Origin of the sequence: Actinomycetospora straminea, from assembly GCF_028737255.1 — a bacterium.
GTDB classification, from domain to species: Bacteria; Actinomycetota; Actinomycetes; order Mycobacteriales; family Pseudonocardiaceae; genus Actinomycetospora; species Actinomycetospora straminea.
In genome coordinates this window covers 115,344-213,543 of sequence record NZ_JAQZAN010000010.1, presented here as the reverse complement: position 1 = coordinate 213,543, position 98,200 = coordinate 115,344, and the positions used below count along the sequence as shown (strand labels likewise).

The window sequence follows — 98,200 nt, the reverse complement described above, 5'->3', positions numbered from 1 at the left end:
TGGTCGTCACGGGGGGGTAGGGCGGGCGGCTGGTTCACGGGCACCTCGGGTGGACGGCGGAGCGGGCTCGCGACCGGTGCCGGCCGCACACGGGGAGCAGCGTGCCGCGCGGCCCCGTTGGCTCCCGGTTCGTTTCCCGGGCCCCATCGGGTCGGCAGCACGCGGAACCCGGGTGTCCGCGCCGGGCGGCGATCACACCGGCGGGGTCGTGCCGCCTCACCGCCACGGGTCGGTGATCTCCCGCAGGTCGGTGAGGATGCGGCGCAGCTGCGCCATCCGCCGGGCGCCGAGGTGGGCCTCCCACTCCGCCTCCACCCGGGCCACGACCGCCCGCGAGGCCTCGACGCTGCGGTGACCCCGCTCGGTGATCCGGACGAGACGCGCGCGCCCGTCGTCCGGGTCGGGCACGCGGTCGACGTAGCCGAGGCGCTCCAGCTGGTCGACCAGGAACGCCGTGCTCTGCTTGGTGATCCCGGCCTGGCGGGCGAGGTCGCTCAGCCGGCTCCCGTCGGGCGCGATGCGCTGGAAGACGCGCGCCTGGGACGGGGTGAAGTCGAAACCGGCGGCGGCCAGCTCCTCGAACACCCGCGTCTCCATCGCGCGGTAGGGCAGGTACAGCAACACCCCGGTGTTGAGGTCCTCGGGCACGTTGACGAGCGTACGAGATGGTCAGACACTCTGACCTGTTTGGTCAGTCTCTCTGACGGGATCAGGGCATGGACGTCGACGCGAAGTGGCGGATGATCAGCGAGCAGCGCGTGGTGCTGGCCGACCTGGCGGCGGCGCTCCCGGCCGGGGACCTCGACCGGCCCTCGCTCTGCGGACGATGGCGCGTGCGGGACGTCGTCGCGCACGTCGCCTTCACCCCGCGCTCGCCCGGCCTCCCGCGCATCCTCGCCGCGGCGGTCCGTGCCCGCGGCGACTTCGACGAGGTCAACCGCGTGATGGCGGTGGGCCACGCCGACCGGCTCGGGGCGGGCGTCGCGGCGGAGCTGCGCGCGGTCGCGCCCCTGCGGGACAAGCCGGCGATCACCACGCTCGACAACCTCGTGTTCGACACGCTGGTGCACGTCCAGGACGTCGCCCTGCCCCTCGGTCTCGAGGTCACGCCCCCGCTGGACGGCCTGCGCGCGGGCGCCGAGCGCGTCTGGCGCATGGGCTGGCCGTTCTGGGCCCGACGACGCCTGCGCGGGCTGCAGCTCGTCGCCACCGACACCTCGTGGGTCCGGGGCGACGGCGAGCCGGTGCACGGGTCGATCCGCGACCTCCTGCTCCTGCTCACCGGCCGCACGCAGGCCGCCCTGCCCCGTCTCGAGGGCCCGGGCGTGCGGCGGCTCGCCACGACCTGACCGTGCTCGACGGCGGGCCCGGGGGAGAGGAGCATGGCCGGGCCCATCCCGTACCCGCAGGACGAGGCGGTGACCGCGTGCCGAGGTTCAGCTTCCGGCTCGACGTGCGCGACCCGCCCGACCAGGTCATCGGCGCGATGGTCGACTTCTCGGAGCGCCGCCCGGAGATCTGGCCGAACCTCACCCCGCGGCTGTTCCGCGTGCACTCCCTGGGCGACGGCCACGCCGACGTCACCGAGGGGACCGCCCTGCCCGGCGTCGACATCTGGGAGCGCGTCAGCTACGAGTGGACCGACGCGGTGGTCCGCGGCGTGCTCACCGACGGCCGGATCTTCGCGCCGGGCGGCACGTTCGAGATGCACGTCGCGCCGCACGGCACGGGCAGCCGGATCACCGAGACCTACGACCGGCGGTCGCGGACCCTGCTCGGGCGGTGCCTCGGCGCGGTGTTCCAGGTCAGCGGCGGCGCGCCGATCAAGCGCTCGCTGCGGCAGGTCTACGGCGTCCCGGGCTGAGGGTCCCCACCGGAGGTCCTCACGTGAGGTCGGGAGCGTGGACGCGCTCGGGGTGGAACACGCGTCGGACCAGGGGCTCGAAGAACTCCAGCGGCTCGGTGGGGTAGTCGGGGTCGAACGAGTTCTGGTCGTAGTGCGCACAGAAGTCGACGCAGGCCTGGTACCAGGGGTGGCCGGCGTAGCGGTCGCGGGCATCGGGGTCGGCGCCGACGTGGTGGAACCAGTGGACGCCCTGGAACACCCCGTGGTGGCGGAGGATCCAGTGGTTGCGCTCGGAGACGTACGGGCGCACGACGGCCGCGACGACCTCGGAGTGGTTGGCCGGCGCGAGCACGTCGCCGACGTCGTGGACCAGGGCGCAGACGACGGTCTCCTCGTCCTCGCCGGCACGGTGCGCGCGGGTCGCGGCCTGCAGGCTGTGCCCGAGGCGGGTGACCCGGTAGCCGGTGTGGTCGTCCATGGCGCGCAGCCACCCGAGCACGCGGTCGGGGAACCGGGCCAGCTCGGCCTGCTCGTAGCGCTCGAGCAGCGCGTAGTCCGCGGACGTGCCGTCGGCCATGGCGGTGAAGGTGACGGTGGGCAGCTCGCCGGTCACGCGTCCTCCTGCGGCTGGGCGGGCAGCGGCCGGTGCTCGCCGCGCAGGACGCGACGGCGGGCCAGGAGGTCGTCGACGTCCATGTAGACGTCCTGGAGGTGGCGGGCGCCGCTGGCGGGGTCGTAGGGCAGACGGCCGTGCAGGACGCGGTGGGAGTGCAGGGTGAGCAGGTCGCCGTCGCGGGCCGGGAAGGTGGCGCGGTACCGGCCGGAGTCGATGATGGACCCGAGGTGCCGGTACGCGTCGTAGAACGCCTCGACCTGCTCGAAGGGGACGGCGAGGGGTTGGGCGAGCTGGTTGGAGAACCGCAGCAGCCGCACCTCGCCGTCGGTGTCGAGCGCGACCATCGGGTTCTCGGCCCACGTGTCCTCGTCATCGCTGAACAGCTGGAACGGCACGGGGACGCGGGTGAGGGTGTCGAGGTGGTGCGGGGCGTCGCGGCGCAGCTCGGCGAGCGCGGCCCACCCGTCGACGAGCGTGGACTCGCCCCCGGTCGCCCGGTTGGTCAGGAAGTGCAGCAGCTGGATCGACGGCGGCCAGTCGTAGCTGGGCATGTCGGTGTGGGGCTTGAGCTCGCCGGGGGTGTGGGCGACGTTGTAGCCGGCCGGGTCGTGGTGGACGTCGTGGACGCGCTGGAAGGCGACCTCGCGCACGTGACCGATGGCCTGCGCGAAGCGCTCGACCTCGTGGTGCTCGGACGGGACGCCGGTGACGACGGCGGCGCCGTGCTCGCGGACGGCGTCGAGGTAGGCCAGCTGCCCCGCGGTGCTGCCGACCACCTCGGCGTGCGGGAACCGGGGCGGCTCGCCCGCGGCCTCGGGCCACAGGGTGACCGTGGGTCGTCGGGCGGCGCGTGCGGCGGGGGAGTAGTCGTGGCGGCGCAGCCACGCCGGGGCGTACGTCGCGGCCCGGCGGTCGTTCCACAGCACCTCCAGGCCGCGGTCGTCGTCCCACGACGCGGCCGTGGGCGCGATGCCCGGCGGGATGGACGGCGTGAACAGCCGCCGCTCGCCGCTCTGCCGGACGCGGTCCTCGGCGGCCCAGCTGTTGTCGCGCAGCCACACGTAGTGGAAGTGGCGCCGGCGGCCGTCGAGGACGACGGCGAGGCTGCGCTCGCCGAGCTCGAGGGTGCCGTCGGCGGGGACGTCGGCGCGCGTGGTGGTGTCGGGGCCGAGGGTCTGGCTCACCGGGTGGTCTCCTGCGGTCGTCGAGCGGGTCGACCCTCAGCCTCACCCGCGACGAGGGCGAACTCAAACGACGGGATCCACCTCTGAGACCCCGAAAAGGTGTGGCTCGCCTAGTCTCGAACCGTGCGTGACCCGCTGCCCCCGTTGCCCGGCGTGCAGGCGTTCGAGGCCGCGGCGCGGCTCGGGAGCTTCGCCGCCGCGGCGGGCGAGCTGCACCTGTCGCCGGCCGCGGTCAGCCAGCGGGTCCGGTCGTTGGAGACGCACCTCGGGGTCCCGCTGTTCGAGCGGCTCGCGCGCAGCGTGGAGCTCACCGAGCTCGGCCGCGCCTACCTGCCGTCGGTGCGCGAGAGCCTGGACGACCTCGCCGTCGCGACCGGCGGCCTGTTCGCCCCGGCCCGTCGCGAGCAGCTCACCGTGCGGACCCAGGTGTCCTACGCGACCACCTGGCTCGCGCCGCACCTGCACCTCTTCCGGGCCGAGCACCCCGAGATCGACCTGCGCCTGGTGTCCGCGGTCTGGTCGGAGGCCCTCACCCTCGGCGAGGTCCACGTCGACGTCCACCAGGGCCGCGGCGCCTGGCCCGGCGTGCACGCCCGCCTGCTGCACCACGACGACGCCGTGGTCGTCCACGGCCCCGGGCACGTCGAGCGGTACGGCCCGGTCCGCGACGCCGCCGACCTCGCCGCCCGGCCCCGCGTCCAGGTGCTCGGCTTCGACGACGTCTGGCAGCGCCTCCTGCCGACCGGTCCCGCCGGTCCGGCCATCACCGTCGACACCACGGTGGTCGCGCTCGAGCTCGTCGCGGCGGGCGACGCCAGCGCGGTGGTGCCCGAACGCTTCGCGCGCTCCGCCGTCCGTGCGGGACGGGTGGACCTCGCCCTGGCGGAGGCGTTCCCCATGCGCCAGGCCCACTACCTGCTGCGACCCGTCGACGACCCCCGGCCGTCGGCCCAGGCACGGGTGTTCCTCGACTGGCTCGCCGACCTCGACGACCACGTGCCGGCCCTCCCCATGCCGGCCGAGGACGGCGGCTGACCGGCGGTGCCGGGGCTCAGGCCGGGGCCGCGGCGGGCGCCCGGTCGTCGCGCCGGGGCGGTTCGCGGAGGTCCGACCAGCGACCGCGCGAGACGACGACGGCCACGACGACGAGCAGGACGCAGACCAGGATCCCGGACTCGCCGACCCAGAGCGTGGCGCCCTCGCCGCTCGAGGCCCCGTCGAAGGGGACCTGGATGATCACGTTCCAGGCGCTGTGCGCGAGCACGGCCGGCCACACGCTCCCGGTCTCGAGCCGCATCCGGGCGAGGAAGAAACCGAACGACGTGATGGCGACGAGGATCAGGACGCTGGAGAGCAGGCGGTTCGTCCCGGCCGCGTAGAAGCCGCCGAGGACCATCGGGAGGTGCCACACGCCCCAGATCAGCCCGCTCGCGAGCACCGGGCGCGGCACGCCGGCGTCGATCAGGCGCGTGAGCATGTAGCCCCGCCAGCCGATCTCCTCGCCGGCCGTGGACAGGCACGTGCCCCAGACCGCCACCAGGAACATCGACGCGACGCCCACGGCGACCGAGCCGACGGTGCCGGTGAAGCCCGCGAGGCCGGTCGCCCACGCGGTGCCGTACGCGATCGCCCCGACGACGATCGGCAGGACCGCGGCGGCGACGAACCACGGCACGATCCGGCGCGCGGGCCCGAACCGGAACGAGACGTCGACGAAGCCCTCGCGCCGGACCAACCGCGTGACGACCGATGCCAGCGCGGGCGTCAGCATGAGGACCCCGATCGACACCGCCGCGGACGCGGGGTGGGTGAACGCCCACACGTTGATCACGAGCGAGGAGGCGACGATCAACGACAGGTACATCGCCAGCCCGCGCCGGGCGTTGCCGCGCACGCCGCCCGCGGCGACGGACCGGTCGACGGTCTCGGTCACGGCGTCCCCCTCACGTCGGTGCCGAGCGAAGTGTCGACGCGGCGTGAGCGGAGTGTCCATCAGCCGCCACCCGAACGGCCCAGCAGTTGGCGGAAATCTGACACGGAGCGGGATCCGGCGACGGCTGGTAGACCGGCAGGTGTGATCGACGAGGTCGACCTCGACCTGCCGGTGCGCGCGGCGCTGCCGGAGCTCGGGGCGGCGCTGGGCGAGCGCGGGGCGGCCGTCCTCGTCGCCCCGCCCGGCACGGGCAAGACGACGCTGGTGCCGTTGGCGCTCGCCGGGTCGGTCGGTGGGCGGGTCGTCGTCGCCGAGCCGCGTCGGGTCGCGGTCCGCGCGGCGGCCGCGCGCATGGCGTGGCTGCTCGGCGAGGCGGTGGGCGGGCGGGTCGGCTACGCGATCCGCGGCGAGCGGCGCACCGGGCCCGACACCCGGGTGGAGGTCGTGACCACCGGCCTGCTCGTCGCCCGGCTGCAGCGCGACCCGGAGCTCGCGGGCGTCGACGCCGTCGTCCTCGACGAGTGCCACGAGCGCCACCTCGACACCGACCTCGCGCTGGCCTTCGCCGCCGACGCGCGGGCCGCCCTGCGTCCCGACCTGCGCCTGCTGGCGACGTCCGCGACGGCCGCCGCCGACGACCTGGCGGTGGCCCTCGACGGTCCCGTCGTCACCGCGCCCGACCCGCTGCACCCCGTCGACGTCGTCTGGAGCCCGCCGCCGCGCCCCGTCCCGCCGCCGCGCGGGATGCGGGTGGAGCCGGCCCTGCTCGACCACGTCGCGACGGTCGTGCGGCGCGCGGTGATCGAGACGGCCGGTGACCTGCTCGTCTTCCTGCCCGGTCGCCGGGAGATCGACGAGGTCGCCCGGCGCCTCGGCGACGTCGGCGCCGAGGTCCTCTCGCTGCACGGCGGGCAGGACGCGGCGCACCAGGACCGGGTGCTGGGCGGCTCGACCGACGGGCGCCGCGTCGTGCTGGCGACCGCGATCGCCGAGACGAGCCTGACCGTGCCGGGGGTGCGGGTCGTCGTCGACGCCGGGCTGTCCCGCCGCCCCTGGACCGACCACGCCCGCGGCCTCGACGCCCTGGTCACGGTCCTCGCCTCGCAGCCCTCGGCGACCCAGCGCGCCGGGCGCGCGGGTCGGGAGGCGCCCGGCACGGTGTACCGCTGCTGGTCGGAGGCCGAGCACGCGCACCGCGACCGCGACGACGCACCCGAGGTGGCGCACGCCGACCTGGCCGGCTTCGCGCTGCAGCTCGCGCGGTGGGGCACCCCCGACGGCGCGGGGCTCGCGCTGCTCGACCCGCCCCCGGCCACCGCGTTCGCCGTCGCGCGGGAGGTGCTGCGCGGGCTCGGGCTCGTCGGGGGCGCTGCGACGGGAGGACGTCCGGGCGACGAGGGGCGGATCACCGAGCGGGGGCGGTCGGTGGCCACGGCCGGCGTCCACCCCCGCCTCGGTCGGGCGCTGCTCGACGGTGCCGAGGCCGTCGGGGCGGACGTCGCGAGCGAGGTCGTGGCGCTGCTCGCGGCGGACGTGCCGGGCGACACGGACGACCTCGAGGAACGGCTGCGCGCGGCCCGGAGCGCGAACGACCCGCGGTGGCGGGCGGAGGTCCGCCGGCTCCGGCAGGTGGACGGGCTGCCGCGTCGTGGCCGCCGCTCGGGGAGCGCGGCGACGGTCGTCGCCCTCGCCTACCCCGACCGGCTCGCCCGTGCCCGCGCTGCCGACGCGCGCGAGTACCTGACGACCGGTGGCACCGGGGTCGAGCTCGCCGCGGGGTCGCGGCTGCGGGGCAGCCCGTGGCTCGCCGTCGCCGACGCGGTGCGCGGGCCGGGGGACCGGGTCGCGCGGGTGCGGCTCGCCGTCCCGATCGACGAGGACCTCGCCCGGGAGGCCGCCGCGGGCTGGTGGCGGGACGACCCGGTGGTGGCCTGGGAGGACGGCGACGTGGTGGCCGAGCGCCGCGAGCGTCTGGGCGCGATCGTGCTCGCGCGCCGTCCCCTCACCGACCCCGACCCGGCGGCGGTCGCGGCCGCGGTGCGCGACGGCCTCGCCGCGGAGGGGCTCGGCCTGCTGCGCTGGGACGACGCGGCGACGGCGCTGCGGGCCCGGCTGGCGTTCCTGCACGCGGCGCGCGGCGACCCGTGGCCGGCGGTCGACGACGCGTCCCTGCTGGCCCGGATCGACGCGTGGCTCGACCTCACCCGGGTGCGCCGCCGCGCCGACCTCGCGCGCCTCCGCGTCGCGCCCGCGCTGCGCCACCTCGTGCCGTGGGCGGAGGCCGGCCGGCTCGACGAGCTCGCGCCCACCGCCGTCACGACCCCGTCCGGGCACCGCGTCCGCGTCGACTACACCGACCCGGCCGCGCCCGTCGTCGCCCTCACGGTCCAGCGGGCGTTCGGGTGGCAGCGGGCGCCGGTGCTGGCGGGCGTGCCCGTCGTCGTCCACCTGCTCTCGCCCGCGGGACGCCCCGCGGCCGTGACCGCCGACCTCGCCTCGTTCTGGGACTCCGGCTACCCGCAGGTGCGCGCCGAGCTGCGCGGGCGCTACCCCAAGCACGCGTGGCCGGAGGATCCGCGGCGCTGAGCCCGCGACTACGGTGCGGCGGTGGCCCCGCTGCTGACCTCGGACGACCTCGACGCCATCGGCGCCGCCGTCCAGACCGCGCGGGACCCGCGGGCCCACGCCGACGAGCTGGTCGCCGCGGTCGACGGGGGCCGGCTCGCCGACCCCGGCGACGCCGGCTACGCGCTGAGCCTCGCCGCGGAGGCCCGCGAGCGCGCCGGCGACCACGAGGAGGCCCTCGCCCTCTCGGCCCGCGCGGCCGACACGGGCGGCGGCACCCTCGACGCGTCGTGGCTGGCGGCCCACCACGCCGAGCGCCTGCTCCGTCTCGGCCGTGAGGACGAGGGCATGGCGGCGCTCGCGACGCTGCGCCCCCTCCTGCACCGCGACGCCGACGCCGTGGGGCCGGTCGCCGAGGCGCTCACCGAGACCGGGCGCGGCGAGCTGGCCGAGCAGTGGCTCACCGCCGCCCTGCTCACCGCGGTCGAGCGCGAGGACCGCACGACCGAGGGCTCCGACGAGGAGCTCGAGGTGTCGGAGGTGGTGGACGAGCTGGTCGTGACGCGCCGCGACGTGCGCGCCGCGCTCGGCCTCGCCCCGGACGAGTACGACGTGCTCGCCGACGACCTCGACGCCGCCCCCGACCTGGTGTTCTTCCCGGAGGCGGCGTTCGCGCAGCTGCTCGCCGCGCAGCCGTCGGCGGCCGAGGAGTTCGGCCGCGACTGGGACGCCCACCGCGCGCTGGTCGAGGGCGAGCTGCAGGCCGCGGACGCCGAGGGCGAGGTCCTGGAGGTCGAGGTCGCGACCCCGGAGCTGCTGGCCCGGATGCTGTCCGACGGAGCGGACGGCGCCGACGCCACCGAGCCCACACCCGGCCCCCGCCTGCCCTGGCCGCCGGGGCGCAACGACCCGTGCTGGTGCGGGTCGCGCGCGAAGTACAAGAAGTGCTGCCTGCCCCGCGGCCGCGACAGGGCCGACGACCCGCCGGCTCCCGCCGAGCCCCCGGCGCCGCCGCCGACCCCCACGACGTCGACCTCGTCGGAGCGCGTGATCTCCCGCCGCCCCGGCCCGCGGACCCGGGCGCGCTGAGCGACGAGGACACCGGGGTCAGCGCGACGGGATCTCGATGTCTCCCTGCGCCGCCGCCGCGACCGCCTCGCTGCGGCTGGACACGCCGAGCTTGGCCAGGACGGCGGAGACGTGGTGGTCGACGGTGCGCACGGACAGGACGAGCTCGGCGGCGATCTGGGCGTTGGTGCGCCCGCGGACGAGCCGGACGAGGATGTCGAGCTGCCGCTCGGTGAGCCCGTAGGGGTTGGTCCGCGTGGTCGCGACCGGCCCGCGCGGCACGACGGCCACCCCGAGCTCCCGCAGCCGCCGGCGGACCCGGGCGGCGGCGGGGACGGCGCCCAGGTCGTCGAGGATCGCCAGCGCCCGCCGGGTGGCCTCGACCTCGTCGGACCCGGCGAGCTCGAGCGCCTCCTCGTACGGCTCGCCGCGCTCCCGCCACCGCACCGCGGCGCCCGCCCAGTCCCCGCGCAGCCCCGACGCGAACGGCTCCGGGCACCCGTCGGGCACCGGCACCTCCTCGCCGAGACGGGCCCGCCAGCGCAGCACCTCGGCGCGACGGACCGGGACGACGTCGCCGGCGGCGAGGTCGTCGAGCCTGGCCAGCGCCCGCCGGGCGCGCGCGCCGTCCCCGCCCAGCCACGCGCTCTCGACCTCGGCGAGCAGGGCGGGCACCAGCTCGAACCGGCTGTCGGTGCGGGCGGCGAGGTCGAGTGCCCACGCCAGCACCTCCTCGGCATCGTCGGAGCCGCGACGCACGAGCAACCGGGCGAGCCACGGCAGGCCGAACCGGGTCGCCATCGACTCCCCGCCGTCGCGCTCCCCGACGACCCTCCGCAGGCCGGCCTCCGCGGCGGCCCACTCGCCACGCACGGCCTGGCAGCGGTACCCGTGCGCGAGCAGGTGGTCCGCGTAGATCCCGAGCTCGCGCTCGCGGGTGTACCCGAGGCCCTCCTCGACGACATCGGCGACCTCGTCGAACCGCCCGAGCACACAGAGGTGCCGGGCGGCGAGGATGTAGGTGTACATGACGAACACGTGGTGGCCGACCGCGACGGCCAGACGCCGGGCCTCCTGCAGGTCGGCCGTCCCGTCCGGGGCGTCGAGCAGGAGCCGCTGGCTCCCGCGCATCATGCGGGGCAACGCCTCCACCGGGGCGACGCCGAGCCGCTGCGCCGTCCCGAGGGCGGCGTCGGAGATCGCGAGAGCCTCCTCGTGCCGCCCCGCCTCGGCCGTCAACCAGGCGTGCCAGGACAGCGCGACGGCCAGGGTCGGGCCGTCGCCCGAGGGTCCGAGCAGGTCGACGGCGCGGCGGGCCGCCCGTGCCGCCTCGTGTGGCCGCAGCAGCGACCAGAGGATGGGCCCGAGCGGGACGAGGGCCTCCCCGAGCGCGACCGGGTCGCCGAGCTCCTCGCGGATGCGGACGGCGGCCTCGGTGGCGGCCAGGGCGGGGGCCTGCGCGTCGATGCTCTGGTGGGCGGTCGAGCACGCGAGCAGCAGCGCGGCGTGGTCGGCGGGGGCGAGGAGGTGCGAGCGGTCGAGGACGTGCTCGAGGAGCGCGATCTCCTGGCGGAAGCTGCCCACCCGCCCCGCCGCCCGTGCGGCGGCGGGGCCGTGCTCGACGACGGCGTCGTCGTCGCCCGCACCCACGGCGTGGTGCACGATCCGGGCCGGGTCGCCGTCCGGTCGTGCCCGCAGCGCCGCGAGCACGTGCGCGTGCAGCGTCATCCGCCGGCTCGCCGGGAGCGTGTTCTCGAGCGCGTGGCGGGCGAGCTCGTGGCGGAACGCCACCGCGTCGGGACGGACCTCGAGCATGCCGGCCCGCTCGGCGGGTTCCAGCACCTCGAGGCCGCCCAGCAGGGTCCGCGCGAGGGAGAGCTCCGCCGCGCCGGGGACGACCGACAGCTGCTCCAGCGCGGCCTGCGTGTCGTCGTCCAGCCGTCGCACCCGCGCCAGGACCGCGTCCACCACCGTCGCCGGGACCGTGGTGCCCGGTCCGGTGCCCGAGGTGGCGAGCACCTCGGAGACGTAGAACGGGTTGCCGCCGGTCAGCCGGTAGAGGTTCGCCGAGGTGAGGTGCGTGCCCCCGGCCCACCGCGTCACCGCGGCACGGGAGAGCCGGACGAGCGCCACCCGGTGCACCGTGGGCCCCGAGAGCGCGCCCAGCACCCGCCGCAGGGACTCGCCGACCTCCTCGTCGCGGAAGGTCAGCACCAGCACCGACGGCGCCGACGCGAGGCGCCGCCCCACGTGGCGGAGGACGTCGAGCGTGGCGTCGTCGGCCCAGTGCACGTCCTCGACCACGAGCACGGTCGGGCGCGCGGGGTCGGCGAGCTCCGCGAGGGTCGCGGCGAGGACGGCGTCGCGGTCGCCCTCGCGCAGCGCCCGGTCGAGGCGGTCCGCGCCGTCCTGCGCGACGTCGCGGAGCGGGCCGAGGGCCCGCGGGGAGAGCAGGTCGTCGCAGGCCCCGAGCAGCACCCGCGCCCGGTCCCGTGCCCGCTCGAGGAACGACCGGACCAGGGTGGTCTTGCCGATGCCGGCCTCGCCGGACAGGAGGACCACGGAGCCCCCGCGGCCGGTGACCGCGCGCTCGAGGCGGTCGAGCAGGAGGTCGAGCTCGGCGTCACGTTCGAGCAGTGCCACCGCCATCGCACCCACCCCCGCGCCGACGCTAGGGGAGTCGCCCGAGCGGCACCAGCAGGTCCGGCGAGCCACCGGCCGGGGACGGTCGTCAGAGCCCGGGCAGGATCGCCCCGAGATCCGGGGCGAAGCGGTGGACCCCGCCGACCACGTAGAACACCAGGAGCGCGGCCAGCGCCACCAGGCCCCGGGCCCGGACCCGCACGCGCTCGGCCCGCGGGCGCGGGTGGTCGTGGTCGGTCTCGCGGGTGGGGGCGGACATGTCGATCCTCCCTCTCGGTGCCGACGCCCGTCGTCGACCTCGATCGGTTGGACACGACGGAACGCGGGTCCTCACGCGACCGCGGACGTGAGCCCGGGCACGGCGACGGTCCCGGCCGTCGCGGCCGCGGTCGGTCGTCAGCGCGCGTAGCGCTCGCGGGCCCGCTCCCGGGCCTTGGCCGCCTCGACCTCGCGGTCCTTGGGCGGGGCGGTGGTGACCAGCTCGTCGAGCAGCGTGCGGGTGCTCGCGGTGATCTCGGCGACCGCCCGGGCGAAGGCCGCCTCGTTGGCCTTCGAGGGGCGTGCGGCACCACTGATCTTGCGCACGTACTGCAGGGCGGCCTCGTGCACCTCGCCGTCGGTGGCCGGGGGCTCGAAGTTGTGCAGGACCCGGATGTTGCGGCACATGCTGCGATCGTGCCCCACCGCGGGACGGCGCGAGACCCGGTGTCGAACACCGGCGGGGCCGGTTCGTCGTCGTGGTGAGGGCCCACCGACGAGGGAGAACCGCCATGACCACCACCGCCCGGCGCCTGCACGAGCTCCTGGAGCCGATCTGCCTCGTCACGTTCTTCGCGGCCGAGTGCGACGAGGAGCTGGCGGCGCTCGGCCACCGCACCTCCTGGGACGGCTACTTCGCCGGCCGCGCCGCGCCGCTCGGGCGGGTGCCGGCGGAGGTCGTGCACGCGGCGTTCTACAGCTTCGCCGACGGCGAGGTCGCGCGGCACATCCCGAGCGCGTGGGAGACGGTCCCGCCCGAGGCGTCCCTCGCCGCCCGGCAGCGGGGCAGCGTGGCCTCCCTGCGGCGCATCCTCGGCGACGAGCTGGCCGACTCACCCGGCCTGGTGCGCGCCGCCGACCTGACCGCGAAGGCCGCCACGAGCGCGCCCGTCGAGGGCCGGGTGATGTACGCGGGGATGCGCAGCCTGCCGGTGCCGGGCGACCCGGTCGCCCGGCTGTGGCACGCCGCGACCATGCTGCGCGAGCACCGCGGGGACGGGCACGTCGCCGCCCTCGTCGGCGCGCGGATCGGCGGCACCGAGGCCCACGTGCTGTCCGCGGTGGACATGGGCATCCACCCGCCCGAGTCGTTCGGGCGCCTCCACCACCTCCCGCGGCGGCGGCTGGCCGCGGTCATGGACGGCCTGCGACGGCGCGGGCTCCTCGACGCCGACGGCCGGTTCACCGACGCCGGTCGTGCGACCAAGGACCGCGTCGAGGCCCTCACCGACGAGCTCGCCGCCCCGCCCTACGACGCCCTGTCACCGGCCGAGCTCGACGAGCTGGTCGGCGCGCTCGCGCCGATCACCGCGACGCTGGTGGCCGCGGGCTCGCGGTGAGGGGCGCGTGAAGCGTCTAGACATCTGATGTCTCGTCCTGGCACGGTGCCTGGTGCTGCTGCGTCGTCAGTAGGGGCCCGACGGCGAGATCGAGACGTCAGAGGAGTGAGATGCCCGGGGTCATCGTCGACGTGGAGACCGTGGACCTCCGCTTCCCGACGTCACGCGCGCTCGACGGGTCGGACGCCATGAACGAGGCGCCCGACTACTCCGCGGCCTACGTCGTGCTGCACACCGACGTGGGGCTCGAGGGGCACGGCTTCACGTTCACCATCGGGCGCGGCAACGAGCTCGCGGTCGCGGCGGCGGCCGCGATCGGGCGCCGGGCGCGGGGCCACGCGATCGACGAGCTCGTCGCCGACCCCGGCGGCTTCTCCCGGTACCTCCAGGCCGACAGCCAGCTGCGCTGGCTCGGGCCCGCGAAGGGCACGATCCAGCTCGGGCTCGCGGCGGTCGTCAACGCCGCGTGGGACCTCATCGGCAAGGTCGCCGGCGCGCCGGTGTGGAAGGTCCTCGCCGACATGGGCCCCCAGCAGCTGGTCGACCTCGTCGACTGGCGCTACCTGCGTGACGTGCTGACCCCCGAGGCCGCGCTCGAGATGCTCGAGAAGCAGGTGCCCGGGCGGGCGGAGCGCGAGGCCCGGCTGCGCGAGGAGGGCTACCCGGCCTACACGACCAGCGCCGGGTGGCTGGGCTACGACGACGACAAGCTCGCCCGCCTGTGCCGCGAGGTCGTGGACGCGGGCTGGGACGCGGTCAAGCTCAAGGTCGGGCGGGACCTCGCCGACGACGTGCGCCGCTGCGCGCTCGCGCGGGAGGTCCTCGGGCCCGGGCGTCGCCTGATGATCGACGCCAACCAGACGCTCGGGGCCGCCGACGCCGTGCGCTGGGCCGAGGCGCTCGCGTCGTACGACATCTGGTGGTTCGAGGAACCCACGAGCCCCGACGACGTCCTCGCCCACGCCGCGATCGCCCGTGCCATCGCCCCCACGCGGGTCGCCACCGGCGAGCACGCGCACAACGCGGTCATGTTCAAGCAGTTCCTGGCCGCGGGGGCCATGGGCGTCTGCCAGCTCGACGCGGCCCGGCCCGGCGGTGTCGACGAGGCCGTCGCGGTCCTGCTGCTCGCCGCCGCGCACGACGTCCCGGTCTGCCCGCACGCCGGTGGCGTCGGCCTGTGCGAGCTGGTCCAGCACCTCTCGATGCTCGACTACGTCGCGATCAGCGGCTCCCGCGAGGACCGCATGATCGAGTACGTCGACCACCTGCACGAGCACTTCGTCGACCCGGTGCGGATGCGGGGGCCGTCCTACCTCCCGCCGCAGCGGCCCGGCTACAGCGCCGAGATCCTCCCGGCGTCCCGGGCCGCGTACGCGTTCCCCCACGGCTCGGTCTGGCGGGCCGCGACGTGACGCGGACCGCGGAGAGCACCCGGACCGGGAGCGTCGTCGACCGGGTGATCGGGGCGCTGGTCGCCCGCGTGGAGAACGGGGAGTTCTCGGCGGGGGAGCGCCTGCCGCCGGAGGCGGACCTGGCGGCCGAGCTCGACGTCTCCCGCCTGTCGTTGCGCGAGGCGGTGCGCACGCTCGCGGGGGCGGGCGTGCTCGAGGTGCGGCGCGGGGACGGCACGTTCGTCAGCGACCTGCGGCCCGACCGGCTGGTGCGGGCCAGCGGGACGTTCCTCGACCTCGTCGGCGAGCACGGGGTCGCCGAGCTGTTCGAGTGCCGCCGCGTGCTCGAGCCCGGCGCCACCGCCCTGGCCGCCACCCGCATCGACGAGGCGGCCCTCGAGGACCTGCAGGACCGGCTCGAGCACATGCGCGGGCTCGACGACCCCGAGCGCCTCGTCGCCGAGGACCTCGACTTCCACGCCGCGATCGCCACCGCGTCCGGCAACGCGACGCTCGCGTCGCTGACCGCCGCGGTCGCCGGGCGCACGGCCCGCGTCCGGATCTGGCGGGCGATCGTCGAGCACGACGTCCTGTCGTGGACCCACGACCAGCACGTGGCGATCCTGCGCGCCCTGCGTGCGCGGGACTCGCTCGCCGCGTGGACCGCGGCGAGCACCCACGTCGTCGAGGTCGAGGAATGGGTCCGCGCCCACCTGACGACCGCGGGAGGCCGCCCATGAGCGGACGCAGCACGGCCTGGTTCGGCGCCGAGGGCCGGTCGGGGATGATCCACCGCTCCTGGATGCGCAACCAGGGCGTCACCGACGAGGTCTTCGACGGCCGCCCCGTCATCGGGATCGCCACCACGTGGTCGGAGCTCGTCCCCTGCAACGCCCACCTGCACCGCGTGGCCGAGGCGGTCAAGCGCGGGGTGTGGCAGTCGGGCGGCTTCCCGCGGGAGTTCCCGTGCACCGGGCTCGGCGAGACGCTGCTGCGCCCCACCGCGATGCTCTACCGCAACCTGCTCGCCATGGAGGCCGAGGAGCTGATGCGGGCCAACCCGCTCGACGGGCTGGTCCTGCTCTCGGGCTGCGACAAGACGACGCCCGGGCTGCTCATGGCCGCGTCCAGCGTCGACATCCCGGCGGTCGTGGTCACCGGCGGGCCGATGCTCAGCGGCCGCTACCAGGGTCGCCAGCTGGGCTCGGGCACGCAGGTGTGGCGGTTCGAGGAGGAGCTCGCCGCCGGGACGATCACCCAGGCGGAGTGCGCCGTGGCCGAGGGCGCGATGGCCCGCTCGCCCGGGCACTGCATGACGATGGGCACCGCCTCGACGATGGCGTGCCTGGCCGAGGCGCTGGGGATGCAGCTGCCGTACTCGGCGACCTGGCCCGCCGTCGACGCCCGCCGGGACGAGACCGCGCAACGGGCGGGGCAGCGCATCGTCGACCTCGTCCGGGACGACGTCCGGCCCTCGACGATCATGGTCCGGGAGGCGTTCGAGGACGCGGTCCGGGTCAACGCCGCCATCGGAGGCTCGACCAACGCCGTCATCCACCTGGCCGCGATCGCCGGTCGCCTCGGCGTGCCGTTCACGCTCGACGACGTCGACGCCCTGGGCCGCGACGTGCCGACGCTCGTCGACCTCGAGCCCTCGGGCCGGTTCCTCATGGAGGATCTCTGCTACGCCGGGGGGCTCCCGGCCGTGATGGCCGAGATCGCCCACCTGCTCCACCTCGAGCGGCCCACGGTGGCCGGCGGCACCCTCGGCGACGCGATCGCCGACGCCGCGTGCTGGAACCGCGAGGTCATCCGCCCGTTCGACGCGCCGCTGGCGCCGGCGGACAGCGGCACGGCGGTGCTGCGCGGCAACCTCGCCCCCGACGGCGCCGTGATCAAGCAGTCGGCCGCGTCGCCGGAGCTGCGCCGGCACCGGGGCCGCGCGCTGGTCTTCGAGTCGCCCGAGGAGTACCGGGCGGTCAGCGACGAGCTCGACGCCCCGGAGTGCGACCCCTCGACCGTGCTGGTGCTGCGCAACAACGGACCGCGCGGCTACCCGGGCATGCCCGAGGTCGCCAACGTCGGGCTGCCCCGCAAGCTGCTCGAGCGCGGGGTGCGCGACATGGTGCGCGTCTCCGACGGGCGGATGTCCGGCACCGCGTACGGCACGGTCGTGCTGCACGTCGCCCCCGAGGCCGCGGTCGGCGGGCCGCTCGCGCTGGTCGAGACCGGCGACGAGATCGAGCTCGACGTCCCCGGCCGGCGGCTGGTGCTGCACGTCGACGACGAGGAGCTCGCCGCCCGGCGGGCGCGGTGGCGTCCCCCCGCGCCGCCGAGCAGCCGGGGCTGGACCCGGCTCTACACCGAGCACGTGCAGCAGGCCGACCGCGGCGCGGACCTGGACTTCCTGGTCGGCCACAGCGGCGCGGAGGTCCCGCGCGAGTCCCACTGAACCCCCACCCGACGAGGAGGTACCGGGATGGATCCCGTCTTCACCGGCGTCGGCGTCGCCCTCGTGACGCTGTTCGACGAGCACCGGGCGCTCGACGCCGACGCCACCGCCGACCTGGCCGCACGGCTGGTCGACCTCGGCTGCGACGCGATCGTCGTGGCCGGCACGACCGGCGAGGCCGACGCGCTCGACGACGACGAGCGTCTGCGGCTCTTCGCGGCGGTGCGCGCCGCGGTCGGGGACGCCGTGGTCATCGGCGGCACGGGCGCCGCGTCGACCCACCAGGCAGCCCGCGTCACCGCGCGGGCCACCGAGACCGGCGTGGACGCCGTCATCGCCCGGACGCCCCGCGGGCTGGCCGACCCGTCCGGCTACTACCGCGAGATCGCCGACGCGGCGGGCTCGACGCCGGTGCTCGCGTACCACTTCCCGGCGGTCTCCCCGCCCGGGATCCCGGTGGAGATGCTGCCCTCGCTGCCCGTCGCGGGCGTCAAGGACTCCTCCGGTGACGCGACCCGCCTGCTGGCCACCGTCGACTCGTACGCCGGGCCCGTCTGGACCGGGCAGCCGGGGCTGATGCATATGGCCGGGGCGCTCGGCTGCGCGGGCGGCATCCTCGCGCTGGCCAACGTCGCGCCCGAGCTCTGCGCGGCGGCCTTCGCCGGTGACGGCGAGGCGATGCGCAAGTTCACCCCGACCCACCTCGCCGCCGAGCGCGACTTCCCCCGCGGGGTCAAGGCGCTCGTCGCGGAGCGGTTCGGGACCTCGGACGTCGTGCGGATGGGGTGAGCCCCGGGGTCGTCCCTCACGGCGCGGCGAGTCCGCGGTCGAGCATGCTCTCGGCAGCGGCGACGATCGCCTCCTGCGGCGGGCGCGGGGTCCACCCGAGGACGCGGCGCGCCTGCTCGTTCGTCGGTCGGCGGTCGTCGGCGGCGACGAACCGGCGCCCCGAGGGTTGTCGGCGCGGACGATGACGCCGCCGCCCGCCGGTTCCTAGCGTCGAGGGCATGCCGCTCCCCGAGAACCCGCCCCGCAACCCCGACTCGCCGTTCGCCTCGATGCGCGCCCACCACACCGGCATCCGCTACCCCGACTTCGAGGACGCCCGCTCGTTCTGGGTCGACAAGATGGACTGGCGGGTCCTGCAGACCTGGCCCTACGGCGACCTGACGCTGGCCTACGTCATGCCGCCCGACCAGGACGACTTCCACCTCGAGATCCTCGCCGGCCCCGGCGCCACCGCGCAGCCCGACTTCGCCGACGTCGACGAGAGCCTGGGCGTCACCGGGCTCAACCACGTCTGCATCGAGGTCGCCAGCGTCGACGACACCCTCGCCGAGCTCCGCGCCCGCGGCGTCGACGTGGTCAACGAGCCCTTCGAGCTGGAGCAGATCAGCGCGCGGCTCGCCTTCTTCCGCGACCCGTGGGGGAACATGTTCGAGCTCTCCCAGCGGATCTGAGGTGTCGACGCGAGACCTCGCCGCCGAGGACGCCCGCAAGCGGACCGTCGCCGCGGCCTTCGACGACTGGGCCGCCGCTCGCGGCGGCCCGTTCACGCTCCTCGCCGACGACGCGCGGTGGACGATCGGGCTCCGGCCCGTTGTCGCGGACCTACGAGAGCCGCCGGGAGTTCCTCGACGTCGTCATCGACCCGTTCGACGCGCGGATGTCCGCGCCGCTCGTGCCGGTCGTGCGCGGGCTCTACGCCGACGGCGACTGGGTGATCGTCCTGTTCGACGCCGCCGCGACCGCGCGCGACGGCCGCCCCTACCGCAACACCTACACCTGGTACCTGCGCCTGGACGGCGGGGCGATCGTCGAGGCCGTCGCCTTCTTCGACACCCTCGAGTTCGCCGACCTGTGGCACCGGGTCGCGCCCGCCTGACCGGTGTCCGGTGACGGCGACGGTGCCTAGCATCGAGCAGGTGGCAGGGACCCCCACCGAGCGCCTCGCGGAGGCCCTGGCGGCCCGCGCCGACGGGATCGCCCGGGCCGTCCACCGGGACATCTCGGCGCACATCCCGACCTACGACCGGGTGCCCCGCGTCGACGTCGAGGCGTCGGTGGTCGAGATCGTCGACGACGTCGGGGCGGTGCTGCGGGCCGGCGCCGTCCCGGCGCCGGCGTCCATCACGCAGGCCGAGCAGTCGTCCCGGGCGCGGGCCAAGCAGGGCGTCCCGATCCACGAGATCATGCACGCCTTCCGGTTCTCGATGGGCGCGATCCGGGACGCGGTGGCGGCGATCGCCGGCGAGGTCGGCATCGACGCCGCCGAGACGGTGCGCCTGCTGACGCTGATGTGGTCCTACAGCGACGCCTACACCGCCGAGGTCGTCGCGGTGTACCGACAGTCCGACATCGAGAGCGCGCTCGAGCAGGCGCGCCGCACCCAGCAGTTCCTGCTCGGGCTGCTCGACGGCACGCTCGAGGGCGCCGACCTGACGCTCGCGGCGTCGTCGCTGCTGCTCGACCCGACGGCGTCGTACCGCGCCGTGCGGGCCCGGCCCCCGGGTGGCGACGCCGGCCCGCTGCTGCACGAGCTGCAGCGCCAGGGCGCCCGGCACGCCGGGGTGAGCGTGCTGGCCGCGATCGGCGCCCAGTGCGTGGGGGTGGTGCCGTTCCGCCCCGAGCCGGTGGGCGACGACGGCGTGATCGCCCTCGGCCCCGCCGTCCGGGTCGCCGAGCTGCCCGCCTCGTTCCGGTCGGCGCACGCCGTGCTGGCGGCGGCGACGACCCTCGGCCTGCACGGGGTGCACGACCTGCCGGACCTGTCCTGGCGCGCGGCCGCGGTGAACGCCGGCGAGCTCAACGGGCTGCTCCGCGAGCGCTACCTGGCGCCGCTCGTGGAGCAGGGGGAGTTCGGCGAGCTGATCCTCGAGGCCGTCGCGGTCTACCTCGCCGCGGACCGGAACGTCCCGCGCGCCGCCCGCGCCGTCCCGGTACACGTCAACACGCTGCGCTACCGCCTGCGCCGGTTCGAGGAGCTCACCGGCCGCCGCCTGGACTCGACCGAGACGATCGTCGAGGTCAGCTTCGCGCTCGGGGTCACCGCGCGGTCGGTCTGAGCCGCCCGTCCGCCACCCACCCGGACCGACGCCGGTCCGGGTGGGCGGGCCCCGGTCAGTGCCGCAGCCCAGCCTGCTTGAGCAGGGGCATGACGTTCTCGTCGAAGTACTGGAGCTCCTCGTTGTAGTCGATGAGCCCGAAGATCATGCCCTGCATGCCGGCGTCGTTGAGCTCCCCGAGCTTCTCGGTGACCTGCTCCGGGGTCCCGACGATCGGGTAGCCGCCCCAGCCGGCGATGAAGCGCTCCTGCATCTTCGTCGCGGCGTGGTCGAACGACTGGCTGGCCCCGGAGGTCGCCATCTTGATGACGTTGCCCGCCGCGCCCCAGTCGCCCTCGTCCACCACCTGCTGGAAGGCGCGCTGCGCCTCCTCCTCGGTGTCGCGGCAGACGACCAGCCCGTAGGTCATGACCTGGATGTCGCGCTGGTGGTCGTCGCGCGCCCTGGCCCGCACCCTGTCGCTGTAGGCACGGATGTTCTCGAGCGTGTCGAGGGACGCGAAGTTGATGTCGACGTTGCGGGCGGAGAACTCGATGCCCGAGGCCGAGTTGCCGGCGTTGAGCAGCGCCGGGCGCGGGGCCTGGTGCGGCTTGGGGTAGGCCTCGAGCAGCTCGCCGTCGAAGTACCGCGTGTGGACCGCGAAGGTGCCCTCCTCGCTCCACAGGCGGTCGGCGAAGTCGAGCCAGTCCTGGCCGAACGCGTAGCGCTCGTCGTGCTCGCGCTGCTCCGAGCCGAACATCTCCATCTCCGGGGCGACCCAGCCCATCACGAGGTTCAGCGCGAACCGGCCGCCCGAGATGTGGTCGATGGTGGTCGCCATCTTGGCGGCGACGATCGGGTGCACGGTCGGCAGGTGGGAGGTGGACGCGACCGCGATCCGTTCGGTGGCCTCGGCGATGCCCGCGGCCCAGGTGAAGGTCTCGAAGCAGTTGCCGTTGAAGTTGGTGGAGCCGCCGAAGCCCTTCCAGCGGGCGACCGGGACGAGGACGTCGAAGCCGATCCGGTCGGCGCGCTGGGCGATCTCCCGGGTGTGGGCCCACGTGATCTCGTAGGTGCTGGGCGCGTGGCTCATGATCAGGCCGTACGAGCAGTTCACGCCGAACAGGCCGAGCTTCATCTTCTGGTCGCCGAACAGCGGGTTGGTGAGGGCGCGGTCGACCAGGGGCCGGGTCTCGGTCACGGGCCGGGGGTCGGTGGGGGCGAGCCCCAGGCGCTCGTTGGCGGTGACGGTCACGGGATCTCCTTCGTCGGGGTGGGGTGTCGTCGGGGGAGGGGTCAGCCGAGCTGGAAGGGGTCGCGGGTGCCGCCGGTGAGCTCCACGAACACGGACTTGTTCTCCGTGTACTCGGCGATGGCGTCGACGCCGTTCTCGCGGCCGATGCCGCTGGAGCCGAAGCCGCCGAAGGGCATGTTCGGCGCGATCACCCGGTAGGCGTTGATCCAGACGGTGCCGGCGCGCAGCCGCGCGGCGACGCGGTGGGCGCGGTGCACGTCCTTGGTCCACACGGCGCCGGCGAGCCCGTAGGGGGTGTCGTTGGCGAGCTTGAGGGCCTCGTCCTCGTCGGTGAACGTGTAGGCGGCCAGGACCGGTCCGAAGACCTCCTCGCGGACCACCGTGTTCTCCGGGGTGACGCCGGTGATCACGGTCGGCCGGACGAACAGCCCGCCGCGCTCGTCGTCGGGCCCGCCGCCGGAGGCGAACGTCGCGCCCTCGTCCGCGGCACCGCGCAGGTAGCCGAGGACCTTCTCGTACTGCGGGCGGTTGGCCACCGGGCCCATCTCGGTCGCGGCCTCCGTGGGGTCGCCGAGGACGATCGCCTCGGCGCGGGCGGCGACCTTCTCGACGAGGGCGTCGTGCACGTCGGCGTGCACGATGAGCCGGGAGCCGGCCATGCAGGTCTGCCCGGTCGCGGCGAACACGCCGGCGACCAGGCCGTTCGCGGCGGCGTCGAGGTCGGCGTCGGGGAACACGATCTGGGGCGACTTGCCGCCCAGCTCGAGGGTGACGCGGTTGATGTTGGTGCCGGCGGCCTGGGCGATCTTCGCGCCGGTGGCGGTCGACCCGGTGAAGGCGATCTTGTCGACGCCGGGGTGCCCGGCGAGCGCCTCGCCGGTGGCGCGGTCCCAGCCGGTGACGACGTTGAGCACCCCGGCGGGCAGGCCGGCCTCGTGGAGGATCTCGGCGAACGCCACGGTCGAGGCGGGGGCGTGCTCGGAGGGCTTGACCACCATCGTGCAGCCCGCCGCGAGCGCCGGGGCCAGCTTGAAGGTGAGCAGCAGCAACGGCGAGTTCCACGGCGTGATGGCGCCGACGACGCCGACCGGCTCGCGCTGGGTGTAGCCGAAGTAGTTGGGGTTGACCGGGGGCACGGTGCGGCCCTCGACCTTGTCCGCCAGCCCGGCGAAGTAGTGGTACCACAGCGGCAGGCTGGTCAGCTGCCCGCGCATCTCGCGCAGCAGCTTCCCGGAATCGTTGACCTCGAGTCGGGCCAGGCGCTCGGCGTTCGCCGCGATCGCGTCGCCGCACCGCCGGATGATCGCGGCGCGCCCGAATCCCGTCATCCGCCCCCATTCGCCCTCGAAAGCGGATCGGGCCGCGGCGACCGCCTCGTCGACGTCCTCGGCGCGCCCGTCCGCGAGGCGTGCCCAGGCGGTTCCGGTGTAGGGGTTCTGTGACTCGAACGTGCCCCCGGCGCGGGCCGCGACGGATTTCCCGTCGATGAAGAGACCGAACTCCTCCGGTGTGGTCGTCATCGGCGTTCTCTCCCCGGTGTCGGTCCCGCCGGGAATCGGCGGGAGGAATGCCGACGACGCTAGGAACCGGGGAACGGTGCCGATATCCGCGGACGGCACGTCGCGATCCGCTCCGTGCACGCGTGCCGTGGCCGAGCGCACCACCGGACGCGCCGATCGTGCACGGAACGGATGGCGGGTCGCGCTCATCGGCTGTTCGCCGGCACGGGGCGCCCCTACGGTTCCCGGAGAGGGACCTCGCCGCGGCACGAGGAGGTGTCGACGCATGCCGATGCGGAGCGACGACGAGCCCGGTGCGGCTCGTGGCCGGCTGAGCGAGCACGCGGTGCTCGACACACGCCACCTCGACGAGGCGCGCGAGGCCGTCTCCCGCGTCTACCTCGCGCACGACCTCCGCGCGCCGACGGGCCGGATCGCGATGACGCTCAACGCCACGTCGGACCGGCTGTTCACCTTCGGCTACCTGACCTACGGGTCGTCGGCGACGCTGGTGATGCCGCCGACCGAGGACAACTACCACGTCAACCTGACGATCGCGGGGGAGACGAACGGCGAGCGCTCGGACGGGACTCGGCGCGCCACGGCGGCCGGACGGTCGGGCCTGATCCTGCTCCCGCACCACACGACCACGGTGCACTGGTCCGCCGAGGCCGAGCAGTGGCACCTCAAGATCCCGCGGGTGACGCTGGAGTCGCACCTCGGCGACCAGCTGGGACGGCCCGTGCACGACGTCGTCGACTTCGACTTCGGGGTGGACCTCACGACCCCGGTGGGGCGCACCCTGATGTCGTCGGTCGAGTTCCTCGCCCGCGAGCTCGACCGGCCGGGCGGCCTCGGGGACATGCCGCTGGCTCGCGAGCAGCTCGAGGCGTTCATCGTGACGCAGCTGCTGCACGCCGGCCGGCACCGCTACAGCGACGCGCTCGCCGCGCCCGCGGACCCCGTCCGCCGGGGTCGGCTGGGGCCCGTGCTCGAGTACATGGAGCAGCACGCCGACGACCCGCTCACCCCGCAGGAGCTCGCCCGGGTCGGGTGCCTGAGCGTCCGGACCCTGCACGCGACGTTCCAGCAGGAGCTCGGGGAGTCACCGATGAGCTACCTGCGCCGCCTGCGCCTCGACCACGTCCGCGCCGAGCTCCTGCGCGGGCACCCCGCCGACGTGCAGGTCACCGAGGTGGCGCTGCGCTGGGGCTTCCTGCACCAGAGCCGGTTCGCGCAGCAGTACCGGGAGCGCTTCGGGGAGCTGCCCCGCGAGACGCTCCGTCACCGCGGCTAGACCCCGCGCGGCCCGGCGAGGACGTCGTACGCGCCGCGGTGGAACAGCAGCGGGGCGAGGTCCGGGTCGGCGTCGAGGGACCGGACCCGGCCCACGACGATCGTGTGGTCGCCGCCGGGGAACTCGCCGTGGAGCGTGCAGTCGATCCACGCGACCACGCCGTCGAGGCGCGGTGAGCCCGACGGCGCGGGCGACCAGGACACCCCGGCGTACTTGTCGGCCCCGGAGCGCGCGAACGCCGTGCTCGTGTCGCGGTGGCCGTCGGCCAGGACGTTGACGCAGAACCGTCCGCTCTCGCGGATCCGGGGCCAGGTGGTCGACGTGCGGGCGGGCGAGAACGACACGAGGGGCGGGTCGAGCGAGAGCGAGCTGAACGACTGGCAGGTGAATCCCGCCGGGCCGTCCGGCGTCATCGCCGTGACCACGACGATGCCCGACGCGAAGTGGCCGAGTACGTGACGCAGGTGCGTGGGTGCGATGCGGACCGAGTCCGCCGACCATTCGTCCATGCTCCGGACCGTAGGGAGGCGCCGCGGACCGGCGATATCCGCACACGGCCGGCTCCTATCCGCCGGCGGCGACCCGCCGGGATCGGTCATCGCCGTGCGCGGAACGGATGGTGGCGACCGTCCCGGGATTCCTAGCGTCGGGGCAGGAATCGTCGCGCGAGAGGACACCGCCATGACCGACACCGCACCGGGAGAATGCACACCCGTGGCCGAGCTGCCGTCGACGACGTCGGTGCAGCGCGCGGTCGCGGCGCTCGCCGCGGGCCGGATGGTGGTCGTCACCGACGACGCCGACCGCGAGGACGAGGGCGACCTCGTCGTGGCCGCCGACGCCGTGACCCCCGCACAGCTCGGGTTCGTCGTGCGGCACACCACCGGGATCGTCTGCGCCCCGATGACGGGCGAGCGCGCCGACGCCCTCGGCCTGCCCCCGATCGTCGACGCCAACGGCGACCCGCACGGCACCGCCTTCACCGTCACCGTCGACCACGTGGCGACCGGCACCGGCGTCTCGGCGGCCGACCGGGCGCGGACCATCGCCGCCCTCGCCGACCCCGCGACCCGCGCCGACGAGCTCCGCCGTCCCGGCCACGTCTTCCCGCTCCGCGCCAGGAACGGCGGTGTCCTCGTCCGCGCCGGGCACACCGAGGCCGCGGTCGACCTGCTCCGGCTGGCCGGCCGCACCCCGGTCGGGGTCATCGGCGAGATCGTCGACGACGAGGGCGGCATGCTCCGCGGGCCGGCGCTGACCCGCTTCGCGGCCGAGCACGACCTGCCGGTCGTCGCGATCTCCGACCTCGTGCGCCACCGTCGCGCCACCGAGAGCTTCGTCGAGCACGTCGCGACCTCCGCGATGCCGACCGCGGCCGGGCTCTTCCGGGCCGTCGCCTACCGCTCCACCGTCGACGACACGGAGCACCTCGCGCTGGTGCACGGGGACGCGGCGGCCGCCGGCCGCTCGCCACGGGGAGCCCTCGTGCGCGTGCACAGCGAGTGCCTGACCGGCGACGTCCTGGGCTCCCTGCGCTGCGACTGCGGCGCGCAGTTCGAGCAGGCGCTGCGCGCGATCACCGCCGAGGGCGCCGGGGTGCTGGTCTACCTGCGGGGGCACGAGGGTCGCGGCATCGGCCTGGCGCACAAGATCCGCGCCTACGCGCTGCAGGACACCGGCCTCGACACCGTCGACGCCAACACCGTCCAGGGCCTGCCCGTCGACACCCGCACCTACGGCACCGGTGCGCAGATCCTCGCCGACCTGGGCGTCAGCCGGTTGCGGCTGATCACCAACAACCCGGCGAAGTACACCGGGCTCGCGGGCTACGGCCTCGAGATCCTCGAGCGCGTCGGCCTGCCGCCCGCCGCCGGCCCGGACAACCTGCGCTACCTCCGGACCAAGCAACAGCGCCTCGGCCACGCCATCGCCCTGGACAGCGCGACCAGCTGATCACGGCCCCGCGGGGCCGCCGGCCTCGGCGAGGTCGTCGATGAGGGCGGCGAGCGTCTGCCAGTTCGCGCGGTTCGCGGCGGCGGCGCCGTCCACGTCCCCGGCCGCGCAGAGCGCGATGATCCGCTCGTGCTGGGCGACCGAGTCCCGGCCGCTCAGCGAGGAGAACCGGAGGCGCTCCAGCCGTCGCAGCACCGGCGTGTACCGCTCGAGGACCTCGCGGAGGGCGTCGTTCGCGCTGGCCGTGACCAGGACGCCGTGGAAGTCGTCGTCGGCGGCGATGGCCGCGTCGGCGTCGTCCCGCTGCAGGGCGTCGGCGAAGCGCCGGTTGGCCGTCCGCATCGCGTCGAGCTCGGTGGCGGAGAGGTTCGGCAGGGCCTCCCGGGTCGCGAGCTCGTGCATGACGGCGGTGACCGACTGGGCGTTGCGCGCCGCGCGGACGTCGAGCGGGCTGACCATCGTGTAGCGGCCGGGCTTCGTCTGCACGAGGCCCGCCTGCTCGAGCCGGGCCAGGGCCTCGCGCACCGGCGTGCGGCTGACGCCCAGCCACTCGACGAGGTCGGCGTCGACCAGGCGCTCACCGGGCGCGAGCGTGCCGTCGACGATCGCGTCCCGGATCGCCCGGTAGGCGTCCTCCCGCAGGAGCGACCTCGCGACGAGTCCCCGACCTCCCGGTACCGGCATGCCGCACACCGCATCCCGAACGTCGGCTCCTGTCAACGCGGCGTCCTTGCTCGGTGACGTGAGGCGTGCAATATTTTGCATGTCAACGAGGTTCGACGAGGGGAAGGCACCCCATGAGCAACTCCGACACCCGTCCCACGGTGGTCCTGGTCCACGGCGCGTTCGCCGACTCCTCCAGCTGGAACGGGGTGATCCGCGAACTCGCGGCGGACGGCCACCGCGTCGTCGCCGTCGCCAACCCGCTCCGCGGCCTGCACGAGGACGCCGCGTACGTCCGCGCCGTCCTGGACGGCCTGGAGGGCCCGATCGTGCTGGCGGGCCACTCCTACGGCGGCTCGGTGATGAGCGAGGCCGCCGACGGCCACCCGGGCGTCCGGGCGCTGGTCTACGTCGCGAGCTTCATCCTGGAGCCGGGGGAGAGCACGGGGGAGCTGGCCGCGCGGTACCCCGGTGCTCAGCTCGGTGCCGCCCTCGACGCCCTGCCGGTCCCGCTCCCCGGTGGCGGCACCGCCACCGACCTCTCCATCCGGCAGGAGGAGTTCCGCAAGGTGTTCGCCGCCGACGTCGCCGAGGAGGTCGCGGACCTCATGGCGGCCACCCAGCGGCCCATCACCTCCGCGGCGCTGGAGGAGCCGGCCACGGCGGCCGCCTGGAAGGCCGTCCCGTCGTGGAATCTGGTCACGACCGACGACCTCGCCATCCCCGCCGCCTCGATGCGGTTCATGGGGGAGCGGGCGGGGGCGCACACGGTGGAGGTCACGGCCTCCCACGCCGTCACGGTGTCCCGGCCCGACGCCGTCGCGCAGCTCATCCGCGAGGCCGTCCGCGCGACCGTGCCGGCGGAGGGGTAGCCCCGTCGCCGACGGGCGGGGACGACGTCGCCGGCCCCCCTCCCGGCGACGCCGCCCACCCCCCGACGCGGATCAGGGCCCCCGACTGCACCAGGCCCGCTCGTGAACCGTACCCAGCGGTACGGTTGCGGGAAAGGGGCGGTTCCGTTCGCCGGCCAGTCGCAGCGCTCGACGTCCAGGAATGCGACGACCGGCGCACGCGGTGCCCGCCGGACGGGCTGCCCTCTGTCGGGGGTGGACGCCGACCGGCAGGCTGTGGGTCGGTCGCGTGGGTCGACCGGGCAGGAGGACGTGCGGTGGCGCGCGAGGCCACGCCGGCGACGGAGGGAAGGGTGCCGCAGCAGGAGCGGTCCCGGGCCACGAGGCGGGCACTGCTCGCGGCAGCGGGTGAGCGCTTCGCGGTGCAGGGCTTCCACGGCACGGCGCTGAGCGAGCTGTTCGGCGACGGCGGCGTCCCGACCAAGGGCGCGTTCTACTTCCACTTCGCGTCCAAGCACGCCGTCGCCGAGGCCCTCGTCGCGGCGATGAGCGAGTCGTGGGAGCAGGTCCTGCCCGCGGTCCGCCGGGTCGCCGGGGACGCCCTCGAAGCGCTGGTCCTGCTCACCGACGCGGTGATCGTCCGGCTCGACGACCCGATCGTGCGCGGGGCGGGTCGGGTGCTGCGCGACCGTGTCGTCGCCTCGCCCACCCTGGCCGAGGTCGGCACCTGGTGGCGCGACGAGGCCGAGGGGCTGCTCGTCGAGGCGCAGGCGGCCGGCCTGCTCCGGGCGGAGGTCGACCCGGGCTGGGCGGCCTCCGAGGTCGTCGCGGGCTTCGCGGGACGGGCGACGATGTCCGAGGAGTGGTGCGGCGGACCGCCCCTCTGGGAGCTGGTGAACGATTTCTGGGCCGGGTTCCTGCCGCTGATCGCGACACCGGACTGGTCCCGGCGGTGGGAGGGGCGACCCTGGCGGCAACGGCGGCGACCGGTCGGGGTGGGTCCCCAGGACATCGCCGGCCTAGAGATCCCCGCGATCAGTCCGTCCGGCCACGACGGGTGTGGTCGGACACCAGGGCCGCGATCAGCCGGCCCACCCGCCGGGTCATCTCCTCGGCGCCCTGCTCGGGGTGGGCCACCCACCAGTCCATGAGCGAGTCGACGATGCCGAGCCACGTCCGGACCATCGCCGAGACGTCGAGCTCGTCGGTGATCCCGGCGTCGCCGAGCAGCTCGAGCACCCCCTCTCGGGCGAGGGCCTCGATGCGGGCGGAGTACCGCGCGACGACCTCGGCCGCCGGACCGTCCGCCGGGGCCGTGCGGTCGTGCAGGAGCCGCCAGACGTGACGCCGGTCGTCGAGCACCGCGAACATCGCCGCGAGCGTGCGCACCCCCCGCTCGACACCGGCGCTCCCGTCGCGGGCCACGCGCTCGATCTCCGCGGCCAGCAGTCCGCCCGCCTCGGCGAGGCACGCCGCGTGCAGGCCCTCCTTGGAGCCGAAGTAGCTGTAGACCAGCGCCTTCGAGATGCCCGCGGTGTGCGCGACGTCGGCGACACCGGTGGCGGCGAAGCCGTCGCTGCCGAACGCCACCGACGCGACCCGCAGGATCTCCTGCTCCCGGTCGGCGCGCGGGACACCCTTCGTCCCGGCGTTCGGTCGCGGAGCCACGGGCGGACCCTATCGCGACGATATGACCCTGCGGTAACTTACCCGGAGGTCACATCGCAGGAGGGCTGATGGACGCACTGCTCGACCCGATGCAGAACCCGGTCACGTACGCGGTCCCGTTCTTCGTGCTGGCGATCCTCGTCGAGCTCGCGGCGCTGCGGTGGCTCGACCACGACGACTCGGTCACCGGCTACGCGCTGCGCGACGCCCGGACGTCGATCTCGATGGGCGTCGTGTCGCTGGTGTTCCTGACGCTGTTCAAGGTGGTCACGTTCCTCGCGTTCAGCGCCGTGTACGTCTACCTCGCCCCGTTCCACCTGCCCACCGACACGTGGTGGTACTGGGTGCTCGTGGTGCTCGGGGTCGACCTCGGCTACTACGGACACCACCGCTTCAGCCACCGCGTGCGGATCGCCTGGGCCGGGCACCAGGCGCACCACTCCAGCGAGTTCATGAACTTCGGCACCGCGCTGCGCCAGAAGTGGAACCCCTGGTTCGAGTTCTTCTTCTGGCTGCCGCTGCCGCTGCTCGGCTTCGCGCCCTGGACGCTCTACGCGGCGTTCGGCGTCAACCTCGTGTTCCAGTTCTTCGTGCACACCGAGCTCGTCGACAAGCTCCCGCGCCCGATCGAGTACGTGTTGAACACGCCGTCGCACCACCGCGTGCACCACGGCCGCGACCCCGAGTACCTCGACCGCAACTACGGCGGCATCCTCATCGTCTGGGATCGGCTGTTCGGCACCTTCGCAGCCGAGGAGCGCCGACCGTCGTACGGGCTCACCACGCCCGTCGACACGTACAACCTGCTGACGCTGCAGTACGGGCACTACGGCGACATCGCCCGGGACGTCCGGGCGGCCCGCCGCTGGCGCGACCGGCTCGGCTACGTCCTGGGTCCGCCCGGCTGGCAGCCGTCACCCGACCCGGCGCCGACGCGGACCTGATCGGCCCGCACCGTCAACGCAGCGCCGCCCGCAGTGCGTCGGCCGCCGTGTCCACGACCTCCCGTGCCTTGTCGACGACCCCGGCCATCGAGATGAAGCCGTGGATCATGCCGTCGACGCGGAGCAGTTCCGCGTCGACGCCCGCCGCCCGGAGCTTGCCGGCGTAGGCGGCGCCCTGGTCGCGGAGCGGGTCGAACTCCGCGGTGATCACCAGCGCGGCCGGCAGGCCGCTGACGTCCTCGGCGCGGGCGGGCGAGAACCGGGTGTCGGCGCCCTCGTCCGGCGAGTGCAGGTAGCAGCCGTAGAACCACTCGATCCACGCCCGCGACAGCAGCGGGCCGGCCGCGTTCTCGTACATCGACGGGCTGTCGTCGAAGCGGTCGGTGGCGGGGTAGATCAGGAGCTGGAACGCGAGCCGTGGCCCGCCCCGCTCCTTCACGAGCTGGGCGACGACCGCCGCGAGGTTGCCGCCCGCGCTGTCGCCCGCGACGGCGAGCCGGGACGGGTCGCCGCCGAAGTCGCCGATCTTCTCCGCCGCCCAGGTCAGCGCGGCGTAGGCGTCGTCGACCGCGGCGGGGAAGCGGTTCTCGGGCGCGAGCCGGTAGTCCACCGCCAGGACCAGACACCCGGACCGGGCGGCCAGCGTGCGGCAGAGGGCGTCGTGGCTGTCCAGGCTCCCGATCACCCACCCGCCGCCGTGGTAGTAGACGACGACGGGCAGCGGACCATCGCCCGGCGGCACGTAGACCCGCACCGGGACGTCGCCCTCGGGGCCGGGCGCGGTGGTGTCCTCCACGCGGGCGAGCTCCGCCGGTGGCCCGCCGAGCGCGGCGAACTCCTCGATCATGGCCCGGTTCTCGGCGACGGTCATGCTCTCCGGCGACCGCGCGCCCTGCGCGGCCATCTCCGCGAGCAGGGCCTCGATCTGCGGATCGAGCGGCATGGGGGCACCGTCCTCCCGTCGGGGAGCGCCGACGCTCCCGCTCGCCGAGGAGTATGCGTCGGGAGGCGGTGCCGGGTCACCGTCCCTCCCGAACGCCGTCCCGGCTTCCGTCACCGGCCCGGACCGTGTGAGGTGGACCCATGACGATCTCGTGGTGCTCCCCGTCCGCCACCGGCGACCGGTGGGCCGCGTGAGGGGCGCCGAGGCGCTGGTCGGCTCGCTGGTCGGGGCGGGTGTCGACGTCTGCTTCATGAACCCCGGCACGTCCGAGATGCACTTCGTGCAGGCCCTGGACGACGTCCCGGCGATGCGGGGCGTCCTGACGCTGTTCGAGGGCGTCGCGACGGGCGCGGCCGACGCGCACGCGCGCATCACCGGCCGGCCCGCCGCGGTGCTGCTGCACCTCGGGCCCGGGCTCGGCAACGGGATGGCGAACCTGCACAACGCGCGGCGCGCCGGCACCCCGCTGCTCTGCGTCGTGGGCGCACACGCCACCGACCACGTCCGCCATGACGCCCCGCTCGAGTCCGACATCACCGCGCTGGCGCGGACGGTGTCGGGCTGGGTGCACACCTGCGGGGACGTGCGCGACGTCGCCGACGACGCCGTGCGCGCAGTGGCCGCGGCGACCGAGCGCGGCGGCCAGGTCGCGACGCTGGTCCTGCCCGCGGACGTGTCGTGGTCCGACGGCGGGGTGCCGGCGCCGCCGCTGCCGGCCGCGGCCCCGTTCCCGCCGGCGGCCTCCCGGGTGACCGACGCCGCGAAGGCGGTGCGCGAGCCCGGCGCGGTGATCCTGCTCGGCGGCCCGGCGCTGACCGCGCGCGCGATGGACGCCGCGGGCCGGGTCGCCGCCGCCACCGGCGCGCGCCTGCTCGTCGAGACCTTCCCGCGGCGCTGGGACACCGGTGCCGGGCGCCCCCGCGTCGACAAGCTCGCCTACTTCGCCGAGCAGGCGCTCGAGCAGCTCGACGGGGCGTCGTCGCTGGTGCTGGCGGGAGCGCGCTCCCCGGTGTCGTTCTTCGGCTACCCCGGAGTCCCCGGCGACCTCGTGCCCGACGGCGCCACGGTGGTCGGGCTCGCCGACGCGGCGACCGACGCGGCCGCCGCGCTCGAGGCGCTGGCCGCCGAGGTGGCGCCGGACGCGGTCGCCGAGCCGGCGCCGCGGGACGCGCCGGAACCCGCGCCCGGGCCGCTGGACGTGCGCTCGCTGTGCGCCGCGGTCGCGGCGACGCTGCCCGAGGACGCGATCGTGGTGGACGAGTCGCTGACCGCCGCGGCCGTGCTCGCCCCGGCCCTGCAGACCGCGGCTCCCCACACCCAGCTGGCGCTCACCGGCGGCGCGATCGGCCAGGGCCCGCCCGCGGCGGTGGGCGCGGCGGTCGCGGCTCCGGACCGGCCGGTCGTCGCGGTGCAGGCCGACGGCAGCGCCCTCTACACGCTGCAGGCGCTGTGGACCCAGGCCCGCGAGCAGCTCGACGTCACCACCGTGCTGATCAACAACGCGGCCTACGCGATCCTGCGCGTCGAGCTGGCACGGACCGGCGCGGGCGAGGCCGCCCACTCCGGGCGCGCCGGGCGGATGCTGACCCTCACCGACCCGACGCCGGACTTCGTCGCGCTCGCGACCGGCTACGGCGTCCCGGCCCGGCGGGTCGAGACGACCGAGGACCTGCTCGACGCCCTGCGCTGGGCCCAGCGCGAACCGGGCCCGCACCTCATCGAGGCGATCGTCCCCGCGGTCGGGTAGTCGCCGTCAGGCCCTCGCCGGGCCCTGGTCAGCGGTCCGCGCCGGCCCGGCCCGACGACCCGCCGCCGTCGGAGCCGGGCTCGGAGCGGTCGGAGCGGTCGGAGCGGTCGCCCCGGTCCTGGCCGGAGCGGTCGCCCCGGTCCTGGCCGGAGCGGTCCTGGCCGGAGCGGTCCTGGCCGGAGCGCTCCGACCGATCGCCCGCCGAACCGTCACGCGACTGTTCGCGGCGCTCGGACCGGTCCTCAGCGGACCGGTCGGCAGCGGACCGGTCGCCGGCGCGCTCGTCGTCGGCCGACCGATCCCGTCGGGACCCGTCCCGCTCCGCCGAGCGGGTCCTGGGCTCGTCGTCGCGGTCGTGGCGCGGGCGCGCCCGGTCGTCCGAGTCCTCGGAGATCGTGCGGCGGTCGGACGTCGCGCGGCGGTCGGACGACGAGCTGCGGGTCGCGCTCTCGTCCCGGTCGGACGCCGACCGGCCCTCCGACGCGGTGCGACCCGCCCGCTCGCCCGAGGAGGTCTCCCGGTCCGTCTCCCGCTGCGTCTCCTGCTCCGCCGCCCGGATCTGCGCGGCGATGTCCTGCGCCGACGCACTCCGGGACGACGCCGCCGACGGCCCCTCCACCGACGCGTCCGACGACGCGGAGCCGCCGGCACCCGGCGCCGGGTCCTCCGCCGCGGCCTGCAGGGCCTCGCGAGGGGGTTCCGGCGGGGTGGGGCCGTACTCGACGTGCCAGGTCCGGAACTGCACGGAGCTGGGCTGCGCGAGGAGCCGGTCCCGGTGCAGGCCGACCTTGAGGTAGCTCTGCTGGCCCGGGTAGAGGGTGCCGCCGGGCGGGTGGTCGTCGACGACGAGCAGGCCGTCGCGCCACACGCTGACGCGCGCCCTGTCGGGGTTCGCCGAGAAGTCCACCTGCACGCGCAGGTCCGTCCACTCGCCGACCGGGGCCGGTCCGAGATCGTGGGTGACCGTGCGGGGGCCCGACGGGTGACCCTCGCCGCCGTGCAGAACGAGGGCCCCGTCGCGGACCCGCAGATCGAGCGGCGCCGTCCCCGGACCGTCGTTCTCCCACCGGGCGATGACCTGCTGGGCCGCGGGACTCCGGGCGAACTCGCCGTCCAGCCGCACCGAGAAGGTCACGTCGTGGCGGTCGCCCTCCTGGGCGGCGGGCACGGCGGGCTCGAGCTCGCTGCGCTGGCCCCGTCCCGTCAGGACGACGGCGACCTCGTCGTCGTCCACCCGGGGCGGCGGGGCGCCGACGGTGTTCCACGGCGTCCGCCGGAAGGCACCCGGACCGTCGGCCCGCCACACCGACGGCGCCGGCGGCTCCGCGATCGGGGCCGGCGCGACGGCCGGGACCGCCTCGGCCGGCGCCGGGGTGTCCGTCGGCGGCACGGGGGCCGCCCCGGGCTCGGCGTCGTCCGCACCCGTGGGGTCCCCGGCACGGGCCTGGGGCCGGTCCGGCGCGCCGTCGGGCGACCAGGGCCCGGACGTGGCGGCGACCGCGATCCCGCCCGCGAGGGCGCCGACGGCCACGACGGAGACGGCGCGGTTGCGGGTCACGCTCTCCGGACGACGGTGGGAACGGCTCCCGTCGGCCGGCAGCTCCGGGCGCGTGCCGGCGCCCGTGTCGCGATGGCGTGCCACCCCAGTGACGTTGCCGTCTGCTCGCGAGGAAAACGCTCTACCGGCGAGCTTGGTGCGAGCGACCGAGCGGATTGCGACAGCTGCGCCGCGATGCCCACCGTGACCGGGCGCGGGGTCGGAGGGCGACGCGCCGCGGTCACGCGACGAGTGTGGCGTGAGGCGCGCCAGGGGGACGACAGGGCTGCGACACGAGGAGCGGCGCGCGCCGGCGTCTGCATCCGCCGCCACGACTCCGGGAGGCGCCGTTCGTCCCCGCGACGACGGATCCGGCGGGGACCTGGGGCCTGCCCCACCCCACCCGGGTGCCCGCCCCCTCGTGACCCACGTCACCACCGAGCACGCTCGGGGGCATCCGGGACAGGCCGGCCGGGCGGTCCCGCACCACGAGGGGCACGCGATGACCACACCCCGCACGCACCACGACCAGACCCCGTGGCACGGCCCGTTCCCCGGGGTGCCGCCCGTCCCCTCCCCGCGCAGCGTCCACCCGGGGACGCCGGCGCCGTACGCGCAGCCGTTCGCCCCGGCGACCCCGCCGGCCGGGTACCCGGCCTTTCCGCCGCCCCCGGCGGTCCCCCCGGGTCCGCCGCCCGCCGGTCTCGGAGGGCCACCGGCTCCTGGCGGGCCCCCCGGGCCGCCGCGCCGCCGGACGGGGCGCACCGTGCTGATCGCCGTGGCCGTCGTCGTCCTCGGCCTGGTCGGGCTGGTCCGACTCGGGGCCTCCGACGCGTCGCCCCCGGGGCCGGCCGCGACCACCGCGGCTCCGGCACCGACCACGCCGGCTCTCCCCGGGCCGAAGGGACCGCGCCCCGCGACCGGCACGGTGCTCGTCGAGCGGGGAGGCACCGGGAGCGGCCAGCTGACCGCCGAGAACGGCGGGAGCACCGACGCCTACGTCACCCTGGCGTCCGGGCAGCAGGTGGTCCGCGGCGTCTACGTCCGGGCGGGGGAGACCGCGACGGTCACCGACGTGCCCGACGGCACCTACGAGGTCTACTTCGCCACGGGCACGGGGTGGAACGAGGACATCCGCGGGTTCACCGCCGACCGTCAGGCCACCCGCTACGACGACACGTTCCCGTTCACCACGTCCTCGACGCAGGCCACGACGTGGACGGTCACGCTGACCCCGGTGGTCGGCGGCAACGCCCAGAGCAGCGACCTCCCGCCGGACGCCGTGCCGCGGTGAGCCCGGGGGCGGGGCCCGATCCGGCGAGTCCGACCCGGACCGGGCTCCCGCTGCTGCGTCCCCTCGCTATTGTCGTGCCCCCCGACCCGAGGAGCCCGTGGTGATCATCGTTGGCCTCGTCCTCAGAGTGCTCGGCCCCGCCGTCAAGGCCCTCGCGGTGGCGCTGGCCGCCGTCGCCGCCGTCCTCGCCTGGGGTGCGGTCGAGGACGGGATGGACAAGAGGAAGAACAAGGCCGTGGAGGTCGGGACGGGGCTCTGAGGTCCCGACGAGGCCCCGACGAGGTCCTGACCCTGAGGCGCGGCGGTCCGCTCAGCGCGGCGCCGGGACGTCGGCGAGCAGGTGGGCGACGAGCCGGGCCGGCGCGTCCTCCTGGAGCAGGTGGCCGGCGTCGTCGATCCAGTGCATCTCGGCGTGCGGGATGTGCTCGTGCAGCCACGTGCCGTACTCCGGCGGCAGGATCCGGTCGTGGCGGCCCCACAGCAGCCGCACGGGGATGCTGATGTCGGCGAGGAGGGGCTCGTAGGGGCGGGTGTCGGCCTCGGCGAGCTGGCGGTACTGCCGGTAGTAGGCGGCCTGCCCGTCGGCGCCGCGCCACGGCGCGAGGTAGGTGTCGAGCACCTCGGGGCGCAGGCCGCGGTGGCTGGCGTTGCGCAGGTGGGCCGCGACGAGGGCCTCGTGGGCGTAGCCGGGCAGGGCGGCGAAGACCTCGGGGTTCTCGCGCATCAGCGCGAACAGACCACGCTCCCACCGCCCGCCGCTGACGGCGTCGAAGATCGTGAGGTCGCCGTAGCGGGCCTCCTCGAGCAGGTGGGCGCGCAGGACGATCGCGCCCCCGATGTCGTTCGCGACCACGCTCGGGGCCTCGAGTCCCCAGTGCTCGAGGAGGCGGGCGAAGCGGCGGGCCTGGGCGGCGAGGGTGAGGTCCTGCCCCTCGTGCTGGTCGGACTGCCCGTAGCCGAGGTGGTCGAAGACGTAGACGGTGCGCGTACGGGCCAGCGCCGGGGCGACGTCGCGCCAGAGGTAGGAGGAGTACGGGGTGCCGTGGACCAGCACCATCGGCTCCCCGCGCCCGCCCAGCCGCGCCCAGCGCACGACGCCGTCGTCGGTCTCCACCGCCTCCGGCAGCACCCACCCGGTGCCGTCCTGCCCCGCGCCCATCCGGACCGCCTCCTATACCGATCTGTGAAGTCGCCGTCGACGGTAGGTACACAGAGCTGTGAAGTCAAGGACGGCTGGGGCCCTGCCAGGCGGTGGGCCGGCGCAGCGTCACCGTGAGGACGACCGCGACGACGGCGAGCAGGACCGGCACCGGGCTGAGCGCCCAGACGAGGCGACCCTGGTCGACCAGGACGGCCCCGACGACGGCGCCGGCGAACATCGCGACCACGGCGAGCACCCGTCGGGTCAGGACCCGAGGGCCGCCGGAGCGCTCGTCGGCGGCGATGCCCGTCAGGGTCATCGTGAGGACGGTGGTGGTCAGGTCGGGCACACCGAGCCGGCGCACCGCGGCGTTCTGCAGCCCGAGTGCCGCGGCGAGGAGCCCGGCGACGACGGACGCCGTGCCGGTACCGGGCGGGCCGTCCAGTGGTGCGAGGAGCACCAGGACGACGATCACGACGATCAGCTCGACGAGCACCGCGTCGCGCAGCAGCCGCCCGCGCCCGGACGTCCGGGCGGCGACGAGCCTGCCGCCACCGAGCGCGCCGACCAGGATGCCGCCGAGTGCGGCGAGGGATGCGGCGAGCGCGAAGCCCGGCGCGCCCGCGACGGCGAAGCCGAGGAAGACGACGTTGCCGGTCATGTTGGCCACGAACACCCGGCCGAGCCCCAGGACGCTGACCGCGTCGACCAGGCCCGTGCCGACGGTCAGCAGCAACAGCAGCGCGGGCAGGGGGCCGTGGGCGGCTCCGCGCCAGAGCGAGCCCTCCCGGTCGGTACCGGTCGCGGGCTGCTCGGGCGTCATCGCTCGTCGCCCCGCCGCTCGGCGACCACGACCCGTCGACCCGCCGGACTCTCGAGGGCGACCCCGACCGGGGCCTGCGAGGTGCTCACGACGCCAGCGTGCCGCGACGCGTGGCGCGGCGTCATCGGTCGACCGACCGGTCCGCTCGCCGCCGGCACGTCGATCAGCGCCTCGCCCCGCGCGCTTCGGTCGAGGGTGTCTCGGCGTCAGCTCTGCAGCTGCTGGAGCCCGATGACCCGCAGCAGGTCGAGCTTCTGTTCGTCCTCGGAGCCCGGGGCGGCGGTCATGACCACGATCGTCTGGTCGCCCGGGCCGCCGGTGAAGGTGTCGCAGTCCACGACGATGTCGCCGACGGCGGTGTGCAGGGTCTTGCGGCTGGTCCGCAGCTCCCCGACCGTGCCGGCCCGCCAGCGTCGGGCGAAGTCGGGGGAGGCCTCGAGCAGGCGCTCGATGAGCTGGGGGAGCTCGGGGTCGTCGGGGTAGCGGCCGGTCGCGGCGCGCAGGTGGCCGACGAGGTCGCAGGCGTAGGCCTCGTCGTCCTCGAGGGTGTGGGTGACCGGGATGGAGCCCTGGAAGTACCGCCAGGCGACGTTGCGCTCGAGCCTGCTCTGGGTGGACGGGTCGCCGAACAGGGCCGCCCAGAGAGGGTTCCAGAGCACCAGCTCGTAGATCGCGGTGTGCACGGCGACGGCCACCGGGGCGTTGCGGAACCGGTCGACCATGCGCTGCGCGGTCGGCGTCACGTGCCGCGGCACGTGTCCGGCCGACGGCACGGCCGCGCCGGCGACGCGGAACAGGTGGTCGCGCTCGGCGTCGGTCAGGCGCAGGGCGCGGGCCAGGGAGGTGAGCAGCTGCGGCGAGGGGTGGCGGGCGCGGCCCTGCTCGAGGCGGACCACGTAGTCGACGCTCACCCCGGCGATGTGGGCCAGTTCCTCGCGGCGCAGGCCGGGCGTGCGGCGGTTCGGCCCAGGGGCGAGGCCGACGTCCTCGGGACGGACCCGGTCCCGCCAGGCCCGCAGGATCTCCGCGAACTCGTCCACGGGATCCATGGTGCCCGGCGATCGGCGGCGCGGGTGGTACTGCTGGTCCCACCGTCGAGCAGTGCCTGCCGGCCGGCCCGGCGCGGGCGCACGGTGGCGACATGACCACGACACTGGTGACCGGGGCCAACAAGGGCCTCGGTCTGGAGACCACCCGCCGGCTGATCGCCGCGGGACACACCGTCCACGCGGGGGTGCGGGACCTGCGGACCGCGGACGCCGCCCGCGAGCTCGGCGCCGTCCCGCTGCAGCTCGACGTCACCGACCAGGACAGCGTCGAGAAGGCGGTCGCCGCGCTGCCCGAGCTCGACGTCCTGGTCAACAACGCCGCGGTCGTCGGCCCGTCGTGGACCCTCGACGACCTCGACGTCGCGGCGATGCGCGCGGCGTTCGAGACCAACGTCTTCGGCGTCGTCCGGCTCACCCAGGCCGCCCTGCCCCTGCTGCGGCGCTCCTCGCGGCCGGTGATCGTCAACGTCGCCTCGGGACTGGGCTTCCCCCGGGCCATGCTCGACCCGCAGGACGACTCCTTCCACGGGCTGATGGTCCCCTACGCCAGCTCGAAGGCCGCCGTCATCGCGCTGACGGTGCAGTACGCGAAGAACCTCCCCGAGATGCGGATCAACGCCTCCGACCCGGGTTACACGGCGACCGACCTCAACGCCCACTGCGGCCACCAGACCGTCACCGAGGGCACCGACGCGACGGTCGCCCTGGCCCTGCTCGGCCCGGACGGTCCGACCGGCGAGTTCCACGACCGGCGCGGCCGGATCGAGTGGTGAGGAGCGACGATGACCGATGAGGATCTGCGCGCGTTCTACCGGCGCTACGTCGCGACCCTCGACGCGCACCGCCTCGACGAGATGGACCGCTTCGTCGCCGACGACGTCGTGCTCAACGGCGAGCCGGGGACACGCGACGACGTCGTCGCCGACATGCGGCGCATCGTCGACGCCGTCCCGGACTTCCACTGGGAGGTCACCGAGCTGCTCGTCGACGGCGACCGCATCGCCGCGCGCGTCGTCAACACCGGGACCCCGGTCGCGGAGTGGCGCGGCATAGTCCCGACCGGCGCCTCCTTCGAGATCGTCGAGTACGCGATCTACCGGGTCGCCGACGGCCGTTTCGTGCAGATGACCAACCTGCACGACACGTCCGACGCCCGCCGCCAGGTCACGACCTGAGAACGGCGCGAGGGGCCGGACGAGGTGCTCGGCCGGCTCCTCGCCCGCGGGCTCGCGACGGATCACGCCACACGCCCGGGCAGGCCCCGTAGGTTCTGCCCGTGACCCTCCACGACCACCGGGACGACCACGCCGAGAACGCCTACGCGATCCTCGACGGGAGCGGGTGGTCGGTCGTGGAGGGGGACGAGACGCCCGTCGAGCCCGGGGCAGTTCATCGGGGTGACCGTGGACTCGTCCCGACACCTCCGAGCCGGCGCGGAGGCCCTCGTCCTCGTCGCCGTGTGCGCGTCGCCCTGATGGGCCGGCGGCCGGACCGACTCCCGCTGCCGTGCCGCCTCCGTCACGCCCTCCGCCCCACCGAAGGACAGGCTCCATGACCGCCCCGGCCTCCCGCGACGGAGTCGTCGCCCCCTTCTTCGCCGACCCGGACTTCGACTTCGAGTTCCGCGACGCCCTCGGCGCCGCCGCCTACGGCGTCGGCGACGTCGGACTGTGGCTCGCGACCGCCGCCCGCATCGTCGACGGCGATCGCGAGAGCTGGTTCACCGCCTGGTCCGACCGGGGACGCGAGCTCGCCGCCCTCGCCGAGGCCTCCGCCACCGATCCCGCCGACCTCGCCACGGCGGCGTGGGCCTACCTGGCGGCCTCCTCGGCCTGGTCCCGGGCCATGGGGGCGATCGACGGCCTGCCTCCCGACCGGGCCGACGCCGCGCTGCTCCCCACGTTCCGGGAGTCGCGGCGCTGCTGGGAGGCCATGATCGACGCGTCGTCCGGACGGCACGTGCGCCTGGAGGTCCCGTACGAGGACACCACCCTGCCGGCGTGGCTGTTGCGCCCCGACGCGAGCGGGACGCCGCGGCCCACCCTCGTCATGACCAACGGCAGCGACGGCGCGCTCACCGGGCTGTGGTCGGCGGGAGCCGCCGAGGCCCTCGCCCACGGCTGGAACGCCGTGGTCTACGACGGCCCGGGGCAGCAGAGCCTGCTCTTCGAGCGGGGCATCCCGTTCCGCCCCGACTGGGAGGCGGTGCTCACCCCGGTCGTCGACGCCCTGGTCGCACGGGCCGACGTCGATCCCGCCGCGCTCACCGCCTACGGCATCAGCCAGGCCGGGTACTGGCTGCCCCGGGCGCTGTCCGCCGAGCACCGCTTCGTCGCCGCCGTCGCCGATCCCGGCGTCGTCGACGTCTCCACGTCGTGGATGGGCCACCTGCCGCCGCCGATGACCGCCCTGCTCGACGCCGGCGACAAGGCCACCTTCGACCGGTACATGGCCGAGGTCGGCGGCGACCCCGCCGCGGCCCGGGAGTTCGCGTTCCGCGCCCGGCCCTACGGCGTCGACGACCCCTACGACCTGTTCACCGCGGTCCGCACCTACCAGCTCCGCGACGTCGCCGCCGACATCCGCACGCCCTTGCTGATCACCTCGCCGGACGACGAACAGTTCTGGCCCGGCCAGTCCGACGAGCTCGCCGACCTCCTCACGTCACCCCGCGAGGTCCTGCGCTTCACCCGCGCGGACGGGGCGAACCTGCACTGCCAGCCCCTCGGCCGCCGCCTCACCGCCACCCGGATGATCGGGTGGCTCGACGCGCGGATCCAGCGACGTCCGTCGACCTGAGCCGCCCAGGCGGCCGCGCGAGGGCGCGAGGACGGGGCACGATCACGTCGTGGACGCGCGGGGCCCGGCGATCGATGCACGCCCGGCGCTGCGGCGGGATCGCGCCCGGTTCCTCGAGCTGCTGCGCGTCCTGACCCCCGACGACTGGCACCGACCCACGGTGTGCGGGCCCTGGCTGGTCAGGGACGTCGTCGCGCACGTCCTCGGTGACGACTTGTCGCGCCTGTCACGGTCCCGCGACCGCTACGACCGGTCCGGCGGCGGGCCTTCCGGCGGCTCCTCGCTCTACGCGCTCCGCGGGTAGCTCGCGACGAGCGGGGTGTCGGTGCCGAGTCCGCCGACGCCGCCGGCTCCGCCCGGCTGCTCGCCGACCGGCTCGTCGCGGCCGGGAAGGACCGAGGTGAAGAACGCGGCGTTGTCGTCGACGAAGACCTCGCTGCCCTCCTCGACGTTCCGGTCCTCGGTGATCGCCTCGACGGGGCAGGCCGGCTCGCAGGCGCCGCAGTCGATGCACTCGAAGGGGTTGATGTAGAGCTTGCGGACGCCCTCGTAGATGCAGTCGACGGGGCACTCCTCCATGCAGGACTTGTCGGTGACGTCGATGCAGGCCTCGGCGATGACGAACGGCATGGCGGGTCCTTGCGGGTGAGCTGCGGGAACGCCCATCATTCTACAGAAGACGTAACGCACGCGGTAGTGTTGTAGAACATTGCTCAGCCCCGCGTCACCACCCGCGTCGGGGGCGGGTCGACGGACAGCAGCGCGACCTCGTCGCTCCGCCGCTCGCGCACCACGCGCTGGTTGACGTAGCCCTTGTCGGTGATCTCCCCGGCGTCGAGGACGGCGGGCTCGGTGAGGACGAGGAGGCGGTCGACGCGCTGGGACGCGCCGCCGCCCTCCGCGGCGAGGCGCCGGAGCGAAGCGGCGAGGTCGGCGCGCAGGTCGTCCTCGGGGACGCCGTCGGGGCAGCGGTGGGCGTGCTCGGGGTGCAGCCACACCACGGCGGTGACCGCGTCGGTGCCCTCGCCGCAGAGCACCGCGTCGGCGAGCAGGCCGTGCGAGGCCGACAGCAGGCGGGGTCGCAGGGTGCCGACGCTGACGAACGTGCCGGAGGAGAGCTTGAAGTCCTCGGCGATGCGCCCGCGGAACACGAGACCGGCGGCGGGGTCGGTCTCGTCGACCAGGGCGACGGCGTCGCCCGTGCGCAGGTAGCCGTGCTCGTCGAACGCGGTCGCGGCGAGATCGGGACGGCGGTGGTAGCCGGGGGTGGTGTTGGGTCCCGTGATGCGCAGCTCGAGCTTGCCCGCCTCCGGGACGAGGGCGAGCTCGACGCCGGGCAGGGGGACGCCGAGGCAGTCCGAGCGGGTGATCGGGAAGTGCGCGGTGGTGGCGGCGGGCGAGGTCTCGGTCATCCCCCACGAGGTGGTCATCTGCATCGACGACCCGTGCCGCTCGGCCAGCGCGGTCAGGCGGTCCCACAGCTGTTGGGGCAGCGCGGCGGCGGCGAAGAACCCGAGGCGGAGGCGGTCGAAGAACGCGCGGGCCGCGTCGTGGTCCCGCTCGAGGTGGGGGAGCAGGGCGGCGTAGCCGGCCGGGACGTTGAGGTAGATCGTCGGACGGGCCTCGGCGAGGTGCGCCACGGTGCGCCCGATCAGTGCCGGTGTCGGGCGGCCGTCGTCGATCCACAGCGTGCCGCCGTTCGCGAGCACCATGTTGCTGTCGTGGTTGCCGCCGAAGGTGTGGCTCCAGGGCAGCCAGTCGAGCAGCACCGGGGGCTCCTCGGCGAGGAACGGCCACGCCTGACGCATCTGCTGCTGGTTGGCGGCGAGCATGCCGTGGGTGTTGACGACGCCTTTCGGGGTGCCGGTGGATCCCGACGTGAACAGGATCTTCGCGACGGTGCCGGCCGTCAGTGCCGCACAGCGCTCCTCGACGGCCGCGGTCGGCTCGGCCGCGAGGTCGTCCGGGGACAGGCCCCCCGGGACGTCACCCAGCACGGTCCGGCCGCCGGCCACGGCGGCGACCGCCGCCGCGAAGGCGTCGTCCTCCGCGAGGACCAGGCCCGGGTCGACGAGGTCGACCATGGCCCGCAGCTTCGCGTGGTCGCTGCTCTGCAGCGAGTAGGCGACGCTGGCCGGCACCACCGGGGTCCCGAGCGTCATCGCGGCGAGCGCGACCGTGAGGTGCAGGACGCTGTTGCCCGAGAGGATCATCACCGGCCGCGCGGCCAGGCCACGGTCGAGCAGGCCCTGGGCGAGCCGGTCGGCCGAGGCGCGCATCTCGCCCCAGCTCACGCGGTGCCAGCCGCCGGCGCCGTCGGGCTCGGCGAGCAGGAGGCGGTCCGGGTGCGCCGCGGCGTGGGCGCGGAACTCGTGGACGATCGACACCGCGTGCGGCGCGAGCGGGTCCGTCGAGCGCAGCAGGACCCGCCCGTCCGGGGTGTCCTCCCGCACGATGTGCGGCGGGGCGAAGGTGGGGGCGAGCCGGGCGTCGGTCATGCGTCGACCTCCACGACGATCGCGGCACCGGTGTCGCCCGCGGCGCAACCGGTGAACAGGCCGCGACCACCGCCGCGGTCACGCAGGGTCTCGATCAGCTCGGCGATCGAGCGCAGTCCGGTGGGACCCTGCGGGTGGCCGAAGACGAGGCTGCAGCCCCGGACGTTCACGGCCTCGAGCGCGATCCCGGTCTCCCGGGCGAAGTACAGGTCGTTGACGGCGAACGGGTCGTGGGTGGTGACGGCCTGCAGATCGGCGAAGTCCAGCCCGGCCGCGGCCAGCGCCGCGCGGGCGGCCGGCACCGGGGCCTGCGGCATCCGGGCGGGCGCGACGCGGGCGAACCCGCTCGCCAGCAGGCGGACCACACCGTCGCCGAGCGCGCGGGCCCGCTCGGTGGTGGTGACCACCGCGCCCGCCGCGCCGTCGGCGGGGTGGGTCTGCGCGGCGAAGGTGTGGATGCCCCCGGGCGTCGCCGGCGGGAGCGCGCCGGCGGTCCCCGCGTCGACCGGCCGCACGCCCTCGTCGGCGTCGAGCTCCACCGAGCGCTTCGCACCCGGGATCGACACCGGCACCGTGTAGCGACGCTGGAAGGCGCGGTCGTCGGCCAGCGCCGAGGCGTACTGCTCGCTGCGCAGCACCGCCACCGCGTCCGCCTCGCCGCGGGTGAACCCGGACTCCGCGGCGACCGCCTCCCCGGTGGCGAGCATGCCCTGGCCCGTCCCGGGGTCGCGGGCGAAGCTGTCGAGCACCCAGTGCTCGGTGCGCGGGGCACCGCCCGGCCGTGACGGCGCCGGCCACGCCAGCGTCGGGCCGTTGCTCGTGCGGTCGGCGGCCACCACCAGCTGGGGCCCGTCCCCGCCCTCGACGGCGCCCGCCGCGGCGTGCAGCGCCGCCACCGACGTCGCGCACGCCTGGCTCACCATCGGCCCCGTCACCCCCGACAGCCCGAGGCGGGCGGCCAGGCTCGGCGCGCCGTAGAAGATGTCGGGCTGCGGCACGGTCCAGCCCAGCACGAGACCGTCGAACTCGTCGGGCGACAGACCCCGATCGGCGAGGGCGCGCCCGGTGACCGCCGCGGCCAGGTCGAGGCTGGACGTCTCCGCGAGCGTGCCCTGCCACTTCGCGAACGGCGAGGACCAGGCGGCGCCGAGGGGGATCGCGACATCGGTGTACCGCACCGCGGGTGCTCCCTCCAGGAGGTGGTTCGACAGGTGCTGCTGGTCAGGCGCGGACCGCGGCGAGCCAGGCGGCCACGGCCGTGACGTCGGTGTCGGCGGGGCACTCGTCGCTGAGGACGAGACCGGTGGACGGCGCCGGTGCACCGAGCGGACGCGTGACCGGCGCGGCGAGACCGGGGCCGTGGGCCATCGCGCGGTGGAAGCGGCACACGTTGCCGACCGTCCTCGCCGTGGCCGCGTCGACGCCACCGGTCACGACGACCCCGTCCACCCCGGCATCGAGGTAGGCCTTGACGTCGTCGAGCAGGCCCGGCCCGTCGAGCACGGCGAGCAGGACGGCGGTGTCGCCGCGCGATGCCCGCAGCCGGCGGGCCGCCTCGACGGCGGCGTCCCGATGACCCGCGACCTCGGCCAGGGACGGCAGCGTCACGGCGACGCCGTCGGGCGCCACGGCGTCGAGCAGGTCGCCCAGCCCGTTGGCGAGCCTTCCATCACGGGGACCTGCGCCGGTGCGGGCTCGACGGCGACCGCGTGCTCCAGCAGCCCGAGGCCGTGCTCGTCGATGCGGAGCACCCGGCGGGGCGGGACGACGATGGTGGTGAACTCGGCCTCCACCAGCCCCGGCCCGTCGACCTGGTTGCCGGGAGCGAGTCGGTCGAACGCGTACACGGGGGTGTCGACGCGCCGCCCGAGCTCGGGCCAGTAGGCCTCGCGGCTGCCCCGGCGGGCGGGCGACGGGTCGGCGTCGCCGAGCTCGTGCACGGGCAGCTCGAGCTTCTCCTGCGGCACGGTCGCCTTCACGATGATCGACTCGATGTAGGCGCCGCCGGGCTTGTTGACCACGTGCGGGCTGAACGCCGCGGAGTACTCCTCCTCGAAGGCGTCGTAGACCGCGGCGGCGTCCGCCTCGCTCCGGATCTCCAGCAGTGGGGAGGACACCCGCTTCACCTGGACCTGGCCGCCGTAGAGCATGTCGAGCTCGACGGTGAACAGGGCATCGTCCGGGTCGAGGCCCTCGGAGGTGAGGTCCGCGCGGGCCTGGGCGACCATCTCGCGGACGGGCGCGTTGTAGGCCTCGTAGTCCTCGGTGAGCCGCTGGCTCATGCCGTCGAGGAACAGGATCCGCTTGGACTGCTCGTAGACGTGCATGACGTCCATGACCGAGCTGCCGAGCGCGGAGAACACCGGTGCCTGGGGGAAGATCACCGCGGTGGGCACGTCGGCGCCGTAGCCCGCGACGTGGGTGGGACCACCGCCGCCGAAGGCGAAGAGCACGAAGTCCTCGGGGTGGTAGCCGCGCAGGTGGACCTCGCGCTGGATCGCGGAGGCCATGGTGCTCTCGATGACCTGGCGGATGAGCGCCGCGGCCTCGTCGACCGAGACCCCGAGGGGGTCGGCGATCCTCGTGCGGATGGCCTCGGCGGCCTTGTCGCGGTCGAGCGGCATGCGTCCGTCGAAGTAGCCGTCGGGGGCGATGTAGCCGAGCACGACGTCGGCGTCGGTGGTGGTCGGCTCGGTGCCGCCGAGGTCGTAGCAGACCGGGCCGGGGTAGGAGCCCGCCGAGCGCGGACCGACCTCGAGGCGGTTGCCCAGCAGCTCGTTGATCCAGGCGATCGAGCCGCCGCCCGCGCCCATGGTGGTGGCCTGCAGCATCGAGATGCCGACCATCCACCGGTCGATGATCGGACGGAACTCGTAGGACCGGACCGAGGCGTCGACGACCATCCCGAGGTCGAACGACGTGCCGCCGACGTCGGAGGCGATGACGTTGCGGAAGCCGAGGGCCTGGCCGATGTGGTAGCTGCCCATCAGGCCGGCGATCGGCCCGCCGTTGTAGGTCCGGGACGCCGTGGTCTTGAAGATCTCGGCCGAGCCACCGGTGTTGTGGGTGAGCAGGAAGCTGCCCCGGTAGCCGTGCTCGCGCAGCTGGTCCCAGGTCTGCTCCATCTCGGCCTTGATGGAGCTCTGCAGGTAGGCGTCGAGGACCGCGGTCATCGTCCGCTCGTACTCGCCGACCTTGCCCACGACCTCGTGGGAGAGCACCACGGGCAGGTAGCCGACGTGGTAGCTGCGGTACTCCTCGCGGATGATCTCGCGGATCCGCTTCTCGTGGGCGGGGTTGGCGAACGACCACAGCAGCGACACGGCGATGGCGCGGGCTCCGCCGTCGACGAGGACGCGCAGCTTGCGGCGCACGTCGTCCTCGTCGAGGGGGCGCAGCACCTGGCCGAAGGAGTCCACGCGCTCGCGGATCCCGGCGATCATGTCCCGGGTGACGAGCGGGGCCGGCTTCTTCTGCACCGCGAGGTTGCGCCGCTCGGAGATGCGCGTGCCGTCGGTCCACTGGGCGCCCCGTCCGATGAGGATCGCGTCCTCGTGGCCCTCGGTCGTCAGCAGGCCCAGCCGCGGCCCCTTGCGCTCGATGAGCCGGTTCATCGCGACGGTCGTCGAGTAGCGCACGAGCTCGACCTGCGGCAGCAGCTCGTCGATGTCCATGTCGAGCTGTTCGGCGCCGTCGCCGAGCACGTCGAGGAACCCGACCGAGAGGTCGTAGGGCGTGGTCGGTGCCTTGGCGGTGATCCGGCGCTCGTCCCAGGTCAGGACCAGGTCGGTGAACGTGCCGCCCACGTCGATGTCGATCGTGCGGCTCACGCCGTCACCTCGCTGTCGTTCCTCGTGGCGAGCTTCCCGGCCTCGTCGATGCGCAGCTCGCCGGCGTCGAGACGTCGCTTCAGCGCGTCGATGTCGATCTCGGTGTCGTGGGTGATCGGGTGGCCGGGCGGGAGGTACTCGGTCTCGACCTGGCGCCCGCAGCCGGGGCAGTGGAACTCGATGATGCGGATCCACGTGGGGTCCGGGGCGAAGGTGAACCGACCCTCGATGAGGGGCGGGTGGACCTCGCCGGGGTCCCGCTCGGTGAGCAGCAGCCCCGTCTTGTAGTTCTCCCGGGCCGCGGCGATGTCGTGGCCGCAGGAGTGGCAGTGCCACCGCTCGGTGCCGACGTCGAGGTCGAGGTACTCGGCGACGTGGATGCGCGTCATGGTGTCCCTCCGGTGGTGCGGGTGGCGGTGGCGTCGCCGTTCTCGTCGACCTGCAGCGACCAGCCGGGCCCGACGAACCAGGTGAAGGCTCCGCCGTCGACGAGGACCGGGCCGTCGAGGCGCTGCCCGGCCACCGACGACCACCCGTGGACGGGGAGGCCGCCGCGCTCGCCGCCCGCGGGCTCGTCGCCGCCGGCCGGCGCCGTCCGTTCCAGGCTCGGCAGGACCGAGCGGGCGGTGAGGTGGACCAGGCGGGGCGTGCCGGTGAGCACGCTGTCCACGGTTCCGTCGACGTCCCCCTCGGCCGTGTGGCGCGTGCCGTCCGCGTCGCGGACCTCCCACGCCAGGACCGCGCCGTCGGGATCGAAGCCCTCGCCGCGCAGGTCGCGGCGGGCCTCCTCCCGCAGCCTCGCGGCGGCGCCCCGCGCCTCCTCGGCTCCGGAGACCGCCGACTCGTAGACGTGGACGACGTCGGAGATCGCCGAGCCGTAGGCCGACAGCACGTTCCCGAAGCCGAACAGCCGCACCGTCGAGGCCCCGAGCCGCTCGGCGACCCCGGTGGCCAGCAGCGGACCGTTGCCGCCGAGCGCGTGGACCGCGGTATCGGCCGGGTCCCAGCCCATCTCGGCCGCGGTGTCCCGCGCGAGCTGCGCGGCCATGTCGAGCGCGGTGTCGACGATGCGCTGTGCCGCGTCCTCGGTCGAGAGCCCGAGCGGCGTGCCGACGGCCCGGTCGATCGCCGCGCGGGCGGCGTCGACGTCGAGCGTGCGCCGACCCTCGAGGAAGGCCGTGGGGGAGAGCAGGCCCAGGACGACGAAGGCGTCGGTGGCCGTGGCGCTGCGCCCGCCGAGCCCATAGCATGCCGGCCCGGGCGCCGCGCCCATCGAGTCCGGGCCGAGGGTGACGTGCCCACCGGCGGAGCCGGACGTCCCGCCCTCGCCCGCCACCCGGGCGACCGAGCCGCCGCCGAGCGCGATCGAGCGCAGCAGCGGGAGGTTGGTGCGGACCGGGATGCCGAAGAGGTGGCCCTCGTCCCGGTCGACGACGCGGCCGTCCTCGACCGCCGAGACCTTGGCCGTCGTGCCGCCGACGTCGATGGCGAGGACCGCCGCGTCGCCGAGGCGGGCGGCCTCGGCGGCGCAGGCGTGCGTCCCGAACAGCGGGCCCGACTCGATGGTGTCGAACGCGGTGGTCTTGCCGATGCGGGCCACGCCGCCGTTGATGTGGCCGACGAGCACGTTGCCGCGCCAGGAGTGCTCCTGCTTCAGGGTCTCCTCGGCGCGGTAGAGGGTGGTCGCCAGCGAGGGGTGGACGTAGGCGTTGATCAGCGAGACGAACGTGCGGGTGGCGTCGTCGGGACGCAGCAGGATCTCGCTGGCGGGCAGCGCCGGGATCGAGCCCAGGTAGTGGTCGGGGTACTGCGCGTCCACCAGGGCCACGATCTTCTGCTCGGCGGCGTCGTCGGCGAACGCACCGCGGAGGCTGATGTTGATCCGGCGGATGCCCTGGTCGAACAGGCCCTTGACCGCGGTGCGGATCTCGTCGTCGCTCGCGCCCTCGGGGATGCCGGTGATGTTGTCCCGGTCGATGAGCGGGCCGACGACCGTCGCCGCCTCCTCGGGGCTGGTGTAGAGGTCGTCCTCGTGACCGGCCGAGACGAGCAGGCCGAGCTTCGGCCCGCTCTTCTGCGCGAGCACGTTCGAGGTGATGGTCGAGGACCAGCGGATGAGCGCGACCTCGTCGAGCAGGTCGCGCATGCTGGCCGCCCCGACCCGGCGACGGGCGGCCTCGAGGACCTCGGCGAAGGCGATGGTCACGTCGTGCGGCGTGGTCTCGACCTTGACGCTGAACACGCCGGAGAAGCCCGCGGACGGCGCGTCCCCGCTGACCAGCCCGTCGGTCATCGTGCCGCCCGTGTCGACGTCGATGTTCAGCACGGTGTCTCCCGGCGCATCGGCCCTCCTGTGTCGCGGCTGGTGTGATGGCCGCTACACCGTGGCCGCGGGAGCCGCCGCCCCGACAGCGTGAGATCACCCCATCGCCCGGGGCCGGCCTACGCAGGTAGATCAGCAGCACGGGGGCACCGGCCGGGGGTGACCCGTGTCATGCTCCAACCGGGAGACGCAGCGACGGGGAGGCGTCACATGGTCGACGTCGTGCAGGAGGAGCGGGCCCCCGCGCCCTCCGGCGGGCGGCGGGTGTGGACGTCCCTGACGAGCTTCGTGGGCCGGGAGGGCGACCTGGACCGCGTCCGCGCGGCGCTGGCCGACCGGCGGCTGGTGACGCTGACCGGCCCGGGCGGGGTCGGGAAGACCCGCCTCGCCCTGGCGGTCGCGGCGGAGGCCGGGTCGGCACACGTCGTCGAGCTGGCCAGCGTCACCCATCCCTCGCAGATCGCGCCGGCCGTGGCCACCGCGCTCGGCGTGCCCGACCAGTCCAACCGCGACGCCGTCGACCGCGTGATCGACCACCTCGGCGGGCAGCCGGCCCTGCTCGTCGTCGACAACTGCGAGCACCTCATCGAAGGCAGCGTCGTGCTGCTGCGCCGGCTGCTCGAGGCGCTGCCCGACCTCACCGTGCTCGCGACGAGCCGGGAGCCGCTCGGCCTGTGGGGCGAGCAGGTCCACCGGCTCGCGCCCCTGCCGGTGCCCGGCGACCCGGACGCCGCGGGCAGCCGGTCCCTCGACGAGGTGCCCGCGGTGCGCCTCCTGCTCGACCGGGCGCGCAGCGTCCTGCCGGAGTTCGCCATCACGCCGGCCAACCGTGCCGCCGTCGTCGAGCTGTGCCGGCGCCTGGACGGGCTCCCGCTGGCCATCGAGCTGGCGGCGGTGCGCCTGCGGACGTTGCCGGTGTCCCAGGTCGTCGAACGGCTCGGCGGCCGGCTGCACCTGCTCCGGGCGCCCGTGCGCGACGCCGAGCCGCGGCACCGGTCGCTGCACGCGCTCATCGACTGGAGCTTCGACCTCTGCGGCGACGACGAGCGGCTGCTCTGGGCGCGCATGTCGGTGTTCCCGGCGTCGGTCGACCTCGAGACCCTCGACGGCGTCTGCGGCTACGGCGAGCTCGACGACGACCGGCTGCTCGAGGCGCTCGACGGCCTCGTCGGCAAGTCGGTGGTGCTGGCCGACCGCGACGGCGAGACCGTGCGCTACCGGCAGTTCGTCCCGCTGCGCGAGTACGGCGCCGAGGCGCTGGCGCGCTCGGGCGAGACCGTGGACGTCCGCCGCCGGCACCGTGACCACTACATCCGTCGCGCCGAGGCCATGATCGACCGGTGGTGCGGGCCCGACCAGGCGCGTGACCTCGCCCAGCTGCGCGCCGACCACCCCAACCTCATCGCCGCGCTCGCCTTCTCCGCCGAGACCCCCGGTGAGGCGGTCGGCGGGGCGCGGCTGGCCGCGCAGCTGCGCTACCACTGGATCGCCGGCGGCTTCCTGACCTACGGCCGCCGCTGGCTCGAACGGCTGTTGCCGCAGCTCGACCCGGACAGCGCCCAGCGGGGTGAGGCGCTGTGGGTCGTCGCCTGGGTCGCGCTGATCCAGGGCGACCGGGCCGAGGCGAGGACGTGGCTCGCCGAGTGCAGCCGGCTCGCCCACGCGCGGGGCGATCTCGCGATGCAGGGGCACGCCGCGCACTGGACGGCGTTGCTGCACCTGTTCGAGGGCGACCTGGACGACGCCATCGCGTGCTACGGGCGCGCGATCGCCCTGCACCGGCGCATGGGGCTCCACGGCCCCGAGCTCACCGCGGCCTTCCAGCTCGCCATGGCGCAGACGTACTCGGGCCGCTCGCACGCCGCGCTCGCCACCGCCGCCGACGTCGTGGAGCGGGCGACGGCCGCCGGTGAGCTGTGGAACCGCGGCTACGGACGGTGGATCGCGGCCATCAGCCACCTCCACCTCGGCCAGCTCGACCGGGCCCGCGAGGCGATCCTCGCGACGATGCAGATCGAGCGCGACTTCCGCGACGGGGTCTGCACCGCGCTGAGCATCGAGGTCTGCTCGTGGATCAGCGTCGCCGGCGGGCGCGCCGCCGACGCCGCCACCCTGTCCGGGCTGGCGCGCTCGGTGTGGCGCCGGCTCGGGACGTCGCTGGCCGCGTTCGGCCCGCACGCCTCGGCCGAGGGCCGGGAGCACGCCGCCCGCATCGACGCCGCCCTCGGCGCGTCCCGGGCCGAGGCGCTCCGCGAGGAGCAGGCCGACGTCGCCCTGCCCGACGCGGTCCGGCGGTGCATCGCGCTCGCCGGGTCCGGGACACCTCGGCCGTCGGCGGCGCCGAGCGGCGATCCGCTGACCTCGCGGGAGCGCGAGATCGCGGCACTCGTCGCCCAGGGCCTGAGCAACCGCGACATCGGCGAGCGCCTCGTGATCTCCCGCCGCACCGTCGACGGGCACGTGGAGCGCATGCTGCGCAAGCTCGACTTCTCGTCCCGCACCCAGATCGCCGGCTGGGTGGCGGGCCGGTCGGGCTGAGGCGCCCGTCGTTCCGCCGGTCCGGACGACGTCGGGATCACGGCCCGGACGCGGCGGGACGCGTCAGCGCTCGGTGGCGCGGATGGCCTCGCGGATGACGTCGGTGACCTCCTTGGGGTGCGACAGCATGACCACGTGCGAGGAGTCGATCTCGGTGACGGTGGTGCCCGCGCGCCGATAGCCGAAGCGCTCGATGTCGGGGTTGATGGTGTGGTCCGAGGAGGACACCACGCCCCACGACGGCGTCGTGCGCCAGGCCGGGGTGCTCGCGGGTTCGCCGAACACCGCGGTGGCGAGCGGGCGCTGCGACACCGCGAGCACACGTGTCAGCGCGGGATCGAGGTCCTGGGCGAAGATGTCGTGCACCCGGGCGGGGTCGACCGAGATCTCGGTGCCGGTGGAACCGTCGGGCAGGGGGTAGGTGGTCGGCACGAGTGCCGGGGGCAGGGACGACTCCGGGAAGCCGCCCTGGAGCTCGGCGAGGGTCTCGCCCTCGTCGGGCACGTAGCCGGCGAGGTAGACCAGCGCGCGGACGTTGTCCTCGACCCGGCGAGCGTGATGACCGCGCCGCCGTAGGAGTGCCCGACGAGGACCACGTCGCCGGGGATCTGGCGCACCACCGAGGCGATGTAGGCGGCGTCGCCGCTCAGGGAGCGGTTGGGGCCGGCCGGGGCCACGACGGGGATGCCGTCGTCGAGCAGGTGCGGGATGAGGGCGCCGAAGCTCGAGGCGTCGGCGAAGGCGCCGTGGACGAGGACGACGGTCGGTGGGGTGGGCATGCGGACTCCTCGGTCGGGATGGGTGGAGGTGTTCGATCGGCTACAGGCCCCGGCGGGTGAGCCAGTCGAGGCCGTCGTCGGCGAGGACCCGCCAGCCGTGGTCGAACGGGGCGCTGTGGCCGCGGTCGGGATAGGTGGTGATCTCGGTGTCGGCGGGTGAGGCGGAGTAGAGACGGTGCGCGGCGCGGACGACGGTGGCGGGCACGGTGTGGTCCCGGCCGGCGGCCATGAGCAGCAGGGGGCCGCGGTCCGCCCGGCCGGTGTCGACGGCGGTGGCGGCGTGGCGGGTGAAGGCCGCCGTGGCCGTCTCGAACAGCGGCCGCCCCGGCCCGGGGATCGCGTAGCGCCGGTACAGCTCGTCGGACTCGTCCCGGTCGAGGGCGTTGCCGAACGCGTACGCGAACTGCGGTGGCGTGAGGGCGACGGCGCGGTGCCGGTTCCGCGGGCGGGACAGCACCGGGAAGCTCGACCGCAGTTGGGCCGGGGGGAGGACGCGGATGCCCTTGAGCGGCGCGGGGGAGATGACGATGGCCGCGGTGGCCCGGCCCTCGTCCAGCAGCTTCTCGGCGATGAGGCCGCCGAAGGAGTGCCCGACGACGATCGGCGGCACGGCCAGTCCGGCGATGACGTCGGCGTACGCGGCGGTGATCCGGTCGACCCCGACGTCGGCCATCGCGGACGGGTCGGCGCGGGTCTCCTCCGGGGAGGCCGCGTCGCCCGGCCACCCGGGGGCGTGGGTCTCGTAGCCCTCGGCGGCGAAGAGCTCGCGCCAGGGCTCCCACGACGCGGCGTGGATCCACAGGCCGTGCACGAAGACCACGGGTCTCTTCACCGGACACCTCACGCCTCGGGGGGTGTCCGGCAGGGTCGTCGGGTCCTGTTGACGGTCTCTGGACGCCCCGTGGACGGCCGCGTTCAGTGGCGGACGGAGTCGCTGCGCAGCTCGCCGAGGAGGGCGTCCGCGCGGTGGACGACGAGGTGCGCCTCCTGTTCGAGCGCGAGGGCGCGGCCCTCCTCCGCCGTGGCGACGACGGTGGCGTGCGCGGCACCCCGCGCCCGCAGTACCCGCGCCCTGAGCAGGACGAGCAGCGCGGCGGCGTAGCGCTGCCGGGACGTCGCGAGGAAGTGGTCGGCGAGGTCGAGGGCCGCCGCGGCCGCATCCGGGTCGGACGCCGCCAGGCACATCTCCCCGATGAAGCCGTACCAGGTGGCGACGCAGGACCGGACGGGATCGCGCAGGTTCGTCTCGACGAGGCGTCGGGCCTCCGTGGTGTGGCGGACCGGGTCGTGGCCCGTCAACGCGTGCGCCCAGCACCGCGCCAACCGCTGGTAGGTGCCGAGGAAGACGTAGGAGAACTCCGGGTCCACCGCGATCCCGCGCTCCGCGTCGCGCAGGGCGGTCTCGGGGTCGCCGGCGATGGCCGCGATCCGGGTGCCGATGGTCGCCCGGACCGTCACGGCGTAGCGGTCGTCACCGATCGCCTCCAACCGGTCGAGCAGGACCTGCGCCCCGCCGAGGTCGCCGTGCAGTGCCGTCGTCTCCGCCAGCAGACCGGTCATGAGCAGCTCGAGGTCCCGACGGACCGGGTCCTCCCCGCCGCGGCGCGAGCGCTCCAACAACCGGACGGCCCGGCTCTGGTACCGGTACGCCTCACCGATCCGGCCCGCATCCCACTCCTCGATGCCCCACGCCTCCAGGCCGTAGGCGCGGACGATCGGGTCGTCGGACGCCTCGCCGTACGCGAGCAGGCGACGCGCCAGCGGCGTGCTGTGGTCGAGGTCCAGGGCCTGCACGTGGGCCGCCCACCGCGAGTACAGGAACCCCGCGGCCTCCGCCTCCCGGCCGAGACCGCGGGCCAGGTGCTCGGCGCGCTCCAGGACCCGCAGCGCCGCGCCGTACATCGACCGCATCCCCGCGACGGCGGTGAGCTGGGCCAGGGCGGTGAGCTCCAGCTCGCGCAGGCCCGCCGACCGTGCCACCTGCGCCGCGGCGCGCAGCGAGCGTTCCGCGGCCTCGAGCGCCGACTTGGTGGCGGCGCGGCGCCCGGCACGGATGAGTGCCGACGCGGTGCGTGCCGGGCCGGCCATCGGACCGGCGGCCCAGAGGTGCGCGGCGACCCGCTCGGGGGTCGACTCGTCGGTGTCGAGGCGCTCGAGCACGTCCGCGGCGCGCCGGTGCAGCCGCGTCGCCCGCCGCGGTGGGGTGGTCTCCGAGACCGACTCGCGGACCAGGTCGTGCGCGAAGCGGTAGGACGACGGGTCCTCGGGCGCCGGGGCGATGATGCCCAGCGCCTCCGCCGCCCCGAGCAGGTCGAGGCAGCGCGGGACCTCGACGTCGGCGACGTCGGCGAGCACGCGGAGGCGTACGTCCCGCCCGAGGAGGGCGGCGACCTGGAGCAGGCGCACGGTCGACTCGTCGAGACCCTCGATGCGGCTGCGCACGACGTCCCGCACCGTCGCGGGCACCCCGACCCGCGCCGCCGCCTCGTCGGTGACCGCGCCGCCGTCGGCCAGGAGCCGCGACAGCTCGAGGACGAAGAAGGGGTTGCCGGCGGTCCGGGCGTAGACGTGGTGCGCCACCCCGGGTGCGAGGTCCTGCCCGATCTCCCGGTGGACCAGCTCCGCCACCTCGGACGCGCCGAGCGGGCCCAGGCGGACCCGTCGGTGGCCGGGGACACGGCTCGCCGCGGCGAGCGCCGCCGCCAGGCCCGCGTCGGGCACCGGCGCCCGGTCCCGCAGCGCGCCGACCAGCGCGACGCCGGCCGGCAGCCTCGTGACGAGGTGGCCGACCAGCTGCAGCGACGCCTCGTCCGCCCACTGCAGGTCGTCGAGGATCAGGACGACCGCTCGTCGGGCCGCGACGGCGCCGAGCAGGGCGACGACCCGTTCGAACAGCCGGAACTGGGCCCGCCGCTCCGGGAGTACCTGGTCGGGGACGGCCCCGTCACCCGGCGCCACGAGCTTGCCGAGCTCGCCGGCGAGCCACGACTCCCGCTCGCGGGCGGGCAGGGCGTCGACGAGCCCGTGCAGGACCTGGACCCACGGCCACATCGTCGGCGCACCGCGGTCGTCGAGGCCGCGTCCCCACACGACGAGCGCCCCGCGCTGCGCGGCGTCGGCGGCGAGCTCGACGAGCAGCCGTGTCTTGCCGACCCCCGGCTCCCCTTCGACGACGACGTGCGCGCCGTCCCCGGCGGCCGCACGCCGCAGCGTCGCGCGGACGACGGCGAGCTCCTCGGCGCGGCCGACGAGGGAGCCCTGTCGCCCGGACGGCGCCTCCTCGGCGGGCGACCGTCGCCGTGGCGGCGGCGCCCCCGCTCCTGCGGGTGTCTCCTGCGCCAGGACCCGTCGCTGGGCGTCGTCGAGCAGGGGTCCGGGGTCGACGCCGAGGTCCTCGGCGAGGCGGGCGCGGACCGCTCGGGAGACGGCCAGGGCCTCGGCCTGCCGACCGGCAGCGCCGAGCGCCGTGACGAGGGCCGCGTGCACCGGTTCGTCCCAGGGGGCGGTCGCCGCGGCCAGGCGCAGCGGCGCCACCACCGACGTCGAGCGGCCCACCGCGAGGGCGAGATCGGCGGCCGCGGTGCAGGCGTCGCGGAACTCGTCGTCCAGGGCCGCGAAGAGCGCCTCCGCCGCCGGGCCGCGGGGGAGGCCCTCACCCGCTCGACCTCGCCAGAGCCCCAGCGCGGCGATCCAGTGGTCGAGGGACTCCTCCGGCCGGTCCCGCTCCTCCCGGGCGGCGGTGGCGAGCTGCCGGAACCGCGCGAGGTCCAGGACGTCGGGTCCGGCCGCACACAGGTAACCCTCGCCGTGCCGGAGCAGGTAGGAGCCGGACCCGCGCGCGGGGAGGTCCGGTTCGAGCAGGTGCCGCAGCGCGCCGACGTACTTGTGGATGACGTTGACGACGCTCTCGGGGGCGTCCTCGCCCCAGATCGACTCGATCAGCTCGCCGCGGCTGACCGGCCGGCCCGCCGCGGCGAGGAGGACGGCGAGCAGGAAGGCCTGCTGGCGAGGACCCGCATCGAGCTCCACGTCGCCTCGCCACAGGCGCAGCGGACCGAGGATCGACAGGCGAAGCGCTCCACCCCCCACGTCGGCCACGGCGCCAACTCCACCGCACCGCCGCGCCCGGCGCCATCACCTCGCCCGTCCACGGACGCGACGTGAGCAGGCGGCGTCGGACGGTGACGCCTTCCCCCCGCGCGTCAGGTGGCGACGGGCTCCACCCGGGTCACGGCTACGGGGGACGGGGGAGATCGACCTGCTCGCGGCGTCACGACGGCGATTGCCGGGCCGGTGTCGCGGGGGATCCTGTCCTCGACGCCGAGAGAGGGGATGGCCCATGGCCGCGCCGACCCGCGAGGACAAGTTCAGCTTCGGCCTGTGGACGGTGGGCTGGCAGGCCCGCGACCTGTTCGGCGAGGCCACCCGGCCGGTGCTCGCCGCGGTCGAGGCGGTGCACCGGCTCAGCGAGCTCGGCGCCTACGGCATCACCTTCCACGACGACGACCTGATCCCGCCCGGCAGCAGCGCGGAAGAGCGGGCGCGGATCGTGCGCGAGTTCCGGGCCGCGCTCGACGAGACCGGGCTCGTGGTGCCGATGGCCACCACCAACCTGTTCGGCGACCCGGTGTTCAAGGACGGCGGCTTCACCAGCAACGACCGCAGCGTGCGCCGCCACGCGATCCGCAAGGTGATGCGCAACCTCGACCTCGCCGCCGAGTTCGGCGCGCACACCTACGTGTTCTGGGGCGGCCGGGAGGGCTCGGAGGTCGACTTCGGCAAGGACGTCCGCGCCGCGCTCGACCGCTACCGCGAGGCGATCGACACGCTCGCGCAGTACGTGCTCGACCACGACTACGGCATCCGGTTCGCACTCGAGCCGAAGCCCAACGAGCCCCGCGGCGACATCCTGCTGCCCACGATCGGCCACGCCCTCGCGTTCATCGGAGAGCTCGAGCACGCCGAGATGGTCGGGATCAACCCCGAGACCGGGCACGAGCAGATGGCCACGCTCAACTACACGCACGGGATCGCGCAGGCGCTGTGGGCCGGCAAGCTGTTCCACATCGACCTGAACGGGCAGAAGGGCCCGCGCTACGACCAGGACCTCGTCTTCGGCTACGGCGACCTGCTGCAGGCGTTCTCGACGGTCGACCTGCTCGACAACGGCTCGCCCGGCGGCGGGCCGGGCTACGACGGGCCGCGGCACTTCGACTACAAGCCGCTGCGCACCGAGAGCATGGAGGGGGTGTGGGAGTCCGCGCTGGCGAACATGGAGACCTACCTCGCCCTGCGCGAGAAGGCCCGCGCGTTCCGCGCCGACCCCGAGGTCCAGGAGGCACTCGAGGCCGCCGGGGTCCCCGGGCTCGCCCGGCCCACCCTCGGCGAGGGGGAGACCTACGCCGACCTGCTCGCCGACCGCAGCGCCTACGAGGACTTCGACATCGACCGGGCGCGCACCCAGGGATACGGCTTCGCCCGCGTCCAGCGCCTCGCCGTGGAGCACCTGCTCGGGCAGCGCTGAGCCCCGCGATCGTCACCCGTGGGCGGGCGCCTGCGGCCGGTGCCCGGCGACGAGGAGGGCCAGCTCGGTCCGGTTGCTGCAGCCGGTGTGCGCGAGCACCTGACCGATGTACTTCTTCACGGTGTCCAGCGTCAGCCCGGTCTGCCGGGCGATGCGCGCGTTGGTCAGGCCGCGCCCGACGAGCTCGGCGATCTCGGCCAGCCGCGGGCTGAGGCCGACCGCCGGGGCGGGGCGCGGCGGCGGCACCGTCGACGGCAGGCGTCCGGCGATCGCCGACAGCTGACGGACCACGATGGCGAGGCCCCCGAGGTCCGCGGCGCCGAGGTGGTCCCGTGTCTCACCGAAGATGCCGACCACGCCCCGCTCGCCGCCCGGGAGGTCCAGGTCGAGGGCGCACACCGACTCCAGGCCGGCGCGGAAGACGAACCTGTCGAGGTAGACGCTGGCCGTCGGCGGGACACGCCGGGGCTCGAGCTGGCTGAGCGCGCTGACGCCCGCCCGGCGGATCCGGGCCATCGAGTCCGGCGTGAACATGACGTCGTCGGCGAACCACCGGTCGCGGTACTCGTCGATGATCCCGGGGATCCTGCCGTTCATGACGGGGGCGGGGTCGGCGTGGGTCCGCGTGAACGCGTCGGTCCGGAAGAAGGCCGTGTGGACGCAGCCGTACGCCGAGCCGAGCGCCTCCAGGAACTCCTCCTGGAGGCACTCGACGCTGTCGATCGCCGCACAGCGGTCGAGCACGGTGAGGGCGCGCTCGTAGTCGCGGGGCTGCATGTCGGGGGAGACCGTGACGGCGCAACGCATGGCCCACCTCCGCGCTCCCGCGGGCTCGGCGAGACGCCTAGAACGGGAACAGATCCGGCTCAGGGTAGCCGTGGTCGCGACAGAACTGCAGGTAGCGCTCGGCGAAGCTCTTGGCGGTCTCGACACCGACGACGGTGCCGTCCCCGTCGAGGAAGTGGATCGGGCCCTCGACGTAGATGAACAGCACGATGTCCTCGGCCGGGTCGGCGACCAGCGTGTGACGGCTGTTCGCGACCTCGTAGACGAAGTCGCCGGGGGTGGCCTCCCAGTCGTGCTCGGCGTAGCTCCACTTCCCCGAGATCGAGTAGGCGAGGACCCGTCCGAAGTGGTCGTGCACGCCGAGGTGCGCACCGGCCTTGGCGCGAAGCAGCACGACGGTCTCGTTGCGGGCGAGGTCGGCAGTGAAGATCTTCAGCTCGACGTCCTCGCTGTAGGGCGTGAACGGGTGCCAGTGCCGGGACCCGCCGCCGAAGTGCGCGGGGTCGAGGGACGTCGACGTCGGTGCCGTGGTGGTCATGGAACTCCTCCTCGAACGGGGGAACCACGACGCTAGTGACGCCGCGCGCGGAGGGTCAGTGCACCAAAGTGCGGGTGGTGACCATCGCCGGATCCGTGTCGGTCGGACCGCGTAGGTTCCGCGCGTGAGCTTCCAGATCGTCGACCCGGCCGACCTCGACACCGGACGGGGCCCGCACCCCGCCGCCAGCCCCTTCGAGAAGCGGGTCGGGGAGGCCATCGGCATCACGGCCTTCGGGCTCTACCAGGTCGAGCTGCCGGCGGGCGAGGAGACCGTTCCCCACGACCACCGCGACGACGGGGCCGAGGACGCCTACGCCGTCCTGCGCGGGAACGGCTGGGTGGTCGTCGACGGGCAGGAGACGCCCGTCGTCCCCGGGCAGTACATCGCCGTCACGGTGGAGTCCTCCCGGTACCTCCGCGCCGGCCCGGACGGCCTCGTCGTCGTCGCCGTGTGCGCGTCGCCCTGACGGACCGGCGAGGGTTCGCCCGACGCCGTGGCAGCGGCGTCCCGAGGTGCGCAGCTCCGGCGTCGTACGCCAGAGTTCCGCCCGGACGACGAGTTCGTCGGACGGGTCCGGGCGGGCGCGGTGCGGGGGGACGACCATGTACGACATCACGGGCCTGGCCGTGCTCGTGTTCTGCGGCGTCGCCGTCGTGGTGGCCGAGCTCCTCGCCCGACGCACCGGGTTCAACGGCCCCGTCCTGCTGATCGTCGGGGGCGTCGGCCTGGGCTTCCTGCCGTTCACGTCCTCGATCCGGGTGCCGCCCGAGCTCGTCGTGCTGCTCTTCCTGCCGGCGCTGCTGTACTGGGAGGCGCTGACGGTCTCGCTGCGCGAGATCCGCCACGACTTCCGGTCACTCGTCCTGTCGTCGGTCTTCCTCGTCATCGCGACGGCCGCGGCGGTGGCGACGGCGGCCCACGTCGTCCTCGGTCTGAGCTGGCCCGTCGGCTTCGTCCTCGGCGCCATCGTCGCGCCGACCGACGCGACCGCGGTGGCTGCGGTGGCCCGCGACCTGCCTCGCCGTCCGCTGACGATGTTGCGTGCGGAGAGCCTGGTCAACGACGGCACGGCGCTCGTGCTCTTCGGGGTGGCGGTGGGGGTGGCGAGCGGGGCCGAGCCGTTCCGGGCGCTCGACGCCCTGGGCGGCTTCGCCGTCTCCTATCTCGGTGGGGTCGCCATCGGGCTGGTGGTTGCGTGGCTCGCGATCACGGTGCGCCGGTTCGCTCGGGACGCGCTGCTCGAGAGCGTGATCAGCGTGCTCACCCCGTTCGTGGCCTTCCTGCTCGCCGAGGAGATCCACGCGTCCGGCGTGCTGGCGGTGGTGGTGTGCGGGCTGGCCCTGAGTCGCGTCGGCCCGCGCTCGATCGGTCCTCGCACCCGCGTGCAGGCCCACGCCTTCTGGCGGATCACGACCTTCCTGCTCAACGCGACGTTGTTCCTCCTGGTCGGTCTGCAGCTCCCGTCGGCTGTGTCGGGGTTCTCCTCGCGGACGTTCGGGTTCGGGGTCGCGGCGGCCCTGCTCGTGGCGGCGGTGGTCGTGCTCACCCGGTTGACGTGGCTCAACGTGGTCCCCTACGTCATCCGCGCGGTGGATCGGCGCGCGAGCCAGCGGGCCCGCCGCATGTCCGCGCGGCAACGTCTCCCGCTGGCCTGGTCGGGCTTCCGCGGGGCGGTGTCGCTGGCGATCGCGCTCGCCGTGCCGCTCACGACCGTCGGCGGCGCGCCGTTCCCGGATCGCGACCTGCTGCTCGTGATCACCTTCGGGGTCATCCTGGTGACGCTCGTGGTGCAGGGACTGACCCTCCCGGCCGTCATCCGGTTCGCGCGCTACGGCCCGGACACCGCCGCGGACGAGGAGATGGCGCTGGCCCACGACGCGACCATCAGCAGCGCGCTGGCGATCCTGCCCCGCGCCGCGGCCGACCACGGCGCGCCCGACGAGCTCGTCGACCGGCTGCGCGCGGAGCACGAGAGCCGACGCCGGCGCACCGACGCGGGCGACACCGACCAGCAGCACCGTGACGGCGACGACGTGGAGACCGCGGTGCGGCTCGCCCTGCTGCGCGAGCGACGCCGGGTCCTCCTCCGGCTCAGGGACGACGACCGCATCGACGACCAGGTCGTGCTCCGGATCCAGGCCGAGCTCGACAACGAGGAACTGGGTCTGCTCGGAGCACCGGGGCCGGAGTGAGCCGGGGACACGGCGGTGGCGGCCCTCTGACCTGCCTGGCCGGGGTCGCACCCGCCACCCGCCACCCGCCAGTCCGGCAGGCTCAGCGTCGTCGGCTTCCGCTGGGCCGCCGACGAACGGCTACGCGACGCGGTCTGCGACTTCGCCGGCGACAGCCGACACGCCAACCCCTGGGCCGCCGACCTCTACCGGCGAGCCCGCTCCCGCGGGCACACCCACCCGCACGCCGTGCGCATCCTCGCCCTCGCCTGGCTGCACGTGATCTGGACCTGCTGGCAGACCGACACTCCCTACGACCCCGCCCGCCACCGGGCCCTCCGAACCGTGCTCAACCAAGATCGATCAGCGGTGGCTCGACACAGGGCATCTCAGGCCGCCCGGTCGCGGACGACCATGAGCCGGTTCTCGCGGTACGCGGCCAGATAGGGAACGCCCGCGGTGTAGCCCGAGCCCGTGGCATCGCCCAGCATGCGGGCCGCGAGGCTGTGGTGGGTGGTCTTCCACCGCTGGTGGGCCTGCTCGAGGTCCGCGGCGGCGGCGTCGAGGACCTCCGAGCGGGGGCCGTCGACCAGGGCACGGGCGAGGTTGTCGTGGTGGCGGGCCTCCGCGCGGACGGCGGGGACTCCGGCGAACGCCTCGGAGTCGAGGCGCGCCGGGTCCGGCTCGCCGCACGCCAGCTCGAACCGCTTGTAGGCCTCGGACTGGATGGCGCTGGCGCCCTCGGTGAACCGGCGGAACGAGTGGAACGCCGCGGGGCGCATCGTCGCCACGAGACGGAACAGCAGGCTCGCCCGCTCGAACACGCTCGCTGCGCGTCGCAGCAGCGCGGTCGCCTCGTCGGGCCTTGCGGCCCGGACCTCGTCGGTGGCGGAGCGGAGCAGCCCGGTCAGGGTGGTGAACACGAGCTCGTGGGCCTGCAGGGCGCGGATGAAGAAGTACTCGTCGTGCTCGGTCGACACCGGCAGGACGGTGAGCTCCAACCAGTCGCCGGCGAGGGTCCGCGGCGGCGTGTCGTCGGCCGGGGAGCGCTCGACCGTCCCGAGGAACCGCATCGCCTGGCGGACGCGCTTGCGGCGCAACGCGGGCTCGACCGCCCCCGGGTGGCGGCTCTCGTGCCGGACGACGTCGGCGAGCAGCAGCGCGGAGAGGCGTTCGGGGGAGAACGCGGTGTCCCGGAGGAACTCCTCGAGCAGGGGGAGCGCGAGATACTCGGCGTTCCGGAACCGGTCGCGGTGGCGGGCGAGGACGGCGTCGAGGAACGCGTCGAGGAAGCGGTCCCGGCCGCGGTGCCGATTCGCGGTGTCGGCGAGAGCGTCCAGCACCGGGTCCGGGAGCGCGTGACGGCCGATGCGGCGGGTCTCGGCGGTGACCAGCCGGCCGAGGGCCAGGGCCTCGCGGGGGGTGGCGAGACGGCCTGCACGCAGGGCGTCGAGCCTTCGGGCGAGATCGCGGTCGTGGGGGCGATCGTGCGCGGGACGGGACTCGGCCATCTCGACCGCCTCCGGGATGCCTGGACCCGTTCGGGCGTCGGGTCGTGAGGGGTCGAGGGTCCGCGGGACGGGGCACCGCGACGATCGGGTGCGCCCCACACCGTGGGGGAGACACCCCCCGGCGGGGAGTCGGGTAGCTGTCCGGACTCCGGCATCGGGGAGCGTCCGGTCGCGATCAGAGCCGGGACGGCGACCCCGACCGTGCACGGGTGGAGCAAGATCCCCGATGTTCTGAACGGATCGTGGTCGACGCTGTGACTCCTCCGGGGTGTCGCACTCATCGACGGGATTCGCCGCATTAGCCTCCGAATCGTGGCGACGGGCACAGTGGGGATCGATGGTTGCGGTCGACGGAGGACAGCGGCCATCGAGGCCGCCTGCCACGGCGAACGCGGCCGATCATGACGCTCGCAGCGCCCGCAGTCCGGGGTCATCGGGAAGTGCGAGCGGCTTCGCTGCTCGTCGTCCTGCCCGCTCTCAACGAGGCCGAGTCGATCGCCGGAGTGGTGGCGGAGGTCCGGGCCCACCAGCCCTGTGCCGATCTTCTCGTCGTCGACGACGGCTCCACCGACCGTACCGCTGAGGTCGCCCGTGCGGCCGGTGCCAGGGTCATGTCCCTGCCGTTCAACCTCGGGATCGGTGGTGCGATGCGCGCCGCGTACCGATTCGCCTACGAAGAGGGATACGACTGTGTCGTCCAGGTCGACGGGGACGGTCAGCACGACCCGGCGGACATCGCACGGTTGCGCTCCGCCCTCGGTGAGGCGGACGTCATCATCGGCGCCCGGTTCGCGGGGACGGGGGAGTACGCGGTCCGCGGTCCCCGACGCTGGGCGATGTGCGTGCTCGCGTCCACCCTCTCCCGGCTGGTCGGAACTGCGCTCACCGATCCGACCTCCGGGTTCCGGATGGTGAACGGACGCGCGCTCTCCTTGTTCGCGTTCGACTTCCCCGAGGAGTACCTCGGAGACACCGTCGAAGCACTCGTCCTGGCGAGCCGCGCCGACCTGCGGATCGCGCAGGTCCCGGTGGCGATGCGCGAGCGGACCGCCGGCACGCCGAGTCAGAACGCCTTCCGGTCGTCGGCCTATCTCCTGCGGGTCGTGACGGCGATCCTGCTCGCGGTTGCTCGGCGGGCACCGATCCTGCGTCCGGGATCGACGGTCGAGGCGGTCTGAGTTGGCTCGCCTCACGATCGTCACGATCGTCGTGGCGATCATCGCTGCCGCGCTGGTCGTCGAGCTCCTGCGCGGGCGCAGACTGCGTCAGAAGTACGCGTTCCTCTGGATGGTCGTCGCCGGTGCGACGGTGGTGATCTCGATCTCCCCGACGCTGCTCCAGCGCGCTTCGGTCGTCCTGGGCATCGCGGTGCCGAGCAATCTGCTCTTCCTGGCCTCTCTGTTGATCCTCTTCGGGGTCTCTCTGCAGCTCTCGATCGAGGTCGGAGTGCTGGAGGAGCAGGCACGGCGGCTGGCCGAGGAGGTCGGTGCCCTCCGGCTGCGTCTCGAGGACGTCGAGTGGCGCGCCGAGACGGAACCCGGGGTGGACGTCGGGTCCGCGCACGGATCGGAGACGGACGTCAACGAGCCCCACACGCGCCTGGACGGGATCCGTCCCCTCTGACCGGACGACATCCGACGGCCACGGCCGAGACCACGGCCGTGAGGACGAGGCTGTCGGAGGCTCCTGCTAGCGAACGTGTCCGTGACTCGCCGTCGGGCCGCGCCGCTGCGCGACACCCACCAGGACGTTCTCCATCAGGGCTCCGGCCCGTTCCCAGCTCAGCGAGTCGACCGAGGCGCGCGCGGCACGGGCCGATGCGGGTTCCCAGGTCGTGGAGAGGAGCGCACGGAGCTCGGCCGCGAAGCCCGCTCCGTCGGTCGCGTACCGGAGGTTGTCGAGGACGGCCGGAGGCAGCCCTCGTGTTCCCACCACTGTCGTCACCAGCGGGCGTCCGGCGGCGAGCGGCTCGAGGACCTTGTTGTTGACCCCGGCGCCTCTGGTGACCGGTGCCACGACCGCCCGAGCTCCCCGGTAGACGTCGGCGAGCCGTTCCACGAAGCCGGCGGACGCCATCCGTGATCGCGAACGTTCGAGCGCGCCGCCCTCGGCGCTGATGGTCCACGGGTCGCCGGCACCGAAGAGGGTGATCCGTTCGAGAACGGTGTCGGGGAGGCGCGGTGCCACCTCCTCGACGAACCAGCGGAGCGAATCCCGGTTGGGCGCGTACGTCCAGTCGGCCAACCAGGCGACGTATCCGTCGTCCGGTGGGGGGCACAGGTCCAGTTCGAAGAGGGGCGCCGCGATCCCGTTGGGCACGACGTGGGTGCGGGGACCACGGCGCACCCGTGCTCTGTCCCAGGACGCATCGTCGTCGGAGATGTAGGTGACGGCGGAGACGAGCGGGTAGAGCAGCTGCATCACGGGCACCAGTTGTGCGGCACCAGCGAGCGTGTGGCATTTCTGGGCCATGGTGCGGCGCGGGTCGGAGCTGGCGAGCCGATAGGGGCTGTCGACGAGATCGAGGATGATCGGGATCTCTGAACGTCGAATCAGGGGAACGCTCGGCAGGCAGAAGACATCACCGAGAAGGGCGACGTCGGAACGCGCGAGAGCGTCGCGGAACGCGCGCTGGGCGACAACCTGGACGGCGCGGATCGCCGATCGGGGGCCGGGCCTGCTCGGGACGTCGAAGCGGGCGACGTGGTGCCCGCGCTCCGCGAGGGCACGCAACAGGTTGTCGCGCCGGAGTCGTCCGCCGGTCATGGCGGTGTGCTCGCCGTAGCTGGTCAACGCGAGGATCCGAAGCTCGGTCACACACCCTCCCCGGTAGCGGTCGGCGACAACGTAGCAACGCCGGAGTCACCATCGACTTCGGCGTGTCGAAGGGCGTGCGGAAATGCCCGGTGCCGTGCGCCGTAACCTCCCCTCTCATGGCATCTCTCCGTCTCGGGCAGGTGGGCGATGCCGGACTTCGGGCCGCGGTGTGCGTGCCGATCAGCCAGGTGCTCCTTGCAGGGGCGGGATACGTGCTGCTCGCACTCGCGGCACGCACGATGCCGGCGGCCGGTTTCGCTGTGATCAGTGCCTTCTACCTGTTACTGAACACCATCGGCCGAGGAGTTTTCGCATCCGTCGAGCTCGAGACCAGTCGAGTTCTCGCCGCCGCCGACGCGGCCGGCAGGAACGGTCGTCCGGTTCTCGCGACCGCCATGCGTCGCGCGGCTGTGCTCCTCGTCGCCGCCATCGCCCTGTCGCTCGCCGCGACGCCGTTGCTTCCCGGCGTCGACGTCGCGCTCGCGCTCGCGCTCGGCTCATGCACGATGGCGGCCTCCTACTGCGTCCGGGGTCCGCTCGCGGCGCGGCGACGGTTCGGGCCGTACAGCCTCACGTTCGTCGTCGAGGCAGCCTCCACCCTGCTCGGCGCGGCGGCGCTGGCTCTCACGGGCGTGGAGACGGTGGTGGGGTGGGCCGCCGTGCTGGTCCTGTCCCCCGGTGTCGCCGCGGTCCTCGTCGCGCTGCGGACGTCAGGTGTCGGGCTGTTCGTGCGGATGCGCACCTCGTGGTCGGCAGAAGACCGCGAGGCCGCGCGCGGGAGCGAACACCGGGTCGTCATGACCGCCCTGATCTGGACGTCGATCTTCTACCTCTCCTCTCAGGGCGTGTGGAACCTGGCTCCCGTCTCGGTGACCTCGGCGTTGGCGGCGGCTCCGTCCGAGGCCGCCGGCTTCGTCGCGGTCGCGGTGATCCTCCGAGCGCCGGTGTTCGTCTTCCCCGCCATCCAGGCCGTCCTCCTACCGTCGGTCGCAGCTGCGGCTCACCACGACGACCGGCGCGGGACGAGACGCGCTCTGCGGCCCCCACTGCTCCTGCTGGCCGCCGCGTCGATCCCGTGGCTGCTCGCGGCCACGCTCGTCGTGCCCGGTCTGGCGCGCACGGTGTTCGCGGTGCAGGAGGTTCCCCCGTGGCCGGCGACGACCACACTCGCGGCCTCGACCCTGATCGGGGCGGCGGCCTTCGTGCTGCAGACGCGGGCGCTGGCCTTCCGCCGTCACCGCGACGTCGGTCTTGCCTGGCTCTCCGGCTTGTGCGTGCTCGGGCTGGTGTCCGCCGTGCCGGGCGATCCCCGGTTGTGGGGTGCCCTCGCGCAGCTCGCCGCCGCCGTGGTCGTCCTGGTCGGTGTGCTCCTGGCCGACGGTCGGATCGGCCGCATCCACGATGAAGCAGGCCTTCCCGCGGCGTCGGTGCACGAGGCGTCGGACGCCGACGGATCAGGTGCGGAACCCACCGCCGTCGATCGTCGACACGCCTGAGGGGCAGCAAGCCACCCTCCGGGCGCGGCCGGCACTACGGTGGGCGACCGGAGACCCGGGCGGGGTCTGTCGGTGTCGCAACTCCCGTCTCTCCGGGCTCTCCCCGACATGAGGCCACCACGTCCACCGGCGCGGGCACCACGGCCGGCCCGCGGTGTCCGGGGGGAAGGAGGGCGCCGTGCTCCTCGACGTCGCCGGGTTCGTCGTCGGGGTCTGTGTGGCCATGCTCCCGGGCACATGCGCGATGCTGTTGATCGGCGTCCGAGGACCGTGGTGGTACCTGGCTCTCGCGGCACCGTGCTCGGTCGCCGTCGCGTCTCTGACCGGTCTGATCACGACGGCCGTGGGTGCGTCGTTCGGGTTCGTCGCTCTCGCGGTCGTGAGCGTCGTCCTCGCCGGAGCCGCAGTGGTGCGCCGGGCACTCCGACGCCGGGGTCGAGCGGCACCCGGCCGTGTCTCCCGCGCCCCGGCCGTGCGGACCCTGCCGATGCTCGCGGGCACGGCCGCGATCGGCGCCGGGCTCGGCGTCGGTGTTCTCACCTGGCTCGGTGGCATGGGTTGGTCGTTGCGGACCTACCCGCAAGAACACGACATGATCTATCACCTCGCGGTGTCGTCCTACGTCGCGCGGACAGGCGTGGGCGCGCCGTGGGCGCTGGCGCCGACCGACGTCCTCTCAGGCTCCGACACGATCTTCTACCCGGCTGGTTTCCACCTCCTCGCGGGTGCAGTTGCGCAGGTCACCGGGGACGTCGTGGTCTCGGTCAATGCGCTCGCGCTCCTCCTGGTGGGCATCGGTATGCCGCTCGCTGCCGCGTGTCTGACGGGGGCGCTCGCACGGGCGAACGGGTGTGCGTCGGACACCGCGGTGGGAGCGGCGGGCGTCGCCTGCGTCCTCATGGCCACGCTCTACCGACCCGGAGTGCAGCTTGCGCACGACGGCGGCGTACTGCCGAACTCGGTCGCCCTCGCATTGTGCACCGGCGTCCTCGCCGCGCTGGTCTCCTGGCGCCGGGCGTCTCGCGCAGTCTTGGTGTCCGCCGGGCTCGCCACTGCCGGAGCGGTGATCGCCCACCCCAGCGCGGTGGTGACGCTCGGCGTCACCACGGGCATCTATCTCATCGTCGACGTGGTGCGGCGTGGTCGGCGCGACCTCCTTCGCGCCGTCCGCGCCCTGGCGGCCCCGGCGGCTCTCGCTCTCCTCGTCGCTCTTCCGACCCTGCTCATCGGGTCCCGCGCGGTCGCCGCGACGACGTCCTTCGACTCGGAGACACCGGACCGGCCTGTCGCCCAGGCGGTCGGCAAGGCCCTGACCTTCGCCTACGGTGGCTACCTCGACCCGGACAGCACGCGCGCACAGGTCAGCGCTGCTGTCCTGATCGTGGGCGGGCTCCTCGTGCTCGTAGCGACCCGGCGCTTTCTCCCCCTGCTGGCGGTCGTCGCCGGATGGTTCGCGATCGTCGTCTCCTACTTCACCGCGCCGGGACGAGGAGCTCCGGGGGTGATCACTTCCTTCTTCTACAACTCCGAGCCGCGGGTGTGGTCGCAGCTGTCCCTCGTCGGCGTCCCGGCAGGAGCGCTGGGCGTCGCGATCGCGGCTCGATGGGCGGCACGTCGGCTTCCCCACGTGGGTCGCCGGGTCGTGCCGTGGGTGACGGCAGGGCTGCTGCTGCTCGTCCTCGCCGCGTATCTCGTCGGGCCCGGCTACGGCTATGCGCGCGTCAACGAGAACGCCGTCGCCTCGCGCTTCGCGACGCCCGACTTCACCCGGGTGAACGGGGACGACGAGGCCGCGGCGGCGTGGCTCGCCGGTCACGTGCAGAGCGGCGAGCGCGTCCTGAACTCGGCCAACGACGGTTCGACGGTCCTCTACACCGAGCACGGCATCCCCGTCGTGAATCTGGCGAGCCTCGGGAGCGCCGCGGCGCCGTACACCTACCGGCTGCTAGCCGGTTTCCGACATTACCCGACGGACCCGGCGATACGTCGGGACCTCCTCGATCTTCGCGTCGCTTGGCTGTACGTCGACTCCGAGGCGCCTCCCATCGGGGTCGGCGGAGCACCGTCGGGATGGCCTGGGACCGATCGGTTGACCGTGCCCCGCGGCTTCGAGGACCTCACGGGACTTCCCGGTCTCACCCCGGTCTTCCGCGCCGGGACGGTCACTGTCTACCGCCTCGACCCGGTCGTGGTCGCCGGCCTCTGAGCGCGGTCCGAACCCCCGCAGGCCCAGCGGGTCGACGGGCACCCGCCCCGCCGCTCGGTCTCGATCAGCTCACGGCGTCGTGGTGACGAGTAGCGCGTTCGCGGCCTCATGGGGAGTGCCGTAACGGGCTTCGAGGGCTCCGTTGCGATCGGTCCTCGACCAGTCGTATCGGGAGTCGCGCCGATAGAAGACGTCGCGTCCGAGGGTGAATCGGCCGGCCGCGATGTCCTCGTCGAGGCCCGGATGCCAGTCGATGGGAACAGTCACCAGCATGCGTCCGCCGGGTGCCAACGATCGCCGGAGATTCGTCAGGGCCTTCATCGACCCTCGTGGGTCTTTCTCGACCTCGTCGCATCGCACATGTTCCAGCGTGGAGATGGAGACGATGGTGTCGTAGCGTGAGTCCGGGTCGTAGGCCAGGACATCCTCGTTCAGGACCCCGGGAAGTCCCCGCTCGTACCGGTCGAGGACGTCGTGGCCGCGCATCCCGTAGTGGCTGAGCACATTCCCGACCTCGAGCATCCGACCCGGCGCGTCGGCGAGGAAGTATCGGGCGATGGCGATCTCGATCGTGCGTTCGTTACGCCAGGTCTGACCGTAGAGCGAATACTCGTACTCCAGCTCCCTGCCGTCGAAGGGAAACGTGTCGCCGGCTCGGCGCCGCCGAAGAATCGGCAGGGTGGCGTGCTCCCAGGCCTGCAGAGCGAAGAAGCGGCCGGTCGCCCGAACGCCATCCTCGCGAAGCATCTTCTTGGTCCGCGCAGCGACGCGCGCGGCCTCGATCTGGACCGTGCCCACGCCCACCATCAGACCAGTCTGGCACGCCTCGGGCCCGTACCCGCGGAGCCTCCTCCGGCGGTAGCGAGAGGGGCACGACAATTTCTCGGTGCGTCACGTCCCCGAATGCCATCCACAGCCGCAGCGGGCGCCCCGCGGGAGGACCTGACGGCGACGTCACTTCCCCGACGCGGCCTGGAACGGCGGTTTCGCTCCGGTGGCGACCCGCGGGGAAGATGCGGATCGTCGCTCCATGACCTTCCGGTGACGCCGGAGGTCGTACGGGGTCGACGAGATGTCACGCCACGGGCGTCAGGCGTGGGCCTTGGCCTTGCGGCGCCACTGGGTGAGGGGGCGCTCGGTGTAGCCGTTCGGCTCGGTCCCGCCCGTGAACACCAGCTCGAGGGCGGCCTGGAACGACTCGCTGTTCTCCAGGTCCGGCGCCATCGGCGGGTAGCCGTCCACGCCCTCGTTCTGCTCGTCGACCAGGACGGCCATGCGCGCGAACGTCTCCCGCACGGTGTCGGCGTCGACGACGCCGTGCTCCAGCCAGTTCGCGATGAGCTGGCTGGAGATCCGCAGCGTCGCGCGGTCCTCCATGAGCCCGACCCCGTCGAGGTCGGGCACCGTCGAGCAGCCGATGCCCATCCCGACCCAACGCACGACGTAGCCGAGGATCGACTGGGCGTTGGTCTCCAGCTCCCGGCGCACGTCGTCGTCGGACAGGGTGCTCGGGTCGGAGAGCGGGAGCTCCAGCAGGTGGCGGCGGTCGGCCGTCTCCCGCTGCGCGATCTCCTCCTGGACGGCGTGCACGTCGACGCGCAGGTAGTGCAGCGCGTGCAGGGTCGCGGCGGTCGGCGAGGGCACCCAGGCCGTGTTGGCCCCCGCCTTCGGGTGCCCGATCTTCTGCTCGAGCATCTCGGCCATCGCGGCCGGCTTGGCCCACATCCCCTTGCCGACCTGCGCGCGGTGGGAGAAGCCGGCGGCCAGGGCGACGTCGACGTTGCGGTCCTCGTAGGTCTGCAGCCAGACCGTCGACTTCATGTCGCCCTTGCGGAGCACCGGGCCGGCGGCCATACAGGTGTGGATCTCGTCGCCGGTGCGGTCGAGGAAGCCGGTGTTGACGAAGATGACGCGGTGCGCGGCCGCGCCGATGCACGCCGCCAGGTTGGCCGTCGTCCGCTTCTCCTCGTCCATGATGCCGATCTTGAGCGTGTCGGTGTCGAGCCCGAGGGCCTCCTCGACCGCCGCGAAGAGCTCGACGGTCAGCGCGACCTCCGCCGGCCCGTGCTGCTTGGGCTTGACGACGTAGACGCTCCCGGCGCGGGAGTTGGTGTGCGGGCCGAGCCCGCGCAGGTCGTACAGGGCGGCGACGGCGCACACGAGCGCGTCGAGCACGCCCTCGGCGACCTCCTCGCCGTCCGCGGTGAGCACCGCGTTGGTGGTCATGTGGTGGCCGCAGGTGCGCACCAGCATCAGCGAGCGGCCCGGCAGGGTCAGCGCCGAGCCGTCGGCGGCGGTGTACTCGCGGTCCGGGTGGACCCGCCGGGTGACGGTCTCGCCGCCCTTCGTGAACTCGGCGACCAGGTCGCCCGTCATCAGCCCGAGCCACGTGCGGTAGGCCATGGCCTTGTCCTCGCCGTCGACCGTCGCGACCGAGTCCTCGAGGTCGACGATCGTGGTCACCGCCGACTCGAGCACGACGTCGCTGACGTCGGCGTGGTGCTGGCCGCCCACCCGGGTCGACGGGTCGATGACCAGGTCGACGTGCAGGCCGTGGCGGACGAGCAGCACGTTCCCGCGGCCGTCGCCGTCCGGGGCGGTGAACCCGGCGAAGGCCGACGGGTCGGCGAGGCCGACGGTGCCGTCCGCGGTGTCGGCGACCAGCCCGTCGGTCGACGGGCGGTAGGCGGTGACGTCGGCGTGGCTCCCGCGCTCGAGCGGGAACAGCTCGTCGAGGAGCTCGTCGGCGGCCGCGATGACCTGGGCGCCGCGGCGCTCGTCGTAGCCCTTGGCCAGCTCGTGGTCCTGGGGGAGCGCGTCGGTGCCGTAGAACGCGTCGAACAGCGAGCCCCAGCGGGCGTTCGCGGCGTTGAGCGAGAACCGGGCGTTCGTCGAGGGCACCACCAGCTGCGGGCCGGGCACCTCGGCGATCTCCGGGTCGACCCGGTCGACGTCGATCCTCGGGACGCTCGAGGGCTCCGGTTCCAGGTAACCGAGATCGGTCAGCAGCTTCTCGTAGTCGTCGCGGGAGCCGGCGCCGTGCTCGGCGTGCCAGGCGTCGATCTTGCCCTGCAGGTCGTCCCGCTCGGCCAGCGCCGTCGCGATCCGGGGCGCGAACCGCTCCTGCAGGTCGGCCAGGGTCGACCAGAACTGCTCAGGCGTGATCTCGACCTGCACGAGCAGCTCGTCCTCGACGAACGCTCGCAGGTGCTCGTCGACCTTCAGCCCGGAGCGCTCGGACATCTCGGACACGGACGGACCGCCTCTCTCTCACCGTGGGCTGTCGTGCTCTCGCCCCCCGCCGCGGGACGGCTCGGAGAGCCGACCCTAGGACGATTGCCCGCCCGGGCGCCCGCCGAACACCCTCACCCCGGTCCGAGCTCGCCCGGGGCAGCACGCCGCGCCGATCAGGAGTCGGTCACGTGACGGGCCTCGCGTCGGTGGAGGTCGCGGCCAGGTCCTCACGCACGGGGAGGACCGCCGGCTGACGGGGCGGGCGCAGGAGGGCGACGACGACGAAGGCCAGCAACGAGGCCGCGAACCCGATGAAGGTCGGGTAGCCGTCGAAGCCCGGGCCGACGAGGTCGTTGGGCACGTAGAGCAACGTGTTCTCCGCGCCGAAGATCGTCGGGGTGAGCACGAAGAGCGTCAGCCGCACGACCAGCCCGACGACCACGGCCGCGACCGCCGCGGCCGCGGTGGCCCGCCGGGGCCACCAGTGCCCGGCGACGAACGGCACGAGCAGGCACGCCAGGAGCAGGTCGAAGGCGAGCGTGAGCAGGATGCCGGTCTGGGGCACGCGCAGGGCCAGCAGGATCGCCAGCGCGCACACCAGCGGCATCGTCCAGCGCACCGCCCGCAGCAAGGGGTCGGTGCGGCTGTCGCCGGTGCCGATCGCGGGGTCGCGCAACCCTCGGATGTTGCGCACGGCCACCGACGCCGTGCCGAGGATGACGCCGTTGGCCGTCGAGCACGAGGCGGCGACGATCGCCGAGAGCACGAGGACGGCCAGCCAGGCCGGCGCGAACCCCTCGAGCAGCGCGAACAGCACCGGCGTCGCCGGCTCCGGGCCGAGGACGGGCACGATCGCCAGGGCCACCAGCGCGTAGACGACGCCCACGCCCGCGGTCATGGCGGCCCCGACGAAGCAGGCACGACGGGCGATGCTCGGCGAGCCCGCCGAGAAGATCCGCTGCATGAAGTCGATCGCGACGATGTCGCCGATCCCGAGCGACACCAGGGTCGCCCAGTTGATCGGCGCACCGGCGCTCGCCGAGGTCAGCTGCTCCAGGTCGAAGGGCCCGAGCCCCTCGGGCGTCGACAGCCCGTAGGTCGCCGCCACCCAGACCAGGAGGGACACCGAGCCGATCACCGTGATCACCATCTGGACCAGGGCGGTGTAGGCGTCGGAGAACATGCCGCCCGTGATCGTGTACGCGAGCACGACCCCGACGATGATCAGGACACCGCCCGTGTAGCTGGCGCCGAGGAACGCCTCGAACAGGTAGCCGCCGGCGACGAGGTTCCCGGCGAGCAGGATGCAGAAGCTCGCGATCATCAGCACCGAGGCGGTCATCTCGACACCGCGGCCGTAGATGCGGCGATAGAAGTCGGGCAGCGTGTACAGGCCCATCGCGTTCATCCGCGCCGCGAACAGCAACCCCGTGAGGAGCAGGCACAGCGCCAGCCCCAGCGGCAGCGAGGCCCCGGCCCAGAACCCGAGCGAGAACGTCAGGTCCGTGTTGCCCAGCGTCGCGTTGGAGTCGACGGCCTGGCCCATCAGCCCGGCCGCCGAGAGCGGCAGGGCCAGCGACCGGCCCGCCACGAGGAAGTTGGTCGAGTCGCCGTCCACCCGGCGGGCGAACCACAGCCCGACGGCGACGACGAGCAGGACTCCGACGCCCACCCCGACGATGATCACGACACACGACCCTTCGGGAGATGGCCCGAGCGGACGAGGCAGCCGAGCGTGTCGCAGATGACCCGGCAGGCGATCAGCGCGGTGATCTCGGCGTTGTCGTACGGCGGGGAGCACTCGACGATCTCGATGCCGGCGAGGGGCCGGGCGTCGGCGATCAGCTGGATGAACTTCAGGACCTCGCGGGGCAGGAAGCCGCCGGGCTCGGGCCAGCCCGTGCCCGGGACGAAGGCCGCGTCGAGACAGTCGACGTCGAACGACAGCCACACCGCGTCCGCGCCGTCCCAGGCCACCTCGAGGGCCCGCTCGGCCGCGGCCTCGATGCCCATCTCGACGCAGTCGGTGACCGTCATGATCGTCGTCCCGCGGTCCCGGCCGACCTCGACGCCGGGCCGTGGCGCCTGCCAGCCGCCGATGCCGATCTGGACGAGGTTCTCCGGCGGCACGTTCGGCAGGTCCGTGGCGTGGAACCACGGTGTGGTGTGCATCCGCTCGTCGAGGTCGGTCTCCTGCGTGTCCACGTGGCGGTCGAAGTGGATGATCCCGAGCTTGCCGTCGAGGTTCTCGGCCACCCCGCGGCTCGTCGGGTAGCCGATGGAGTGGTCGCCACCGAGCACCACCGGGAAGGCGCCCGAGGCGTAGACGTGGCTGACCGCCTTCGTGATCTGGTCGAACGTCTTCTCGATGTTCGCCGGGATCGTGAAGACGTCGCCGACGTCGCACATCGTGATCGACTCGCGCAGGTCCACCCCGAGCTCGAAGGAGTAGGGGCCGTACAGCAACGAGATGTCGCGGATCCCCTTGGGCCCGAACCGGGTGCCGGGTCGGTAGGTGGTGCCGCCGTCGAAGGGTGCCCCGACGATCGCGACGTCGTACTCACCGCAGCGGCGGACGTCCTCGACGAACGGCGCCTTCATGAACGTCGGGATGCCGGCGAAGTGCGGCAGCTCGCCACGGGAGAAGGTCGGGATGGTGCGGTCGACGATCGAGTCGGCGCCGGGTAGGCCCATCTCCAGGCCACGGGCGATCTCCGCGTCGCGCCCGGCGTGACCGAGCGTCCGCTCGATCTCGACGGCGCGCGCGGCCTCGGGGCCGTGCCGCGGCCCCCTGCGGGGCGGGCCCTCGTGGGGGACGGGATGGGACGGGGCGAACGGCACGGGCGACTCCCGGGGTGGCCGGCCGTCGCGAGACGACCGGGACGTCGGTCATCTCCCGGGCTTTTGTCCCGCCGTGGAGCGGCGGTCCACCCGCCGCCTGCGTCTCTCGGACCAGCCCCTGCCCCTGTCCTGCGCGGTGCAGACGGAACCCTAGACGCGCCTCACCGGAGGTGAGTCGTCGACGAGTGAAGACGTGGCTCGTTGCCGTGGTGGGTCGGCGGCGTTGCGTCCCGGCGCCTCGGATGACGATCGCGTGGCGCGCACGGTCCCGGGCGGATCCGCCGAGGCTCCTGCCGCCCCCGACGATCGTCGCCGTCGTCGGCGGCGGCCCGGGCGGGGGTGCCGGGAAACAGAACGGTGAGCGCCGGGACACCGGCACGCAACGAGGCGCTGATGGTGTGCGGCGGTGCGGACACCACCTGGCAAGGCCACGGCCACCGACCTCGTCCACGGGCTCGGCCGTCGCGGGTTCCTGCTGGCGGCGGCGGGGGTGTCGGCGGGTCTCGTCGGTGCTGCCTGCAGCGGGGCACCGGCGGGGGCCGCCGCGCCTCCGGGCCCGATCCGCACGCTCCAGCCGCTCGCCCCCGGGACCCCGCCCCCGGCCGGGACCTACGTGCCGGCGTCACCGCAGGGCGTGGTGTGGGGACGCCTCCCGACGCGGGCGAGCGCGCCGGTCGCCGTGGTCGACTCCGGCGCCGTCGTCACCATCGACACGATCTCCCACGAGGGCATCCTCGAGGACCAGGGCAAGGACCCGCGGGCCTACTTCTCCGGGCACGGTGTCGCGGCGGGCGACGTGCTGGACGACGCGGCGGCCGTGGCCGCCGGCACCCCCCACGACGGGCCCGGCCCCCACGTGATCACCGGGCCGATCGCCGTGCGGGGCGCCGAGCCCGGGCACACCCTCGCGGTCGACGTGCTCGAGCTCGTGCCGCGCGTGCCCTACGGCGTGATCTCCAACCGGCACGGCAAGGGCGCGCTGCCCGGGGAGTACCCGGAGGCGTGGGAGGGCCGCGCGGACCTGCGGCCGTGGTTCAACGCCGGTGGCGAGATCAGCGTGTTCACCCCGGCCCGTCCCGGGGCGTCGGGCCTGGTCGGGGTGCTGCCGGCGGGCGCGGGCGAGGTGACGTTCCCGCTCGCGCCCTTCCTCGGGCTCATGGGCGTCGCGCGGGACACGACGGCGCTGGTCGACTCGGTCCCGCCCACCGACAGCGGCGGGAACATCGACATCAACGAGCTGGGGGTCGGCTCCCGCCTCTACCTGCCGGTGCGGGTGCCCGGCGCGCTGTTCTTCGCCGGCGACCCCCACTTCGCCCAGGGCGACGGTGAGGTGGCCCTGACCGCGCTGGAGGGATCGCTGCGCGCGACGGTGCGGCTCACGACGATCCCGCCCGGTGGGCCGGTGCCGGCCGCCGCGGTGGGGCGCCCCTTCGCCGAGAGCCCGACCCACTGGATCCCCATCGGGCTCTCCGACCCCGACGGGCCGGAGGGTGGCGGCAACCAGACCTCGCTGGACCTCGCGATGAAGGACGCCGTGCGGCAGGCGATGCTGTTCCTCGTCCGCGACCGCGGGATGGCGGAACCGGTCGCCTACGCCTACCTCTCGGCCGCGGCCGACTTCCAGGTCTCCCAGGTCGTCGACCGCACCACCGGCGTGCACGGCCTGATCCGGAAGGCCGACTTCGGGGTGTGAGGCCGGCCCGGTGTTCGAGTTCGGCGGACCCGACCTCCGGTCCCGGGGCGGCCGCGACGGGTCCCGTCGGCCCCGCCCGCGGGATCGGCGTCGCCGCGGTGCCGATCTCGCCACCGAGGCCTCCATGATCGCGGTCTCGGTGACGGAGCGCCGCAGATGTGCGGGGGTTCGTCACCGAGACGGCGATCATGCGCAGGATGCGGGGCGAGCGACGGCGGCGCGTCCGACCGAGATAGGGTGAAGTGAACTCGTTTCGGGTCAGTGTCACGGCGGGAGCTGCGGGTGACGGCGCCGGACCCGGCGGGCGACCCCGGAACCCCGAACCCGGAGGAGGAGCTGTGCTCGCGTACCGGATGACGGCGCCCGGATCGGCGGAGCTGGTGGAGCTGCCCACGCCGGACCCCGGCCCCGGACAGGTGCGGCTCGACGTGCTCGCCGCCGGCGTCTGCCACTCCGACCTCGCCGTCCTCCACGGTACGGCCGCCGCGAGCTGGGAGCTGCCGTTCACGTTCGGGCACGAGGTCTGCGGGCGGGTGGCGATGCTGGGGGAGGGCGCCGAGGGCCTCCGGGTGGGGGAGCAGGTCGTCGTGCACGCGCCGTTCGGTTGCGGTCGCTGCCCCCGGTGCGTCGGCGGCCGGACCAACTACTGCGACCTCCGCGCGAGCCTGCCGGCGGCGGGGCTGGGGCTCGGCGTGGACGGCGGGATGGCGGAGGCGCTGGTCGTCGACGCGGTCCGCGTGGTGTCCGCGGAGGCACTCGACCCGGTCGCGGCGGCGACGCTGACCGACGCGGGCCTGACGTCCTTCCACGCCGTCCAGGGGTGCCGCGAGGTGCTCTCCGAGCCGGGGGCGGTCGTCGTGGTCATCGGGGTGGGCGGTCTCGGACACCTCGCGATCGGGGTCCTGCGCGCCCTCGGGTCGCCGACCGTCGTCGCCGTGGACACCCGGGAGGAGGCGCTGGGGCTGGCGCGGGAGTGCGGGGCCGACGTCGCGGTGCTCCCGGACGGGGCCCGCGCGGCCGTCGGGGGCACCGGGGCCGCCGGCGCGGACGTGGTGCTCGACTTCGCCGGCGCGCAGGGCAGTCTCGACCTGGCGGTGACACTGCTGCGGACGGCGGGCGAGCTGGTCGTCGTCGGCAGCGGCGGAGGCAGCGTCACGGTGTCGAAGCCCGGGGTGCTGCCGGCCGGCGCCGGGCTCCGGTTGCCCTTCTGGGGCTCGCGCCCCGAGCTCGAGGCGGTCGTCGGGCTGGCACGCGGTGACGGGTTGGTCGTCCGCACGACCACCTACGACCTGGTGGACGCGGACCGCGCGTTCGCGGACCTCCACGCAGGTCGCCTGGTCGGCCGCGCGGTCCTCGTGCCCCCCTGCCGCTGACGCGCCGCTAACGCGCCGCCCAGCCGCCGTCCACGTAGATCTCCGAGCCCGTGCTGTACGCCGAGTCCTCGCTCGCGAGGAAGGCGACGGCCGCGGCCACCTCCTCCGGGCGTCCGAGGCGGCCCATCGGCGTGTTCGCCAGCATCGCCCGGTGCCGCTCGCTGCCGCCGTAGCGGTCGAGCAGGGCGCCGGTCCCGATGAAGGCGGGGACCACGGCGTTGACCCGCACGCCGCGCTGCGCCCAGTGCAGCGCCGCGTTGAGCGTCATCGCGCGGACGGCGCCCTTGGCCGCCGCGTAGGAGAAGCTGTTCGCGAGCCCGCCCGTCGCTCCGAGGATCGAGGCGACGTTGACGACGGCGCCGCCGCCGCTCTCCTCGATCAGCGGGCCGACGTGCTGCATGCCCAGCCAGGTCCCCAGCTGGTCGACCGCGACGACCTGGTCCCAGCGCTCGCGCGTCTCGGTCTCGACGGTGCCGAGGCTGCCGATGCCCGCGTTGTTGACGAGCACGTGCGCCGCGCCCCACCGGTCCCGCACGGCCTCGACCGTGCGGGCCCAGTCGTCCGGGTCGGCGACGTCGAGGACGGCCACGGACGTGTCCCCGCCGAGCGAGCCGGCGAGCGCGTGCAGCGCGCCCTCGTCGACGTCGGTGAGCGCCACCGAGGCGCCCTCGTCGAGGAGCCGCCGGGCGATCGCCGAGCCGAGACCGCCCGTGGCCCCGGTCAGGACGGCCCGTCGGCCCTCGAGTCCCCGCACGGCGTCAGCGCTCCGCGGTGGCGGGCACGGGGGTGGCGTCGTCCTCCTGCGGGCGGGTGCCGTTCGCGAGCCTCTGCCCGGCGCTCTCGGCGATGGTGCGCAGCATCAGGAGCCCCACCACGGCGGCGAACACGGCGTAGAAGGCCGGGGCGAGCGTGATGCCGGTGGCCGCGACGAGCGAGGTCGCCACGAGGGAGGCGGTCCCGGTCCCGACGATGCCGCCGATGTTGAAGCCCAGGGACACCCCGGAGTAGCGCACGCGCGTCGGGAACAGCTCGGCGTACATCGTGTAGATGACGCCCTGCTGGATCGCGAAGGGCACGTTGAGCACGAGGGCGGCGATGATCGCGAGCAGCAGCGAGCCCTGCTGCATGAGCCAGAAGCAGGGCACCGACAGCACGACGAAGCCGATCATGCCGGTGGCGGCCACCCGCTTGCGCCCGAACCGGTCGCTCAGGGCGCCGGCCCAGGGGATGAGCCCGATCGGCACCAGGATGATGAGGACGGTCAGCCACAGGCTGCTCGAGAGCGAGTACTTCAGGACCCCCGAGAGGTGCACCACCAGGTAGACCGACGCCAGGGCGCCGGTGGTCAACGTGGAGTACGCCAGGCCGACGACCCGCAGCAGGCTGCCCTTGTGGTCGCGCACGACCTCGGTGAGCGGCGCCTTCGGCGGCGCCGACTCCTCCACCATCTGCAGGAACAGCGGCGAGTCCTCGACCTTGAGCCGGTAGATCACGGCGGCCACGAGCAGCGGCGCGGCGATGAGGAACGGGATGCGCCAGCCCCAGCCGGCCATCTGCTCGGCGGTGGTCAGGGCGCTCACGGTGCCGACGACGGCGGCGGCGCCGGCCAGGCCGATCGCGACGCCGATGGAGGTCGCGGACCCGAACAGACCCCGTCGCTTCGACGGCGAGGACTCGGTGGACAGCGACACCGCGCCGCCGACCTCGCCGCCGGCCGACAGGCCCTGCAGCAGGCGGAGCACCGTCAGCAGGATCGGCGCCGCGACGCCGATCGAGGCGTAGGTCGGGAGGAGCCCGGTGAGCGTGGTCGCGACGCCCATCAGCGCGACCGTCGCGAGGAGCACCGTCCGGCGCCCCTTCCGGTCGCCGAGGCGACCGAAGATCAGCCCGCCGAGGGGACGGATGACGTACGCGCCGGCGATCACGCCGAGCGTCGACAGGAGGGCCACGAAGCCCTGGGTGGCGGGGAAGAAGAGCTTCGCGAGGACGACCGCGAGGGCGCCGTAGATCGCGAAGTCGTAGTACTCGATGGCGGTGCCCACGGCCGCGGCCGTACTGGCGCGGCGGGCGACCACTTCTCGGTCGGTCCGGGTGTCCGTCGTCATGCGGCGCTCCTTCGCGCTCCTGCGCCGAGACCCTACGTCCGGGCGGTGCGACGTGACGGTAGACACTGAACTGACATCAGTTCAAGAGGGGAATCGGACGGAGCAGCCCTTGACAGCGACCCGATCCGGCCGCAGTCTTTGACCTGAACTCAGTTCAATTCGGGAGGATCGATGGCAGTCGAGGACGACATCCAGTTCGAGCGCGACGGGCACGTCGCCCGGGTCTGGTTCAACCGACCCCACAAGCGCAACTGCATCACGGTGCCGATGCTGCACCGGCTCGACGAGATCATCACCGAGATCGAGGGCGACGACGAGATCCGCGCGGTGGTCGTCCGCGGCCGCGGCAACACCTTCTCCTCGGGCTTCGACCTCGACAGCCTGCAGTCCGACTTCATCGGCTCGAGCACGGCCATGGACGTCGCCGTGGTCTCCGCGAAGGTCTGCGACCGCTTCTACAACATGTCGAAGCCGTCGGTGGCGGTCCTCGAGGGCTACGTGACCGCGGGCGGCTTCGAGGTCATGATCTCCTGCGACTTCGCGATCGCGGACGAGGCGGCCCTCATCGGCGACTTCCACATCCGTCGCGCCCTGTTCGGCGGTGCGGGCCCGATCTACCGGCTGCCCCGCATGATCGGCATCCGCAAGACCAAGGAGCTGATGCTCACCGGCAAGCTCCTCACGGGCCAGGAGGCCGACGCCTTCGACCTCGTCAACGCGAGCGCGCCGGCCGACCAGCTCGACGCCACGGTGGAGGAGTTCGTCTCCCACCTGACCGACAAGAGCCCGTTCCAGATGAAGCTCACGAAGATGGCGGTCGACCGCGGCCTGGACGCCGACATCGCCTCGCTCATGGTGCTGGAGCACCTCGCGGTCGGCGTGACGCTGAACTCCGACGACGCCGCCGAGGGCGTGTCCGCCTTCCTGGAGAAGCGCGACCCCAAGTGGACGGGCCGCTGACGCGGTCACCGACGACGGCGCCGACGACCCGCCCGGGTCGTCGGCGGGCCGCCCGGGCCGACGACGATCCGGTGGGAGGAACCCGATGACACACCAGGCGGTGTCCGTGGAGACGACGGACGCGGACCCGGTGCTCGGTGCGCGTGTCCGCGCGGCCCTGGCCGCGCCCGACGCCGGGCCGCTGACCGTGCTCGAGGGCGGCCGGTCCGGACTGACCTACGTCCTGCGCGACGGCGGGTCGGGCTTCGTGGTGAAGGCCGTCCCCCCGGGGCGGCCCGCGAGGGGCCGTCACGACGTCCTCCGCCAGTCGCACGTGCTCTCGGCCCTCGCCGGGCACGGGCTGCCGGTCCCGGCGGTCCTCGCCCGCGAGGACGACGAGCCCGCCTGGTTCGCCATGGAGCTGGCCGACGGCGAGGCCGTCGAGCCCGTGCTCGACGTCGACACGGCCCTGTCGCCGGAGCTGGCGCGCGAGCGCACGACCCGGGCCGCGCGCGTCCTCGGCGCCCTGCACGCGGTGCCGCGCGACCGGCTCGCCGACGGCCTGCGGGCCGCCGGCGGCGTCGTGCCCGACCCCGCCGGTCCCCGCGACGAGCTCCTGCGCTGGGAGCAGACGATGCAGGCGGTGCCCACCGAGCTCGTGCCCGGGGCGGCCGAGCTCCTCGAGGCCCTGCACGCGGAGGTCCCGGAGCCCGTGGCGTCGGTGCTGGTGCACGGCGATTTCCGGCTCGGCAACCTGCTGTGCTCCGGCACCCGGCCCACGGCCCTCGTCGACTGGGAGATCTGGGGCATCGGTGACCCGCGCATCGACCTCGGCTGGTTCGGGGTCTTCACCGACGGGTCGCTGTTCCCCGGCGTCGGTCGTGTCGTCCCGGGGCTGCCGACCGAGGACGAGCTCGGGGAGCTCTACCGCGAGGCCGGCGGCGTGCACCCGACGACGGCCTGGTTCCGCGCCCTGGCGCGGATGAAGATGGCCGCGATCATGGGGCACAACCTGCGCCGCCACCGCGAGGGCCGACACCACGACCCGGTCCAGGAGCAGCTCCCGCCGACCATCTCGGCCCTGATCTCGTCCGCCCACGCGTTGCTGCGCGGGGGCACGCCGTGACCGTGGCCGCCCCCGCCGAGCTGTTCGACCTCACCGGCCGCACCGCCGTCGTCACCGGCGCCTCGTCGGGGCTGGGGGCGCGGTTCGCCGCGGTGCTCGCCGCCGCGGGCGCCACGGTGTGGACGGCGGCCCGGCGGGAGGACCGGCTGCGCGAGCTCGCGGCCGGGTGCCCGTCGATGCGCCCGGTCGCCGCGGACCTCGCCACCGAGGACGGTCGGCGCGCGCTGGTCGACACCGTCCGGGAGGGCTCGGGCACGATCGACCTGCTGGTGAACAACGCCGGGGTCGACAGCGGGGCGAAGCCCGCCGACGAGACCTCCGAGCGGTTCGCCGAGGTCCTCGGCACCAACCTGGTGGGCCCGTTCCACCTGGCCCGGCTCGCCGCCGAGGCGGCGGGGCCGCGGGGCCTGGCGGTGGTCAACGTCAGCTCGATCCTCGGGCTGGTGTCCGCCGCACCGATGGGCGGGGCGAGCTACGCCGCGTCGAAGGCCGGGCTGCTCGGGCTGACCCGCGAGCTGGCCGGCCACTGGGGCCGCCGGGGGGTCCGGGTCAACGCCCTGGCCCCCGGGTGGTTCCGCACCGAGATGAACGACGAGCTGTTCGCCGACGAGCGCTCGGTGCGCTGGATCGGGCGCAACACGATGCTCGGCCGCGCCGGGGAGCCCGCGGAGCTCGACACCGCGCTGCTGTTCCTGTGCTCGCCCGCCAGCAGCTACCTCACCGGACAGACCCTCACCGTCGACGGAGGGTGGACGGCACGATGACCAGCGTCAGCGAGACCGAGCTCGACGCCTTCACCGACCGGGCACGGGAGTGGTTCGCCGAGACCGTGCCGCGGCGCGCGGACGACGACCGGCGCTCGGTCGCGGTCTTCCACGACCTCCCGTTCGACGAGGAGCGGGACCTGCTCGCGCGGATCCGCGCCTGGCTGCGGACGAAGTTCGACGCCGGCTACGGGGCGCTGTCCTGGCCGTTGGAGCACCACGGTGCCGGCCTGTCGGCCCTGTACGAGGAGGCGTTCGCCGAGGTCGAGCGCGAGTTCGCCACCCCGGGCCAGCACGAGCTGACGTCGGTCTCGACCGCGCTGGTGGCGCCGACCGTGCAGATGTTCGGCACCCCGGAGCAGACCGCCCGGCTGGTCCGCCCGCTCCTGCGCGGCGACGTCACGGCCTGCCAGCTGTTCTCCGAGCCCTCGGCGGGCTCCGACCTGGCCGGTCTCGCCACGCGGGCGGTGCGGGACGGCGACGAGTGGGTGGTCAACGGGCAGAAGGTCTGGAGCTCCGGCGCCCAGTTCGCCGAGTGGGGCGAGCTCGTCTGCCGCACCGATCCCGACGTGCCCAAGCACCAGGGCCTCACCGCCTTCCTGCTGCGCATGGACACCCCGGGTGTCGACGTCCGGCCGCTGCGCCAGATGTCGGGCGGGAGCTCGTTCTGCGAGGTGTTCCTCGACGACGTGCGGATCCCCGACGCGTGGCGGCTCGGCGAGGTCGGCGGGGGCTGGGGCGTCACGCTCGCGACCCTGGGTTTCGAGCGCGGGCACTCCGGCGCGAACGCCGACCTCGGGGGCGGCTTCGACCAACTCCTCGACGACGCCCGCCGCTTCGGGCGCACCGGCGACCCGGAGGTCCGGCGGCTGCTCGCCGCGGTGTACGCGGCGGAGAAGGTCGCCGCCGTCTCGGCCCAGCGCGACCGCGAGGCGCGCCTGGCCGGCGAGGAGCCCGGCGCGATCGGGTCGCTGCGCAAGCTGGCCTGGACGCAGCGCCTGTCCCTGGTCTCGCAGGCCGCCGCCGCCGTCCTGGGGTCGCGGCTGGTCGCCGACGCGGGCGACGGCAGCTACCGCTGGACCGAGCACGTCCTCGGCGCCCCGGGCTACCGGATCGCCGGCGGGTCGGACGAGGTCCAGCGCACGATCATCGCGGAGCGCCTGCTGGGGCTGCCGCCCGAACCCCGCGCCGACCGCGGCGTCGCGTGGAAGGACATCCCGAGATGAGTGGATCGGTGGCCGACGCCGTCGCGGCGGCGCGGCCGGACACGGAGCCCCTGGCCGGGCGCACCGCCCTGGTGACCGGCGGCTCGCGGGGCCTGGGACGGGAGATCGCGATCGCGTTCGCCACCGCGGGCGCCGACGTCGCGGTCGCGTCGCGCAAGAAGGACGCCTGCCTCGCGCTGGCGGAGGACCTGTCCGCGGCGACCGGCCGCCGGGTCACGGCCCACGCGGCGCACATGGGGCAGTGGGACCAGGTGGACGCCCTGCTCGACGAGGTCGAGGCCGAGCTGGGCCCGGTCGACGTCCTCGTGAACAACGCCGGGATCGCCCCGACCTACCCCTCGCTCGACAAGGTCTCCGAGGACCTGTTCGACAAGGTCTTCGCGGTCAACGTCAAGGGACCGTTCCGGCTCACGGCGCTGGCCGGGGCCCGCATGGTGCAGCGCGGCGGCGGGGTCGTCCTCAACATCTCGTCGATGGGGTCCGGGCGGCCGACGGCGGGCGACCTGCCCTACACGGCGGCGAAGTCGGCGCTGAACACGCTGACGGCCGGCTTCGCGCAGGAGTACGGCCCCGCGGTCCGGGTGAACACGATCCTCGCGGGCCCGTTCGCCACCGACATCAGCCGGTCGTGGGACCCGGCCGTGGTGGCGCGGATGGCGCAGGACTGGCCGTTGGAGCGGGTCGGGGACCCCGCCGAAATCGTCGGGGCGGCGCTGTACCTGTGCGGGCCGCGGGCGACCTACACCACCGGCGCGCTGCTGGCCGTCGACGGCGGACGGCTGGCCGCGCCGTGACCGCGCCCAGGTTCGTCGACCCCTCGCTGCTCACCGACACCGCGGACGGCCCCGCGCTGCTGGGCAGCCGGTGCTCCGACTGCGGCGCCCACACCTTCCCCCGCCAGGGCGGCTGCCCCCGCTGCACGGGCGCGGCCATGGAGGACGTCCCGCTCTCGCGGACCGGCACGCTCTGGTCCTGGACGACGCAGGGCTTCCGCCCCAAGCCGCCGTACACCGGCACCGAGGCGTACGAGCCCTACGCCGTCGGCTACGTCGAGCTGCCCGACCAGCTGCTCGTCGAGACCCGGCTGGCCGAGACCGACCCGGACCGCCTGGAGATCGGCATGCCGGTCGAGCTCGCGCTGGTGCCCTTCCGCGGCGACGACCAGGGGTCCGTGCACACCTACGCCTTCGTGAGGAGGACGTCGTGAGCGGCGTCGCGATCGTCGGGATCGGCATGCACCGGTTCGGCCGCACCGAGGGCGTCTCCGGCCGCGCCCAGGCCGTGCACGCGGCGCGCCGGGCCCTCGACGACGCCGGGCTGCGCTTCTCCGACATGCAGTTCGGGTTCGGGGGCTCGCACTCGGCGGGGGACGCGGACACGCTCGTCTCCGAGCTGGGCCTCACCGGGCTGCCCTTCATCAACGTGGCGAACGGCTGCGCGACCGGCGGCTCCGCCCTCATCGCCGCGGACGCCGCCATCCGGTCGGGGACCCACGACCTCGGCATCGTCATCGGGTTCGACAAGCACCCGCGCGGCGCCTTCGACACCGACCCCGCCGAGCACGGGATCGGGTCCTGGTACGGCGAGACCGGGATGATGGTCACGACGCAGTTCTTCGGCATGAAGATCCAGCGCTACCTGCACGACCACGGGATCAAGCCCGACGTGCTCGCCGAGATCGCGGCCAAGGCCTTCCGCAACGGCGCCCGCAACCCGATGGCGTGGCGACGGAAGGAGATCACCGCGGACGAGATCGCCGCGGCGCCGATGATCTCCCACCCGCTCACCCAGTACATGTACTGCTCGCCGGGCGAGGGCGCGGTGGCGCTGGTGCTGTGCCGCGCCGAGGACGCCCACCGCTACACCGACCGTCCGGTGTTCCTGGCGGCCGCGACCTTCCGGAGCCGCCGCTACGGCTCGTTCGAGGTGTTCTCGCCCTGGCTCGCCCTCGACCGCGCGCCCTCCCCGACCGTCGATGCCGCCGCCGCGGCGTTCGACGCCGCCGGGGTCGCGCCGGCGGAGGTCGACGTCGCGCAGATCCAGGACACCGAGTCCGGCGCCGAGCTCATGCACATGGCCGAGACCGGGCTCTGCGCGCACGGCGAGCAGGAGGAGCTGATCGTCTCCGGCGCCACCGCGATCGAGGGCCGGCTGCCGGTCAACACCGACGGCGGCTGCCTGGCCAACGGCGAGCCGATCGGCGCCTCGGGCCTGCGGCAGGTCCACGAGAACGTGCTCCAGCTGCGCGGCGACGCCGGCGAGCACCAGGTCCCGGGTGACCCGCGGGTCGGGTTCACCCACGTCTACGGCGCGCCGGGCATCTCCGCCTGCACCGTGCTCACCCGCTAGGAGCCGCACCGCCATGAGTTGGGGATTCGAGTCCGAGCCCGAGGTCGCCCGGGAACTGGAGTGGGTCGAGGAGTTCGTCCGCGACGAGGTCGAGCCCGTCGACCTCGTCGTCGAGCACGCCTGGAACCCGCACGACCCCGTCCGCAACGCGCTGATCCGGCCGCTGCAGGAGCGGGTCAAGGAGCGGCGGCTCTGGGCCTGCCACCTCGGCCCGGAGCTGGGCGGGGAGGGCTACGGCCAGCTGCGCCTGGCGCTGCTCAACGAGAAGCTGGGTCGCACCCACTCCGGTCCGGTCGTGTTCGGGTGCCAGGCACCGGACTCCGGCAACGCCGAGATCCTCGCCCACTACGGCACCGACCACCTGAAGAAGACCTACCTCGAGCCGCTGATCGCCGGCGACATCGTCTCCTGCTTCTCCATGACCGAGCCGCACGGCGGCTCGGACCCGACCGGCTTCCGCACCACGGCCGTCCTCGACGGCGACGAGTGGGTGATCAACGGCGAGAAGTGGTTCTCCAGCCACGCGCTGTTCGCGGAGTTCCTCATCGTCATGGCGGTGACCGAGCCGGACGCGGAGCCCCACCGGTCGATGTCGATGTTCGTCGTCCCCGCGGACACCCCGGGGATCGAGCGGGTCCGGGACGTGTCGGTCTGGGGCCACGAGGAGCCGGTCGGCACCCACCAGTACCTGCGCTACACCGACGTCCGCGTCCCGGCCGAGAACATCCTCGGCGAGCGCGGCGAGGCCTTCGCCGTGGCCCAGACCCGTCTGGGCGGGGGCCGCATCCACCACGCCATGCGCACGGTGGGGCTGGTCGCGTCGGCCTTCGAGATGATGAAGCGCCGGGCGGTGTCGCGGACGACCAAGGGCACGCGGCTGGCGGACACCCAGCTGGTCCAGGAGATGATCGCCGATTCCTGGATCCAGATCGAGCAGTTCCGCCTGCTGGTGCTGCGCACGGCGTGGCGCATCGACCGCTACCAGGACTACCGCAAGGTCCGCGCCGACATCTCGGCGGTCAAGGCGGCCATGCCGAAGGTGCTCGCCGACGTCGCCGGGCGCGCGATCCAGATCCACGGCTCGCTGGGCATCTCGAAGGAGCTGCCGTTCGGCAAGTGGGTCCTGGAGTCGTACCACATGGGCCTCGCCGACGGCGCCACGGAGATCCACAAGATCAACCTCGCCCAGGCCCTGCTGCGCGGGACCGAGCCCGACGACGGGCTGTTCCCGCCCTACATCCTGCCCACCCGCCGCGCCGAGTCCCGGGAGCGCTTCGCGCAGGTCCTGGCCGAGGCGGCCGACGACGGGGAGACCCCGTGAGCCTCCGTATCACCCCCGACGCCGACGCCGAGGACCTGCGGGTCGTCGTGCGGGACTTCCTCGAGCGGCGGACCGAACCGTCCCGGGACCCGGACACCCCGTGGGACCGCGACCTCTGGCGCCGGTTCGCCGCCGAGCTCGGGGTCGTCGCCCTCGACGTGCCCGAGGAGCTCGGGGGCGCCGGCGCGACCTTCCGCGAGGTCGCGGTCGTCGCCGAGGAGCTGGGCCGGCGTCCGGTCCGCCTGCCGTGGTTCTCCACCGCCGTCCTCGCCGTCGGCGCCCTGACCGCCCTGCGGGGCACCGACGACCTCCGTCGGGAGCTCCTGGCCGACCTGGCCGCGGGCGAGCGGACGGCCGCCTTCGCGTTCCGCGAGGACCACGACACCTGGGACCCCGACCGCCTCCGCACACGGGCGGAGGGGGACGACGACGGCGGGTGGCGGCTGTCCGGCACCAAGCTGCAGGTCGTCGAGGGCGCGACGGCCGATGTCCTCCTCGTCGTCGCGGCCGTCGAGGGCGAGCCGGCCGTGTTCGTCGTGGACGGCACGGCCGAGGGCCTGGTGCGGTCGCCGCTGCGGGCCCTGGACCCGAACCGGCAGCTCGCCGACGTGCTGCTCGACCGGGTCCCCGCCCGACGGCTGGGCGGCACCGGCGACGCCCGCGACGTCGTCACGCGGGTGCTCGAGCGGGGCCGGGCCGCGCTCGCCTGCGAGCAGACGGGCGGCGCGGCGGCCGCCATGGAGCTCTCCGTCGCGTACGCCGGGCAGCGGGTCCAGTTCGGCCTCCCGATCGCCACGTTCCAGGCCGTCAAGCACCGGTGTGCGGACATGGCGGTGCGGGTGGAGGCGGCACGCTCCGCGTCCTGGTGGGCCGCGGCCGCGCTCGCCGAGTCCTCCCCGGAGGCGCCGGCGGCCGTCGCCACCGCCGCGCTCGTCTGCGGGGAGGCCTACTCCTGGGTGGCGGGGGAGACCGTCCAGGTCCACGGGGGCATCGGCTTCACCTGGGAGCACGTGGCCCACCTCCACGTCCGTCGCGCGGCCACCGACGCGGTCCTGCTGGGGACCGAGCACACCGAGGCGCTGCTGGCCGCGGTCGGCGTGGCGAGCGCATGAACCCGGTTCAGGAGCTGTCTACGCTGGGGGAGACCCACCCGGCGAAAGGGCTGCCCATGAGCATCGAGGCACTCACCGAGACCGACGACGGTCCACGGTCCAAGCGGCCCGCCATCCTGGCCGCCGCCGTGGAGTGCTTCGGGGAGGCCGGCTACGAGGGCACGAAGTGGTCGGCGGTCGCGGACCGCGTCGGCATCGGGCAGACCGCGCTCTACCACTACTTCGAGTCCAAGGCCCACTGCCTTCTCACGATCATGCGGCTGGGGTTGCGGAACTCCGACGCCGCGTTCCACGACGCCGTCGCGGGCGCACCGACGGCACTGGCCGGGCTCCGGGCGGCGGTGGGCGCGGCGTACGCCCTCTCGCCGCCCGAGGTCCAGCAGAACCGCATCCTGGTGGCCAACATCGGGCTGCTCGCGACGGCCCGGCTCTCGGAGCGCGAGGAGTCCGAGCGCCAGGCCTGCCGGGCGCTCGTGGCCCGCGTGGAGCGGAACTGGGTCGACCTGCTCGAGCAGGGCATCCGGTCCGGGGAGTTCCCGGGCCGCGACCCCGCGATCATGGCGCGCAGCCTCCTGGGTCTGATCACCGGTGTGTGGCGCTGGTACCGCCCGGACGGTGCGCTCGACCTCGACGCCATCGCGGAGTTCATGGAGGGGTGCGCGGTCCGCATGGTGGCCGCCGATACGCCGTGACCGTCGAGGAGGACGGCAGTTGATCATCGAGGAGTACTACGAGCGGCTCGACGGGGCGGACCCGCTGAGCGGGCTGGACCTGGTCGCCCCCGACGTCGAGTTCCTGATCGCGATCCCCGGCCACGACGTGCGGGGGTCCGGCCGCCCCGACCTCGAGGCCTACGTCGCGGGCCGGCCCGCCGTGGGCCGGCGCCACCACGTCCACCGCCGCGCGGTCGACGGTGACCTCGAGATGGTCCACGGCGTGGTCACCGAGGCCGACGGCCGCGGGACCGGGTCGTTCACCGCGACGGCGCTGGTCGCCGACGGTCTGGTCACCCGCTACCAGGCGTTCTTCCGGCCCGACTTCGGGATGTTCCCGCTGCCGGTGGGTGGGGAGTGAGCATGGAGGCCGACGAGGTCCTCACCACCACCCGGGCCGTCCGGCGTCGCCTCGACCCCGCCCGGCCCGTCCCGCTCGACCTGATCCGCGAGTGCGTCGACGTGGCGCTCCAGGCTCCGGCCGGGTCCAACCTGCCCCGGACCCGCTTCGTCGTCGTCCGGGACCCAGTGCTGCGGACCGGGCTGGCCGACCTCTACACCGAGGTCTACGAGGGGACCTACCGCGACTCGGAGGGTTACATCGGGCGGGTCGCGACTGACGACGCCGGAGCCGCCAGGACGCAGGAACGCTCCGCGCGGTCCGCCGACGCGCTGGCGAACGCCCTCCACGAGGTCGACACCATCGTGCTCGTCTGCCTGGAGGGAGCGCGGCTGGACGGGCTCTCGGCGATGGCGAGCGCCTCGCTGCTCGGGGGCGTGCTGCCGGCGACGTGGAGCTTCATGCTGGCCGCCCGGGCCCGCGGCCTCGGCACCTGCTGGACGACGATGCACCTGGCCCGCGAGCGCGAGGCCGCCGACCTGCTGGGGATCCCGTACGAGCGGGTGCAGCAGGTGTGCCTGACCCCGGTGGCCTTCACCGTGGGCGAGCGCTTCGGCCGCGCGCGCCGGCCGTCCGTCGACGACGTCCTGCACCTGGACGGGTGGGACGCCGGCCTGCCGAGCGTGCCGGACGTCCGGGGCCTCGCGGCCCGCTGACCCTTGCCGCCGAGGCGCGCCGTGCCTACTCTCCACTAAATCGAATTGAACTCAACTCAGGAGTCGGGATGATCGACGACGATCTCGCCACGACCACGGCGCCGTTCCTGCGTCGCTGGTTCGCCAGCCTCGACGGGGACTCGCCGGACGACATCCTGGACATGATCGCGCCCGACTTCCGCTTCTCCATCGTGTTCGGCACCGGGGGTGGGGAGGCGCGGGACTTCGCGGGCGGCCGCGCGGCGATGGAGGGCTACCTCGCCCAGCGCGAGAAGGGCGTCCTGACCCACCACGTCCTGAGCGCCTCCACGGTGGCCTCCGACGAGCTGGTGCTCGGCCAGGCCCGTCGCGGTGGCGCGTTCGAGTCCACGTTCGTCGCGGCCGCGCGGCTCGACGCCGAGGGCAGGGTCACCGACCTCATGATCGGTCGCTCGCCCGAGCTCGACGTCGTCCGCTGACACCCGCCGCCGAGAAGGAGGAACCGTGTTCAACCTGGTCCTGCTGGCCGCCCGTCCCCCGGAGTGGACGCACGAGCAGTTCATCGACTGGTGGCGCGGCGAGCACGCGGAGATGACCTACCCGCTGCCCGGGCTGCGGGCCTGGCGGCACACCGCGGTCTCGAGCGCGCTCGAGCCCCGCTCGGAGGGGTGGGACGGTCTCTCGGTGCTGAGCTTCGACGACGAGGCCTCCGCCCGCGCCGCGCTGGAGAGCGAGGAGTGGGCGGCCGCCGTCCGTCACGTCGGGTCGATGCGGGGTCGTCGGATCGCCCTGCTCGGCGACGAGCGCGACATGCTCGGGGCCGTGCGGTGAGGCAGCTCGTCGCCGAGCTGGACCGGCGCGCCGCCGTCGCGCCCGACGACGTCGTCGCGATCGACGCCGAGGGTCCGCACGGCCTGGCGGACCTCCTGCGGCGCGGCGCGGGGCTCGCCGGCGAGATCGAGACCCGCACGGGGCGCCGACCCACCCTGATGGTGCAGGCGGACAACTCGTGGCGCACGCTCGTCGCCGCCGTCGCGGTCGGGCGGCTCGACGGCACCCTCGCCCTCCTGAGCCGGCACACCACCTGCGAGGAGTTCGCGGCCGCGTGCGAGGACGTCGACCCGGACGCGGTCCTCCTCGCGCCGGACATCGCCCACGCCATCGCCCCTGACATCGCCCACGACACCGCGACCCGGTCCGACGCCGCGGTCCTCGACGGCTGGCGCCTCACGGCCCGCCCGGCGCGCCCGCCCGAGCGCTGGCGCGGGGGCGCGGTCATCGGGCTGACCTCGGGCTCGACCGGCCGGGCCAAGGGCGTCGTCCAGACCGAGGCCGCCCTGCGCTACGCGGGCCGGGCCACCATCGACGCGGTGGGGCTGCGGCCCGGGGACACGGTCGCCGCGCTCGTGCCCCTGTCCTCGGCGGCCGCCGTCTGCTTCGGGCTCTACCTGCCGCTCATGCTCGGGGGCCGGGTCCTGCTGCTCGACCGCTGGGACCCGCAGGTCGCGGTCGACCTCATGGCCGCCCACGACGCGCGCTGGACGATGTGCGTGCCCACCATGGCGCTGCAGATGGGCGCCGCGGCCCGTCACGGCGGCGAGCTCGCCGCCCTGACGGCCATGACGGTGGGCGGCGGGCCGATGGACGCCGGCGCCCTCGGCCGGGCCGAGGAGCGGCTCGGCACCCGCATCCTGCGGGTCTTCGGCATGTCCGAGTGTCTCGGGCACACGACCTCGCGGCCGGACGACGACCCCGTGACCCGCCTGGCGACCGACGGCACCCCGTTCCCCGGGACCGAGCTCCGCGCCGTCGACGAGACCGGGGCGCCGGCCGCCGTCGGGGTCACCGGTCGGGCCGAGGTCCGCGGACCGTCGCTGTTCCTCGGGTACGCGCGGGCGGGCGAGGTCGTCCCGCCCGACCTGACCCCCGACGGCTTCCTGCCGACCGGCGACCTCGTCGAGATCGCGCCCGACGGGACGGCGTCCATCCGCGGCCGGGAGAAGGACATCATCATCCGCGGTGGCCGCAACATCGACGTCACCGAGGTCGAGTCGGCGGTGGCACGGCATCCGCACGTCGACCAGGTCTGCGTCGTCCCCGTGCCCGACGACGTCCTGGGGGAGCGGGTCGCCGCCCTGCTCGTGACGTCCCGGGACGACCTGGATCTCCCCGAGCTGCAGCGCCACCTCGGCGACCTCGGGCTGACGAAGGGGAAGTGGCCGGAGTTCGCCTTCCGGGTGGACGGCCTGCCCCAGAACCGCGTCGGGAAGCTCTCGCGGGCCGACGCCGCGCGCCTGGCCCTCCGCCTGCGCGACCAGGTGTCGGCCTGACGGGGCCCTCCTCGCCGTCCACCTCGTCCCGGCGCAGCGGAGCCCGTGTCGGGCGAGGGGTCAGAGCGTCGGCACCATGCCGCCGTCGCAGCGCAGCGCCGTCCCGGTGATGTACGCGGCGGGGACGCTGCACAGGAACGCGGCGGCCGCCCCGAACTCCTCGGGGTCGCCGTAGCGGCCGACCGGGATCGTCGCGCGCACATCGGCCTCGACGTCCTCGCGCGGCCGGCCGGTGCGCTCGGCGACCGCCGTGTCGATCTGCTCGGCCCGCGGGGTGGCGATGCGGCCGGGCAGCAGCGAGTTGACCGTGACCCCGGAGGGCGCCACCTCCGCCGCGAGGGTCTTGAGGTGGCCGGCCAGCGCCGCCCGCGCCAGGTTCGACAGCGCGAGGCCGGGGATGGGCGCCTCGATGCTGGTGGAGCTGATGCTCAGGACCCGCCCCCACCCGCGACGGACCATCTCGGGCAGGGCGAGCTCCAGGAGGACCTGGTGCGGCACGACGAGGGTGTCGATCGCGCTCCGGACGCCGTCGGCGTCGACGTCGCGGGCGGTGCCCGGCGGCGGGCCGGGCCCGTTGAGCACCAGGATGTCGGGTGACCCGACCTGGTCGACGGTGGCCGCGAAGAGCTCCTCGGCGCCGCCCGGCGCGACCAGGTCGGCGCCGATGCCCACCGCGCCCGGCAGCTCCTCCGCCGCGGCGCGCGCCCGCTCGGCGGACCGTCCCGAGACGACGACGCGCGCGCCGTTCCGGGCCAGTGCCGCGGCCGTGGCGCGGCCGAGGCCGGAGGTGGAGGCGCACACCAGCGCCGACCGGCCGGCGAGACCCAGGTCCATGACCGGCAGCCTAGGAGGCCAGGGTGTCCGCGAGCGCGTCGAGCCCGTCGGGGTCCCGGTGCGCCCGGACAGTTCGCCGATCCTCAGGGCCGCCCTCTCATCGTCGTCGCCCGCCTCCTGCCGGTCGCGTGCCGCTCGTCGGACACCCGTCAGCCGCCGCTGTGGCTCGTCGGAGCGGTCGCGTCTCGCGCGGCGCGCAGGGCCGGCATGATGACGACGTCGATCGAGGCCAGGAGGAAGTCGCGGTCGAACGGCTTGCGCTCGACGAGGGAGCGGTAGGCGGCCATCGTCGGCAGGACCCGGCAGATGGTGTCGATGTCCGCCTCGCGCGGGACCTCGCCCCGTTCGACACCGCGCAGCATCACGGTGCGGTGTGCCTGCGCCCACGGGCCGACGAGCGCGGCGTCGGCCGCCTCGGCGAGGGTGGGTTCGTGCCAGAGCACCGAGGCCAACCCGACCAGGTCCCGCATCCGACGAGCACTCTGCTCGGGGGTGTCCGGTCGGAACAGGGCGACGAGGTCACCCCGCACCGACCCGGTGTCGGGCAGGGCCGCGAGATCGACCTGAGCACCCCGGAAGCGCTCCACGGCGTCGAGGACCAGGTCCTGCTTCGACGCCCAGCGCCGGTACATCGTCGCCTTCCCGGCCCGGGCCCGTGCGGCGACCATGTCCATGGTCAGACGGGCGTACCCGACCTCGCCGAGCACCTCCGTGGTCGCCTCGAGGATCGCGTCGTCGCGGCTGGGGTCCCGCTTGCGACCACCACGTCCCGCGGCCTTCCGCTGCTCGGTCTGCTCGGACATGACGACCCTCCCCGGCCTGCCGACCGGGAGCGCCGCCGTCGACGGACCGAGGGGCGGCGGCAGGGGCGACCACGGTCGCTCGTGGAACTGTAGAGTTCCGGATCGTAGCACCGTCGTCGTCGCGGCTGGTCAGTCCGACTGCGCGTGCGCGTTCATCGAGTGCGTGACCCGCTCCAGGAAGCGGGTCACCGCCTCGTGCTCGGCGGGCTCCAGGGAACGGCTGATCGCGTCGACGTCGAGGATCGAGGGCAGCCAGCTCTGTCGGGCCAGGTCGCGGGCACCCGGGCGCAGCCGCACGACGACCCGTCGACGGTCGGTCGGGTGCGGGACACGGTCGACGTGCCCCGACGTGGCGAGCCGGTCGACCAGCGCGGTCGCCGCGTTCGCGGAGATGGCGAGGCGACGCGCGAGCTCCGTCGCCTGCAGGGGCCCCTGGATCTGGAGCAGTGACAGGGCGCGCATGTCGGTGACGTGCGTGCCCATCCGTCGCGCCTGCGCGGCCGCGAGGTCGTACGCGGCCGCGATCAGGAGGTGGACGCCCGTGGTCGCGTCGTCCAACGGCTGGATCGACGTGTCATCCGACCCGGCCATGCTCTACCGTCCAAGTCATCGAATGTTTCCATCATGGAAGTACGAGGCAATCTTCCTCCGTGACGGCTCCATCTTCCACCACGTCCGCCGCTGCCGGCGTCGGTCGACCGCGCGCCCTCCTCCCCGCGGTGGCCGCCGCGCTGTTCGCCGTCATCGGGGCGAGTACGTCGTTCGGGATCGCGCTGCCGGTGCTCGCCGGCGAGATCGGGGCCGGCCAGACCGAACTGACGGTGATCGAGACCGCCTACACGGTGGTCTTCGCCGCGGTCCTGCTGCCCGCCGGGCTCGCGGCCGACCGTTTCGGGCGCCGGCGGGCCCTGGTGGGCGGCCTGCTCGTGTTCGGTGGCGCCCAGCTCCTCATCGGGCTGGCCGGGACCCCGGTGCTCATCGCCGCGCTGCGTGCGGTGTCCGCGCTCGGTGCCGCCGCGGTGTTCCCGAGCACCCTGGCGGTCCTCGTCGACGCCTACCCGGAGCGGCTGCGGGCCCGGGCCGTCGCGATCTGGGTGGGCGTGTCGTCGGTGTCGGCGACCCTCGGCGGGCTCATCAGCGGCGTCCTCGTCGACGTCGTGTCGTGGCGGGCCGTGCCCGGGCTGTTCGGGGTCGTCGCCCTGCTGGTGGCGCTCCCGGTCGCACGCACCACGCGGGATCGCCCCCGTCGCGAGCTCGCGCTCGACTGGCCCGGGGCCGTGCTGGCCCTCGTCGGCCTCGCCGGCGTCGTCCTCGGCATCACGCAGGCCGGGCAGTCGGGGCCGACCGCCCCGGCCGCCCTGGTGCCGATCGTGCTCGGGGCCGCGGCCCTGATCGGGTTCGTCGTCCGTGAGCTCCGCGCCCGGACGCCGCTGCTGCCGCTGCGCCTGCTCCGGGACCGTGGCGTGGTCGTCGGCAGCCTCCTCCTGCTCCTGGTGTTCGCGGCGTTCTCCGCCTTCACGTTCCTCGGGCCGCAGTACCTGCAGTACGTGCGCGGCTACTCCGGCCTGACCGCGGCGGT

At 74.4% G+C, this 98,200-nt stretch carries 91 protein-coding genes, 1 pseudogene and 1 riboswitch (1 of these 93 running past the window's edge); of the genes and pseudogenes, 51 read left to right on the top strand and 41 right to left on the bottom strand.

From position 1 onward, the window contains the following. Positions 1-216: 216 nt before the first annotated feature. Positions 217-648, bottom strand: a complete 432-nt coding sequence (locus PH190_RS15700; protein WP_274232462.1) for a MarR family winged helix-turn-helix transcriptional regulator — start codon at positions 646-648, stop codon at positions 217-219. Between the two features lie 68 nt (positions 649-716). Between PH190_RS15700 and PH190_RS15695 the strand changes: the two genes are divergently transcribed. Both PH190_RS15695 and PH190_RS15690 read left to right on the top strand, forming a co-directional pair. Next, entirely contained in the window at positions 717-1,349 is a 633-nt protein-coding gene (locus PH190_RS15695) for a maleylpyruvate isomerase family mycothiol-dependent enzyme (RefSeq protein ID WP_274232461.1), read from the top strand. Between the two features lie 77 nt (positions 1,350-1,426). Further along, the gene (locus tag PH190_RS15690) at positions 1,427-1,864 is read left to right on the top strand and encodes a hypothetical protein (RefSeq protein WP_274232460.1); all 438 of its coding nucleotides are present in this window, start codon (positions 1,427-1,429) and stop codon (positions 1,862-1,864) included. A 19-nt stretch (positions 1,865-1,883) separates the two neighbouring features. On the opposite strand, the gene PH190_RS15685 is transcribed toward PH190_RS15690, so the two are convergent. Further along, the gene (locus PH190_RS15685; RefSeq protein WP_274232459.1) at positions 1,884-2,459 is read right to left on the bottom strand and encodes an HD domain-containing protein; all 576 of its coding nucleotides are present in this window, start codon (positions 2,457-2,459) and stop codon (positions 1,884-1,886) included. Beyond that, complete coding sequence (locus tag PH190_RS15680; protein ID WP_274232458.1) at positions 2,456-3,646, bottom strand: TauD/TfdA family dioxygenase; 1,191 nt, start codon at positions 3,644-3,646, stop codon at positions 2,456-2,458. The genes PH190_RS15685 and PH190_RS15680 overlap by 4 nt, the downstream gene beginning before the upstream one ends. Before the next feature lie 123 nt (positions 3,647-3,769). Between PH190_RS15680 and PH190_RS15675 the strand changes: the two genes are divergently transcribed. Then, positions 3,770-4,681, top strand: a complete 912-nt coding sequence (locus tag PH190_RS15675) for a LysR substrate-binding domain-containing protein (RefSeq protein ID WP_274232457.1) — start codon at positions 3,770-3,772, stop codon at positions 4,679-4,681. Between the two features lie 16 nt (positions 4,682-4,697). Here PH190_RS15675 and PH190_RS15670 read toward each other — a convergent pair whose 3' ends face one another. Beyond that, positions 4,698-5,579 (bottom strand): type II CAAX endopeptidase family protein, encoded by an 882-nt coding sequence (locus PH190_RS15670; RefSeq protein WP_274232456.1) that lies wholly within the window; start codon positions 5,577-5,579, stop codon positions 4,698-4,700. A 141-nt stretch (positions 5,580-5,720) separates the two neighbouring features. Between PH190_RS15670 and hrpB the strand changes: the two genes are divergently transcribed. Beyond that, entirely contained in the window at positions 5,721-8,165 is a 2,445-nt protein-coding gene (hrpB, locus tag PH190_RS15665) for an ATP-dependent helicase HrpB (protein ID WP_274232455.1), read from the top strand. A 21-nt stretch (positions 8,166-8,186) separates the two neighbouring features. Continuing rightward, the gene (locus PH190_RS15660) at positions 8,187-9,233 is read left to right on the top strand and encodes an SEC-C domain-containing protein (RefSeq protein ID WP_274232454.1); all 1,047 of its coding nucleotides are present in this window, start codon (positions 8,187-8,189) and stop codon (positions 9,231-9,233) included. Between the two features lie 18 nt (positions 9,234-9,251). Here PH190_RS15660 and PH190_RS15655 read toward each other — a convergent pair whose 3' ends face one another. The 3 genes from PH190_RS15655 to PH190_RS15645 all read right to left on the bottom strand — a co-directional run bounded on the left by PH190_RS15655 (position 9,252) and on the right by PH190_RS15645 (position 12,521). After that, a complete protein-coding gene (locus PH190_RS15655) occupies positions 9,252-11,861 on the bottom strand; it encodes an ATP-binding protein (RefSeq protein ID WP_274232453.1) in 2,610 nt (869 codons plus the stop codon). An 82-nt stretch (positions 11,862-11,943) separates the two neighbouring features. Continuing rightward, complete coding sequence (locus tag PH190_RS15650; protein ID WP_274232452.1) at positions 11,944-12,114, bottom strand: hypothetical protein; 171 nt, start codon at positions 12,112-12,114, stop codon at positions 11,944-11,946. Between the two features lie 137 nt (positions 12,115-12,251). After that, entirely contained in the window at positions 12,252-12,521 is a 270-nt protein-coding gene (locus tag PH190_RS15645) for a DUF2277 domain-containing protein (RefSeq protein ID WP_274232451.1), read from the bottom strand. A gap of 104 nt (positions 12,522-12,625) precedes the next feature. On the opposite strand from PH190_RS15645, the gene PH190_RS15640 reads away from it, so the two are divergent. The 5 genes from PH190_RS15640 (at position 12,626) to PH190_RS15620 (ending at position 18,085) form a co-directional block, all read left to right on the top strand. After that, on the top strand, positions 12,626-13,453 hold the full coding sequence (locus PH190_RS15640) for an SCO6745 family protein (protein ID WP_274232450.1): 828 nt from the start codon (positions 12,626-12,628) through the stop codon (positions 13,451-13,453). Between the two features lie 110 nt (positions 13,454-13,563). Continuing rightward, positions 13,564-14,865: an enolase C-terminal domain-like protein gene (locus PH190_RS15635; protein ID WP_274232449.1), complete on the top strand. Its 1,302-nt coding sequence runs from the start codon at positions 13,564-13,566 to the stop codon at positions 14,863-14,865. After that, positions 14,862-15,584 carry a FadR/GntR family transcriptional regulator gene (locus PH190_RS15630; RefSeq protein WP_274232448.1) on the top strand — a complete coding sequence of 241 codons (723 nt, stop codon included), beginning with the start codon at positions 14,862-14,864 and terminating at the stop codon, positions 15,582-15,584. The genes PH190_RS15635 and PH190_RS15630 overlap by 4 nt, the downstream gene beginning before the upstream one ends. Next, positions 15,581-17,296 (top strand): IlvD/Edd family dehydratase, encoded by a 1,716-nt coding sequence (locus tag PH190_RS15625; protein ID WP_274232447.1) that lies wholly within the window; start codon positions 15,581-15,583, stop codon positions 17,294-17,296. The genes PH190_RS15630 and PH190_RS15625 overlap by 4 nt, the downstream gene beginning before the upstream one ends. A gap of 27 nt (positions 17,297-17,323) precedes the next feature. Beyond that, a complete protein-coding gene (locus PH190_RS15620) occupies positions 17,324-18,085 on the top strand; it encodes a dihydrodipicolinate synthase family protein (RefSeq protein WP_274232446.1) in 762 nt (253 codons plus the stop codon). Positions 18,086-18,101: 16 nt separating this feature from the next. Here the strand turns inward: PH190_RS15620 and PH190_RS15615 are convergent, their stop codons facing one another. Next, a complete protein-coding gene (locus tag PH190_RS15615) occupies positions 18,102-18,305 on the bottom strand; it encodes a hypothetical protein (protein WP_274232445.1) in 204 nt (67 codons plus the stop codon). On the opposite strand from PH190_RS15615, the gene PH190_RS15610 reads away from it, so the two are divergent. From PH190_RS15610 to PH190_RS15600, 3 genes are all read left to right on the top strand, one after another. Further along, positions 18,304-18,756: a VOC family protein gene (locus PH190_RS15610; RefSeq protein ID WP_274232444.1), complete on the top strand. Its 453-nt coding sequence runs from the start codon at positions 18,304-18,306 to the stop codon at positions 18,754-18,756. The genes PH190_RS15615 and PH190_RS15610 overlap by 2 nt on opposite strands. A 140-nt stretch (positions 18,757-18,896) precedes the next feature. Continuing rightward, the gene (locus PH190_RS15605; protein ID WP_274232443.1) at positions 18,897-19,181 is read left to right on the top strand and encodes a nuclear transport factor 2 family protein; all 285 of its coding nucleotides are present in this window, start codon (positions 18,897-18,899) and stop codon (positions 19,179-19,181) included. A gap of 40 nt (positions 19,182-19,221) precedes the next feature. Beyond that, positions 19,222-20,361, top strand: a complete 1,140-nt coding sequence (locus PH190_RS15600) for a PucR family transcriptional regulator (protein WP_274232442.1) — start codon at positions 19,222-19,224, stop codon at positions 20,359-20,361. A gap of 55 nt (positions 20,362-20,416) precedes the next feature. Here PH190_RS15600 and PH190_RS15595 read toward each other — a convergent pair whose 3' ends face one another. Continuing rightward, positions 20,417-21,595 carry an LLM class flavin-dependent oxidoreductase gene (locus tag PH190_RS15595; protein ID WP_274232441.1) on the bottom strand — a complete coding sequence of 393 codons (1,179 nt, stop codon included), beginning with the start codon at positions 21,593-21,595 and terminating at the stop codon, positions 20,417-20,419. Positions 21,596-21,636: 41 nt separating this feature from the next. Then, positions 21,637-23,115, bottom strand: a complete 1,479-nt coding sequence (locus tag PH190_RS15590; RefSeq protein ID WP_274232440.1) for an aldehyde dehydrogenase — start codon at positions 23,113-23,115, stop codon at positions 21,637-21,639. Between the two features lie 265 nt (positions 23,116-23,380). Between PH190_RS15590 and PH190_RS15585 the strand changes: the two genes are divergently transcribed. Further along, on the top strand, positions 23,381-24,391 hold the full coding sequence (locus PH190_RS15585; protein ID WP_274232439.1) for an AraC family transcriptional regulator: 1,011 nt from the start codon (positions 23,381-23,383) through the stop codon (positions 24,389-24,391). Here the strand turns inward: PH190_RS15585 and PH190_RS15580 are convergent. Next, positions 24,388-24,900 (bottom strand): flavin reductase family protein, encoded by a 513-nt coding sequence (locus PH190_RS15580; protein WP_274232438.1) that lies wholly within the window; start codon positions 24,898-24,900, stop codon positions 24,388-24,390. The genes PH190_RS15585 and PH190_RS15580 overlap by 4 nt on opposite strands. Before the next feature lie 172 nt (positions 24,901-25,072). Here PH190_RS15580 and PH190_RS15575 point away from each other — a divergent pair, with 172 nt between their 5' ends. Beyond that, entirely contained in the window at positions 25,073-26,344 is a 1,272-nt protein-coding gene (locus PH190_RS15575; protein WP_274232437.1) for a bifunctional 3,4-dihydroxy-2-butanone-4-phosphate synthase/GTP cyclohydrolase II, read from the top strand. On the opposite strand, the gene PH190_RS15570 is transcribed toward PH190_RS15575, so the two are convergent. Continuing rightward, complete coding sequence (locus PH190_RS15570) at positions 26,345-27,028, bottom strand: GntR family transcriptional regulator (RefSeq protein ID WP_274232436.1); 684 nt, start codon at positions 27,026-27,028, stop codon at positions 26,345-26,347. A 113-nt stretch (positions 27,029-27,141) separates the two neighbouring features. On the opposite strand from PH190_RS15570, the gene PH190_RS15565 reads away from it, so the two are divergent. Further along, positions 27,142-27,879 (top strand): alpha/beta fold hydrolase, encoded by a 738-nt coding sequence (locus PH190_RS15565; protein ID WP_274232435.1) that lies wholly within the window; start codon positions 27,142-27,144, stop codon positions 27,877-27,879. Between the two features lie 332 nt (positions 27,880-28,211). Continuing rightward, on the top strand, positions 28,212-29,009 hold the full coding sequence (locus tag PH190_RS15560) for a TetR/AcrR family transcriptional regulator (protein WP_274232434.1): 798 nt from the start codon (positions 28,212-28,214) through the stop codon (positions 29,007-29,009). Here the strand turns inward: PH190_RS15560 and PH190_RS15555 are convergent. Next, the gene (locus tag PH190_RS15555) at positions 28,894-29,526 is read right to left on the bottom strand and encodes a TetR/AcrR family transcriptional regulator (protein ID WP_274232433.1); all 633 of its coding nucleotides are present in this window, start codon (positions 29,524-29,526) and stop codon (positions 28,894-28,896) included. The two genes, PH190_RS15560 and PH190_RS15555, sit on opposite strands and share 116 nt — an antisense overlap. Positions 29,527-29,594: 68 nt before the next feature. On the opposite strand from PH190_RS15555, the gene PH190_RS15550 reads away from it, so the two are divergent. Beyond that, positions 29,595-30,470: a sterol desaturase family protein gene (locus PH190_RS15550; protein ID WP_274232432.1), complete on the top strand. Its 876-nt coding sequence runs from the start codon at positions 29,595-29,597 to the stop codon at positions 30,468-30,470. Between the two features lie 13 nt (positions 30,471-30,483). Here the strand turns inward: PH190_RS15550 and PH190_RS15545 are convergent, their stop codons facing one another. Further along, positions 30,484-31,413 carry an alpha/beta hydrolase gene (locus tag PH190_RS15545; protein ID WP_274232431.1) on the bottom strand — a complete coding sequence of 310 codons (930 nt, stop codon included), beginning with the start codon at positions 31,411-31,413 and terminating at the stop codon, positions 30,484-30,486. A gap of 190 nt (positions 31,414-31,603) precedes the next feature. Between PH190_RS15545 and PH190_RS15540 the strand changes: the two genes are divergently transcribed. Beyond that, positions 31,604-33,160: an acetolactate synthase large subunit gene (locus PH190_RS15540; protein ID WP_274232430.1), complete on the top strand. Its 1,557-nt coding sequence runs from the start codon at positions 31,604-31,606 to the stop codon at positions 33,158-33,160. 28 nt (positions 33,161-33,188) lie between these two features. Here PH190_RS15540 and PH190_RS15535 read toward each other — a convergent pair whose 3' ends face one another. Continuing rightward, positions 33,189-34,718 (bottom strand): heparin lyase I family protein, encoded by a 1,530-nt coding sequence (locus PH190_RS15535; protein WP_274232429.1) that lies wholly within the window; start codon positions 34,716-34,718, stop codon positions 33,189-33,191. 481 nt (positions 34,719-35,199) lie between these two features. Here PH190_RS15535 and PH190_RS15530 point away from each other — a divergent pair, with 481 nt between their 5' ends. Both PH190_RS15530 and PH190_RS15525 read left to right on the top strand, forming a co-directional pair. Continuing rightward, on the top strand, positions 35,200-35,991 hold the full coding sequence (locus tag PH190_RS15530; RefSeq protein WP_274232428.1) for a hypothetical protein: 792 nt from the start codon (positions 35,200-35,202) through the stop codon (positions 35,989-35,991). Between the two features lie 97 nt (positions 35,992-36,088). Further along, a complete protein-coding gene (locus tag PH190_RS15525; RefSeq protein WP_274232427.1) occupies positions 36,089-36,250 on the top strand; it encodes a hypothetical protein in 162 nt (53 codons plus the stop codon). A gap of 51 nt (positions 36,251-36,301) precedes the next feature. Here the strand turns inward: PH190_RS15525 and PH190_RS15520 are convergent, their stop codons facing one another. The 3 genes from PH190_RS15520 to PH190_RS15510 all read right to left on the bottom strand — a co-directional run bounded on the left by PH190_RS15520 (position 36,302) and on the right by PH190_RS15510 (position 38,995). Further along, positions 36,302-37,150 (bottom strand): alpha/beta fold hydrolase, encoded by an 849-nt coding sequence (locus tag PH190_RS15520; RefSeq protein WP_274232426.1) that lies wholly within the window; start codon positions 37,148-37,150, stop codon positions 36,302-36,304. A gap of 64 nt (positions 37,151-37,214) precedes the next feature. After that, positions 37,215-37,955: a YoaK family protein gene (locus PH190_RS15515; RefSeq protein WP_274232425.1), complete on the bottom strand. Its 741-nt coding sequence runs from the start codon at positions 37,953-37,955 to the stop codon at positions 37,215-37,217. 206 nt (positions 37,956-38,161) lie between these two features. Beyond that, positions 38,162-38,995: a helix-turn-helix transcriptional regulator gene (locus tag PH190_RS15510; protein ID WP_274232424.1), complete on the bottom strand. Its 834-nt coding sequence runs from the start codon at positions 38,993-38,995 to the stop codon at positions 38,162-38,164. Positions 38,996-39,096: 101 nt separating this feature from the next. Between PH190_RS15510 and PH190_RS15505 the strand changes: the two genes are divergently transcribed. The 4 genes from PH190_RS15505 (at position 39,097) to PH190_RS15490 (ending at position 42,107) form a co-directional block, all read left to right on the top strand. Continuing rightward, a complete protein-coding gene (locus tag PH190_RS15505) occupies positions 39,097-39,777 on the top strand; it encodes an SDR family NAD(P)-dependent oxidoreductase (protein ID WP_274232423.1) in 681 nt (226 codons plus the stop codon). Between the two features lie 9 nt (positions 39,778-39,786). Next, a complete protein-coding gene (locus PH190_RS15500) occupies positions 39,787-40,179 on the top strand; it encodes an ester cyclase (RefSeq protein ID WP_274232422.1) in 393 nt (130 codons plus the stop codon). 376 nt (positions 40,180-40,555) lie between these two features. Next, the gene (locus tag PH190_RS15495; protein ID WP_274232421.1) at positions 40,556-41,803 is read left to right on the top strand and encodes an alpha/beta hydrolase family protein; all 1,248 of its coding nucleotides are present in this window, start codon (positions 40,556-40,558) and stop codon (positions 41,801-41,803) included. Positions 41,804-41,852: 49 nt separating this feature from the next. Then, positions 41,853-42,107: a maleylpyruvate isomerase N-terminal domain-containing protein gene (locus tag PH190_RS15490; RefSeq protein WP_274232420.1), complete on the top strand. Its 255-nt coding sequence runs from the start codon at positions 41,853-41,855 to the stop codon at positions 42,105-42,107. On the opposite strand, the gene fdxA is transcribed toward PH190_RS15490, so the two are convergent. From fdxA to PH190_RS15455, 7 genes are all read right to left on the bottom strand, one after another. After that, positions 42,089-42,433, bottom strand: coding sequence for a ferredoxin (fdxA, locus tag PH190_RS15485; RefSeq protein ID WP_274232419.1), 345 nt, complete (start codon positions 42,431-42,433; stop codon positions 42,089-42,091). The two genes, PH190_RS15490 and fdxA, sit on opposite strands and share 19 nt — an antisense overlap. A gap of 83 nt (positions 42,434-42,516) precedes the next feature. Beyond that, positions 42,517-44,301 (bottom strand): AMP-binding protein, encoded by a 1,785-nt coding sequence (locus PH190_RS15480; RefSeq protein ID WP_274232418.1) that lies wholly within the window; start codon positions 44,299-44,301, stop codon positions 42,517-42,519. Further along, the gene (locus PH190_RS15475; protein ID WP_274232417.1) at positions 44,298-45,479 is read right to left on the bottom strand and encodes a thiolase family protein; all 1,182 of its coding nucleotides are present in this window, start codon (positions 45,477-45,479) and stop codon (positions 44,298-44,300) included. Before PH190_RS15475 ends, PH190_RS15480 begins: the two co-directional genes overlap by 4 nt. 43 nt (positions 45,480-45,522) lie before the next feature. Continuing rightward, positions 45,523-45,930, bottom strand: coding sequence for a hypothetical protein (locus PH190_RS15470; RefSeq protein WP_274232416.1), 408 nt, complete (start codon positions 45,928-45,930; stop codon positions 45,523-45,525). After that, positions 45,906-48,131 (bottom strand): hydantoinase/oxoprolinase family protein, encoded by a 2,226-nt coding sequence (locus PH190_RS15465; protein WP_274232415.1) that lies wholly within the window; start codon positions 48,129-48,131, stop codon positions 45,906-45,908. The genes PH190_RS15470 and PH190_RS15465 overlap by 25 nt, the downstream gene beginning before the upstream one ends. Next, positions 48,128-48,520 (bottom strand): acetone carboxylase subunit gamma, encoded by a 393-nt coding sequence (locus PH190_RS15460; RefSeq protein WP_274232414.1) that lies wholly within the window; start codon positions 48,518-48,520, stop codon positions 48,128-48,130. The genes PH190_RS15465 and PH190_RS15460 overlap by 4 nt, the downstream gene beginning before the upstream one ends. Further along, positions 48,517-50,457: a hydantoinase/oxoprolinase family protein gene (locus PH190_RS15455; RefSeq protein ID WP_274232413.1), complete on the bottom strand. Its 1,941-nt coding sequence runs from the start codon at positions 50,455-50,457 to the stop codon at positions 48,517-48,519. Before PH190_RS15455 ends, PH190_RS15460 begins: the two co-directional genes overlap by 4 nt. Positions 50,458-50,664: 207 nt before the next feature. Between PH190_RS15455 and PH190_RS15450 the strand changes: the two genes are divergently transcribed. Then, entirely contained in the window at positions 50,665-52,992 is a 2,328-nt protein-coding gene (locus PH190_RS15450) for an ATP-binding protein (RefSeq protein ID WP_274232412.1), read from the top strand. Positions 52,993-53,055: 63 nt separating this feature from the next. Here PH190_RS15450 and PH190_RS30615 read toward each other — a convergent pair. From PH190_RS30615 to PH190_RS15435, 3 genes and pseudogenes are all read right to left on the bottom strand, one after another. Then, positions 53,056-53,771: pseudogene (locus PH190_RS30615) on the bottom strand (alpha/beta fold hydrolase). Between the two features lie 40 nt (positions 53,772-53,811). Then, positions 53,812-54,603: an alpha/beta hydrolase gene (locus PH190_RS15440; RefSeq protein ID WP_274232410.1), complete on the bottom strand. Its 792-nt coding sequence runs from the start codon at positions 54,601-54,603 to the stop codon at positions 53,812-53,814. Positions 54,604-54,686: 83 nt separating this feature from the next. Beyond that, positions 54,687-57,800, bottom strand: a complete 3,114-nt coding sequence (locus PH190_RS15435; protein WP_274232409.1) for a BTAD domain-containing putative transcriptional regulator — start codon at positions 57,798-57,800, stop codon at positions 54,687-54,689. 310 nt (positions 57,801-58,110) lie between these two features. On the opposite strand from PH190_RS15435, the gene xylA reads away from it, so the two are divergent. Further along, entirely contained in the window at positions 58,111-59,295 is a 1,185-nt protein-coding gene (xylA, locus tag PH190_RS15430) for a xylose isomerase (protein ID WP_274232408.1), read from the top strand. A gap of 12 nt (positions 59,296-59,307) precedes the next feature. On the opposite strand, the gene PH190_RS15425 is transcribed toward xylA, so the two are convergent. Continuing rightward, positions 59,308-60,102, bottom strand: coding sequence for a response regulator transcription factor (locus tag PH190_RS15425; RefSeq protein WP_274232407.1), 795 nt, complete (start codon positions 60,100-60,102; stop codon positions 59,308-59,310). A gap of 37 nt (positions 60,103-60,139) precedes the next feature. Further along, positions 60,140-60,619, bottom strand: coding sequence for a 2,4'-dihydroxyacetophenone dioxygenase family protein (locus tag PH190_RS15420; RefSeq protein ID WP_274232406.1), 480 nt, complete (start codon positions 60,617-60,619; stop codon positions 60,140-60,142). 124 nt (positions 60,620-60,743) lie between these two features. Here PH190_RS15420 and PH190_RS15415 point away from each other — a divergent pair, with 124 nt between their 5' ends. Both PH190_RS15415 and PH190_RS15410 read left to right on the top strand, forming a co-directional pair. Then, the gene (locus tag PH190_RS15415; RefSeq protein ID WP_274232405.1) at positions 60,744-61,088 is read left to right on the top strand and encodes a cupin domain-containing protein; all 345 of its coding nucleotides are present in this window, start codon (positions 60,744-60,746) and stop codon (positions 61,086-61,088) included. 136 nt (positions 61,089-61,224) lie between these two features. Beyond that, a complete protein-coding gene (locus PH190_RS15410; RefSeq protein ID WP_274232404.1) occupies positions 61,225-62,814 on the top strand; it encodes a Na+/H+ antiporter in 1,590 nt (529 codons plus the stop codon). A gap of 368 nt (positions 62,815-63,182) precedes the next feature. On the opposite strand, the gene PH190_RS15405 is transcribed toward PH190_RS15410, so the two are convergent. After that, entirely contained in the window at positions 63,183-64,304 is a 1,122-nt protein-coding gene (locus tag PH190_RS15405; protein WP_274232403.1) for a tryptophan 2,3-dioxygenase family protein, read from the bottom strand. Positions 64,305-64,705: 401 nt separating this feature from the next. Here PH190_RS15405 and PH190_RS15400 point away from each other — a divergent pair, with 401 nt between their 5' ends. Continuing rightward, positions 64,706-65,482, top strand: coding sequence for a glycosyltransferase family 2 protein (locus PH190_RS15400; RefSeq protein WP_274232469.1), 777 nt, complete (start codon positions 64,706-64,708; stop codon positions 65,480-65,482). 1 nt (position 65,483) lies between these two features. Beyond that, positions 65,484-65,927 carry a DUF2304 domain-containing protein gene (locus tag PH190_RS15395; protein ID WP_274232402.1) on the top strand — a complete coding sequence of 148 codons (444 nt, stop codon included), beginning with the start codon at positions 65,484-65,486 and terminating at the stop codon, positions 65,925-65,927. A gap of 66 nt (positions 65,928-65,993) precedes the next feature. On the opposite strand, the gene PH190_RS15390 is transcribed toward PH190_RS15395, so the two are convergent. Continuing rightward, positions 65,994-67,121 (bottom strand): glycosyltransferase, encoded by a 1,128-nt coding sequence (locus tag PH190_RS15390; RefSeq protein ID WP_274232401.1) that lies wholly within the window; start codon positions 67,119-67,121, stop codon positions 65,994-65,996. A 116-nt stretch (positions 67,122-67,237) separates the two neighbouring features. Between PH190_RS15390 and PH190_RS15385 the strand changes: the two genes are divergently transcribed. Both PH190_RS15385 and PH190_RS15380 read left to right on the top strand, forming a co-directional pair. After that, entirely contained in the window at positions 67,238-68,617 is a 1,380-nt protein-coding gene (locus tag PH190_RS15385; protein WP_274232400.1) for a hypothetical protein, read from the top strand. Between the two features lie 223 nt (positions 68,618-68,840). Beyond that, the gene (locus tag PH190_RS15380) at positions 68,841-70,823 is read left to right on the top strand and encodes a DUF6541 family protein (protein WP_337993818.1); all 1,983 of its coding nucleotides are present in this window, start codon (positions 68,841-68,843) and stop codon (positions 70,821-70,823) included. A gap of 69 nt (positions 70,824-70,892) precedes the next feature. Here the strand turns inward: PH190_RS15380 and PH190_RS15375 are convergent, their stop codons facing one another. The 4 genes from PH190_RS15375 to PH190_RS15360 form a co-directional block, all read right to left on the bottom strand. Next, a complete protein-coding gene (locus PH190_RS15375; RefSeq protein WP_274232398.1) occupies positions 70,893-71,621 on the bottom strand; it encodes an SAM-dependent methyltransferase in 729 nt (242 codons plus the stop codon). Between the two features lie 291 nt (positions 71,622-71,912). Next, the gene (locus PH190_RS15370; protein WP_274232468.1) at positions 71,913-74,066 is read right to left on the bottom strand and encodes a malate synthase G; all 2,154 of its coding nucleotides are present in this window, start codon (positions 74,064-74,066) and stop codon (positions 71,913-71,915) included. A gap of 175 nt (positions 74,067-74,241) precedes the next feature. Beyond that, positions 74,242-75,729: a sodium:solute symporter family transporter gene (locus PH190_RS15365; RefSeq protein WP_274232397.1), complete on the bottom strand. Its 1,488-nt coding sequence runs from the start codon at positions 75,727-75,729 to the stop codon at positions 74,242-74,244. Positions 75,730-75,740: 11 nt separating this feature from the next. Next, positions 75,741-76,898, bottom strand: coding sequence for an agmatinase family protein (locus PH190_RS15360; RefSeq protein ID WP_274232396.1), 1,158 nt, complete (start codon positions 76,896-76,898; stop codon positions 75,741-75,743). Between the two features lie 50 nt (positions 76,899-76,948). Continuing rightward, positions 76,949-77,063, bottom strand: a riboswitch (guanidine-I (ykkC/yxkD leader). Positions 77,064-77,304: 241 nt separating this feature from the next. On the opposite strand from PH190_RS15360, the gene PH190_RS15355 reads away from it, so the two are divergent. Together PH190_RS15355 and PH190_RS15350 are read left to right on the top strand one after the other, a co-directional pair. Next, a complete protein-coding gene (locus PH190_RS15355) occupies positions 77,305-78,591 on the top strand; it encodes an acetamidase/formamidase family protein (RefSeq protein ID WP_274232395.1) in 1,287 nt (428 codons plus the stop codon). A 338-nt stretch (positions 78,592-78,929) separates the two neighbouring features. After that, positions 78,930-79,964 (top strand): alcohol dehydrogenase catalytic domain-containing protein, encoded by a 1,035-nt coding sequence (locus tag PH190_RS15350; RefSeq protein WP_274232394.1) that lies wholly within the window; start codon positions 78,930-78,932, stop codon positions 79,962-79,964. Positions 79,965-79,971: 7 nt separating this feature from the next. Here the strand turns inward: PH190_RS15350 and PH190_RS15345 are convergent, their stop codons facing one another. Beyond that, complete coding sequence (locus tag PH190_RS15345) at positions 79,972-80,718, bottom strand: SDR family NAD(P)-dependent oxidoreductase (RefSeq protein WP_274232393.1); 747 nt, start codon at positions 80,716-80,718, stop codon at positions 79,972-79,974. Between the two features lie 4 nt (positions 80,719-80,722). Further along, positions 80,723-82,069: an MFS transporter gene (locus PH190_RS15340; RefSeq protein ID WP_274232392.1), complete on the bottom strand. Its 1,347-nt coding sequence runs from the start codon at positions 82,067-82,069 to the stop codon at positions 80,723-80,725. Positions 82,070-82,240: 171 nt separating this feature from the next. Between PH190_RS15340 and PH190_RS15335 the strand changes: the two genes are divergently transcribed. The 15 genes from PH190_RS15335 to PH190_RS15265 all read left to right on the top strand — a co-directional run bounded on the left by PH190_RS15335 (position 82,241) and on the right by PH190_RS15265 (position 94,984). Continuing rightward, entirely contained in the window at positions 82,241-83,029 is a 789-nt protein-coding gene (locus PH190_RS15335; protein WP_274232391.1) for an enoyl-CoA hydratase/isomerase family protein, read from the top strand. A 106-nt stretch (positions 83,030-83,135) separates the two neighbouring features. After that, a complete protein-coding gene (locus PH190_RS15330) occupies positions 83,136-84,134 on the top strand; it encodes a phosphotransferase family protein (RefSeq protein ID WP_274232390.1) in 999 nt (332 codons plus the stop codon). Further along, positions 84,131-84,898: an SDR family NAD(P)-dependent oxidoreductase gene (locus tag PH190_RS15325; RefSeq protein ID WP_274232389.1), complete on the top strand. Its 768-nt coding sequence runs from the start codon at positions 84,131-84,133 to the stop codon at positions 84,896-84,898. Before PH190_RS15330 ends, PH190_RS15325 begins: the two co-directional genes overlap by 4 nt. Then, positions 84,895-86,124 carry an acyl-CoA dehydrogenase family protein gene (locus tag PH190_RS15320; RefSeq protein ID WP_274232388.1) on the top strand — a complete coding sequence of 410 codons (1,230 nt, stop codon included), beginning with the start codon at positions 84,895-84,897 and terminating at the stop codon, positions 86,122-86,124. Before PH190_RS15325 ends, PH190_RS15320 begins: the two co-directional genes overlap by 4 nt. After that, entirely contained in the window at positions 86,121-86,918 is a 798-nt protein-coding gene (locus PH190_RS15315; RefSeq protein ID WP_274232387.1) for an SDR family NAD(P)-dependent oxidoreductase, read from the top strand. The genes PH190_RS15320 and PH190_RS15315 overlap by 4 nt, the downstream gene beginning before the upstream one ends. Then, complete coding sequence (locus PH190_RS15310) at positions 86,915-87,331, top strand: Zn-ribbon domain-containing OB-fold protein (protein ID WP_274232386.1); 417 nt, start codon at positions 86,915-86,917, stop codon at positions 87,329-87,331. Before PH190_RS15315 ends, PH190_RS15310 begins: the two co-directional genes overlap by 4 nt. Continuing rightward, positions 87,328-88,473 (top strand): thiolase family protein, encoded by a 1,146-nt coding sequence (locus PH190_RS15305; RefSeq protein ID WP_274232385.1) that lies wholly within the window; start codon positions 87,328-87,330, stop codon positions 88,471-88,473. The genes PH190_RS15310 and PH190_RS15305 overlap by 4 nt, the downstream gene beginning before the upstream one ends. Before the next feature lie 13 nt (positions 88,474-88,486). Further along, positions 88,487-89,794, top strand: coding sequence for an acyl-CoA dehydrogenase family protein (locus tag PH190_RS15300; protein WP_274232384.1), 1,308 nt, complete (start codon positions 88,487-88,489; stop codon positions 89,792-89,794). Further along, positions 89,791-90,906, top strand: coding sequence for an acyl-CoA dehydrogenase family protein (locus PH190_RS15295; protein WP_274232383.1), 1,116 nt, complete (start codon positions 89,791-89,793; stop codon positions 90,904-90,906). Before PH190_RS15300 ends, PH190_RS15295 begins: the two co-directional genes overlap by 4 nt. Before the next feature lie 56 nt (positions 90,907-90,962). Then, positions 90,963-91,598, top strand: a complete 636-nt coding sequence (locus PH190_RS15290; protein WP_274232382.1) for a TetR/AcrR family transcriptional regulator — start codon at positions 90,963-90,965, stop codon at positions 91,596-91,598. Positions 91,599-91,617: 19 nt separating this feature from the next. Beyond that, on the top strand, positions 91,618-91,980 hold the full coding sequence (locus tag PH190_RS15285) for a nuclear transport factor 2 family protein (protein ID WP_274232381.1): 363 nt from the start codon (positions 91,618-91,620) through the stop codon (positions 91,978-91,980). A gap of 2 nt (positions 91,981-91,982) precedes the next feature. Next, positions 91,983-92,675, top strand: a complete 693-nt coding sequence (locus PH190_RS15280) for a nitroreductase family protein (RefSeq protein WP_274232380.1) — start codon at positions 91,983-91,985, stop codon at positions 92,673-92,675. A 68-nt stretch (positions 92,676-92,743) separates the two neighbouring features. Next, positions 92,744-93,133, top strand: a complete 390-nt coding sequence (locus PH190_RS15275) for a hypothetical protein (protein ID WP_274232379.1) — start codon at positions 92,744-92,746, stop codon at positions 93,131-93,133. 25 nt (positions 93,134-93,158) lie between these two features. Next, a complete protein-coding gene (locus PH190_RS15270) occupies positions 93,159-93,485 on the top strand; it encodes an EthD domain-containing protein (protein WP_274232378.1) in 327 nt (108 codons plus the stop codon). Then, complete coding sequence (locus PH190_RS15265) at positions 93,482-94,984, top strand: class I adenylate-forming enzyme family protein (RefSeq protein WP_274232377.1); 1,503 nt, start codon at positions 93,482-93,484, stop codon at positions 94,982-94,984. The genes PH190_RS15270 and PH190_RS15265 overlap by 4 nt, the downstream gene beginning before the upstream one ends. Positions 94,985-95,044: 60 nt before the next feature. On the opposite strand, the gene PH190_RS15260 is transcribed toward PH190_RS15265, so the two are convergent. From PH190_RS15260 to PH190_RS15250, 3 genes are all read right to left on the bottom strand, one after another. Beyond that, positions 95,045-95,818 carry an SDR family oxidoreductase gene (locus PH190_RS15260; protein ID WP_274232376.1) on the bottom strand — a complete coding sequence of 258 codons (774 nt, stop codon included), beginning with the start codon at positions 95,816-95,818 and terminating at the stop codon, positions 95,045-95,047. Positions 95,819-95,967: 149 nt separating this feature from the next. Beyond that, positions 95,968-96,621, bottom strand: a complete 654-nt coding sequence (locus tag PH190_RS15255; protein WP_274232375.1) for a TetR/AcrR family transcriptional regulator — start codon at positions 96,619-96,621, stop codon at positions 95,968-95,970. Positions 96,622-96,750: 129 nt separating this feature from the next. Continuing rightward, positions 96,751-97,212, bottom strand: a complete 462-nt coding sequence (locus PH190_RS15250) for a MarR family winged helix-turn-helix transcriptional regulator (protein ID WP_274232374.1) — start codon at positions 97,210-97,212, stop codon at positions 96,751-96,753. A gap of 128 nt (positions 97,213-97,340) precedes the next feature. Here PH190_RS15250 and PH190_RS15245 point away from each other — a divergent pair, with 128 nt between their 5' ends. Next, positions 97,341-98,200 carry the 5' portion of an MFS transporter gene (locus PH190_RS15245; RefSeq protein ID WP_274232373.1) on the top strand. Its footprint extends 697 nt past the window's final position, so 860 of the gene's 1,557 nt are visible here — the first part of the coding sequence; it begins with the start codon at positions 97,341-97,343; its stop codon lies off the right edge, out of view.

Coding starts and splice junctions, on each gene's coding strand:
- PH190_RS15655 (WP_274232453.1), bottom strand. CDS start 11,861: ATGGCGGTGGCACTGCTCGAACGTGACGCCGAGCTCGACCTCCTGCTC.
- PH190_RS15425 (WP_274232407.1), bottom strand. CDS start 60,102: ATGCGTTGCGCCGTCACGGTCTCCCCCGACATGCAGCCCCGCGACTAC.
- PH190_RS15335 (WP_274232391.1), top strand. CDS start 82,241: ATGGCAGTCGAGGACGACATCCAGTTCGAGCGCGACGGGCACGTCGCC.
- PH190_RS15615 (WP_274232445.1), bottom strand. CDS start 18,305: ATGCCCTCGACGCTAGGAACCGGCGGGCGGCGGCGTCATCGTCCGCGC.
- PH190_RS15590 (WP_274232440.1), bottom strand. CDS start 23,115: ATGACGACCACACCGGAGGAGTTCGGTCTCTTCATCGACGGGAAATCC.
- PH190_RS15650 (WP_274232452.1), bottom strand. CDS start 12,114: ATGTCCGCCCCCACCCGCGAGACCGACCACGACCACCCGCGCCCGCGG.
- PH190_RS15370 (WP_274232468.1), bottom strand. CDS start 74,066: ATGTCCGAGCGCTCCGGGCTGAAGGTCGACGAGCACCTGCGAGCGTTC.
- PH190_RS15505 (WP_274232423.1), top strand. CDS start 39,097: ATGACCACGACACTGGTGACCGGGGCCAACAAGGGCCTCGGTCTGGAG.
- PH190_RS15530 (WP_274232428.1), top strand. CDS start 35,200: ATGACCACACCCCGCACGCACCACGACCAGACCCCGTGGCACGGCCCG.
- PH190_RS15480 (WP_274232418.1), bottom strand. CDS start 44,301: ATGACCGACGCCCGGCTCGCCCCCACCTTCGCCCCGCCGCACATCGTG.
- PH190_RS15450 (WP_274232412.1), top strand. CDS start 50,665: ATGGTCGACGTCGTGCAGGAGGAGCGGGCCCCCGCGCCCTCCGGCGGG.
- PH190_RS15570 (WP_274232436.1), bottom strand. CDS start 27,028: ATGCCGGTACCGGGAGGTCGGGGACTCGTCGCGAGGTCGCTCCTGCGG.
- PH190_RS15380 (WP_337993818.1), top strand. CDS start 68,841: ATGCTCCCGGGCACATGCGCGATGCTGTTGATCGGCGTCCGAGGACCG.
- PH190_RS15585 (WP_274232439.1), top strand. CDS start 23,381: ATGCCGATGCGGAGCGACGACGAGCCCGGTGCGGCTCGTGGCCGGCTG.
- PH190_RS15405 (WP_274232403.1), bottom strand. CDS start 64,304: ATGGCCGAGTCCCGTCCCGCGCACGATCGCCCCCACGACCGCGATCTC.
- PH190_RS15400 (WP_274232469.1), top strand. CDS start 64,706: ATGACGCTCGCAGCGCCCGCAGTCCGGGGTCATCGGGAAGTGCGAGCG.
- PH190_RS15420 (WP_274232406.1), bottom strand. CDS start 60,619: ATGACCACCACGGCACCGACGTCGACGTCCCTCGACCCCGCGCACTTC.
- PH190_RS15625 (WP_274232447.1), top strand. CDS start 15,581: ATGAGCGGACGCAGCACGGCCTGGTTCGGCGCCGAGGGCCGGTCGGGG.
- PH190_RS15250 (WP_274232374.1), bottom strand. CDS start 97,212: ATGGCCGGGTCGGATGACACGTCGATCCAGCCGTTGGACGACGCGACC.
- PH190_RS15280 (WP_274232380.1), top strand. CDS start 91,983: ATGGAGGCCGACGAGGTCCTCACCACCACCCGGGCCGTCCGGCGTCGC.
- PH190_RS15520 (WP_274232426.1), bottom strand. CDS start 37,150: ATGGGCGCGGGGCAGGACGGCACCGGGTGGGTGCTGCCGGAGGCGGTG.
- PH190_RS15575 (WP_274232437.1), top strand. CDS start 25,073: ATGACCGACACCGCACCGGGAGAATGCACACCCGTGGCCGAGCTGCCG.
- PH190_RS15550 (WP_274232432.1), top strand. CDS start 29,595: ATGGACGCACTGCTCGACCCGATGCAGAACCCGGTCACGTACGCGGTC.
- PH190_RS15260 (WP_274232376.1), bottom strand. CDS start 95,818: ATGGACCTGGGTCTCGCCGGCCGGTCGGCGCTGGTGTGCGCCTCCACC.
- PH190_RS15410 (WP_274232404.1), top strand. CDS start 61,225: ATGTACGACATCACGGGCCTGGCCGTGCTCGTGTTCTGCGGCGTCGCC.
- PH190_RS15255 (WP_274232375.1), bottom strand. CDS start 96,621: ATGTCCGAGCAGACCGAGCAGCGGAAGGCCGCGGGACGTGGTGGTCGC.
- PH190_RS15275 (WP_274232379.1), top strand. CDS start 92,744: ATGATCGACGACGATCTCGCCACGACCACGGCGCCGTTCCTGCGTCGC.
- PH190_RS15290 (WP_274232382.1), top strand. CDS start 90,963: ATGAGCATCGAGGCACTCACCGAGACCGACGACGGTCCACGGTCCAAG.
- PH190_RS15620 (WP_274232446.1), top strand. CDS start 17,324: ATGGATCCCGTCTTCACCGGCGTCGGCGTCGCCCTCGTGACGCTGTTC.
- PH190_RS15315 (WP_274232387.1), top strand. CDS start 86,121: ATGAGTGGATCGGTGGCCGACGCCGTCGCGGCGGCGCGGCCGGACACG.
- PH190_RS15495 (WP_274232421.1), top strand. CDS start 40,556: ATGACCGCCCCGGCCTCCCGCGACGGAGTCGTCGCCCCCTTCTTCGCC.
- PH190_RS15610 (WP_274232444.1), top strand. CDS start 18,304: ATGCCGCTCCCCGAGAACCCGCCCCGCAACCCCGACTCGCCGTTCGCC.
- PH190_RS15515 (WP_274232425.1), bottom strand. CDS start 37,955: ATGACGCCCGAGCAGCCCGCGACCGGTACCGACCGGGAGGGCTCGCTC.
- fdxA (WP_274232419.1), bottom strand. CDS start 42,433: ATGCCGTTCGTCATCGCCGAGGCCTGCATCGACGTCACCGACAAGTCC.
- PH190_RS15460 (WP_274232414.1), bottom strand. CDS start 48,520: ATGACGCGCATCCACGTCGCCGAGTACCTCGACCTCGACGTCGGCACC.
- PH190_RS15695 (WP_274232461.1), top strand. CDS start 717: ATGGACGTCGACGCGAAGTGGCGGATGATCAGCGAGCAGCGCGTGGTG.
- PH190_RS15500 (WP_274232422.1), top strand. CDS start 39,787: ATGACCGATGAGGATCTGCGCGCGTTCTACCGGCGCTACGTCGCGACC.
- PH190_RS15580 (WP_274232438.1), bottom strand. CDS start 24,900: ATGGACGAATGGTCGGCGGACTCGGTCCGCATCGCACCCACGCACCTG.
- PH190_RS15645 (WP_274232451.1), bottom strand. CDS start 12,521: ATGTGCCGCAACATCCGGGTCCTGCACAACTTCGAGCCCCCGGCCACC.
- PH190_RS15320 (WP_274232388.1), top strand. CDS start 84,895: ATGACCAGCGTCAGCGAGACCGAGCTCGACGCCTTCACCGACCGGGCA.
- PH190_RS15565 (WP_274232435.1), top strand. CDS start 27,142: ATGAGCAACTCCGACACCCGTCCCACGGTGGTCCTGGTCCACGGCGCG.
- PH190_RS15300 (WP_274232384.1), top strand. CDS start 88,487: ATGAGTTGGGGATTCGAGTCCGAGCCCGAGGTCGCCCGGGAACTGGAG.
- PH190_RS15640 (WP_274232450.1), top strand. CDS start 12,626: ATGACCACCACCGCCCGGCGCCTGCACGAGCTCCTGGAGCCGATCTGC.
- PH190_RS15545 (WP_274232431.1), bottom strand. CDS start 31,413: ATGCCGCTCGATCCGCAGATCGAGGCCCTGCTCGCGGAGATGGCCGCG.
- PH190_RS15635 (WP_274232449.1), top strand. CDS start 13,564: ATGCCCGGGGTCATCGTCGACGTGGAGACCGTGGACCTCCGCTTCCCG.
- PH190_RS15340 (WP_274232392.1), bottom strand. CDS start 82,069: ATGACGACGGACACCCGGACCGACCGAGAAGTGGTCGCCCGCCGCGCC.
- PH190_RS15385 (WP_274232400.1), top strand. CDS start 67,238: ATGGCATCTCTCCGTCTCGGGCAGGTGGGCGATGCCGGACTTCGGGCC.
- xylA (WP_274232408.1), top strand. CDS start 58,111: ATGGCCGCGCCGACCCGCGAGGACAAGTTCAGCTTCGGCCTGTGGACG.